The sequence below is a fragment of the Bradyrhizobium cosmicum genome (assembly GCF_007290395.2).
Classification (GTDB): Bacteria; Pseudomonadota; Alphaproteobacteria; order Rhizobiales; family Xanthobacteraceae; genus Bradyrhizobium; species Bradyrhizobium cosmicum.
Genome location: NZ_CP041656.2, coordinates 1,019,978 through 1,134,241, shown reverse-complemented (window position 1 = coordinate 1,134,241; position 114,264 = coordinate 1,019,978). Strand labels below are relative to the sequence as shown.

Here is a 114,264-nt window from a genome sequence, read left to right as displayed (position 1 = left end):
TGGTCAAGGCGGAAACCGGCAATGCCGGCGTCAATCTGATCCTCGACATGGTCGCCGGCGAATATGTCGACCGCAACTATGATGCCGCCGCGGTCGACGGCCGGATCGTGCAGATCGCGACCCTCAACGGCCCCAAGGTGACCGTCAACATCGCCAAGGTGATGGTGAAGCGCCTTACCCATACCGGCTCGACGCTGCGTCCCCGTAGTAATGCGGACAAGGCGGCGATGGTGGCCGCGATCGAGGCCAAAGTGATGCCGCTGCTGCGCGAGGGCCGCGTCAAGCCACTGATGGACAGCACTTTCCCGCTGGAAAAGGCGTCTGACGCGCACCGGCGCATGGAGACCTCCGCACATATTGGCAAAATTGTGTTGGAGGTCTAGGCCGCTGACCCATCCGGCAAGGCGGAAACCCTTTGATTTTCCTTGCTTTCGTGGCATCTATCGCGACGCGCCGAACCATGTCCGTCCGGCCTGAAATCGCATGCACTTGCCAGCCTTGCACACCAAGTTTGCGTCGAACGCGGAGAACTGACCTTGCGTCTGATCAGGTGCCTCGCGCCCATCGCGCTGGGCCTCATGATTCTCATCGCCGCGTCTCCTGCACGCGCGCTCGACGCTGTCAGCGTCCGCAGTGACGCGCCCGCGATCGACCTCACCGGCGTGCTCGAGCACCAGCGCAGCGATGCCGACCGCATCCAGGTCTCGACCGCGCCCGGCACCGACGGCATCGTCCGCCGCATCGAGGTGCGCGCCCGTGAAGGCGGCCAGAACTGGGTTGTATTCGCGCTCGCCAACAACACCGACGACCAGCTCGACCGCCTGATCGTCGCCCCCCATTACCGCATCGTCTCCTCCGGCCTGCTCTGGCCCGACCTCGGGCTGTCGCGCATCGCGACCATCACGCCCTCGACCGGCGACCGGCCGGAACGGCAGGAAAGCCCCACCGCCGACGTCTTCCGCGTCACGCTCGACCCCGGCGCCGTCATCACTTTCGTTGCCGAGCTGCGCACCGACAAGCTGCCGCAGCTCTATCTGTGGGAGCCCGAGGCCTACAAGGATAAGGTCAACTCCTTCACGCTCTACCAGGGCATCGTGATCGGCATCTCCGGTCTGCTGGCGCTCGTTCTCACCATTCTGTTCGTGGTCAAGGGCAGCATCATGTTCCCAGCAGCCGCGGCGCTGGCCTGGGCGGTGCTGGTCTATATCGGCGTCGATTTCGGCTTCTGGGGCAAGGTGCTCGACATGTCGAACAACGCTGAGCGCATCTGGCGCGCGGCGGGTGAGGCGATCCTGGCGGCGACGCTGCTGGTGTTCCTGTTCGCCTATCTCAACCTCAGCCGATGGCACGTGCGCTATTCGCACATCACGGTGGGCTGGCTCGCCTTCCTCGGTTCGCTGGTGGCGCTGGCCCTGTTCGATCCGGCGGTGGCCTCCGGCATCGCGCGCATCTCGCTGGTGCTGATCGCCTTCGCCGGCTTCGCGCTGATCGTCTATCTCTCGACCCACGGCTTCGACCGCGCGGTGCTGCTGATCCCGACCTGGTTCCTGCTAGTGGTCTGGGTGGTCGCCGCCGGCATGACGGTCGCAGGTTCCGTCACCAACGACATCGTCGGCCCTGCCCTGCTCGGCGGCCTCGTGCTGATCGTGATGCTGATCGGCTTCACGGTGATGCAGCATGCTTTCGCGGGCGGCGGCGCCACCACCGGGATCGTCTCCGACATCGAGCGCCGCGCGCTGGCGCTGGCCGGCTCCGGCGATCTGATCTGGGACTGGGACGTGTCCGCCGACAAGGTCTTCACCAGCCCCGAGACCGAGGCCCTGCTCGGCCTCAAGCGCGGCACGCTGGAAGGCCCGGCCGCATCGTGGCTGGAAGTGCTCCACCCGCTCGACCAGGACCGCTTCCGCGCCGCGCTCGACAGCGTGCTCGACCAGCGCCGCGGCCGCCTGGTGCAGGATTTCCGCCTGCGCACGCCGGACGGTCATTTCATGTGGTTCGCGCTGAAGGCGCGCCCGGTGGTCGGTTCCGACGGCGAAGTCTCACGCGTGGTCGGCACGCTCACCGACGTCACCGAGCTGCGCAACGCCGAAGAGCGCATGCTGCACGATTCCGTGCATGACAACCTCACCGGCCTGCCCAACCGCAAACTGTTCATGGACCGGCTGGGGGCGGTCGCGCATTTCGCCAAGACCATGCCGACGCTGCGGCCGACGCTGATGGTGATCGACCTCGACCGCTTCAAGCAGGTCAACGATTCCGTCGGCATCGCGGTCGGCGATTCCATCCTGCTGACGCTTGCGCGACGCCTCACCCGCATCCTGAAGCCGCAGGATACGCTGGCGCGGCTCGCCGGCGACCAGTTCGGCCTGATCCTGCTCTCGGAGCAGGACCCTGCCCGCATCACCGCTTTCGCCGAGACCATCCGCAAGACCATCCGCGCGCCGATCGCATTCAACGAGCGCGAGATCTTTCTCACCGCCTCGATCGGGCTCGCGCTGTCCGATCCGCAAGTCCAGCTCACGGACGAAATCATCAAAGACGCCGAGCTGGCGATGTATCATTCCAAGCGCATCGGCGGCGACCGCATCGACGTCTACAAGCCCGCCATGCGCGCGCGAAAGACCGACCGCCTGACGCTGGAGAGCGAGCTGCGCCGCGCCATCGAGCGGCAGGAGCTCACGATCCTCTACCAGCCGATCGTACGGCTGGAGGACCGCTCCGTCGCGGGCTTCGAGGCGCTGGTACGCTGGGATCATCCCAAGCTCGGGCGCATGGCGCCGTCGGAGTTCATCAGCATCGCGGAAGAGACCGGCCTGATCGTCGATCTCGGCATGTTCGTGCTCGACCAGACCGCCAAGCAGCTCTCGATCTGGCAGCGCGCGATGCGCTCGCGCGAGCCGATCTTCGCGAGCGTCAACGTCTCCTCGCGGCAATTGCTGCGCCACGATCTGATCCACGACATCCGCACCGTGCTGTCGCGCTCCTCGGTGGCACGCGGCACGCTCAAGCTCGAATTGACGGAATCGCTGGTGATGGAGAATCCGGAGCACGCAGCGCAGATGCTGACGCGCATCCGCGAACTCGGCACCGGATTGTCGCTCGACGATTTCGGCACCGGCCATTCGTCGCTGGCCTATCTGCAGCGCTTCCCGTTCGACACCATCAAGATCGACCAGTCGTTCGTGCGCACCACCAACCGCGGCACCCGTCCGGTGATCCTGAAGTCGATCATTGCGCTCGCACACGACCTCGGCATGGACGTGGTGGCCGAAGGCGCCGAGACCGATTCCGATGCGGTCGAACTCTACCAGATGGGCTGCGAATATGCGCAGGGCTTCGCCTTCGGCGAGCCGATGGACGCTGACGCCGCGATGCGGCTGCTGACGGAAGTGCGGCTGGAAGCGGCGAGCTAGGCGCTCCTCTTCCCCCTACCCCTGGCGCCGCCGGTCAGTCTTCAGCTTGGTGAACCGCACGCTCTGGCCATCCGGCATTCGCATGGCCTTGAAGCCCGCGGCGAGACAGGCCTCGCGCTGCGGCATCTGGATGTCGGGGCTGCGCGAGGTGTCCCACCATGAGGCACGGTTGGCCGCGCGCGGCAGGGCCGCGCCGATGATCTCCTCGATCTGCTCGAAGCTGAGCACGAATTCCGCCTGCTTGTGCCGCATCAGATAGTCGCGCAACGCGTCGTAATCGTTCACAATCGTCCTCTCGTCCGGAGCGGGATCTGGCCGATCGGGCCTGCCGAAAATCGTTAGCCGGATAAACCGCTTCTTAACTCATTGCGGCATCGGCGTCCCGGCTTAAACACTACGCAAGAATTCGGGCGCATCCACTAGGGCCGGGAGCAAAAGATGCTGTCTGGATGGTGCGACGTCACGGCCCGCCGGCCGTGGCGCATATCGGCGAAGCTGCTGATCATCTCGTCCATCGTGACGGTGATGGGCTTTTCCGCCATTTGCGTCAACGTCATGCTCGACATGCGCCGCGGCGAGGAGGCGCTCGCCCGCCAGACGCTGGAAAACCTCGCCACATCCATCGACGCCGACATCAGCCGCAACATCGAGATCTACGACCTCTCCCTGAAGGCGGTCGCCGGCAACATGCTGCTGCCCGAAATCAACGCGGTCTCAAAGACGATTCGTCACCTGATCCTGTTCGACCACGCCACGACGGCGAAGCATTTCGGCGCCATCCAGGTGTTCGATGCCGAGGGCAGATTGACCATCGACGCCTCCACCCTCGATCCCCTGCCGGAGAACCGGGGGGATGAGGATTATTTCAGGGTTCATCGCGACAATCCGGGCGCCGGACTCTTCATCAGCCGTCCGATGCTGTTCCGCGGCACCTATTCGATCGTGCTGAGCCGGCGCATCAGCGATACCGACGGCGGCTTCCTCGGCGTCGTCGCCGGGTCGATCCGCTTCAGCTATTTCCACGAATTGTTCGAGCGCCTGAACCTCGATCCCGAAGATACCATCACCGTGCTCAAGCGCGACCGCACCATCATGATGCGGCGGCCGTTCGATCTCGACATCATCGGCAGGAGTCTGGGCACGCGGCAGGACTGGAAGTCGGAAAACCTCCAGGTTGGCGGTTCCTATGCGGGCAAGGGCCCCGTCGACGCAACCCCGCGGCTCTATGTCCGCAGCAGCGGAACCAATCCGCTGTTCGTCGTGGCCGGCAAGCCGCTGAGCGCCGTGTTCGCACTGTGGCAGAGGGAGGCACTCCGTATCGGCGCCGTGGTGTTGCTGCTCGCGCTATTCCTGCTGGGATCGGCGATCGGGCTGGCGCGCGAGATCGGCCGGCGCGCCGAGGCCGAAAGCAAGCTCGAGGAGATGGCGACGACGGACGCGCTGACCGGCCTGAAGAACCGCCGCAAGTTCGACCAGGTAATCGACAGCGAGTGGCGACGTGCCATCCGCCAGAAGACGCCGGTCGCGCTGTTGATGATCGATGCCGATCACTTCAAGGCCTACAACGACACGTTCGGCCACCAGGCCGGCGACCAGGTGCTGGTCGGCATCGCCATATGCATTTCCGATTCGGTAAGCCGCGCCGGGGATTGCGCCGCGCGCTATGGCGGCGAGGAGTTCGCCGTGCTGCTGCCGAACACCTCAGCCACCGACGCCTTCAAAGTCGCCGAGGCGATCCGCGGCAAGGTGCAGGGCTGGTCCGACGACCAGACGACGTCGACGGTCTCCTGCGGCATCGCCAGCCTCGTTCCCGCGATCGGCATGGACTGGTCGATCCTGGTCGCCGCAGCAGACAAGGCGCTCTACGCGGCGAAAGCCGGCGGCCGCAACCAGTCCGTGGTCGCAAGCCTTCCGAAGCTGTCGCTGGCGGCGTGAGGCACGCTACTGACTGCGGTTGAGCGCGACGCAATCCGCAACAGCCTCGGTGTCGTCCCCGCGCAGGCGGGGACGGCAGCGGAATGTGTTGCAGCTACTTCCCCAGATACTTCTTCATCTCCGCGATCAGCCCGTCGCGCAATTCCGGCCGCTGCAGGCCGTAGGCGATGTTGGCGCGGAGAAAGCCGGGCTTGGAGCCGCAATCATGGCGCTCGCCTTCGAACTCGACGCCGTAGAATTTCTGCGACCTGGCAAGCCCGATCATGGCGTCGGTGAGCTGGATCTCGCCGCCGGCGCCGCGCTCCTGGGTCTCGAGAATCTTGAAGATTTCCGGCTGCAGGATGTAGCGGCCGGTGATCGAGAGGTTGGAGGGCGCGGTGCCCTTGGCCGGCTTCTCGACCATGCCGTCGACCTCGAACATCTTACCAGTGCGCTTGCCGACGCCGCAGATGCCGTATTGATGGGTGAGATGGTCGGGCACCGCCTCGACCGCGATGACGTTGGATTTTTCGCCGAGCGTCGACGCCGTCTCGATCATCTGCTTCAGGCAGCCGGTGGTGTTGAGCACGAGCTCGTCGGGCAGCACGACCGCGAACGGCTCGTTGCCGACGATGTCGCGCGCGCACCAGACCGCGTGACCAAGGCCGAGCGGGGCCTGCTGGCGCGTGAAGCTGACGGCGCCGGCCTCCGGCTGGTTCTGCGCCAGGATGTCCTGCTCGGTCTTCTTGCCGCGCGCGGCAAGCGTCGCGTCGAGCTCGAACATCTTGTCGAAATGATCTTCGATGACGTTTTTGTTGCGGCCGGTGACGAAGATGAAATGCTCGATGCCGGCTTCCCTCGCCTCGTCATAGACGTACTGGATCAGCGGCTTGTCGACGATGGTCAGCATTTCCTTAGGCATCGCCTTGGTGGCGGGCAGTACGCGGGTGCCGAGGCCGGCGACGGGGAATACGGCTTTGCGGATTTTCATGGGATTGATCGAATACCTGAGGAGATACGTGAACGGAGCAATGGCATCTTGCTAGCTTGTTTGCAGCCGCCAACAAAGGCGGATGTGGGGCCTCGCGCGCTCAGAGTTAAGAAAAAAGCAGCCACTAAAATTTCACCTTTGTTAAGCTATTGGCAACCGGTACCGGGCCTCCTGATGGCGGTTTTTCGGCCGGACAGGTGAGACATGATGCAATCATTGGCAGGACTGGCAAGACGCGCTGGATCCGTGACCGGCGGAGCGATGGTTGCGGCCGCCTTGCTGCTGCCGGCCTGCGCACACGCACAAGCGCAGAACGGCCTGTCCAACCTGTTCGGCGGTATTTTCTCCGGCTCCAGTTCGGCGCCCCAGCAGCCAGCGCCCGGCCCCGGCGGCGCCCTGCCTTGGACCGGCGAGGACGGCGCCTCCGGCCATCCGCTGATGACGGCAGCCGCGATCCGCGAGGCCGCCGGCAATTTCGGCAATTGCGTCGCGGGCATGTGGCCCGATGCCGCACGGCGCGGCATCACCCAGGAGAACTTCCAGCGCTTCACGACCGGGCTGTCACCGGACCTGCGCATCATGGACCTCATGGATTCGCAGCCGGAGTTCACCAAGTCGATCTGGGATTATCTCGACATCCTCGTGAACGACAACCGCCTCGCCAAGGGCCGCGAGGTGCTCGCCAAATACAAAGCGCAGTTCGACGCCACCGAAAAGGCCTATGGTGTCGATCGCTACATCATCGCCTCTATCTGGGGCATCGAGTCCAATTACTCGACGCAGATGGGCGACCGCAGCGTGCTGCAATCGACCGCGACGCTCGCCTGCATCGGCCGCCGCCAGGCCTATTTCAAGGACGAATTCCTCTCGGGCCTGGAGATCCTCAACCGCGGTGATCTCAGGCCTGAACAGATGCGCGGCTCCTGGGCCGGCGCCTTCGGCCCAACCCAGTTCATGCCGACCGCATTCAAGCGCTTTGCCGTGGACGGCGATGGCGACGGACGGCGCGACGTCGTCGACAATCCGACCGACCTGATCGCCTCGACCGCCAACAATTTGAAGAAGGACGGCTGGCAGACCGGCCAGACCTGGGGCTACGAGGTCGTGGTGCCCCAGGGATTCAACTACATGCTGGCCGATCGCGCCAAGGCGATGACGATGGCCCAGTGGGAGAAGCTCGGGCTCAAGTGCCCGGCGGGCCAGCCCTTCCCGCATCCGGCGGAAAAAGCCTATCTGCTGGCGCCGGCGGGCGCGCAGGGACCGGGCTTCCTGATGCTCCAGAACTACCGCGTCATCATGAAGTACAACCCGGCCGAGGCCTATGCGCTGGCGATCGGCCATTTCGCCGACCGCCTGCGCGGGGGGCAGCCCTTCGTGCAGCCTTGGCCGCGGCAGGAACGGGAGCTGTCCCGCACCGAGCGACTGGAACTCCAACAGCTCCTGGCCCAGCGCGGCTTCTACAAGGGCACTCCGGACGGCCAGTTCGGCGGCCAGACCCGAGAAGCCCTGCGCAACTTCCAGGCCTCGATCGGGGTGCCCGCCGACGGATTCGCCTCCTCCGACGCGCTGGAACGGCTGCGCGGCCGGTAAAGTCGCGCCGAAAGTAACCCTGAAGCGGGATTTTGGCCGATCCCCGGTGTATTGCCTCAAGAATCAGCCAGAGAATTTGCCCGTTTGCGGCCCGATTCCGTTATTATGTTGAGCGAATTCCAGACCCCGTTGCGCGCGCCCGAGATCGCATGTCGAAGCCAAAATCCTTTTTCAAGGCACTGACCGAGACCGGCCCGTTGATCGCGCTGGGGACGGCGCTCGCGATATTGGTCACCATCGCAGGACCCGCCTCGGCGCAGTTCTTCAACTTCCCCGGCTTCGGCGGCCCACCGCAGCGCTCGGCCCCGCCGCCGCGGGGCGGCGGACGCGACGGCGGATGGTTCGGCGGCGACTTCTTCGCGCCATTCCAGCAGCAACAGCCGCAGGCGCCGCGCCAGGATTTTTCGCGCGCGCCGGCACCGGCCAAGCGCGACACCATCCCCGACAAGAACGTGCTGGTGATCGGCGACGCCATGGCCGACTGGCTCGCCTACGGCCTGGAAGACGCCTACACCGAGCAGCCCGACATGGGCGTGATCCGCAAGCACAAGACCACGTCCGGCCTGATCAAGTACCAGCCGAAGGGCGAGCCCTCGGATTGGGCGGCCGCAGCGAGGGGCATCCTCGAGACCGAGAAGCCCGAAGTCATCGTCGTGATGCTCGGCCTCAACGACCGCATCTCGATCCGCGAGCCGGTGGCCGAAAAGTCCGACAAGCCTTCCGACAAGGACAAGAAGAACGACAAGGGCGCGCGCGCCAAGCCGCAAGGAAAGCCTGACGCCAAGCCGGCCGATGCCAAGCCCGACACCGCCGGCAAGCCCGACGACAAGCCGGCCGATGCCGACCTGCCGCAGGACGATGCCGACAACGCCGACACGCCTGCGGCCGCGCCCGAAAAGACTGCGCGCAACCCGAACGGCCTCTACGAATTCCGTGACGACCGCTGGGTCGAACTCTACGGCAAGAAGATCGAGGAACTGGCCAACGTCCTCAAGAGCAAGGGCGTCCCGGTGCTCTGGGTCGGCCTGCCCGCCATTCGCGGTCCCAAGGGTACCGCGGACATGCTGTTCCTGGATTCGCTCTACCGCGAAGGCGCGGCCAAGGCCGGCATCACTTATGTCGACGTCTGGGACGGCTTTGTCGACGAAGCCGGCCGCTTCCTACAGAAGGGTCCGGACTTCGAAGGCCAGATCCGTCAGCTCCGCAGCTATGACGGCGTCTATTTCACCAAGCCCGGCGCGCGCAAGCTCGCCCACTATGTCGAGCGCGAGATCACGCGCCTGCTCGCAGGACGCTCCGGCCCAATCGCGCTGCCGAGCGAACCGGCGACGCCCGACACCAGCGCCGAACCCGGCAAGCCGGCGCCGCGGCCGCTGGCGGGCCCGATCGTGCCGCTGGTTGCGGCGTCGATCTCGACCGATCAATTGCTGGGCGGACCGGGCACACGGCCCGCCGCCGTCGATGCGCTTGCGGCGAAGACGCTGGTGAAGGGCGAGCCGTTGGCGGCTCCCGCGGGACGCGCCGACGATTATGCCTGGCCGCGCCGGGAAGTCGGCCGCGAGCAGGCCAAGGGCGATACGCCGATGGCGGCGACGACGCCTGAAGGAAGTCCCGCCGCTCCCGGCACGCCGGGCGCCGCCGCGGCGATCGCGCCGCCGAAGCTCGCACCGAAGAAGCCGGCGGCGTCGCAGCCTGCGCAGTCCCAGCCGTCCATTCGCGATTTCTTTGGCTTCGGCTCTCCGCAGCCCGCTCCAGCGCCGCGTCAGCTAGCGCCGGCGCCAGGGCCGCGCAATCCGGCTCAGAACCCTGCGATCCCCCGACCGCCAGGTAATGTCGGGCGCTCTGCGGAAGTCCTCCGGTAATCGATCTCGTGTCGCGGACGCGTCGCAGCACCTCCTGGCAATGCGACGCAGAGCCGGGACCAAGGCACTTACCGCACTCTTATTTGCCGCACTCACAAAAGAATGGGCCCCGGCTCTGCGCAGCAGCGCTTTAACGCTGCTGCGCATCCGGGGCACCAGAAATGCGGCGTCGGCTACTAGCCTTAGTAGCGCCAGCGCGGCGGCGGGCGGCGGGCTGGTCGCGACATCATCAGCGCGAGCGCGAAGCCGATGCCACCGGCGATCAGCAGCGAGCCAAGCGGATTGTCCTGCACCTTCTGGGCAATCGCCTGCGAACCGTCGCGCAGGGTTTCGGCCGGCTTGTCATAGGCGTCCTTGGCGTAGCTGGCGGCCGTCTCGCCGGCGTCGCGCACGGCGTCCTTGGCCTGGCCGTAGAGATTCTGCACGGTGCCGGCGGCTTCGCGCGCCTTGCCCGATGCCTGTGTCTGCGCATCGCCCGCAAGATCACCGACAGCGCCTTCGGCGCGTCCGGCGAACTCCTTGGCTGATCCGACGATCCTATCCTTGTCCATGCTGCTCCTCCTCGGGGGTCTGCCGAAATAACCGATCAGGAGCGGCGCAGTTCCAATTGGCTTTCTTGTTTGAGCATGATCTTTCCGGAAAACCGCTTCACACTTTTCCGGATCATGCTTTAGAGAATGAGTCCGCCGTCGACGACCAGCGTCTGCCCGATGATGTAGGAGGACAACGGCGAGGCCAGGAACAGCGCCGCGCCCGCCATGTCGGCCGGCGTGCCCAATCGCCGCAGCGGGATGCGCGCCAGCGCGCCTTCGAGCCGCTTGGGATTGTCGGTCGTCACCTTCGTCATCTTGGTGTCGACGAGGCCGGGCGCGATACCGTTGACGCGGATGCCGTCCTCGGCCCAGGCCTCGCCCAGGGTCCGCGTCAATCCGACCGCGCCGGTCTTCGACGCATTGTAGGCGGGATTGCCCATGGTGGAGTGATAGGCCGCAGTCGACGACACCATGATCAGCGCCCCTCTGGAATCCCGCAACATGGAATGGAATCGCGTGGCGCAGGCCATTAGGCTCATCAGATTGACCTCGACGACCTTGCGGAAGCCGGCCATCTCGAACTCGCCGCGGCGGTAGAGCACCGCGCCCTGCGCGAGCACGAGCACATCGAGACGATCGAACGACGGCTTGAAAGCTTCGATCGCGCCGGCATCGCTGACATCGAGCTGCGCGTAAGAAAGACCAGTGAGATCGGAGCCCTCCTCGGGCGAATATTCCGTTGCGTGAGCACGCGTGCCGCAGACCGCGACAGCCGCGCCCCGCGCGCGAAAGGCTTGTGCGATGCCGTTGCCGATGCCGCTGGAGCCGCCGACGACCAGCACCTGCCTGCCCGAAAAATCCAGCTCGTTTGCCATCGCGGCCTCCCCTTTTGTCTTGCTTGTTTGACCTGTCTGCGGATCGATGCCAGCCTCGTCAATCCCAAAACAAAAAACAAGCACGCCGCGAGGAAACAGCATGTCCGACTTCAAGCAGCTCAGCCGGTCCGTGAAGGGGCTGACCGTTCTCATCACCGGCGCGGCCAGCGGCATGGGGCGCGCGACTGCGCGCGTGTTCGCAAGCGAAGGCGCGAACGTCGCCGTGACCGATTATGACGAGCAAGGCGCCCTGTCCGTCGCCAGGGAGATCGCGGCGAGCGGCGGTTCGGCGAAGGCCTGGAAACTCGACGTCGCCGACGGCGGCGAGATCAAGCGTGTCGTCGGCGATGCGGCGTCGCATTTCGGCGGGCTCGACATCGTCGTCAACAATGCCGGCATCTCCGTCCGCGTCGCGATCGACGACGAATCCTACGAGGGCGCCTGGGCCAAGGGCATCGTGGTGATGCTGACGGCGCATCCGCGCATCATCCGCGCGGCGCTGCCGCATCTGCGCAAGTCGACGAGTCCGCGCATCGTCAACATCGCCTCGACGGAAGCGCTCGGAGCCACCGCATTGCACAGCCCCTATTCGGCGGCGAAGGGCGGCGTCGCCAGCCTCACCCGCTCGCTCGCGGTGGAGCTCGGCCGCGAGGGCATCACGGTCAACTGCATCTGCCCGGGGCCGATCCGCACTGCGATCACCGATCGCATCTCGGAAGAGCACAAGACCATCTACGCCAAGCGCCGCACCGCACTCGGCCGCTACGGCGATCCCGAGGAGGTCGCGCATATGACGCTGAGCCTGTGCCTGCCGGCTGCGTCATTCCTCACCGGTGCCGTGATCCCGGTCGACGGCGGCCTGATGGCGCGCAACGCGTGAGAGCCATGCGCGCCGAGCGTTGACATCTGCCGAAGCGGGAGTAGCTTTTTCTTCAAGAGAGCGGGAGCAACCGCTCACGGTTCGCGGGAGAAACGCCATGACGATCGCCATCCGGCAGCTTCAAAAACATTTTGTCGGCGAGGTTTCCGGCCTCGATTTGCGCAAGCCTCTCGCGCCGGATGAGGCCCGCGAGATCGACGCCGCCATGGACAAATACGCGGTGCTCGTCTTCCACGACCAGGACATCACCGACGAGCAGCAGATGGCCTTTGCGCTGAATTTCGGTCAGCGCGAGGACGCGCGCGGCGGCACCGTGACCAAGGCGCAGGACTACCGGCTCCAGACGGGCCTCAACGACGTGTCCAATCTCGGCAAGGACGGCAGGCCGCTGGCGAAAGACAGCCGCACACATCTGTTCAATCTCGGCAACTGCCTGTGGCATTCCGACAGCTCGTTCCGTCCCATCCCGGCAAAATTCTCGCTGCTGTCGGCGCGCGTGGTGAACCCGAAGGGCGGCAACACCGAATTCGCCGACATGCGCGCCGCCTATGACGCGCTCGACGACGAAACCAAGGCGGAGATCGACGATCTCGTCTGCGAGCACTCGCTGATGTATTCGCGGGGATCGCTCGGCTTCACCGAATACACCGACGAGGAAAAGCAGATGTTCAAGCCGGTACTGCAGCGGCTGGTGCGGACGCACCCGGTGCATCGGCGCAAGTCGCTGTATCTGTCATCGCATGCCGGCAAGATCGTCGGCATGAGCGTGCCGGAGGGCCGGCTGCTGCTGCGCGACCTCAACGAGCACGCGACGCAACCGGAATTCGTCTACATCCACAAATGGAAGCTGCATGACCTCGTGATGTGGGACAACCGCCAGACCATGCACCGCGTCCGCCGCTACGACCAGTCCCAACCCCGCGACATGCGCCGCGCGACGGTGGCGGGGACGGAGCCGACCGTGCAGCAGCAGGCGGCGGAGTAGGAGGAACACTCAGTCCGTCGTCCCGGACAAGCGTAGCGAAGCGGAGCGCAGATCCGGGACCCATAACCACAGGGAGTGGTTTGGCGAAGACTCGGAGTTACCCGTCAGCGCAACAACTTCTTCCTGTGGTTATGGGTCCCCGCGTTCGCGGGGACGACAGTGGAGAGTATTGCGACAGCTACTGCACCAGCCTACGCGTGCCCGGCCTCGTTCGAGAGCATGCCGGGGTCGATGCCGATCTTGCGAAGCGCACGGCCGTACTTCTCGTCGACATCGTCGCCGAAGATCAGATCAGCATCCGCATCGCAATGCAGCCAGCCGTTGCTCTGAATCTCGGTCTCGAGCTGGCCCGGCGCCCAACCGGCATAGCCGAGCGCGAGGATGGCATGCTTGGGGCCGGAGCCGTTGGCGATCGCGCGCAGGATATCCACGGTCGCGGTGAGGCAGACGCCGTCGTCGATCCGGAGCGTCGCGTTCTCGATGTAGAAATCGCTGGAATGCAGCACGAAGCCGCGCCCGGTGTCGACCGGGCCACCGCGGAGTACCTTCATACTTTCGGCATTCTCGGGCAGCCTGATGTGCTCGCCCTTCTTGACGATGCCGAGCTGCTGCAGGAGCTCGGGGAAGTCGATGCTGCCGGCGGGATGGTTGACGATGATGCCCATCGCGCCCTCGGCGGAATGGGCGCAGAGATAGATTACCGAGCGTTCAAAGCGCTCGTCGCCCATCACGGGCATCGCGATCAGGAGACGGCCGTCGAGGTAATCGGCCGAACTGGGCGGCGCGAGACTCGCGCCGCGGGTGCTTTCGCCCGTTCTCTTGCCTGTGGGAGCCATCGGTGAAGCACTCCGGTTTCAATTCCTATCCTGATGTCGGGCCGGCCCGCTGTCAAATCAAGGCTTGCAGAGACATGAATCAGGTGCATTCATCACAAGCATTTCAATGGTTTGCCCGGTGGCGACCCTGTAAAGACGTGCCATGCTGACAAGAGTTCCCAGACGTGCGGCAATCGGCGTCGCGACAATCTTGCTCGCGTCGTCACTGGCGCTTGCGGCCCGCGCCGACGACGCTTCGCCGTGGCAACGCGACGGACATTCCGCGGTGCGGTTGCTCGCGGGGTCGCGCAGCGGCGCGGTCCTGCTCGGCGGGATCGCCTTCCAGATCCAGCCCGGGTGGAAAACCTATTGGCGAACACCCGGCGATTCCGGCGTTCCGCCGCGGTTCGACTTCTCGAAGTCGGACAATGTCGAGGCGGTGACGATCATGTGGCCGGCGCCGCAGAAATTCGACGACGGCGCGGGTGGCCATTCGATCGGCTATCACGACCAGGTCGTGCTGCCCTTGCGCATCGTGGCCAAGGCCGCCGACAAGCCGGTGACGCTGCGCGCCGAGATTAACTACGCGGTCTGCGAAAAGCTCTGCATTCCCGTCGAAGCCAATGCCGAGCTCGGCTTCAACAGCGTCGCCTCGACCGAGGACGCGAACTTGCGCGCGGCACTGGATACGGTGCCGAAGCCGGCCACGATCGGTGATCCCAACCCGCTCACCATCCGCGACGTCAAGCGCGACGGGCCCAAGAACGTGGTGGTCGATGTGGTTGCGCCAGAGAACAGCAAGGTCAATCTGTACGTGGAAGGACCGACGCCCGAGTGGTCGCTGCCGATTCCTGATCCAGTCGAGCGCGGTCCGCCAGGGGTGAAGCGATTCTCCTTCGAACTCGATGGGCTGCCCCCGGGCGCCAAGCCCGAGGGCGCAGCATTGAAGTTCACACTGGTCGGGCCGGAGAAGTCGTACGAGTTCAATACGAGTTTGGATTGAGTTCGAGCTGTCCTCCCGAGGCGCGCGCAGCGCGAGCCCGGGACCCATAGCCACAGGAAGTGGTTTGGCGAAGACTTGGAGTGGCCAGCTCGCGCTACGACTTCTCCCTGTGGTTATGGGTCCCCGCGTTCGCGGGGACGACAGCGGAGGGTGAGGCGGCACCGCATTCACCCAACCGAATCTTAACGAATCGTTGCTAGTTCGGACTCTGCCGCAATACGCGGAACGCCCGGGGGTCGTTCGAATTGGCCGTGATGGATGCAGAACCCGCTACGACCGGACCGGCCGGGCTGATCGCGCGGCTGCGCGCCAGGTTGGCGGGTGGCTCGAGCGAGGCGTCGCTGACGCGGCGGCTGGCTGGCACCATCTTCATCATCCGCGTGATCAGCGCGGGCCTTGCCTATATCTCGCAGGTGCTGCTGGCGCGCTGGATGGGCACGTCCGACTACGGCATCTATGTCTATGTCTGGACCTGGGTGCTCCTGCTCGGCAGCATGCTGGATTTCGGCATCTCGGCGTCCGCGCAGAAAATCATTCCGGAGTACCGCACCAGCGCCGAGCATGCGCTTCTGCGCGGCTTCCTCTCCGGCAGCCGCTGGCTCACCTTTACCGCCTCCGCGCTGGTGTCGCTCGGGCTTGCCGGCATCGTCAGGCTGGCATCGCCATGGCTCGATCCGGCCGAGGTGCTGCCGCTCTATATCGGCTGCATGACGCTGCCGGCCTTCGTCGTCGCCAACACCCAGGACGGCATCGCGCGCTCGCATGACTGGATGCAACTCGGATTGATGCCGCAATTCATCATCCGTCAGGCGCTGATCATCGGCATCACAGCCTGCGCCTTCCTGCTCGGCTACCACATTGGCGCGATCGCCGCGATGGTTGCCAGCGCCGGCGCGGTCTGGATCGCGATGACCGGGCAGATGGCGGTGCTGAACCGGAAGCTGGCCGATCACATCGAGCCCGGCCCCAAGGCCTACGATGTCGGCGGCTGGCTCGCCGTGTCGCTGCCGATCCTGCTGGTGGAGAGCTTCTACCTGCTGCTGTCCTACACCGACGTGCTGGTGCTCCAGCAATTCCGTCCCTCCGACGAGGTCGGCGTCTACTTCGCGGTGGTGAAGACGCTGGCGCTGGTCTCGTTCATCCATTACGCGATGTCGGCGACGACCGCACATCGCTTCGCCGAATACAACGCGAGCGGCGACAAGGCGCGCCTGTCGGCCTATGTCACGCACGCCATCAACTGGACGTTCTGGCCCTCGCTGGCAGCGACCATCGTGCTGCTCGCGTTCGGCAAGCCGCTGCTCTGGCTGTTCGGGCCGCAATTCACGGTCGGCTACGACATCATGTTCGTCGCCGCGATCGGCCTCGTGGTGCGCTCCGCGATCGGCCCCGTTGAGCGCCTGCTCAACATGCTCGGCCAGCAGAAGATCTGCGCGCTGGCCTACGCGCTGGCCTTCGTGATGAACGTCGTGCTCTGCATCGCGCTGGTGCCACGCTATGGCGGCCACGGCGCCGCGGCCGCGACCTCGATCTCGCTCAGCTTCGAGACGGTCCTGCTATTCTGGATCGTGCGGCGGCGGCTCGGCCTGCACGTGCTGGCGTTTGGCAAGAGCACGAATTGAAACGCGTCAGCCGTTCTGCAACGCGACGGCTCCGGCATCCCCGACCAGCAGCGCATCGAGCATCTTGCGGCCCGAATTATCCGCCTGCATCAGCGGGTCGGACTTGAACATCGCCTTGAGGAAACTCGAGACAGCGCGGATGCGCGGCACGAACTGCAGATCGCCGTGAACGTTGATCCAGACGTCCCGCGTCGTCGACATCTTTTCGTGCAACACTGGCACCAGATCGCTGCGGCCGGTCACCGCGAAACTCGGCAAGAGCACGAGGCCGATGCCACCGGCCGCGGCGTTCATCTGCGCGATCATGCTGTTGGAGTGGAAGCTCACCGGGGGATTGCGGATGATGTCGTCGAGCCAACGCACCGAATCCAGCTGGATCAGATCGTCGATATAGGTGACGAAGCTGTGCCGGGCGAGATCCGCCGGCCGTTCGGGCACGCCTTCGCGCGCGAGATAATCCTGTGAGCCGTACAGGCCAAGCTGAAAGCTGCCGAGCCGCTCGGACACCATGCCCTGCCCCGGCGGGCGAAAGAAGCTGAGGAACAGGTCGGCCTCGCGCCGGTTCACCGAGACCGCCTGCGGCGATGTCAGCAGCTCGACGGTCAGATCGGGATAGCGCTGCCGCAGCGGCGCGAAGCGAAACGCCAGATAGAGCGAGGCGATGCCTTCCATCGTGGCGAGCCGGACCCGGCCCGCCATCCGGCTGCCGCCGCGCTGCACGTCCTGATGCATCGCGATGACGGCGCTCTCGATCCGCTCGGCGTGACAGAGCAGACGCTCGCCGGCTTCGTTGATACGCAAACCCTGAGGCGAGCGTTCGAACAACGTCGCACCGAGCGTGCATTCCAGATGCGCGATCCGGCGACTGATGGTGGATTGGTCGACCCGCAGCCGTTTGGCCGCGCTGGCGAGGCTTCCGCCGCGCGCCACGTGAAGGAAGATCTTGAGATCGTCCCAGTCGAGCGAATTGAACTCCTGCATACCGCTCCAGACAGCAAGCGCTATGCCAGCGCGGCTCGGTGGGACGGATTGTCGCCCTCTGCAAGCCGTCTTGCAGGATTCTCTGTATCGGGGTGTCCGGAGCACCATTAGCCTGTCCTGAACAAGGACAAAGCCATGCTTCCCCGCTTCAAGGCCGCCGCGGTGCATGCCGCGCCGGTGTTTCTCGACCGCTCAGCGACCACAAAAAAGGCAATCTCGCTCATCCGGGAGGCAGCCGCCGCCGGCGCGGAAATCGTGGCCTTCTCCGAGACCTTCATTCCCGCCTTCCCGGTGTGGGCCGCGCTGTGGGCTCCGATCGACAACCACGATCTGTTCGTGCGCATGGCGGACCAATCGGTGCTGGTCGACGGCCCCGAGATCAAGGCGATCCGGGATGAAGCGCGTTCGCTCGGCATCGTGATCTCGATCGGCATCAGCGAGAAGTCGCCGGCAAGCGTCGGTGCCATCTGGAATACCAACCTGCTGATCGGCGAGGACGGCGAGATCCTCAACCACCACCGCAAGCTGGTGCCGACCTTCTACGAGAAGCTGATCTGGGCCAGCGGAGACGGTGCGGGCCTGCGCGTGGTCGACACCCGGCTCGGCAAGATCGGGCAGCTGATCTGCGGCGAGAACACCAACCCGTTGGCACGCTATTCGCTGATGGCGCAGGGTGAGCAGTTACACATATCGAGCTGGCCGCCGGTCTGGCCGACCCGCCGGCCGGCAGGCGGCGGCAACTACCATATCGCCGCAGCGACCCGGATCCGGGCGAGCGCGCATTGCTTCGAAGCAAAAGTGTTCGGCCTCGTCACAGCGGGCGTGCTGGACAAGGCTGCGCGCGACATGCTGGTGGCGCGCGACGCCTCCGCCGCCGCCGTGCTCGATGCGACACCGCGCGCGGAAACGTTCTTTCTCGATCCGACCGGCGAACAGATCGGCGAAGCGCTGCGCGACGAGGAAGGCATCCTCTACGCCGAGATCGATCTCAACCGCTGCGTCGAGCCCAAGCAATTTCACGACGTGGTCGGCTATTACAACCGGTTCGACATTTTCGACCTCAGCGTCAACCGCCGCCGGCTCAATCCCGTGTCCTTCACCGGAGAAGCGACGACGCCGGACACAGCCAGCGATCACATCGATGCCGGGTCGTGAGCCCGGCTGGTATCCAACCGCAATCCACCTGCCGATTAGGCGGTGATGAAACATGGAAGGTGAGTCATGAAGCTTGACCGTCGTCAGATTCTGCTCGGAAGCGCCGGTGCCGCTGCCGGTCTCGTGCTTCCAGGTGGCGCCGCCTGGGCGCAGACGCCGGCCAGCATCGGCACCTTCCCGGACGGCGTCACCGCGGACTCCGTTTTCGTCGGACTGACCATTCCGCTCACCGGCGTGTTCTCCGGCGACGGCGGCGATCTCAAGCTTGGCTACGAGCTTGCCATCTCGGAGATCAACGCGGGAGGCGACGCCGCGAAAAAGTGGGGATTGCAGGCCAAGGGCGTGCTCGGCCGCCAGATCCGCTACAAGGTGTCGGACACCGAGGGAAAGCCCAATCTCGACGTGCAGAGTGCCACGCAGTTCATCCAGCGCGACAAGGCGATCATGCTGGCAGGCTCGGTGTCGAGCGCCAGCGCGATCGCGCTGGAAGAACTCGGCTCGCGCGAAAAGGTGCTCTACATGGTGGGCATCGCCGGCTCCAACGACATCACCGGCAAGAACTGCCAGCGTTACGGCTTCCGCTCGCAGCAGAACGCCTATATGGCCGCGAAGGCGCTCGCGCCCGTCGTCGCCAAGGCGCTCGGCAAGAACATGAAGACCGCCTTCCTGGTGCCCGATTACACCTACGGCCACACCGTCTATGACAGCTTCGCGAAGTTCTCGAAGGAACAGGGCTGGCAGCAGGTCGCCAAGGAAGTGGTTCCGCTCGGCACGACAGACTACTCCTCCGCGCTGCTCAACATCGCCAACAGCGGCGCCGATGTGTTCGTCAACATCGCCTTCGGTGCCGACGCCGTCGCCTCGACCAAGCAGGCCGAGCAGTTCGGCGTGCTCAAGAAGATGAAGCTGGTCGTGCCGAACCTGTCCTCGTTCCAGGACAAGGAGCTCGGCGCCGAGATCATGCAGGGCGTCTATGGCAGCTGCGACTTCTGGTGGACCCTGTCGGACCGCTATCCGCTCGCGAAGGGTTTCGTCGACGCCTTCGTCGCCAAGAACAAATATCACCCGCGCTGGGGCGCCCATATCGGCTACATGCAGACCTATCTCTGGGCGATGACGGTCGAACGGGTCAAGAGCTTCAATCCGGTCGAGGTCATCAAGGCGATGGAGGCCTCGAAGGAACAGCCCTACGAGACCACCATCGGCAAGGTCTATTTCCGCGCCGAGGACCACCAGATGGTGCGCCCGATCCCGATCCTGCGCGGCAAGGCACCGGCGGAGATGAAGGGGCCCGAAGATTATTACGAGATCGTCGACGTCGCCGAAGGCGAAAGCGTGATGAATCCGCCGGACCTGTTCGGCTGCAAGCTCGGCCCCTATACCTGAGGAGCCCGAATGCCAAGCTGGCCCGCCCTCGCCTCGCAGGCCTTCAATGGCCTCGCCCTCGGTTCACTGCTGGCGCTCGTCAGCAGCGGCCTGACCATCATCCTGGGCACGCTCGGTGTCCTGAACTTTGCCCACGGCGCATTGTTCGCCGTGGGCGCCTATGCCGCCTTCGTCATGCTGCAATACACCCAGTCGTTCCTGCTCGCGATCGCGGTCGGCTGCGGCTTCATGCTGGTGCTTGGCTTCCTGCTCGAGCGCCTGATCATCCGATTCTTCTACGGCCGGCCGCATGAAGACCAGATCCTCGTCACCTACGGCATCGGGATCGTGCTCGTGGAGTGCGTGCGCGCCGTCTTTGGCGGCAACGCGCAGCGCGTGCCGACGCCGTCATGGGGACAGGGCGCCACCCAGCTCGGCTTCCTGATCTATCCGACCTACCGCCTCCAGCTCATCGCCATCATCGCAACGCTGCTGGTCGGCCTCTATCTGGTGCTCTACCGCACGTCGATGGGTCTCGTGGTCCGCGCCGGAATCGAGAACCCCGGCATGGTCGGCATCCTCGGCATCAATCTGCGGCGCACCTTCCTGCTGGTGTTCGCGATCGGCGTCGTCGCGGTTGGCCTCGCCGGAATGCTGTATGCGCCGGTCGTGGCGGTGACGCCGGACATGGGCGGCGCGAACTTCATGGCGCAGTCCTTCGTCGTGATCGTGCTCGGCGGCCTCGGCTCGTTCCCAGGTGCGGTGGTCGGCGGCCTGATCGCCGGCGAGATCGTCAGCCTCACCAGCGCATTCAACTCCTCCTATTCGGAGGTGATGCTCTACGCGCTGATGGCATTGCTGCTGGTGCTGCGCCCGCAGGGCTTGTTCGGCTCGGAAGGACGGGTATGAGCATCGCACGATCGGGCGGGCTGCGGAGCCACACTCCGGAGCTCGCGATTCTCGTCATGCTGATCGCGGCGCCCGTCGTGCTGCCGCATCTCGGCTTTTCGATCGACCTGCTGACGCGGGTGCTGAACTGGGGCCTGATCGGGCTCGGCTTCGACATCCTGTTCGGGCTCGCCGGCCTGCTGTCGTTTGGTCAGGCCGCGTTCTACGGCGTCGGCGGCTTCGTCACCGCGTATCTGCTGGTTTCCGGGACGCTGACGAGCGTCTGGCTGGCGCTCGCCGCCGGCACGATTTCCGCCGGCGCGTTCGGGCTTGTCGTCGGCTGGCTCGCGGTACGCCGCATCGGCATCTACTTCACGATGATCACGCTGGCGTTCGGCCAGATGGCCTATTTCATCGAGAACTCGCCGCTGTCGCACTACACCGGCGGCGAGAACGGCATTCCCGGGGTGCCGGTGCCCGTGCTCGGCTTCGGCGAACATGCCATCCGCATCGGCGCAGGCTTGCCGATGTACGTGCTGTTCGCAGCGACCTTCTTCGGTGCCTACGTGCTGGCGCGCCGCATCGTCCGCTCTCCCGTCGGCGCGATCCTGCTCGCGATCAAGGAGAACACCGCGCGCGTCGCGATGCTCGGCCATAATGTGCCGGCCTACAAGCTTACAGCCTTCGTCATCGCCGCGCTCTATGCGGGACTGGCCGGCGGCCTGCTCGGCTCGTTCCAGAGCTACATGCCGCCCGACGCGTTCTCGCTGGAGACGTCCGGCCAGCTCGTGGTTCAAACCATCGTCGGCGGCGCCAACACCCTGGTTGGGCCGCTGGTCGGCGCGGCCGTCTGGCTTTGGCTGCGTGACAATCTCCAGCTCATTCCCGGTCTCTCGACGCTCTGGAAACTGGTGCTCGGCATCGCCTTCATCGTGCTGGTCGTGGGCCTCCGCCGCGGCATCTGCGGCGAGATCATCCATTGGTGGACCGAGCGCCGGACACTTTCCGCGCGCCAGGCCGCGGAGGCCGTGACCGAGACCATCGAGGCCGGCGGCGCGGTGAAACCTGCATTGAGCAGGGAGCGCGACGCCACCCTGCCATTGCCCTCACCCGCCACCGGCGACAGCGACATTGCGCTGGAGGCCTGCGCGCTGGCGCGGCACTATGGCGGCCTGAAAGCCGTCGACGGCGTTTCGTTCAAGGTTCGCTGCGGCTCCATTCACGCGGTGATCGGTCCGAACGGCGCCGGCAAGAGCACGCTGTTCAAGATGCTGCTGGACGAGGTCAGCCCGACCTCGGGTCATGTGCTGTTGTTCGGATCGCAAGTCACCGGCCACGGCGTCAGCCGGACCGCGCAGTTCGGCATCGCCAAATCCAACCAGTTGAACCAGCTCTTCCCGAATCTCTCGGTGCGAAAGAATTTGCGCATCGCCGCCCTGGCGCGCCGCCGCGGACCGCTGCGGATCGACCTGCTGCGCACCGCCGACAGCCTGCCCGAGGTGGAGGCGCAGATCGACGCGATCATGGCGTTGCTCGACCTTGCCGTACGCGCCGACACGCCGGCCCACATCCTCGCCTATGGCGAGAAGCGGCGGCTCGAGATCGGCATGGCGCTGGCGACGAGCCCAAAGGTGCTGTTGCTCGACGAGCCCCTCGCCGGCATGAGCCCGTCGGAGCGCGCCGCGACCTGCGCACTGATCCGCGACATCGCCCAGACCTGCACCATCGTCATCGTCGAGCACGATCTCGACGCGATCTTCGGCCTCGCCGAGCGTATCACCGTGCTCTACGAAGGCCGCCTGCTCGCCGACGGCACCGCGGACGAGATCCGCGGCAATCAGCAGGTTCAGGACGCTTACCTCGGAGGGCTTCACGCGCATGAGCCTGCTTGAAGTCGACCGCATCAACACGCTGTACGGCGATTCCCACGTCCTGTTCGACCTCTCGATCCGGGTCGAGGAAGGCGAGGTCGTGGCGCTGCTGGGTCGCAACGGCGCCGGCAAGACCACGACGCTGCGCTCGATCATGGGCGTGCTGGCCCCAAAGAGTGGCGAGATCCGGCTCGACGGCAAGCCGATCAGCGGTCTCGCTCCCTCTGCCATCGCCAACATGGGTGTGCAGCTCGTTCCTGAGGAGCGCGCGATCTTCGGCGGACTGACGGTGGAGGAGAACCTGCGCATCGCCGCGCTGACCGCGCCGAACGCCTGGTCGTTCGAGCGCATCTACGGCGTATTTCCCCGACTGAAGGAACGACGCAAGTCTCTGGGTCGCACGCTGTCTGGCGGCGAGCAGCAGATGCTCTCGATCGCCCGCGCGCTGATCCGCGACGCCCGCATCATCCTGCTCGACGAGCCGTTCGAGGGACTGGCGCCGCTGATCGTGCGCGATCTCGTCAACGTCGCCGCCAGTCTCGCCCGCGAGGGGCGCACCATGATCGTGGTCGAGCAGAACGTCGCCGCGGCGCTGAGCTTTGCCACCCGCGTCTATGGCCTCAACAACGGCCATGTGGTGTTCGAGGGTACCTCCGCCGAACTCACCGCCAATCCGGACCTGGCGCGGGATTTCCTCGGCGTCGGAGCCTGAGCGCCACAAACGATCATTTCCAAAAATGGCGCTGATTTGGGTGAAATGACTGCCGGGCGCCGCCCTGCAACAGGATTTTTCTTATTCGATCCAGGCGATTGCGCTGCGGGAGAGGTTTATTCTACGTCGTGTTGCCCAACCGACGAGATCAACCTAAGATTCCGCAAGATGATCGATCCGCTTTACGTCGCCTCGGGGTTTGGCGTCGGCCTGCTTGTCGGGATGACCGGCGTGGGTGGCGGCTCATTGATGACGCCACTCCTGATCCTTTTGTTCGGCATCCACCCCGCCACCGCTGTCGGAACCGACCTGCTCTACGCCGCCGCGACCAAGACCGGCGGCAGCGTCGTGCATGGCTGGTCGCGCAGCGTGCACTGGCCGGCGGTGCTGCGGCTGGCCTGCGGCAGCATTCCGGCGAGCGGGCTGACCCTGCTCGTGTTGTGGAAGCTCGACCTCAGGGGCGATTCCGAGCGCAACCTCGTCAACATCGTGCTGTGTTTTGCGCTGCTCCTGACCGCCACCTCGCTGATCTTCCGCAAGTCGATCATGGAGCGTTACCGGAAACGCCTCGAGCGGGTCGACGAGCGCACCACCTCGATTGCGACCGTCATCACCGGCATCGTGCTCGGCGTGCTGGTCTCGATTTCATCGGTCGGCGCCGGCGCGGTCGGCGTCACCGTGCTGCTGTTGCTCTACCCGCGACTGCCGATGGCGACCATCGTCGGCTCCGATATCGCGCACGCGGTGCCGCTGACGCTGGTGGCGGGCGTCGGACACTGGGCGCTTGGCGACGTCGATTGGGCCCTGATGGGCGTGCTGCTGCTGGGCTCGCTGCCCGGCATCATCGTCGGCAGCTTCAGCGCGACGCGCGTACCGGAGCCGGTGCTGCGCCTCGTTCTCGCCAGCGTGCTGTTCGTGGTCGCCGGCAAGATCATGTTCGCGGAGCTGAACCTGTCGTCGGCGATCGTGACGGCGCTGGCGTGGAGCCATTGAACGAAGAATGGCGCTCTTCTACTCGCTGTCATCGCGCGGCTTGACCGGGCGATCCAGTACTCCGAGGCGGTCGTGATTGGACCGAAATGCCGCGGCGTACTGGATGCCCCGCCTGCGCGGGGCATGACCGAGAGCAATCTGTTACTCCGCCGTCCAGCCGCCGTCGATCGAGAGGTTGCTGCCGGTGATCTGCGCGGCATCGTCGCCGCACAGGAACAGCGCGAGGGCCGCGACCTGCTCGGAGGTGACGAATTCCTTGGTCGGCTGGGCGTCGAGCAGCACGTCGTTGATGACCTGCTCGCGCGTCAGATTGCGCGCCTTCATCGTATCGGGGATCTGCTTCTCGACCAGCGGCGTCCAGACGTAGCCGGGGCTGATGCAGTTACAGGTGATCTTGCTGGTCGCGACTTCCAGCGCGACGGTCTTGGTCAGGCCGGCGATGCCGTGCTTGGCCGATACGTAGGCCGACTTGAAGGGCGAGGCCACCAGCGAGTGCGCCGACGCCGTGTTGATGATGCGGCCCCAGCCCTTCTTCTTCATGCCAGGGACAGCCGCGCGAATGGCGTGGAAGGCCGAGGACAGGTTGATCGCGATGATCTGGTCCCACTTCTCGATCGGGAATTCCTCGATCGGCGAGACGAACTGGATGCCGGCATTGTTGACGAGAATGTCGACCGAACCGAAGCTTTTCTCGCCCAGTGCGATCATCTCGGCGATCTCCGCCGGCTTGGTCATGTCGGCGGGCGAGTAGACCGCCTTGACGCTGAAATCGGACTCGATCTTCGCGCGCTCCTTCTCGATGTCCTCCGGCGAGCCGAAGCCGTTGATGACGACATTGGCGCCGGCGCCGGCGAAGGCGCGCGCATAAGCAAGCCCGATGCCGCTGGTCGATCCGGTCACGACGGCGTTCTTGCCTGACAGACTACCCATTTCATTCGCTCCTTTTTGGCGGGGGCGCGGTGACGTCCCCCGTGAGATCGTAGGTCACCATGGTCTCGCCGGACTGCGGCCGCTCGAGCCAATCCTTGTGGCGCATCGACAGATGCACGTCGTGCACGCCGGCTTCCCAATGCTCGACCATGGCGACATGCGAGAAGTCGTAGTCCTTGGACGAGGATTCGTAGTTCTTGCTGCGGTAGATCAGGTGCACCACGGTGACGGTGCTTTCACGCGATACCTTCGCGAGGAATTCCACGGAAGGGTCGTTCTTGAGATAATCGGGCAATTTGGAAATCAGGTCGCGCACGGCCCTGCGGGCGTTGTGCAGCTGCCTGTTCTTGTCGGTGTTCATCCGCGTCCGGCTGGAGAAGCGGATGTCCTTCTCGCGCTCGGTGGCCTCAAGCAGCGAATTCGGCAAATCGCCCCGCGCGCTGAACAGGTCGACCTGGAAGATCAGCATGTCGCGATCGACCTCGGCGTCGAGCACATAGTCGAGCGGCGTGTTTGAGGCGATGCCGCCGTCCCAGTAGTGCTCGCCGTCGATCACGACGGAGGGAAAGCCCGGCGGCAGCGCGCCGGAGGCCATGATGTGCTCGGGGCCGATGGTCTTGCCGAGCTTCTTGAACTCGTAATTGTCAAAATATTTGAAGTTGCCGGAGGTGACGCCGACAGCGCCGACCGACAGCCGCGTCTTCAGATCGTTGATGCGATCGAAATCGACCAGCCGCTCCAGCGTCTTCTTCAGCGGCGCGGTGTCGTAATAGCTCTCGGCCTGCGGACTGCCGGGCGGCCACAGCGGCGCGGGCGGGACCCGCGGCGTGAAAAAGCCGGGCACGCCGAAGGTCGCGATCAGCGCGGCGCTGGTCGAGTTGAACAGCTCGCGGCTATGGTCGCTCTTGCCGATCGGTTTCCACGGCACCGGCGCCGAGACCATTTCCCAGAATTCCTTGAGCCGCTTGACGCGGGTCGGGCCTTCGTTGCCGGCAATGATGGCGGCATTGACCGCGCCGATCGAAATGCCGGCGACCCATTCCGGCTCGAAGCCGTAGCCGCACAGCGACTGATAGGCGCCAGCTTGATAGGAGCCGAGCGCGCCGCCACCCTGCAACACCAGGACGCGTTGCGCATTCGCGGGGACGCTGGCGGATTCAGGACTGGTGTGATCGGTCATTCGGGAACAATAGCAGATGACGAACGACCGTGGCGACTGATCGCCGCGGCGTCAATGCATGCCGGGATCAAGTCTGGCTTATCGGGGGTCCGTCGAGGCCAGGATCATGGTCCAGAACACCTTGTACTTGGTGCCCGGAGCATAGCTCGCCGCGATGCCCAATTTTGTGACACCACCCTTGAGCATGTTGGCACGGTGCGGGGGCGAGTCGCGCCAGCCGGAAAACGCTTCCGCCAGCGTATGATAGCCGGCCGAGATGTTCTCGACCGCCACGGTCGCGGGATATCCGCCGGCGGCAAGGCGCTTGGCCAAGGGCGCGCGGACGTCATGGTCCATCTTGTTGGCCGCCGCCATGGCATTGGACTGGGATTCGGCAAGCCGCATCAGATCGGGGTCGACTACGATGGTGCCGAGGGCGTTGTTCTGGCGGTATTGCGAGATCATGATCGCGGCCGCCTGGGCATCGAGCTTGGTGCCCGGGACCGCCATGTCGGCATACATCGACGGCTGCTGCTGGATCGGTGCCTCATTGCCGGCACAGCTGGCGAGAAGCAAAGCAATGAGTATCGCGGCCGCAGCGCGCATGAATCGAGCCCCCAAAGGAAGGGCCGTTGTTGCATACCAACCGTGGCTGAAAGGTGAATTTTGAGGAAAAATTGACCTTCCGCGGGGCGTTAGACGCCCGCAAATATCCGGTAGCGGCGGGGCTCGAGGCCAATCGTGTCGCCGGCACGCAATTCCCTCTCGCGCGGGGCGTCGATCTCGATGGTCTCGCCGCCCGAGAGTGCCACCTCGGCCCGCTGCACCGGGCCAAAGTTACGGACATGCCGCACGGCGCCCTCGAAGGCTCCGCTGCCGGGCGGGCCGATCAGCATGTCGTGTCGCCGCACGAACAGCCTTGACGCGCCAGGCGCAAGACCGTCCGCCGCAAGGCGGAGCGGCCGGTCACCGAGCCGTACAACGCCGTCGGCAATCTGGACCGGCAGCTCGATGGATTCACCTATGAAGCCATGCACGAAGGCGGACGCCGGAGTCTCGTAGACGTCGCCGGGGGAGCCGATCTGCTCGATCCTGCCCTTGTCCATCACCACGACGCGATTGGCGACTTCCAGCGCTTCCTCCTGGTCGTGGGTGACGAAGATCGAGGTCACGTTGATCTCATGATGCAGCGAGCGCAGCCATTTGCGCAGCTCCTTTCGCACCTTGGCGTCGAGCGCGCCGAACGGCTCGTCGAGCAAGAGGATGCGCGGCTGGATCGCGAGCGCGCGCGCAAGCGCAATGCGCTGGCGCTGGCCGCCGGAGAGCTGACTCGGATAGCGGTCGGCGAGCCAGTCGAGCTGCACGAGATCGAGCAGCTCCTTGACGCGCGCACGGATGGTTGCCTCGTCCTTGCGGATCGCGCGCGGCTGCACGCGCAGGCCGAAGGCGACGTTCTCGAACACCGTCATGTGGCGGAACAGCGCGTAGTGCTGGAACACGAAGCCGACATGACGTTCGCGCGCGCCCTGCGCCAGCGCATCCTCGCCATTGATGAGCACCTCGCCGGAATCGGGCCAATCGAGCCCGGCGATGATCCGCAACAGTGTGGTCTTGCCGGAGCCTGACGGACCGAGCAGCGCCACGAGCTCGCCGCTCTCGACCTTGAGGTCGACGCCGTCCAGAGCGGCAAAATTGCCGAACTTCTTGACGAGATTCCTGACTTCAATGGTCATTGCCGTCTTGTCCTTCGTCGAGATGACGTTCGAGAACGGTTTTGGCGATCAGCGTGATCAGCGCCAGCATCGCCAGCAGGGATGCGATCGCGAAGGCGGCGACGAACTGGTATTCGTTGTAGAGAATCTCGACCAGCAGCGGCATTGTGTTGGTCTCGCCGCGGATGTGGCCCGAGACGACCGACACGGCGCCGAACTCGCCCATCGCACGCGCATTGCAGAGCAGGACGCCGTAGAGCACGCCCCATTTGATATTCGGAAGCGTGACGCGGAAGAAGGTTTGCAGGCCGGAGGCGCCGAGCGAAATCGCCGCTTCCTCCTCCTGCGTGCCCTGCTCCTGCATCAAGGGGATCAGCGCGCGCGCCACGAAGGGGAAGGTCACGAAGGTGGTGGCGAGCGCGATGCCGGGGACCGCGAACAGGATCTGGATGTCGTGATCGCGAAGCCAGCCGCCGAAATAGCCCTGTGCGCCGAACAACAGCACGAAGACGAGGCCCGAGATCACCGGGCTGACCGAGAACGGCAGATCGATCAGCGTGATCAGGAAGGTCTTGCCGGGAAACTCGAACTTGGTGATGGCCCAAGAGGCGACGAGGCCGAACACCAGATTGAGGCCGACCGAGATCGCCGCCACCAGCAGCGTCAGCCTGATCGCGGACAGCGCCTCCGGATCGGCCAGCGCGGAGAGATAGGCGAGGAATCCCTTCGAGAGCGCCTGCGCAAACACCACGACGAGCGGCAGCACGACGAAGACGGAGAGGAAGATCATCGCCAGCGCGATGATGACGATGCGCACCGCCCTCGGCTCGGTACGAAGGTTGTCCCGCGCGGCCGCTGCATGCGCACGCGCCTTCGCCTCCGATGGCGAGAGCGAAACCGAATCTGCGATCTGCATCGTCATGGCCCGCCCTCAACGCACCGGAATCCGGCTCTGCGCCCAGCGCTGGAGCCGGTTGACGGCGAAGATGATGACGAAGGACACGACGAGCATGACGACCGCGATCGCAGTTGCGTCGGCATAGCGGAACTCGGACAAACGGATCACGATCAGCAGCGGTGCGATCTCGGAGACATTCGGCAGATTGCCGGCGATGAAGATCACCGAACCGTATTCGCCGACCGCTCGCGCGAAGGCGAGCGCGAGGCCCGTGAGCAGCGCCGGCGCGAGCGATGGCAGGATCACGCGAATGATGGTCTGCCAGCGGCTCGCCCCCAGGCTGCCCGCAGCTTCCTCGATCTCGACATCGAGATCCTGCAGCACCGGCTGCACCGTGCGGACTACGAAAGGGATGCCGATGAAGATCATGGCGACGAAGATGCCGAGCGGCGTGAACGCCACCTTGATGCCAAGCGCCGCGAGTGGCGCGCCCAGCCAGCCCTTTTCGGCGAACAGCGAGGTCAGCGCGACCCCGGCGACCGCCGTCGGCAATGCGAAGGGGACATCCACAATCGCATCGAACAGCCGCCTTCCGGGGAAGCGGTAGCGCACCAGCGCCCAGACGATGATGCTGCCCATCACCAGATTGACGCAGGCCGCCGCGAAGGCGAGGCCGAACGAAACCCTGAGCGCATTCAGGGTTCGCCGACTGGAAAGAATATTCCAGAACTGCTCGGGGCTCAGTTCGAGCGATTTCAGGAACAATCCGGCGAGCGGAATCAGGATGATCACAGACAGCCAGGAAAGCGTCAGTCCCATCGTAAGACCGAAGCCCGGCAATGTCCGGCGTCGTGCTGCAATTGCGCTCACCAGGCCCCCTGCTAAAGCCTCTTAGGACAGCGCCCGATCAGTTCTTGTAGATCTGATCGAAGACGCCGCCGTCGGCAAAATGTTCCTTCTGCGCCTTGGTCCAGCCGCCGAACACATCGTCGATCGTGAACAGCTCGACCTTTGCAAAGGAGTTTGCATACTTTTTGGCGATTTCAGCATCGCGCGGACGGTAGAAATTGCGCGCGGCAATTTCCTGACCTTCCTTGGTATACCAATACTGGAGATAGGCATCGGCGGCGTTGCGGGTGCCCTTCTTGTCGGCCACCTTGTCGACGATCGCGACCGGCGGCTCGGCGAGGATCGAGAGTGGTGGCGCCACGATCTCGAACTTCTCGGGACCGAACTCCTTCAGCGCGAGAAACGCCTCATTCTCCCAGGCGAGCAGCACGTCGCCGACGCCGCGCTCGACAAAGGTCACGGTGGCGCCGCGCGCGCCGGTATCCAGAACCGGCACCTGCTGGAACAGCTTGCCGATGAAATCCTTGGCCTTGTCGGGCGAGCCGTACTTCTTCTGCGCAAAGCCCCAGGCCGCAAGATAATTCCAGCGCGCGCCGCCGGAGGTCTTCGGGTTCGGCGTGATCACGGCCACCCCCGGCTTGAGCAGATCGTCCCAGTCCTTGATGCCCTTCGGATTGCCCTTGCGCACCAGGAACACGATGGTCGAGGTATAGGGCGAGGAATTCTGCGGCAGCCGCTTCTGCCAGTCGGTCGCGGTGAAGCCCTTGTTCGCGATCGCGTCGATGTCGTAAGCGAGCGCGAGCGTCACGACGTCCGCCTGCAATCCATCGATCACGGCGCGCGCCTGCGAACCGCTGCCGCCATGCGATTGCTTGATCTCAACGCTCTTGCCGGTTTCCTTCTGATAGGCGGTCGCGAACGCCTTGTTGAACTCGACATAGAGTTCGCGCGTCGGATCGTACGACACGTTCAAAAGATTGATGTCAGCGGCGAGAGCCGCGCTTGCCCAAAGCAATCCTGCCGCGAGCGGAACGATACGGCGCATCATGTCCATCTCCATTCACGTCGACGACTTCAGCGTCGTCAACGGCACGCGGGCATAACTCAGGGCGAAACGCGTTCAAGTCAACGGAACCGGATTTTCTTGTTTGAAGAGTCGCGGCCCGCCTGTGCTACGAAGTCTTCATCGTGTGGATGCCGCATTCTGTCTTGGCCCGGCCGCGCCAGCGACCGGCGCGTGCATCCTCGCCCTCGGTGGTTCTGCTGGTGCAAGGCATACACCCAACCGACAGGAAACCGGACTCCACCAGTGGATGACGCGGCAATTTAGCGCGGACGAACATCGCCTCGAGTTCCTCGCGCGAGACATTGGCGAAGGGGTTGAACTTCAAGCGCGCACCATCATCCTCGACGACCGGAATGTCGGTCCGCGCACTGCCTTGAAAGCGCTTGCGACCGTTGATCCAGGCATCGAACGGCTTCAGCGCGCGCGCCAGCGGTTCGACCTTGCGGATTCGGCAGCAGGCGTCGGGATCGGAGAACCAGAGGTCGCGCTCGGAATCGTCGCGCGACAGCGTCTCCTCCGCCGGCTTGATCGAGCGAACGTCCTTGAGGCCCAGCGCGGCAACCAGCGTGTCGCGATAGGCGAGTGTCTCCTCGAACAGCCAGCCGGTGTCGAGGAAGATCACGGGGATTGCCGGATCGACGTCCGCCATGACCTTCAGCAGCGTCGCCGATTCCGTGCCGAAGGACGATACCAGTGCAAGCTTGTCGCGCCCGATCGTCTTCAGTGCCGTCGCGATGATTTCGGCAGGAGAGGCATCGCGCAACGCGTGATCGAGCTCCACCGCCGAAGGCAGCGCGGAGACGGACGCCGACGAAACCCGGGGCGCGATTGCGTTCACGTGCCGACACCCTCGGAGTGACGGAGTTGCATGCGCCGGTGCAGCGCCGTGATCCGGCCATCGCCGGTCGGCTGGTAGAACACCGAATAGCGCTTGGCGGTCTGCATGAAGGCGTCCGCGTCGGCCTGCTTCTTGACCTCGAAGGAATCGAAGCCGGCCCGCAGCATGAACACGAACTGGTCGCGCAGCACCTGCCCCGTCGCCCGCAACTCGCCACGATAATTGTAGCGCTCGCGCAGCAGCCGCGCCTGGCTGTAGGCGCGTCCATCGCGGAAGCTCGGAAACACCAGCGCGACCACGGCGATCTTGCCGAGATACGGGACGAGCTCGCCGATGTCCCGATTGTTCGGCCAGATCACACCGACCTTGCCGCTGCGCTTGAGCAAAGCTTCTGCGTCGGCCAAGAAGCGCTCGGCCGGCACCAGGATGTCACCGCCTTCGGGCAGCGGCGTGTCGACGGCGAGCTTGACGAAGCTGTCGTCGGCGATCTTTCCGCCGTTAACGAGTGGCATAGACGCGCTCCTTGAAGGGTTCGACACCGAGGCGCTTCACCGTATCGACGAACAGCTCTTCCGGCCGCTCGCGCAGCGCAAGATAGGCTTCCACGATGTCCTCGACGACGTCGGCGACCTCGTCGAACTTGACGCCCGGCCCGATCAGATTGCCAAGCGCGGCGTTCTCGTCGGCACGGCCGCCGATGGTGATCTGATAGACCTCCTCGCCGTTCTTCTCGACACCGAGAATGCCGATATGGCCGACATGGTGATGGCCGCAGGCGTTGATGCAGCCGGAGATGTTGATGTGCAGCCGGCCAATCAGATTGGCGAGCTCGTGGTTGGCGAAGCGCCGGGTCAACTCCTGCGCGATCGGGATCGAGCGTGCGTTCGCGAGCGAGCAATAGTCGAGCCCCGGGCAGGCGATGATGTCGGTGATCAGATTGACGTTCGGCGTGGCGAGGCCGAGCTTGTCGAGCGCCTTCCACAGTGCCGGCAGGTCGCGCTTGGCGACGTGCGGCAGCGCGAGATTCTGCTCGTGGCCGACGCGGATCTCGCCGAAGGAATATTTGTCGGCAAGATCGGCCAGTGCGTCCATCTGCTCGGCCGTGGCATCGCCCGGAGGCGCGCCGATCGGCTTCAGCGAGACCGTGACGATGGAGTAGCCAGGGTTTTTGTGCGCGGCCACCGAGTTCTTGCGCCACGCCTCGAAGTCGGGATCGGCCGCGGCCTGCCGCAGTTCGTCCGGCATATGCGGCAGCTTTTCGTAAGACGGATAGATGAAGCGCGAGCGGATGTCCTCGATCACCTCGTCATCGATCTGGAGCGAAGAATAGCGGATATGCTGCCACTCCTCCTCGACCTCGCGCGAGAATTTCTCGATGCCGAGTTCGTGCACCAGGATCTTGATGCGCGCCTTGTAGATGTTGTCGCGGCGTCCGTACTGGTTATAGACGCGCAGGATGGCCTCGATGTAGTTCAAGAGGTCACGGCCGTGGACGAAGTGCTTGATGGTCTTGCCGATGAACGGCGTGCGGCCGAGGCCGCCGCCGACCAGCACCTCGAAGCCGGTCTCGCCCTTCTCGTTCTTGATCAGGCGCAGGCCGATGTCGTGGACCTTGATCGCGGCGCGGTCGTGATCCGACGCGGTGATCGCGATCTTGAACTTGCGCGGCAGGAACGAGAATTCCGGATGCAGCGTGGTGTGCTGGCGGATCAGCTCCGACCAGATGCGCGGGTCCTCGATCTCGCCGGGCGCGACGCCGGCCCACTGGTCCGAGGTGACGTTGCGCATGTTGTTGCCGGAGGTCTGCATCGCGTGGATGCCGACCTCGGCGAGATCGGCAAGCGCATCCGGCAGGTCCGACAGCTTGATCCAGTTGAACTGGATGTTCTGGCGCGTGGTGAAATGGCCGTAGCCGCGGTCGTATTTGCGCGCGACATGGGCTAGTTGCCGCAACTGGTTCGACGCCAGCGTTCCGTAGGGAATCGCGACGCGGAACATGTAGGCGTGCAGTTGCAGATATACGCCGTTCTGCAGGCGCAGCATCTTGAATTCGTCCTCGGTGAGTTCGCCCGAGAGACGGCGCTGCACCTGGTCGCGGAATTCCAAGACGCGCTCGTTGACAAGCGTGCGGTCAATTTCGTCGTAAGCATACATGATTGAAGTGCCTTAAAGCTCGACTTGCAGCTCGACCTGCGATCAGACCGGCAGGTCGATTGTCACGCCGTCGCGGCGGATCTGCTCCCGCAGATTGCCCGGCAGGATCTTGCCGGCTTCGTCGACTTGCACCGGCGCAATATAGGGACCGATCGCGCCGACGTCATCGGCCACGGCCTCGGCGAGCAACGCTTTCGCCTCATCGGAGTTTCGCACGATCGCGGCGTCGGCGAGGTCAGCCGACCACCCCTTGGCGGCGGTCCGATAGACGACGATGCCGTCCCAGGTGCGGTTGGCTGTCACCACCGAGGAACCGTTGATTTTGAGTTTCTGTTGCAGAGGAGAGGTCATTCGGCAGCATCCAGCAGGTCAGAGATGATGTGTTGGGGTGTGTCGCGGCGAAGCGAACCGGCATGCCGGACCACCTCGCCGATGATGAGGATGGCGGGACCGCCTTGGGTCCGCCGCACGAGCTCGGGCAGGTCGCACAACGTGCCGACCGCGCCTTGCGCGTCCGGACGCGTGACGCGGGCGAACACGCCGACCGGCGTCTCCGGCGAACGGCCGGCGGCGAGCAGGCCGGCGCGTATCGCGGGCGCAGCGGTCAGCCCCATGTAGACCACGACGGTCATCCTGGTGTCGGTCAGCGTCGACCAGTCCACCGCCTCGGCGTCGCGCGCCTTGTGCGCTGTGAGGAAGGTGATGCGGGTCGCTTCATGACGATAGGTGAGCGGCACCTCGAAATCAGCGGCACCGCCGAGTCCCGCGGTGATGCCGGGAATGATCGAATAGGCGATACCGGCGGCGCGCAGCGCTTCCACCTCTTCGCCGCCGCGGCCGAACACGAACGGATCTCCGCCCTTCAGCCGCACCACGCGCTGGCCGGATCGTGCGGCCTCGATCATGCACTGGTTGATGGCGTCCTGGCCGATACCGGGCTTGCCGATGCGGCGGCCGACCGGAACGCGCGTGGTATCGCGGCGGATACGGTCGAGGATTTCAGGCGAGACCAGCTCGTCATGAAAGACGATGTCGGCGTCCTGCAACGCGCGCAGCGCCTTGATGGTGAGAAGATCGGGATCGCCGGGGCCGGCGCCGACCAGCGCGACCGAGCCTTCCGGCTCGCCGGCGCGCGCGAATGCGGACGGATCGGAAATGGCCTTGAGCGCTGCGTCCGCTTCGCCCTTGCGGCCGGCGAGCACGGCGGCCCCGATCGGGCCGTCAATGATGCGCTCCCAGAAGCGGCGGCGCAGCGGAAACTCGGCGATACGTCCATTGATGGTTTTGCGGAAGCTGCCGATGAACTCGGCGAGCTCGCCGATGCGCGCCGGGAGCAGCGCCTCGATCTTCTCACGCAGGCGCCGTGCCACCACCGGCGAGGTCCCACCGGTGCCGACAGCGACCACGACATCGCCACGATCGACGATCGCCGGAAAGATGAAGCTGGAATGTTCGAGATCGTCCATCACGTTGACGGGCAGGCCGAGTGCCTTGGCCCGAACCGACATCACGATGCCGACGTCGCCCGCACCAGCGCAGACGACAGCGATGACGCCAGAGAGATCGGCGGTGAGCGGATCGCCGGCCGCGACGTCTACGCGTGCTGCATCCTCAGAACCGAGGCCCAGATCATGATTGCCGTCGATCGCATGCACGCGGATATGCGCGCCGGCAGCAGCGAGCACGCGCAGCTTGGCGCGCAAAAGCTCACCCGCGCCGATGAGAACCACCGGACCGGCCTTGAGATCGAGGAACACCGGCAAGAACCGCATGCGATACTCGCTTCCCCCACATCCGGGGTTGACTGGAATTATTTTCTATATATGTGTCGTTTCTAGCGCGCAAAGAGAAAATTTTTTCTTCTCTTCCGCGTCGCAACTATAGAATTTTCGCCTCCAAACGCAAAGTGGCAGAGATGCATCTTCTCAGGACCGATTCCGGTGCAGATGGACGGGACTCCCGCTCCCCCGTTTCCGAGCAAATTCCCGTCGCGCTGACCGCGCCCAGCATGGACCATTTGGACCAGCTCGAGGCCCAGAGCATCTACATTTTCCGCGAGGCCTTTGGCCGTTTGAAGAAGATCGCCCTGCTGTGGTCGCTCGGCAAGGACTCCAACGTCATGATCTGGCTGGCGCGAAAAGCGTTCTTCGGCCGGCTGCCGTTCCCGGCCCTCCATGTCGACACCGGCAAGAAGTTTCCGGAAATGTATCGGTTCCGCGACCATTACGGCAAGGAGTGGGATCTCGATTTGCGCGTCGAGCCCTGCCCGCCGATCGATGCCGTCGATCCAACGCTGCCGCCGGCTGCACGTTCCGCCGCGCGCAAGACCGAGGGCCTCAAAATGGCCCTCGCCAAATACGGCTTTGACGGACTGATCGCCGGCATTCGCCGCGACGAGGAGGCAACCCGCGCCAAGGAACGCGTGTTCTCGCCGCGCGGGCTCGAAGGCAATTGGGACGTGCGCGATCAGCCGCCGGAGTTCTGGGACCATTTCAACGCCTCGCCGCCGCAGGGCGCGCATTTGCGCATCCATCCGATCCTGCATTGGACCGAGGCCGACATCTGGGCCTACACCAAGCGCGAGAACATTCCGATCATCCCGCTCTATCTCTCCCAGAACGGCAAGCGCTACCGCTCGCTGGGTGATCAGGACATCACCAACCCCGTGAATTCGACCGCATCGAATATCGACGAGATCCTGGCCGAGCTCGAGCAGACCAAGGTGCCGGAACGCGCCGGCCGTGCGCTCGACCACGAGACTGAGGACGCCTTCGAGCGTCTGCGCGTCGCCGGCTATCTCTGACCTCAGGACGCAACGCGGCCATGAACATGATCGTCACCCCTGCTTCGCCCGCGACGCCAAATGGCACGACGCGACCGCAAGTCCGCATCGTTATCGTCGGCCATGTCGACCACGGCAAGTCGACGCTGGTCGGCCGCCTGCTGCACGAGACCGGCAGCCTGCCCGACGGCAAGCTCGAAATGCTCAAGGCCGTCAGCGCGCGGCGCGGCATGCCGTTCGAGTGGTCGTTCCTGCTCGACGCGCTCCAGACCGAGCGCGACCAGGGCATCACCATCGACACCACGCAGATCCGCTTCCGCACCAATTCGCGCGACATCGTGCTGATCGACGCACCTGGTCACGCCGAATTCCTGCGCAACATGATCACCGGCGCCTCCCAGGCCGACGGCGCGGTGCTGATCATCGATGCGCTGGAAGGCGTGCGCGACCAGACCAGGCGGCACGGCTATCTCCTGCACCTGCTCGGCGTGAAGCAGGTCGCTGTCGTCGTCAACAAGATGGACCGCGTCGATTTCTCCGCGGATCGCTTCAAGGCGATCAGCGACGAGATCTCCGCGCATCTGAATGGCCTCGGTGTGACGCCGACGGTGATCATCCCGATCTCCGCGCGCGATGGCGACGGCGTCGCCGAGTACACCATCCGCATTGGCTGGTACAAGGGACCGACCGTGGTCGAGGCACTCGACGCCCTCGAGCCGGCGCGGCCGCTCGAAGCGCTGCCGCTGCGCCTGCCCGTGCAGGCAATCTACAAGTTCGACGACCGCCGCATCGTGGCAGGGCGCATCGAATCCGGGAGCCTGATTGCCGGCGACGAGATCGTGATCATGCCGGCCGGCAAGATCGCCAGGATCAAGACGGTCGAGAGCTGGCCGGTGACGCCGGTCGCGGGACGTCAGGGCGCGGGCCGCTCGGTCGGTATCACGCTCGACCGCGAGCTGTTCATCGAGCGCGGCGACATCGTCGCGCACGCAGGATCCGCCCCGCGCGAGACGCGTCGGCTTCGCGCGCGCATCTTCTGGCTGCACGAGAAGCCGCTCGCCAAGGGTGACCAGCTGCTGGTCCGCTGCGGACCGAAGGAGAGTCGCGCCACCGTCGTCGCGATCGAGAAGGCGGTCGATCCCGGCGAACTCTCGAGCGTCGAGAACAAGGCGATCGGCCGCAACCATGTCGGCGAGATCGATATCTCGCTGTCCAGTCCGATCGCGACCGACCCCTACACCGAGAACCCGCGCACCGGCCGTCTCGTGATCGAGGTGTCCGGGCGTATCGCCGGCGGCGGACTCGTGCTGTCGGTCGAGGCAGGCCAGCGTGCGGTGCCTGTCGACATCGTGCCGGTGGAATCGGCGCTGCGGCCGGATGAACGCTCCGCGCGCTACCGGCATAACGGCGCCGTGGTCTGGCTCACGGGCCTGCCGGCCTCCGGCAAGTCGACGCTGGCCAAGGCGCTCGAGCGGCGACTATTCACCAACGGGGGCTCGCCGATCCTGCTCGACGGCGACACGCTGCGCGCCGGCCTCAACAGCGATCTCGGCTTCTCCGCCGCCGATCGCAGCGAGAATATCCGCCGCCTCGCCGAGGTCGCGACGCATCTCGCCCGCAACGGCCATATCGCGATCGTCGCGGCCGTCTCGCCGGCTCGCGAGGACCGCGCCACCGCACGCCGCATCGCCGATACCGCGTTCCGCGAGATCCACGTCGCGACGCCCGCGGAAGTCTGCGAGGAGCGCGATCCCAAGGGCCACTACAAGAAGGCCCGCGCCGGTGCGCTGGCTTCGTTCACCGGCATCGGCAACGACTACGAGACGCCCGAGGCTGCCGAGCTGGTGATCGACACGTCGACGCGAACGGTTGCCGCGGCGGCGGACGAGATCGAACAGATGCTGAAGACGACCGGCGTGCTGTTCGACGAAGTCGTGGACCTCGCCGCGAATATTTAAGGCCTATTCCGCTGTCGTCGCCCGGCTTGACCGGGCGACCCAGTATTCCAGAGACAGTGTTGGGTACAGAGAAGCCGCGGCGCGCTGGCTCGCCCCCTCTCCTTGACATTTTGACAACTTTCGGAGGCCTTCTCACGGCCCCGATTTTGGGGCTAATAAGGCCCCGAAAGCCGCTCCCAGTGGGCGCATTTTGCTGCTGTCGGGTCAAAAGCAGCCAAAAACAGCCATTTCCAACAAGAAAGACCATCATGAAACGCGTCGACGCCCACGGATTGAAGATTGCACCCGTCCTGTTTGACTTCATCGCCAAGGAAGCGGCCCCGAAAACGGGGATCGCGCCGGATGCGTTCTGGGCCGGGGTTGCCGCCATCATCAAGGAGCTGGGGCCGAAGAACCGCGCACTGCTGACGTTGCGGGACACGCTGCAGGCCAAGATCGACGACTGGCACCGCGCCAACAAGGGCAAGGCGTTCGACCTCGATGCCTATACCGCCTTCCTCAAGGAGATCGGCTATCTCGTCCCCGAGCCTGCGACGCAGAAGGTCGAGACCGCCAACGTGGACGAGGAGATCGGCAAGATCTGCGGCCCTCAGCTCGTCGTTCCGCTCACCAATGCGCGCTATGCGCTGAACGCGGCGAACGCGCGCTGGGGCTCGCTCTACGACGCCTTCTACGGCACCGACGCGATCCCGCACGATCCTTCCGAAGCCGGCAAGGGTTACAACAAGGCGCGCGGCGACAAGGTGATCGCCAAGGCCAAGACCTTCCTCGATGCCGCCGTGCCGCTTGCGACCGGCAGCCATACCGACGTCACCGCCTATAGCATCGTCGCCGGCCAGCTCGCGGTGAAGCTGAAGAGCGGCAACGCCACCGCGCTGAAGAACGCCGCGCAGTTCGCGGGCTTCCAGGGCGATGCAGCCGCGCCGAGCGCGGTGCTGCTCGCCAACAATGGCCTGCACGTCGAGGTCAAGATCGACCGCAGCAGCACGATCGGCAAGGACGATCCGGCCGGCGTCGCCGACATGATCATGGAGTCCGCCGTGTCGACCATCCTCGACATGGAGGACTCGGTCGCGGCGGTCGACGCGGAAGACAAGGTGCTGGTCTATCGCAACACGCTCGGCCTGATGAATGGCACGCTGTCGGCCGACTTCGAGAAGGGCGGCAAGACGCTGACGCGTTCGCTGAATGCCGACCGCAGCTACAAGACGCCGGACGGCAAGGGCGAGGTGAAGCTGCACGGCCGCAGCCTGCTGCTGATGCGCAATTGCGGTCACCACATGTTCACGGACGCTGTGCTGGACGAGACTGGCGAGGAAGTTCCGGAAGGCTTGCTCGATGCCGCCGTCTCCGGCTTGCTCGCGATTCACGACCTCAAGGGCAACTCGAAGGTCAAGAACAGCCGCACGGGATCGGCCTATATCGTCAAGCCGAAAATGCACGGCCCGGACGAAGTCTCGCTCGCCTGCGAGATCTTCGACCGCGTCGAGAAGATGCTCTCGCTGCCCGAGAACACGCTCAAGATCGGCATCATGGACGAGGAGCGGCGCACCACCGTCAACCTCAAGGCCTGCATCCAGCGTGCCTCCAAGCGCATCATGTTCATCAACACCGGCTTCCTCGACCGCACCGGCGACGAGATCCACACCTCGATGGAAGCGGGCCCGATGATCCGCAAGAACGAGATGAAGGCGCAGGCCTGGATCAAGGCCTATGAGGACTGGAACGTCGACATGGGCCTGATCGATGGCCTGCCCGGCCACGCCCAGATCGGCAAGGGCATGTGGGCCGCGCCCGACAAGATGGCGGACATGCTGCAACAGAAGCTCGCGCATCCGCAGGCCGGTGCCACCACCGCCTGGGTGCCCTCTCCGACCGCGGCGACACTGCACGCCCTGCACTATCACCAGGTCAACGTCATCGCCCGCCAGCAGGAGCTGACCAAGGGCGGCCCCCGCGCGAAGCTCTCCGATATCCTCACCATTCCGGTATCGAAGTCGAACTGGGCGCCCGACGACGTCAAGCAGGAGATCGACAACAATTGCCAGGGTATCCTCGGCTATGTCGTGCGCTGGATCGACCAGGGCGTCGGCTGCTCCAAGGTGCCTGATATCCACGACGTCGGCCTGATGGAAGACCGCGCCACCTTGCGCATCTCAAGCCAGCATCTCGCCAACTGGCTGCACCAGGGCGTGATCACCGAAGCGCAGGTGATGGAATCGCTCAAGCGCATGGCCGTCGTCGTCGACAAGCAGAACGCGGGCGATGCGATCTACAAGCCGATGGCGCCCAGCTTCGACGGCGTCGCCTTCAAGGCCGCCTGCGACCTGATCTTCAAGGGACGTGAGCAGCCGAACGGCTACACCGAATACATCCTCACCGCCCGCCGCCGCGAGGCGAAAGCGGGCGGCTGAGCCCAATCAAGCGAACACCAAAAGCCCCGGCTCACGCCGGGGCTTTTTTGTTTGGGGCGAGACAGGACGGCTAGAATACCGCCAGATATTTCAGCAGCGAGACGATGCCGATGATAATGACAACCACCCGCGCTATCTGCTTGGCGCGGCCGTCCATCGGCAGCATGTTGATGAGATAGAGCACGAGAATAACGACGAGAAATGTGACGAGTACGCCGACCAGCATCGCAAGGCCCCCTTCAGGCAAATTGCTAACGGTATTCTAACGCCCATCTCCCGCGCCGGTTCCATTCAGGCAACTCCTTGCAACTTCTAGTAATTCCGTAGTTCTACAGGCAGGCTGTCTGCCTAAAACTTTACCCTTTTCCTTTCAGATGCAGAAACCGTTTGGGCCGCGCGTCGCAAACGGCATGCGATTGCCGATCTGCGGCGCCCACTGTTTTCCATCTTGCCGGGCGTCTCTGCGTACTTTGAAAATAGGACTTGGGGAGACCTCGATGCTCAATCGTCTGACCGTATCCGCACTGCTGAAGGCGGTGATCGCGATCACGTCGGTCTGCGTGGTGATTGCGCTCTCGCTCACCGCCTATGCGTCCTGGGATCGCCTCAAGACCGCCAACCGCATCTCGCAGATTGCGGATGCCTCCGCCGATCTGTTCAAGGCGATGCACAATCTGCGGACCGACCGCTCGACCACCACGCGGCTCCTGAACGCGGCCGAGCCGATGGATTCCGAGATCGAGAAATACCTGCGTGCGCTCCGCGATGCGCAGATGCCGGCGATGGCGCGCGCACTCGAGCTGCTGCCGAGCATGGATTTCCCACAATCGGCGACGCTGGTGCCGGAGCTGTCGCGTCTCTACAAGCTGCTGGTCGAGGAGCAGAAGCAGTTCTGGGAGGACGTCGCCAAGCCCAAGGATCAGCGCCGCGCGGGTCTGCCGAAGGAATACTTGGAGACGACGCAAGGCCTGCTAGACGTGCTCGACAAGCTGTCGAACACGCTGGCCGCAACCGTCAACCACCAGGACGCCGAGATCGACCAGTTGCTGTCGATCAAGCAGAGCGCCTGGCTGCTGCGCAACACCGCAGGCGAAGCCTCGCTGATCGTCTCGACCGGGCTTGCGGCCGGCAAGATCACGCCGGAGGGCCGCTACAATTATACCCAATATGTCGGCGGCACGACTGCGATGTGGAAGGCGCTGGAATTGTCGACCTCGGGCATGCAATTGCCGGCTGGCCTCACCTCCGCCATGGCTGCGGCCAAGACGGCCTATTTCGAGCCGCAATACCTGGCTCTGCGCGACCGTCTCGCGGACACGCTGGTCAAGGGCGAGAAGGCCGAGATGACCGCCAACCAGTGGAGCCCGATCACGGTCGGCCGCATGGCGAGCGCGGTCGCGGTGGCCGAATCCGCCCTCGACGCCGCCAAGGCCCATACCCAGGAGCAGCGCGGTGCCGCCCAGCGCGCGCTGATCGTGCAGCTCGCGCTGCTGGCGCTCGCCATCGGACTCGCTGTTGGCACCATCGCGCTGGTCAGCCGCCGCGTCATCACTCCGCTGAACACGATCCGCGATGCCATGCTGAAGGTAGCCGGCGGCGACCTCGCGGTCGACAGCGGCTATCTCGACCGCCAGGACGAGATCGGCGCGCTGGCGGGCGCGCTGCAGACCTTCAAGCAGCAGGCCATCGAGAAGCTCAAGATCGAGGAGCACGAACGCGAACGCAATCGCGGCGCAGCCGCTCGCCAGCGCGCCGTCGAGGCCTATGTCGGCGAATTCGAGGGCGCGGTGCGCAAGACGCTGGGCGAACTGAGCGAAGCTTCCGGCCAGATGCGCAAGACCTCCGGCGATCTGTCGGCCGTGTCGCGCCAGACCAACGACCGCGTCCAGGTCGCCGGCAAGGCCTCGAATGACGCTTCCATGAGCGTCGACAGCGTTGCTGCCGCTGCCGAGGAGCTTTCTGCCTCGATCAACGACATCAGCCAGCAGGCTGCCCATGCCGCGGGCATCGCCAGCCGTGCCGTCACCCAGGCCCGCGAGACCGACGGCACCGTGCAGGGACTGGCCCAGTCCGCGGGACGCATCGGCGAGGTCGTTGGACTGATCAACACCATCGCGGCGCAGACCAATTTGCTCGCGCTCAACGCCACGATCGAAGCCGCGCGCGCCGGGGAAGCCGGCCGCGGCTTCGCGGTCGTCGCGTCCGAGGTGAAATCGCTGGCAAGCCAGACCGCAAAAGCCACCGAGGAAATCTCCGGCCAGATCGCCGACATCCAGAGGGTCGCCAGCGACGCCATCAACGCGATCCAGACCATCGGCGGCATCATTGGCGAAGTGAACGAGGTCGCGACCGCGATCGCCGCCGCGGTACAGGAGCAGGGTGCGGCGACCCAGGAGATCACGCGCAGCACGCAATTCGCGGCGCAGGGCACCAAGAACGTCACGGACAATATCAGCGGCGTGAAGACCGATGCCGACGCCGCCGCGGCCGCCGCGGACAATGTGAAGCAAGCCTCCGAGATGCTGGAGACCCAGAGCCGCCAGCTCGGCCACGAGGTCAGCGACTTCCTCGGCAAAATCCGCGCGGCGTAAGAAAAGGATGCGCAAGGCCGGCCGGGCCCCGTAATTTTACGGCAGGAGCACTGTCTAAGTTTTTACTCTTTACGGGCCAAATGCACTCCAGGCGCCTGCCATTACGCATGCGCGTCTGTTGGGGTGTCCGATGCTCAATCGCCTGTCCGTTTCCGCGCTGCTGAAGGCGGTGATCCTGTCCACCGCGCTGGTCATCGTCATCGGCTTTGCGATCAGCGCGTGGAGCTCATGGGGCCGGCTGCAGCAGGCCAACCGGATCGTCGCGGTCTCCGCAGCTTCCGCCGACGTCTTCAAGGCGATGGCGAACATCCGGGCCGATCGCTCGACCACCAATCGACAATTGACCAGCGACATCAAGGTCGATGCGGATATCGAGAAATACATCCGTGGCATCCGCGACGAACTGATGCCTGCGCTGGCGCGTGCAATCGACATCCTGCCCTCGATCGATATCCCGCAACGCGATGCGATCGTCGCCAACCTCACCCGGCTCAACAAGGCACTCCTGGCGCAACAAGCCGAATTCTGGACCGAGGTCGCCAAGCCCAGGGCCTCGCGCCGCGTAGCGCTCGCCACTGAATATCTCGAGAGCGAGGACGGGCTGATGACCATCCTCGAGAAGCTCTCGCCCGTGCTCGCCGCCAGCGTCAACCACCAGGACGCCACCATCGACCAGTTCCTGATGATCAAGCAGATGGCCTGGTTGCTGCGCCAGAACGCCGGCGAGTCTTCCGTCATCGTTGGAAATGCGCTGAGCAGCGGCAAGATCGCGCCCGACACTCAGGTCGCCTTCACGAAATTCCTGGGCGCGACCGATGCCGCCTGGAGCGCGATCGAGCTTGCCGCCACCGGCATGCAACTGCCGCCGGCGCTCTCCGCGGCCATGAGCGAGACCAAGTCGGTCTATTTCGACCCGCAATATGCCGCCACGCGCGACGGCATCATCGCGACGGTTGCCAAGGGCGAGAAGCCGTCGATGACGGCCAATCAATGGAGTCCCTACTCGGTCGGCCGCATGGCGAGCGCCATCAGGCTCGCTGACGCTGCGCTCGCCGCAGCCAGAGATCACGCCGCCAACCAGCGCGCCGGAGCCCTGCAATCCCTGCTGGTCCAAATGGCCCTGCTCGTCGCCGCAATCGTCCTGACGGGAGCAACCACGCTGGCGGTCAGCCGCCGGGTGATCACGCCGCTGCACCGGATTCGCGATGCCATGCTCAAGGTCGCCGGCGGCGATCTCGGCGTCGACAGCGGCTATCTCGACCGCAAGGACGAGATCGGCTCGCTTGCCGGCGCGCTGGAGACCTTCAAGCAGCAGGCGATCGACAAGCTCAAGATCGAGGAGCAGGAGCGCGAGCGCAACGCCGGCGCGGCCGCGCGCCAGCGCGCGATCGAGGGCTATGTCGGCGAGTTCGAAGGCGTGGTGCGCAAATCGCTGGGTGAGCTGAGCGAGGCTTCCGGCGAGATGCACAAGACCTCGGGCGATCTGTCCGAGGTGTCGCGCCAGACCAATGAGCGTGTCGAGGTTGCAGGCAGAGCTTCAAACGAGGCCTCTTCCAGCGTCGAGAGCGTCGCGGCCGCCGCCGAAGAGCTCTCCGCCTCCATCAACGACATCAGCCAGCAGGCCGCCCATGCCGCAGGCATCGCCAGCCGCGCCGTCAACCAGGCGCGTGAGACCGACGGCACCGTTCAGGGGCTGGCGCAATCCGCTGGCCGCATCGGCGAGGTTGTCGGCCTGATCAACACCATCGCGGCGCAGACCAATTTGCTCGCGCTCAACGCCACGATCGAAGCCGCACGCGCCGGCGAAGCCGGGCGCGGCTTTGCCGTGGTCGCCTCGGAAGTGAAGTCGCTGGCGAGCCAGACCGCGAAGGCAACGGAGGAAATCTCCGAGCAGATCGCCGACATCCAGAAGGTCGCCGGTGACGCCATCAACGCGATCCAGGCAATCGGCGGTATTATCGGCGAAGTCAACGAAGTCGCCACCGCGATCGCGGCCGCCGTGCAGGAGCAGGGTGCAGCGACGCAGGAGATCACCCGCAGCACGCAATATGCCGCGCAAGGCACCAAGAACGTCTCCGACAACATCACCGGCGTGAAGGCCGATGCCGACACCGCAGCCGGCGCCGCGGACAACGTCAAGCATGCCTCGGAGACTCTGGAGACGCAGAGCCGCCAGCTCGGCCAGCAGGTCAGCGACTTCCTTGGGAAGATCCGCGCGGCTTAGCTGGCAACGTTAAGGCTACTCTTTCGCCACCACCGGCACTTGCCGGAATCTGGCACGCACCGAGTCCGGCAGCGGGGAGAAGTTCATCGCGACTCCGCGGCGATCGTTCGCGTTGCGATTGGCAACGACGAGGCCATCGGCGCCCGCGACGATATCGCCCTTACGCAAGGTCGGATCATCCTCGGCCTTGACCTGGGCCAGGCCGACCGGATCCTTGCCGTTGCAGGTGCAACCGGCGACGATCTCGTTACGATAGCGGAAGGCATTCGGCAGCTCGGAATAGGATTTGCCCTTGTCCGTTGTGGCGTTGTCGATGTTGCCGCCATAGACCAGTGAGGTTTCCGAGGTCGGGCAGAAGCTCTTGCAGGATTGCGCCTTGCTCTCGGCATCATTTCCCTGCGCCGGGAAATAGCGGCCATCGCAGCCGCGCACGCAATAGGCCGTGCCGCCGCCATAGGAGGCGCGCTGACGCGGTGTGTCGTAGCGCGGCATATCCTCGTTGGCGAAGGGCATCTGAATTTGCGGCGGCGGCCGCCGTCCAAATCCGCCGAACAGTGCCGAGAAGAAATCCTCCGCATGCGCGGACGGTGCCAGGACGAGACCGAGGGAGGCGACGGCGAAGATCGCCGCCGCGCTGCCGGCCAGTTTGCCGATCGAACGTCCCTTCATCTGCTCAACTCTCAGTTCACGGCCGAATTCGTGGCGTTCAGCGCCTGCCGGCCCGAGGGCAGCGTTGTCACGGCTGGACGCTTGCGAACGGGATCGCCGCCCCTCGCCATCAGCGGCGCATTCTTCGGCAGCACCACGACCTTGGTGCCGACAGTGACGCGGCTGAACAGGTCACTCACGTCCTCGTTGGTCAGGCGGATACAGCCGGAGGACACGAACTTGCCGATCGTGGTGGGATCGTTGGTGCCGTGGATGCGGTACTCGCTGGAGCCGAGATACATCGCACGGGCGCCCAAGGGATTGCCGGGGCCGCCGGCGACGAAGCGCGGCAGATAAGGCTGGCGCGCGATCATCTCGGCCGGCGGGTGCCAATCCGGCCATTCCGCCTTGCGGGTGACCGTCTGCACGCCGGCCCAGGTAAAGCCTTCGCGGCCGACGCCAACTCCATAGCGAATGGCACGGCCATTGCCGAGCACGTAATAGAGATAAGTATTGGCGGTATCGATCACGATCGTGCCGGCCGGCTCGGCGCGGTCGAAGCTGACGATTTGTTTACGCAGCCGGTCGGGCAGCGCAGCGTCTTCGTCCGCGGCCTGCGGCTCATCGACTGCATAGCCCTGGCTTGCGTAACCCTGCGAATAGGTCGGGTCTTGCGGATAGGCCTGCGGCTGCATCGGTGCGTAGCCGAGCGTCTGGGCCTGTGCGGCGAACGGTACGGACAGCAACGCGGTTGCAAAGGCAAGGGCGGTGACGGCGCGCGGCGAGAAGCGGCGACGGACTGAAGACAATTTTGTCATGGGCTTGCCCCGTGGGATGCTTGCATCTCTGTGATGCTGCTCCCCAACGCATCAGAACCGACTCAAGTTCCGCCGACTGCCGCGGCGTTGAGGTCACAGTCAAGCGAGCTCAGGTTCACGAAATCGCGATGGAACCGGAATGGCCCTGGTGCGTTTTCTGCTCACCAATGGGCGCCGGAAACCTCCGTGCGGGAGAGAAATTGTGCGCGTCCTTCCCAGTGAACGGCTGCTTCCCGGAAACAGCGAAGGTGCCCCCGTTCCGGGTAGCCATACAGAATTGCCGCCGGTCATCCGCCGCACCGAGTTCGTCGCCTATGCGCTCGGCGGCCTGCTCCTGATCGCCGTGATCGCGGTGCTGTATTTTGCCAGGGCATTCTTCCTCCCCGTCGTGATGGCTGTCGTCGCCGGCACCATGCTCTCGCCGGCCGCAAGCTTTCTCGAGCGGCGACATGTGCCGCGGGCGCTTGGCGCCGTGCTCATCGTGATCGCGGTGACGACGGTGGTCGCTTTCGTCGTCGCACTGATTGCGGTGCCCGCCATGGAATGGAGCTCACGCCTGCCTGAGCTGGGCGCGCAGTTGAAGGAGAAGATGCACGTCTTCGACCGGCCGCTGGCGCTGTGGAAGGAGTTGCAGACCATGGTCGGGGGCTCCGAGGGGCTGCCAAGCCTTCCGCTGCCGAAAACCGAATGGGTGCAACCGACGCTGGAATTCCTCTCGCCGACCTTTGCCGAATTCCTGCTGTTCTTCGCCACGCTGATCCTCTTCATCGCGAGCTGGCGCGATCTGCGGCGCGCGATGATCATGAATTTCGGCGACCGCGACGCGCGGCTGCGCACGCTACGGATCCTCAACGAGATCGAGGTTCATCTCGGCAATTACCTGCTGACCGTCACCGTCATCAATGTCGGCGTCGGAATCACCACAGGAATCGTCTGCGCGGTCACCGGCATGCCCAATCCGGCCGGGCTCGGCGCGCTTGCGGCTGCGCTCAACTTCATTCCGATCATCGGGCCGGTCGCGATGTTCGTCGTGCTCGCGGTGGTCGGGCTGGTCGCGTTCCCGACCATCGGCGGCGGCCTGATGGCGGCGCTCGCCTTCGGCGGCATCACCTTCCTGGAAGGACATTTCGTCACGCCGACCATTATCGGCCGCAGGCTGTCGCTGAACGCGCTGGCCGTGTTCATCGCGCTGGCGTTCTGGACCTGGCTGTGGGGGCCGATGGGCGCATTCCTGTCGTCGCCGCTCCTGATCGTCGGATTGATCCTGAAGGAGCATCTGATGCCGGAGAATTCGCCGCAGCTACCCCCGGGGTGACGGATGTCTGTGAACGGAACTTACCTCACAACGAAACGTTTTCCGCCCATCTCACCGCCAACAGTTCGGAGCCTCTCATGTCAATAACCGACAGCCAAGCCAGAATGAGAGATTGGACTGACAAAGCCACCGCAGAACGCCTCGAGAAGGATGTAGCAGCCGTGAAAAATGACATCGCCGCCCTCACCGACCAGATCACCGACGCACTCAACACCTTTGCCAATGCGACGGGCAAACAGGCCCGGCGCGGCTACAAGCAGGCGCGCGAGAACATGGATTCGACCTTCGACGACATGTCCGAACGCGGCAGCGCCATGATGGGCGCGGCGCAGGACGCCTATGGCTCGATCGAGGAGACGCTGGAGGACACGATCACGCAGCGGCCGCTCGCGACCGTCGGCATCGCGCTCGGCATCGGCTTCCTGATCGGCGCGGTCTGGCGTCGTTGAGCGCGCTGCTATCGTGACGTGACGGCGGCGCTGTGGCGCCGCCGCTATTGGCTTGGGGGGATTTGAGGAGCAAGTCCATGTTTCAACGCATTATCGACGGCATCAGCGCATCGACCGGCACGACGGTCCGGCTGACGTCGCTTGCCGCGGGCGCGGCATTTGCGCTGTTCATCACGACATGCTTCCTCTGTGCAGCGGCTTTCATTTCGGTGCTGGAGACATACGGCCCGGTGCAGGCCTGCCTGGCAGGCGCCGGCATCTTCTTCCTGCTGACGCTCACCGCGGCGGGATCTTATTGGGGATACAAGCGGGAAATGCAGAAGCGCGCGCGGATTGCCGCCGAGCGCGCCGCGAAGTCGGCGGCGCAAAGCATGCTCGCCGACCCGATGCTGCTCGCAACGGGGCTTCAGATCGTTCGCGCCATCGGCATCAAGCGGTTGTTGCCGATCCTGGCGATCGGCGGCGTCGCGCTCGGCATCATGGCGAGCCGCGCCGGCGTCTCCGACGAGGCATCCGCCGAACCTGCCGAATAACGACTGTCTCCCCAGTCAGCCCCGGCTGCGGCCGATACAGATCGCGGCCACCGCGAGGGGAGCAGCCAGCGCGACCCACGACCATGGCAGCCATACTCCCGTCTGGCCCAGCAAGGCCGATAGCAAGCCGAAAATACTCAGGGCCGCGAGCAAGGCCGGCCAGCGCCAGATCAGGCCCTTCGAACGGTGGATGGTCATTCAGCCGCTCCCGGCGACGACAGTGGCAGGACTGCCGCAGATCTCTGTTGCGTCTTCGCGGCCCGCGACCGCGCGAACCAGATATAAAGCCCACTGCCGAGCACGAAGATGGTGACGAGATCCAGCAGGACCCAGATGATCTTCAGCGGCATGCCGCCATAGTCGCCGAAATGCAGGGGACGCGAGAGCTCCAGCGCGCGCAGATACCAGGGCATGGTGATCGCGGACGCCAGCACGCCGCTTCTGGCATCGACCAGCACAGGACTGAACAGGCGCGATGTCAACGGCTCCTTGCCCTTGGTCCAGACCACATAATGAAAGGGTGAACCGAACGGCGCGCCCGGATACACCACGCTGGTCGTGATCATGTCCGGGAATGCCGTCCTCACCGCGTCATACGCGGCTTGTGGTGAGGACAGTTCGGAGGTCTGCGGCACCGGCTTGCCTTGCAGCGGCGCCAACATCGCGCGCACGTCGGTCTGCTGCCACAGCGCGAACAACGGCGTCGAGAACTCGTTGATCACTCCGGTGGCGCCGACCACCAGCGCCCAGCCGAGCGTGACGACGCCGAGCAGATTGTGCAAATCGAGCCATTTCAGCCGCCGCGAACGACTCGCGCGCACCGTGCCGAAATCAAGCTTCCGCATGAAGGGACCGTAGATCGCAATCCCGGAGACGATGGCCGCGATGAACAACAGCGCCATCGCGCCGAGGAACAACTCGCCAGCAAGCCCTGCGAACAGGTCGCGATGCAGGGTCAGCATCAGTTGTAGAAAGGTGAGCCCGTCCTCGCCGAACGGCTTCGTTTGCTTGAGCACGTCACCTGTATGCGCATCGAACCGGATCGAGTGCAGCGATCTGCGGTTGGCCTTGAACGCCTCCCACGAGCTTACCATGTAGACCATGATCTTGGGTTCGTCGTCGTCGACGAACACCGAGATGACGGTCTCGCCGGGATACAGCTTCCGGCTGGCCTCGACGACCCGGTCGAGACTGACATTGGGCGCGCCCGCCGCTACTTGCGCGTAGGGCAGCGCATCGTCGAGCAGACCGTCGATCTCGTCCCGCAGCACCAGCGGCAGGCCGGTGATGCAGATCAGGAGCAGGAATAGCGAGCAGACCAGGCTCGACCATTTGTGCACGAAGAGCCAGCGCCGCAGCGCGGGCTTTCGTTCGTATGCCCGTTCGTCGAAGGCGGCCTGCTCGCTCATGTCCTTTCCTCACCAACGGTAGCGCAGCGTCGCAATCACGTTGCGGCGCAGGCCGTAGTAGCAGCCGACGTCCTGGCAATAGGTCACGTAGGTCTTGTCGAACAGATTGGTGGCATTGACCTGCGCCGAATAGCCCTTGAACATCGGCCCCAGTGCCGAGAAGTCGTAATGGATCGCCGCATCGAACAGCGTCACCTCAGGGACATAGAACGTGTTGGCCGTATTGCCCGGAAGCTCGCCGATGTAACGGACACCACCGGACAGGCCGAAACCGTCGAGCGCACCGCCGTGGAAGGTGTAATCCGCCCATACCGACGCTGAATTCATGGGAAAGCCGACCGGATGCTTTCCGAGTTGCGCGGCGGTGTTGGTCTTGGTCACGATGTTGTCGAGATAGGTGTACGAGGCCAGCACCGTCAGCTCGCGATTGATCTCGGTCTTGGCCTCGAACTCGACGCCACGCGACCGGATCTCGCCGGTCTGGACGCGCGAGCCGACCGGATGAGTAGGATCGGTGTCCGGCGTCAACACGTTCTGCTGGACGAGGTTGAAGGCCGCGATCGTGTAGAGAGACTTGTCGTTGGGCTGATACTTGATGCCCGCCTCTTCCTGCTTGCCGGTGGTCGGGACGAAGGGACGGATCAGGGCATCGGTACCAGCGGTCGGCTGGAACGACTCGGTGTACTGGATGTAAGGCGCGATACCGTTGTCGAACTTGTAGAGAAGCGCGGCGCGCTTGGTAACCGCGGTGTCAGACTTCAATGAAGTCGTGGTGACGTTCGACGCGAGTGCGGTGCTATCGGTGCGGGACTGGGCGAGGTCGTGGCGGATGCCGAGCAGCGCGACCCAGTGGTCATATTTGATCTGGTCCTGGACATACTCGCCGATCTGCTCGATCCACTGACGGTTCCGGGTCGTGAACGGCACAGGCCCGAACGGCGCGCCGTAGACGGGATTGAAAGCATTGATCGACGGCACGGAAGCGAGCAAGCCATTGAGAGTCTTGTCGACGCCATTGCGATAGTCGATGCCGGCGAGGATCGTGTGCTCAATCGGGCCGGCATAAAATTTCGCTTCGGCTTGGTTGTCGACTGCAATGGAGCGAATGCTCTCCTGTGTTGTGTAGGCGCCGCGAGCCAGGTTGCTCGGATCGGAGCCGGAGGGAGACACCACCGCAAAATCGGTACTAAGGTCCGTGTAGCGCAGGTTCTGCCGGACTTTCACATTGTTGTTGAAACTATGCTCGAACAAATAGCCGACCGAGCCGTAGGTGCGGTCGGTCTTGTCGAACCCCGGCTCGCCCGAATAGAAGCTCGTGGGAATAAAGCTACCCTTGTAGGGCGTAATGGTACCGATGCCGGCCGGCGGCAACTGATTGTAGAAGCCGGCCTTGGGATCGCGCTGATAAGTGCCGAGAACCGTCAGCGTCGTGTTGTTGTCCGGCCGCCAGGTCAGTGACGGCGCGATGGAGATGCGCTGGTAGTCACCATGGTCGACCTGGCTGCCCACGTCGAAGCCGGACGCGGTGAATCGGTAGAGAAACTCCTTGTTTTTGTCGATCGGTCCGGACAAGTCGACACCGGCTTGCGCGCGGCCATAGCTGCCGGTCGAGACGAACATCTCGTGGTAGGGCTCGAGCGTCGGCCGCTTCGAAACCATATCGACAAGGCCGCCCGGCGACGACTGGCCGTACAGGATCGAGGCCGGACCGTGCAGGATTTCGACCCGCTCGAGGTTGAACGGCTCGACGAGCGAATAGGCAAAAATGCCGAAATTCAACAGCCGCAGCGAATCCAGATACTGGTCGGCGAGGAAGCCGCGGACATAGATGGCGTCGGTGCGGGCATCGGCGCCGGCGAACTCGGCGCGCGCACCCGACGTGTAGCGCACCGCCTGCGCAATGCTCTGCGCGCCCTGGGCCTGGATCTGGTCCTGCGTCACGACCGAGATCGCAGCCGGCGTCTCGATCAGCGGCGTATCGGTTTTGGTGCCGGTGCCGCTGCGGGTGGCGACCATGCCATCGACATGGCCGAAAGCCGCTTCCTTACCACCCACGCCGGCTCCCGCCACCGCGGCTGCGGCGCTGGCCGGCGCATTCGCGCGCGAGGTCGCTCGGGCGCGCGCCGCGCTACGGCCGCGCGAGGATGGCGTACTGGCCCGCTTGCGAGGCTCGCTTGCCTGGACGACGACCGGGCTGAGCACGGTCGCCGCAGCGGACGAAGCCGCCGTCGGTGATTGCGCCGCAACCCCTTCCGTACCAACGATCAAAACGATTGAACTGACGGCCCCCATGAGCCGCCAACGCCCCATTCCCAACAGGCCCACTACAACGCCCCCTTTCGGCGGCTGCATGAATGCAGCCGAAACAAGGGGTTACCGCAGCGGTCCAATGTTGGGGACTGGAAGCTCTCCAGTCTGGAGATTTACCATTTCTAGACTTGAGAAGTGCTGCAACCACGCGCGGAACGATGCAACAGTCGATCGTCTTTCGTTCCAAAGATTCGTCACGGCCGGATGCACGGGAATGTACGAGTGCACCGACCCGCGCCTTGCGCAATTTTTCGCCATCCGGGGCAAATCGGGCCCCGCTCACGCAAATGCTACTCGGACAGGCAGGCGGTTGCCGCTAAAAGCAGCGCCCTGATTCCAAACGAAATCTTTAGCAATGAAGCCGTCCGTCAAGGCGAACCTCGCCGCATTTCATCACGACGCCAGGCTGTATCTGACGCTCGGCATTGCCAACTGGTCGGTGTTCGTCGACCACATCCCGGGTAACGTCGTCAACCTGCTGACGCTGCGAAACTTCGGCTTCAGCGGTGCGGCGGACCTGTTCGTGTTCGTGGTGGGTTATGGCGTCGCCATCATCCACGGCAGAATGGCGCTGGAGCGCGGCTATCTCGTTGCCGCGACGCGCATCTTCCGTCGCGTCTGGCGGCTCTACGCCGCCTATGTCGTGCTGTTCGTGATCTACATCGACACCATCGCCTATGTCGCCTCGCAATCGATGGCACCGGAGATCATCCACGAATACAACATCTCCGGCATTCTCGAGCATCCGCTACGCATCCTGATCCGCGGCCTCGTGCTGCAGGAAGAGCCGCTGAACCTCGACCTCCTGCAATTGATGATCCCGCTGATGGCGTTCTTTCCGTTTGCGCTGTGGGGCCTGTTGCGACGGCCGAACCTGACGCTTGCGGCGTCGGTCGCGCTGTATCTTGCGGCACGCTGGTTCGACTGGAATTTCCGGGTCTACCCCGATGAGGAGTGGACCTTCAATCCGCTGTGCTGGCAGATGCTGATGGTTCTGGGCGGCTGGTTCGCCGTGACGGGCGCATCCGGCCGCGCGTTGCACGACATGACCTGGCTGCGGCTGCTGGCAGGCGCCTATATCGTATTTGCGATGGCCGTCACCCTGATGCGCCATTCGCCGGCGCTGTCGGCCTATTTGCCGGACTTCCTCCTCAACAGCATCGCGCCGACCGACAAGGAAAACCTCGCACCCTATCGCGTGGTCCATTTCCTCGCGCTCGCCTTCATCGCGACCCATCTCATTCCGGCCGATCACCCGGGCCTGAAGTGGCGGCCGCTCCAGGCGGTGATCACATGCGGTGAGGAATGGCTGGCGGTCTTTTGCGTCGCCGTGTTCCTGTCCTTCGCGGGGCATCTGATCCTGATCACCGGCGCGAACCTCGTGGTGATGCAGATCGCGGTGAGCCTCGTCGGTTTCGCGGCGATGACCGCGGTCGCCTATTATATTTCCTGGTCGAGGCGGCAGGACCTTCCGGCGGCCTTCCGGCAGCAGGCATCGTAACCGTTACGTTCCGATGGAATCGGAACGCGACCCTGGATTCTCGTTGGCTCGAAAACGGTCCAGCCAAATAATCGTGCGATTCTGAGCTAGGCCGAAAGCTGTGGCTGCGCTATGCCGAATGGCTTTGCATGAGAGGACCGGGCCTGGCGATGGTGAAAGGCGGGGGTGATGAGGCCGACAGCGCGCCCCGGCGCGGCCGGCCGCGGTCGGTCGAGACCACCAACGCCATTCTCGAAAGCGCCTATGCGCTGATGGCCGCCACGGGCCTTGCCGCTACCACGATCGACGCCATTGCACGCCACTCCAGCGTCTCCAAGATGACGATCTACAAATGGTGGCCATCGCGAGAGGCGCTGTTGATCGACGCCTTCCTCCACCACGCCTCGCAGATGTTGCCGTTGCCGCCTGAGAGTTCCGGCACGCCCGCGGCGCGCACACGCCGTGATGCCGCGGCCTATGCCGAGGCGCTTCAGGACGAATTCGGCAAGGTCCAGCTCGCCGTCATCTCCGAATGCATTTCGAAGACCGGCTCGGCGGAACTGTTCTACGCGCGCTATCTGCAATTCCGCCGTGACGCGCTGGTCCAGATGATCGCCGCTGGCCAGAAGGACGGCAGCATTCTGGCGGAGGGACAGCCAGAGGATCTCTACGACGCGATCTATGGCAGCCTGTTCTACCGCTACGTCTTCGGCATCGCGCCATTCACGCCGGCCTTTGCGCGCACCATGGTCGATCTGGTGCTGCGGCCGAAGGACTAGATGCGCGACCTCTATCGTACGGGCTTGACCGGCTGCGAGAGCTTTTCCGTGCGGTCGCGCTCTGTCATGTCGACCACCGTCTCCATCGGCGCGGTCAATTCATAGACGTAGGAGACGTCGGTGAAGAAGCGCTTGGCGGTACCGCCGAGCGCTTCCGGCGCGACACGGTCGAGCAGGATCAGACCGAAATCGGAATCCGGGCGCCGCGTCGCCTCGCTGGTGTTGAACTCCTCCCAGCGGAAATGAAAGACCTCGTCGGTCCCCTCGCCCGTCACCGTCCAATTGGCCGTGATGTGCGGATGCTTGCCGACCAGCGACAGGCCTTCGTCGGAGTGCGAGGCGAGCTCGAAGAACAGCAGCGACAAGCTCTGCGCCGCGCGCGCGCTGACGGCGATATCCGGGCCGGTGACGGCGATGCGGTCGGCATGCGGAATGGCGCGCGCCTCGAACAGGCCCTTCAGCTTGACCCCCTGCCACTGGCTCTCGCTGAGCAGCGAGACCACGTTGGACATGGCGTGGATGCGGCCGATCAGCAGCTCGCGCGCGACGTCGATGTCCGAACCGTGGCGCAGCGTGCGCGTAACGATCGACTGGATCACCGCCAGGATGTTCTTGACCCGGTGGTTGAGCTCGTCGATCACCGCGGTCAGGCGGCGCTCGAAGCCGATCCGCACCTGGATTTCGCGGCTGAGCCGCAGATTGTTGTAGGCGACATAGCCGAACAGTCCGCACACCATCGCGGTGATGGCAAAACCGATCGCCGCCACGATGATCGCGGTCTGCTCGGCGCGACGCGCCGAATTGGTCTTGGCGTAATAGCCGAGCTGCCAGTCGCGCCCGCCGAAGCTGACCGTGCGCGTCGCCGATGGCGCCGGCCCTTCGGTCGTCACCGTTCGCGCGGAGACCGCGCCCTGGTCGTTGGCAACGAGCTCACCGCCGTCCTTGCGCGGGTCCTTCAGGGCGACGGCAAACAACGACATGTCGTCGTTGGTGAGCATCAGCGAGGCAAGCTCATAGGAAAACGTGATGAAGCCGACGGGCTCGGTCGCGCCCTCGGGAATAACGGGGGCAGCGACGATGACGCCGACCGGGCCGTTGCCGCGCAGGAGCGGCACCGGGTCGGAGGCCACCGACCTCTTCTCGATCCTGGCGCGGGCCAGCATCGCGCTGCGCACCGGATCCTGATCATAACTGCGGCCGGGTAGCGCCTTGGTCTCGTCGCTGCGCGGCTCGAGGTCCATCAGCACGTCGATCGGCCGGGTAAGGCTGGCGGGATCGATCGGTTTGTCGTCGTAGCCACGAATTTGCGGATTGGGGAATCCGGCGGCCGCGATCGCAGCCTGTGCCGCGGTCAGTTCGTTCGGCTGCAGCCGGGCAATCCAGCCGGCCACCACGAAATCGGTCTTGAAGGCATAGATGGCCGAACGCAGCGGCTCCAGCATGTTCGGCTTGAGCACGGACGGCGCTCGGAACAGGCCTGAGGCGACACGCGCCAGCAACTCGCGCTCGGTCAGCCGGTCCTGAACCAGGCTCGCATGAACGTCGATTGCGCGCGCCAGCGCGATCCGGTCCAGCGCCAGCTCCTGATCGTGGACGCGATAGGCCGCGAGCCCGGAGAGCAGAACCCCGAGCAGAGCGATGAAGCCGATGATGAATCCCAGCCGGACCAATTGACTACTCAGGCAAAAGCAGCAGGTCGGCAATAAACATGGAGCATGTGAACGCCGCTCGAACGGGCCTGTGCCGAAACAGAGAGCACACCAGTACCGGGGATAATGAAGGAGGAGGCATCAGTACGCAACTTCGGTTGCCTGAAAAGCTTAATCCGTCCGGCCGATGGTCCGGCCATGACGGCTTTGCTTCGGGCAACGGAGGTAGTTAATCGCCGTGTCCGAAATTTGTTCCGCAAATGCGGCCTTCCCCCTGGCGTCGGCATCGGAAAACGCCTGCGCCACGTCGTCGCGCCATCAGCCAGCCCGTTTCAAGCCACCTTTCGCCTCGATGAAACCGACGATTTTGTCGAGCCCCTCGCTCTTCTTCAGGTTGGTCATGACAAAGGGGCGCGCCCCGCGCATCCGTCTGGCGTCCGTGTCCATCTTCTCCAGGGAGGCGCCGACATGTGGCGCGAGGTCGATCTTGTTGATGACCAGAAGATCTGACCGGGTGATGCCGGGGCCGCCCTTGGACGGGATCTTGTCGCCGGCGGCGACGTCGATGACGTAGATGGTGAGGTCGGCCAGTTCGGGGGAAAAAGTGGCAGCGAGATTGTCGCCGCCGGATTCGATCAGGACGAGGTCGAGGTCGGGGAATTTCGCACGCATGTCTGCGACCGCGGCGAGATTCATCGAGGCGTCCTCGCGAATCGCCGTGTGCGGGCAGCCGCCGGTCTCGACACCGGCGATGCGATCAGGCGTCAGCGAGCCCGAACGCACCAGGAACTCCGCGTCCCATTTGGTGTAGATGTCGTTGGTGATCGCGGCGATATCGTAGCGCTCGCGCATGGTCTTGCAGAGCAGGTCCATCAGCGCGGTCTTGCCGGATCCGACGGGGCCACCGACGCCGACACGCAAGGGGCCGTGAGATTTCGACATGTCACTCGCTCTCTCTTGATGGGTTGAACGCCGCATCGCTCACGAGCGAAACAGCCGCGTATATTGCGTCTCGTGCCGGAGACTGGCGAGATCGGCGCGAAACGTCGCGCCGCCGAGATCTTCCAATGTCGCATTCAGCGCGCGGTTGGCGGTCGCGGCGACCGCGGCTTCCAGCTTCACCAGCACGCGCTGGCTGTCGGTCTGGCCGAGCGGAATGAGACGGCTGGCGGCGGAAATCCAGTTCGAGACCAACGCATGCAGAAAGGCGTGCAGGGTCTGGGCTAGCGGCACGCTGTGCATCGCCGCAACCACACCGACGGCGACGGGATAGACCAGCGGCGTACCGCATGCCGCGACCGTGGCATCCAGACCTTCCGCGTCCCATGCGGCGCGAGAGATCTCGATGAAGGCGCGGCCCTGCGAGGTCGTCTCGAGCTGCCGCTCGCGCGATGGCACGAAGGCGGCGGCGAGTTCGGCGATATCGTTTAACGTGCTCTCCTCGCCGGCCTCGGCGGCCCGGTAAGCATGGACCAAGAACGTCGCATCGCAGAAGCCGGAGCCGTCGCCAAGCATCGCGTCGAGCCAGTCAGCGAGCGTCGCAATGTCGGTGATATCACCCGCCTCGACCGCCCATTCGATGCCGCTGGAATAGGAGAACCCGCCGACGGGAAACGCCGGCGACAGCCAGGTCATCAGCCGGTACAGCGCCGCCGCCTCGCGCTCGGCGAGGTCACCGGCACGAATCGGCTCATTTGTGGTCATGAACATGCTTGTGGCCGTGGTGATGGTCGGGATGGTCGCAATGCTCGTCGTGATGGTGGTGGTGATCATGGCCATGGTCATGCGCGGCATGGTCATGTCCGTGATGATCATGGTGACCGTGCCCGTGATCATGATGATCGTGGTCGTGATGGGCATGGTCGGCGTGCTCATGCGCGTGGCTGGCGTCGGCATAGGCGCCGCCTTCCGGATCGAACGGCGCCTCGATCTCGATCACGCGTGCGCCGAGGCCTTTCACCATGGCCTCGATGACGTGGTCGCGGCGGATGCGCAGGCTCTTGGCCATGATCTGCGTCGGCAAATGGCGGTTGCCGAGATGCCAGCCGACGCGGATGAGATGATGCGGATCGTGGCCGCGAATCTCGAGCAGCGGCTCGGGCGCCGCGACCACCTCGACCAGCCGGCCGTCTTCCAGCAACAGCGCATCGCCTCCGCGCAGCGCGACGGCATTCTCCAGGTCGAGCAGGAATTCGAGCCCGCGCGTTCCCGTCATCGCCATGCGGCGGCGGTGCCGATCGTCGAAATCGAGCACGACCGTATCGGCCGGCGTCTCCGTGAAGCGGTGCTGTCCCCTAACCTGCGTCGCCCGGATCATGCGCTGTATCCTCAGAGCTTCTCGACCTTGCCGTCGCTGATGATCTCGATCACCGTCGGCCCCGTCTTCATCTGCGCGGAATATTCGCGCCACACCTTCATGTGAGGCGCCTTGGCATGCGCGGTGAGATCGTCGCGGGTCTCCCAGCGCTCGACCACCACATACTGATTGGGATTGTTGACGCTGACATTGCCGTCATAGGAGATGCAACCCTTCTCCTTGAGGGTCTCGACGGTGCAGGCCTTGTGCCCCTTGATGAAGTCGTCCTTGTTTTCCGGCTTCATGGGCGTGGTGGCGATGACATAGATCATGGGATTGTTCCCTGTTGTTCTTGTTAGCGGACGTCGACCTTCTCGGGCGTGATCACTTCGATCTTCGGCGGGGCCGTAAAGCACTTCACCGCGACGCGGCCGAAGGTCTTCATGTGCTCCATGCCACGATGCGGCACCAGTGCCTCGGCATTCTCCCACTGCTCGACGAACACCATCTTGGCGGGATCGGTGACGCTCTCATGCAGGTCATAGGCGATGTTGCCGGGCTCTTTCCGCGTCTCCTTGATGCAGGCGGTGGCGGCTGCGATGAATTCGGCGCGCGTCTCGGGCTTGATGGTCAGGGTGGCAACGACGTAGATCACGAGCAATCCTCCCGGCTTTTCTTCTGGGTTCACGATACCGGGCGGGACCTTAGACCAGGCGGGACCGAACGCAAAACCGCAAAGACCACCCGGATATGCGCTCGGAACATGCGTTGAGGCGCTATTTCAGTACATGAAATATCGCTGCGCCATCGGCAGCACCTCGGCCGGAGCGCAAGTGAGCAATTCGCCGTCGGCGCGGACCTCATAGGTCTCCGGATCGACCTCGATATTGGGCGTCGCGTCGTTGTGGATCATGCTCTTCTTGGAGATCTTGCCGCGGGTGTTCTGGACCGCATAGAGCTTCTTCTCGATACCGAGCTTGCGCGCGAGCCCGCCGGTGATCGCGGCCTTCGACGTGAACACCACGGACGACGCCGTCCGCGCCCTGCCGAAGGCGCCGAACATCGGCTGGTAATGCACCGGCTGCGGCGTCGGGATCGAGGCGTTGGGATCGCCCATCGGAGCCGCCACGATCATACCACCCTTGACGATGCAGTCCGGCTTGACGCCGAAGAAGGCCGGCGACCACAGCACGAGATCGGCAAGCTTGCCTTTCTCCACGGAGCCGATCAGCTTCGACACGCCGTGCGCGATCGCGGGATTGATGGTGTATTTGGCGATGTAGCGCTTGACGCGGAAATTGTCGTTGTCCCTGCCCTTGTCCTGCGGCAGCGACCCGCGCTGCTTCTTCATCTTGTCCGCGGTCTGCCATGTCCGGATGATCACCTCGCCGAGGCGGCCCATGGCCTGGGAATCCGACGACATCATCGAGAGCGCACCGAGATCGTGGAGGATGTCCTCGGCCGCGATGGTCTCCTTGCGGATGCGGCTCTCGGCGAACGCCAGGTCCTCCGCGATCGAGGGATCGAGATGGTGGCACACCATCAGCATGTCCAGATGCTCGTCGATCGTGTTGCGCGTGAAGGGGCGCGTCGGATTGGTCGAGGACGGCAGCACGTTCTTGAGCCCTGCGACCTTAATGATATCAGGGGCATGACCACCGCCGGCGCCCTCGGTGTGGAAGGCGTGGATGGTGCGGCCCTTGAAGGCCTTGATCGTATCCTCGACGAAGCCGGACTCGTTCAGAGTGTCGGTGTGGATCATCACCTGGATGTCGTAATCATCGGCCACCGACAGGCAGTTGTCGATCGCGGCCGGCGTCGTGCCCCAGTCCTCGTGCAGCTTCAGCGCACAGGCGCCGCCCTTGATCATCTCGACCAGCGCTGCGGGCCGCGAGGCGTTGCCCTTGCCGGAGATGCCGAGATTGACCGGGAAAGCGTCGAACGACTGGATCATCCGCCCCATATGCCACGGCCCCGGCGTGCAGGTGGTGGCGAAGGTGCCATGCGACGGGCCGGTGCCGCCCCCGAGCATCGAGGTGACGCCAGACATCAGCGCATGCTCGATCTGCTGCGGGCAGATGAAATGGATGTGGCTGTCGAAGCCGCCGGCGGTGAGGATCTTGCCTTCGCCCGCGATCACGTCGGTGCCGGGGCCAATGATGATGGTGACACCCGGCTGGATGTCGGGATTGCCGGCCTTGCCGATGGCCGAAATCATGCCGTCCTTGATGGCGACATCGGCCTTCACGATGCCCCAGTGATCGACGATCAGCGCATTGGTGATGACGGTGTCAGCCGCGCCTTGTTTGTTGGTGACCTGCGACTGCCCCATGCCGTCGCGGATCACCTTGCCGCCGCCGAACTTCACCTCTTCGCCATAGGTGGTGAAATCCTTCTCGACCTCGATGATGAGATCGGTGTCGGCCAGCCGCACCCTGTCGCCGGTGGTCGGGCCGAACATGTCGGCATAGACGGAACGTTTGATCTTCACGGACATCACAAGCCCCGTTTGATTTTGAGTTCTTGAGCGAGCGGGCGCTGAAAGCTCACAGCTTCCCCATCACGTCGCCGCGAAAACCATAGATGGTCTTCTTCCCCGCCACGGCGACGAGCTGGACGTCGCGGGTCTGGCCGGGCTCGAAGCGGACGGCGGTGCCGGCGGCGATGTCGAGGCGCATGCCGCGCGCCTTCTTGCGGTCGAATTTCAGCGCCGGATTGGTCTCGAAGAAATGATAGTGCGAGCCGACCTGGATCGGGCGGTCGCCGGTGTTGGCCACCGTCAGTGTCACGGTCTTGCGGCCGGCATTGAGCTCGATCTCGCCGTCCTGGATGAAGAGTTCGCCGGGGATCATGCTTGCCTCCTACCTGATCGGTTCGTGCACGGTGACGAGCTTGGTGCCGTCCGGAAAGGTCGCCTCGACCTGGATGTCGTGAATCATCTCCGGGATGCCCGGCATCACCTGGTCGCGGGTCAGGACCTGCGCGCCGGATTGCATCAACTCGGCAACAGTGCGGCCGTCGCGCGCGCCTTCGAGGATGAAATCGGAGATGATCGCAATCGCCTCGGGATGGTTGAGCTTAACGCCGCGATCCAGCCGGCGGCGGGCCACGATCGCCGCCATCGAGATCAGAAGCTTGTCCTTTTCGCGGGGAGACAGGTTCATGCGAAATCTCTTCCGTTCAACACTTCAATTCAACCAGAGCCGTGGCAGCGCCGCACCGGTGCGCGACAGCACGGCCATCATGTCGGCACGCAGGCGCGCCGCATCTTGGGCACAGAACCGCGCCATTGCAAATCCATTCCAGGCGGATATCCCGACTTCGCCGGAGAAGGAGTCCGACGCCTCGCGGATGCGCTCAACCAGCGCCTCGTCGCCGGGAACGATCAGCGCCGTACCGATCGCGGCGCCGCCATCGGCCACCGCCGATCGTCCAAGTTTCGCGCCGATATTGCCATCGAGCCTGACAGTCTCGGCGAACACCAGCTTGCCGCCGCGGGAGAGCCGCCAGCGGTCGACGAACTCGCCCTGCTCCATCCGCTCGCCCATGGCGGTACGGCCGAACACGACGATCTCGCAAAGCAGGAGCGAAGCGGTCTCGTCGAGCGCGATGTCGAAGCGGCGATGAACCCGGGCGCGGTCGAACAGGATCGTCTCCTGCGGCATCCAGCCGAGATGCGCGCCGGGGCCGACCTTGAGCGCGATACTGAGCTCTGCCGCCTGTCCCGGCGCGCGGTAGATTTTCTCCGCCGCCGCCGTCGTCAGCGTCAGCCGCGCGGCGTCAGCGGCGGTGATTTCGATGTCGAAGCGATCGCCGCCGGCAACGCCGCCGGCCGTGTTGACGAACACGCCGGAGAGACCCTCCCCTTCCGGCGACGGAAAACGCACGCGCAGGGAGCCGGATTCATGCAGGATGCCGCGCCGCGTCACGCCATCGCGCGCGTGGACGTCGAAGCGCACAGCGCCACGGGCGCGGTTGGCTTCGAAAACTCCTGATGTGACTGATAGGTCGCTCCGCATCCGCCTCCCCAGCCGGCCGCGTCGGAATGACTTACAGCGCCATCTGGCGGCTGATTTCGGCCGGGTCGAGATTGGATCGGTCGCAGGTGAATTTTACCGCGCCGCGATCCATCACCGCGAAACTGTCGCCGAGTTCGCAGGCAAAGTCGAGATATTGTTCGACCAGCACGATGGCGATGCTGCCGAGGTTGCGCAGATACGAAATGGCGCGGCCGATGTCCTTGATGATCGAGGGCTGGATGCCTTCGGTGGGCTCGTCGAGCAGCAGCAGCTTCGGCCTCATCACCAGGGCGCGCCCGATCGCGAGCTGCTGCTGCTGGCCGCCGGAGAGGTCACCGCCGCGACGGCCGAGCATGGATTGCAGCACCGGAAACAGCGAGAACACGTCGTCCGGAATGTGCCTGTCCTCGCGCCTGAGCGGACCGAAACCGGTCTTGAGGTTCTCCTCGACCGTCAGGAGAGGGAAGATCTCGCGGCCCTGCGGCACGAAGCCGATGCCCTTGCGCGCCCGCTCATAGGGCTTGAGCCCGGTGATGTCGCTGCCGTCGAGCATGATCGCGCCCGAGGAAATCGGATACTGCCCGACCATGGCACGCAGCAGCGAGGTCTTGCCGACGCCGTTGCGCCCGAGCACACAGGTGACCTTTCCGGGCTCGGCCGCGATCGAGACGCCGCGCAGCGCCTGCGCCGCGCCGTAGAACAGGTTGATGTCCTTGACCTCAAGCATGGCTCAGCGTCCCAAATACACTTCGATGACCCGCTCGTTGGACGAGACTTGGTCGATGGTACCTTCCGCGAGCACGGTGCCTTCATGCAGGCAGGTCACCTTGACTCCGAGCTCGCGCACGAAAGTCATGTCGTGCTCGACCACCATCACGGTGTGAGTCTTGTTGATCTCTTTCAGCAGCTCGGCGGTGAGATGCGTCTCGACGTCAGTCATGCCGGCGACAGGCTCATCGACCAGCAGGAGCTTCGGATCCTGCGCGAGCAGCATCCCGATCTCGAGCCACTGCTTCTGGCCGTGGCTGAGGCTACCGGCGAGGCGGCTGCGCGCCTCGGTGAGGCGGATCGTCTCCAGCACCTTGTCGATACTCTCGGACTCGGCCTTGCTGCCGCGCCAGAACAGCGTGCCTTTGACGCTGTGGTCGACATTGAGCGCGAGCAGGAGGTTGTCCTGCACGGTCTGGCTCTCGAACACCGTCGGCTTCTGGAATTTGCGGCCAATGCCGAGCTCGGCGATGCGTGTCTCGTCAAGCCGCGTCAGGTCGGTGACGCCGTCGAACAGCACCGTGCCCTCGTCCGGCTTGGTCTTGCCGGTGATGATGTCCATCATCGTAGTCTTGCCGGCACCGTTCGGGCCGATAATGGCGCGCATCTCGCCGGGCTCGAGCGTCAGCGACAGATTATTGATGGCATGAAAGCCGTCGAACGAGACGTGCACGCCGTCGAGATAGAGCATCGCGGACGTTGCGCGGGTGTCCATGACGTTCATTGCCGCCTACTCCGCCATCTTGGGTTCGGTGACGCCGTCTTCGGCCGCGGCGCTCGCCGAGGTCGCGGCGCGCTTTTCTTTCGACTGGTCCCACCAGGCGTTGAAGGTGCCGACGATGCCCTTGGGCAGCAGCAGCGTCACCAGGATGAACAGCGCACCCAGCATGAACAACCAGTAGGGCGCCAGCATACCCGAGGTGAAGAACGTCTTGGCGTAGTTGACGACGACGGCACCGAGCGCCGCGCCGATCAGCGTGCCGCGACCGCCGACCGCCACCCAGATCACCGCCTCGATCGAATTGCCCGGCGCGAATTCGGATGGATTGATGATGCCGACCTGCGGCACATAGAGCGCGCCGGCGACACCGGCCATGCAGGCCGACAGCGTGAACACGAACAGCTTGTAGGATTCGACGCGATAACCAAGAAACCGGCTGCGCGATTCCGCGTCCCGGATTGCGATCAGCACCTTGCCGAGCTTTGAGGACACGACGGAGCGGCAGATCAGGAACGCGACAATCAGCGCCAGACAGCTCAGCGCGAACAGCGCGGCGCGGGTGCCCTCGGCCTGCACGTTGAAGCCCAGAATGTCCTTGAAATCGGTCAGGCCGTTGTTGCCGCCGAAGCCGAAATCGTTGCGGAAGAACGCGAGCAGCAGCGCATAGGTCATCGCCTGCGTGATGATCGACAGATAGACGCCGGTGACGCGAGAGCGGAAGGCGAGCCAGCCGAAGCAGAAGGCAAGCAGGCCGGGCACGACCAGCACCATCAGCGCGGCAAACCAGAACATGTCGAAGCCATACCAGTACCAGGGCAGCTTCGAATAGTTCAGGAACACCATGAAGTCAGGCAGGATCGGATTGCCGTAGACACCGCGGGTGCCGATCTGCCGCATCAGGTACATGCCCATCGCGTAGCCGCCAAGTGCGAAGAAGGCGCCGTGGCCGAGCGAGAGGATACCGCAATAGCCCCAGATCAGGTCGATCGCGAGCGCAAGGATCGCGTAGCAGACATATTTGCCCCAGAGCGCGACCAGATAGGTCGGCACCTGCAGGAACGATCCCGCGGGCAGCAGCAGGTTGGACAGCGGGATGAGAATTCCGCAGGCCGCGACGACGGCGAGGAAGATCGTCGCGCCGCGGTCCAGCGATCGCGTCAGCATGTGAGGGGTCATGCTTCCACCGCACGGCCCTTGAGCGCGAACAGCCCGCGCGGGCGCTTTTGAATGAACAGGATGATGAGAACCAAAATCGCAATCTTGCCGAGCACGGCGCCGGCAACGGGCTCCAGGAACTTGTTGGCGATGCCGAGCGTGAAGGCGCCGACCAGCGTGCCCCAGAGATTGCCGACGCCGCCGAACACCACGACCATGAAGCTGTCGATGATGTAGCTCTGGCCGAGATTGGGGCTGACATTGTCGATCTGCGACAGCGCGACGCCGGCGATGCCGGCAATGCCCGAGCCGAGGCCGAAGGTCAGCGCGTCGACGCGCGATGTGGCGATGCCCATCGAGGCGGCCATGCGGCGGTTCTGCGTCACCGCGCGCATCTCGAGGCCAAGCGCGGTGTAGCGCAGCATCGCGAGCAGGATCGCGAACACCGCGAGCGTGAAGACGAGGATCCAGAGCCTATTATAGGTGATGGTGATCTGGCCGAGCTCGAACGCGCCGCTCATCCATGAGGGGTTGCCGACCTCGCGATTGGTCGGGCCGAACATGGTGCGCACCGCCTGCTGCAGCACCAGCGACAGGCCCCAGGTCGCGAGCAACGTTTCCAGCGGACGGCCATAGAGGAAGCGGATGATGCTGCGCTCGATCACGACACCGAGCGCACCGGCGACGAGAAAGGCGAGCGGCACGGCGATCAGCAGCGAATAGTCGAACAGGCCGGGATAGCGGGTGCGGATCACCTCCTGCACCACGAAGGTGGTGTAGGCGCCGATCATCACCATCTCGCCATGAGCCATGTTGATGACGCCCATGACGCCGAAAGTGATGGCGAGACCGATCGCGGCGAGCAACAGCACCGAGCCGAGCGAGAGGCCGTACCAGGCGTTTTGAACCGTGGACCAGACCGCGAGCGAGCTCTGGATCGAGCCGATCGCGCTTGCTGCGGCCTTCGTCACCGAGGCCGGCTGGTCGCCCATGCCGGTGAGCAGGGCCATCGCCTCCTGGTCGCCGCGCGCCTTGAGCGTGGCGACCGCTTCGAGCTTCTCGACCTCGGTGGCGTCCGACTTGAACAGCAGGATCGCCGCACGGGCGTCGCCGAGCGCGGCCTTGACGGATTTGTTGGTCTCCTTGGCGAGCGCGCCATCGACCGCATCGAGAGCAGTCTCCTCATGCGACTTGAAGACGGATTGCGCGGCCTGCAGCCGCGTCCCGATGTCCGGAGACTGAAGCGTCAGGCCGCCGATCGCAGCATCGACACTGCGGCGCAGACGGTTGTTGAGGCGGACCGCGCTCGCGCTGTCGGGAACGCTGGCGACGGGCTGGCCGGTCGCGGCGTCGATCGACTTGCCGTCGGCACCGGTGACGTAAACCTTCTTGCTGTCGGGATCGGACATGAGCCGGCCGTCCTGGAGCGCGCTGATGATGGGGAAGGCCAGCGGATTGCCGCTGCTCGCGACCACGCCGATCGCCTCTTCCGTGTCGGAATAATCATCATTGGCAAATTTGGCGACCGCATCCTCGAATGGACCGGCGAAGGCCGGCAGTGCGAACGCAATCAAAAATAACGAGAGCAGGAGCGAACCAAGACGGGCGGGCAAATTGGCTGGCACTGTGAATGACCCCGGCAGAAAATGGTGGAGAAGGCGGCGGGATAGCCGCCTTCTCCGGTCTTGCAGTCGAACGTCAGATCCGGATCAGGAACCCGAGCCGAGGCACTTGTTGGTCTTGGTGTTGAAGTTGCCGCACTTCTTGCCGACCCAGTCGCCGATCAGGTCCTTGGAGCCATCGAGCTCCTTCGACCAGGCGTCGCCGGCCACGAGGCCCGGGGTCTTCCAGACCACGTCGAACTGACCGTTCGCCTTGATCTCGCCGATGAACACCGGCTTGGTGATGTGGTGGTTCGGAAGCATCTTGGAGGTGCCGCCGGTCAGGTTCTTGGCTTCGATGCCCGGAAGAGCGTCGATGACCTTGTCGGGATCGGTGGACTTCACCTTCTCGACTGCCTTGACCCACATGTCGAAGCCGATCACGTGCGCTTCCATCGGATCGTTGGTCACGCGCTTCGGATTCTTGGTGTAGGCCTGCCACGCCTTGATGAACTTCTCGTTCTCCGGCGACTTGATCGACTGGAAGTAGTTCCAGGCGGCCAGATGGCCGAGCAACGGCTTAGTGTCGATGCCGGCGAGCTCTTCCTCACCCACCGAAAACGCCACGACCGGGATGTCCTTGGCCTTGATGCCCTGGTTGCCGAGCTCCTTGTAGAAGGGAACGTTGGCGTCGCCGTTGATGGTCGAAACCACCGCGGTCTTCTTGCCGGCCGAGCCGAACTTCTTGATGTCGGCCACGATCGTCTGCCAGTCGGAATGACCGAACGGCGTGTAGTTGATCATGATGTCTTCCTGGGCGACACCCTTCGACTTCAGATAGGCTTCCAGGATCTTGTTGGTGGTGCGCGGATAGACGTAGTCGGTACCCGCGAGCACCCAGCGCTTCACCTTCTCGTCCTTCATCAGATAGTCGACGGCGGGGATCGCCTGCTGGTTCGGTGCGGCACCCGTGTAGAACACGTTACGCTCGGACTCTTCGCCCTCGTACTGCACGGGGTAGAACAGGATGTTGTTCAGCTCCTTGAATACCGGGAGCACCGACTTGCGCGACACGGAGGTCCAGCAGCCGAACACGACCGCAACCTTGTCCTTGGTGATCAGCTCACGGGCCTTTTCGGCGAACAGCGGCCAGTTCGAAGCGGGGTCGACGACAACGGCTTCGAGCTTCTTGCCGAGCACGCCGCCCTTCTTGTTCTGCTCGTCGATCAGGAAGAGGATGGTGTCCTTCAGCGTGGTTTCGCTGATGGCCATGGTGCCGGAGAGAGAGTGAAGGACACCGACCTTGATGGTGTCGTCCGCGGCTTTTGCACCGGAAATGGAAGCCAGACCAAGCATCAGTCCGGCTGTCGCGGCGAGAAGACCGCGGCGGCTAAATGAAGCCGCTATATCGTGAGTGGATTTGGTAAGCATGATTGTATCATCTCCCTGACGCAGACGTGAAAAAGACGCTGCGAAACGGCCCCAAGGCCGCCTGCGATTAACGGAATCGCAAGAACCATGCCATGGTCTGAGCACATGCCAACCTATTGGTCAGAATAGACAATTTTACCGCCATCCAAGTTTCGCCACGAGCCGATTGCCTAAAAAATAGACTATAAAAATGTATGCCAATGCGGCAGACGGGTTATTTTTTACGCACGATCTTGCTTGTGTCTAATTTTCCGGCATAACTATTTTGCACTGTAATCGCCCTTTGGCGCAGACGCGCCTTGAAAGCGCCGCCTCGATGTTTCATATAAGTTCACGAGACCTCTTTCGAATCAGGGGGTCGTTGCGAGCCGCGTGTTCTTAAGCCCCTCCGGGCGTCTGGCTTGCCCCATATCTCCCAAGCCATCCGACACCCCAAACACGCAGGTGTCTTCTTGACACCCTTCTGCGCGCGCCGCGCTGAATGCGCCGGCTGCCCGCTTTTGACATGGAAAGAACCCATCTTTTGAATTCGTTTCAGGACTTCGGCCTCGCCGAACCCCTCGCCCGTGCTCTCGCCGAAGAGAAATACGTCACCCCCACCCCCATCCAGGCCCAGACCATTCCCACGGCGTTGACCGGCCGGGACGTCGTCGGCATCGCCCAGACCGGAACCGGCAAGACCGCGTCCTTCGCGCTGCCGATCCTGCACCGCCTGCTCGAGAACCGCATCAAGCCGCAGCCCAAGACCTGCCGCGTTTTGGTGCTCTCGCCGACCCGCGAGCTGTCCGGCCAGATCCTCGACAGCTTCAACGCCTATGGCCGTCACATCCGCCTGTCCTCGACGCTCGCCATCGGCGGCGTGCCGATGGGTCGCCAGGTCCGCTCCCTGATGCAGGGCGTCGACGTGCTGGTCGCCACCCCCGGTCGCCTGCTCGACCTCGTGCAGAGCAACGGGCTAAAGCTTTCAAGCGTCGAATTCCTGGTGCTCGACGAAGCTGACCGTATGCTCGACATGGGCTTCATCAACGACATCCGCAAAATCGTCGCCAAGCTGCCGATCAAGCGGCAGACGCTGTTCTTCTCGGCCACCATGCCGAAGGACATCGCCGAGCTCGCCGACGCCATGCTGCGTGACCCCGCCCGCGTCGCGGTGACTCCGGTCTCATCGACCGTGGAGCGGATCCAGCAGCGCATTATTCAGGTCGACTTCTCCGCCAAGCCCGCGTTCCTCGCCCAGCTGTTGAAGCAGGAGCCGGTGAACCGCGCGCTGGTCTTTACCCGCACCAAGCACGGCGCCGACAAGGTCGTGAAGACGCTCGAGAAGGCCGGCATTCCCGCCAGCGCCATCCACGGCAACAAGTCGCAGAACCATCGCGAGCGCACGCTCGCCCAGTTCCGCTCCGGCGATATCCGCACCCTGGTCGCCACCGACATTGCCGCCCGCGGCATCGATGTCGACGGCATCACCCACGTCATCAATTTCGACCTGCCCAACGTGCCCGAGACCTATGTGCACCGCATCGGCCGCACCGCACGCGCCGGCGCCGAAGGCACCGCGATCTCTCTGGTCGCAGGTGGCGAGGAGCTTGCCTATCTCCGCGACATCGAGCGGCTGATCAAGGTCGCACTGCCGCGTGAGGATCTCCGCACCGACGCCGGCCGCCGCGACGCGGGTCCTCCCCCGGCGCAGCAACGACAGGGCCGGCCAAGCGGTCGCCCGGGCCAGCGTCCGCAAGGCGCAAGGCATGGTGAAGGACGTCATGGTGACGGACGTCGTACCGACGAACGGCATGCCGACGGACGCCGCCATGGCGCCGGCAAGCAGGGCGACGGACGGCCCGGTGAAGCTCGGCATGCTGATGGACGGCCTGGCAGTGCTCCGAAGGCCTCGAAGGGATCTCGCCGACGCCCCGCTGGCAAGATGCATTCCTCGCAAACCGACCGTTCCGAACAGCGTTCAGCGCATAGCGCTGGGGCGCCTGATGGGATACAAGGCGTGGCCTTTTTGCGCCGTGAGAGTCGGCCGACTGGCCAACCGAACCGCAAGCCCCATTCGCACTAGCCGTCCACGACCTGGAGATATTCATGGCTAAGGAAGAGCTGATCCAGTTCGAAGGACTGGTCACCGAAATCCTCCCCGACGCGCGCTACCGCGTGCAGCTCGACGCCGGACACGAGATCGTTGCCTACACCGCCGGCAAGATGAAGAAGAACCGCATCAAGACGCTGGCGGGTGACCGCGTGACCGTGGAGATGTCGCCCTATGACCTCGAGAAGGGCCGACTGATTTTCCGTCACAAGGACGAGCGTCCCAGTGGAGTGGGCGGACCTCCCCGTCCCGGGCAGCGCGGTGGCCAGTTCCGTCGCCGCTAAAACGGCCCATCCGCGCGCGAGCACGGAACTAAAATTCCGACCTGTATTCTGATCCGCCGTGCGCACACGGCGGATCAAAAAATCGTGCACGTCAGGATTGTTTTGGGGCTCTAAATCCAATAAAATGAACTAATCGATTTTCGGCCGGACGACATTAGCATCCACCGGTACAGCCGGTTCAGACACGCTGACGACCCTTCCAAAAATTCGATCTAACCTGCCCGCGCGAGCGGGCTTTGACATTGTGTGATCTGAGAAGGGACTACCCCATGAGCATGGGAACCGTGAAGTGGTTTAACGCGACCAAGGGCTTCGGCTTCATCCAGCCCGACGACGGCGGCCAGGACGTTTTCGTACACATCAGCGCCGTCGAGCGCGCCGGCCTCGGCTCGCTGCGCGAAGGCCAGAAGATCTCCTACGAGATCGTGGCCGACCGCCGTTCCGGCAAGTCGGCAGCGGACAACCTCCGCGCCGCAGGTTGAGCCTGCGGGCCTTCGGCCCGTATCGGTTCTGGCGAACGAGCCAAAGGAAAAGGCCGTGCAAAATGCACGGCCTTTTTTCATGTCCGAAGGAAGCTGGCGCGCTTGCAGGATCAGACGATCCTCCAACCGATCCTGCTAGTTGGGTTTGGCTCCCGCGCTGGCACCGCCGCTGGCACTGCTGCTTAGCGAACCGGCCTGACTCATCGTGTTATTGAAGTAGGTGTCGCTGTCACCCAGCGTCACGCGGCGCTGGCAGACCGGCATGCAGCTATAGGACTCGCGCTCGATCCCGCGATAGACCGTGACAAGGCGATCGCTCGGACCTTCGACCTGGATCTGGCGGTCGACCAGAATCTCGCCGCCCCGGTCGAGCGCGATGAAATTGGTGGCACCATATCCCTTCCCTGTCACGACGATCATGCCGCCAGGCTGAAGCGTGACGTCGGCGATGAGGGGATTGCCGACCACGATGGTCGCCACCTTCCCGGGGAGCCGGACCAGCTTGGCTTGGTCGACATTGACGGCGATGGTGTCAGCAGTGGGCTCGGCAAGGCCGGCAGCCGGCGATGCCAGCACCGCGGCCGCAACCAGAAGACAAACGCGCGCATGGCGGCGCAGCAACTCTTTACGCATACTCTTACCCCCGGGACGTCACAAACCGGCAGAAGCGACCAGATACGGCGGAGCCGGTGCCCGACCCGGCTAACCTGCCCTTAATTCGTGAACGTTCCGCAAATTCGCCGACCATTGTTTGAACGGACTGGCGTTTTGCCGCCTCATGAGGCCGGCTACTGGCGGAACGGATAGGCGAGCTGGCCGGCGATCTCCTTCGGCATGGTCGCTTCGTCCTTGCCGTAATCTTTCGGCAGTTCGCCCACCGGCATCCGGAAGGTGCCGAACAGCACATCCCAGATCGGGAACGTCCCGGCGAAATTGGTGTCGCCGCCCACTTCGAGCCCGGTGTGGTGCCAGCGGTGGAACACCGGCGTCGCCAGCACATATTTGAACGGCCCGAAGGTCCAGTTCAGGTTGGCGTGCACGAAGGCCGAATGGAAGGTGGTGAACGGCCCGACCCAGATCATGACGTTGGGGGAAACGCCGGCCATCAGCAACACGACGTCGACGCTGATCGTCCCGAGCATGAGATTGACGGGATGGAAACGGGCCGCGGAGATCCATCCGATCTCTTCCGACGAATGATGGATGGCGTGGTACTTCCAGAACCCGCCGCCGTGGAACAGTCGATGCAGCCAGTACAGCATGAAATCAGACAGCACCACGAACAGGATGGCCTGCAGCCACAGTGGCAATTGCGCCAGCGGGCCATGGCCATTGTCGTAGAAGGCGATGAGTTCGTCGGCATCGTGGATGTTGAAGACGGCGCCGGCACCGACGATCAGGAGGCCGATCCGCATGGTGCGGGCGAACACCGGAACGAAGAACCAGTAGCAGATATCGGTGATGATCTCGCGCTTGCGCCACCACGGCGCGCCGGGATTGCACGCCCAGAAATGCTCGAGCACGGTGAAGACCGCCGCAAGCACGAAGGTGACGGGGATCACCTTTTCGATCGTCTCGCCGAGCATCAGGGCGACCTGCATGGGTAAGCTCGACATCGTCGCCTCTCTTCCGGATCCTGCCTGCCTAGGCCTACTCCGCGAAATTTAAGGGAGGGTGAAGTCGGCCGCGATTGCGCTGCATTTGGTGCCGGTGAAATTCAACAACCGTCTTAAGGCGAAATTCACTCTGGGCAAAAGCATCGGGAAGGAAACTGGTTTGCGCGATCGAATTAACTCTACCGAAAGAGCTCGCCTCACATGGTCATCGCGTCAATCACAGCGCCGAACGAGGCGATCCAACCCCCGATGGAGTTAAGTTCATGCAGAACCTGATTGCACGTTTCGTGAAGGATGAATCCGGCGCCACCGCCATCGAATACGGCCTGATCGCCGCCGGCATCGCGCTGGCCATCATCACGGTCGTCAACAGTCTCGGCACCTCGCTGAACACCAAGTTCGGCTCGATCAGCTCCTCGCTGAAGTAAGCGACCGACCGACGATGGCAAAAGCCCCGGATCTCCGGGGCCTTTGTTTTTTTGAGTACGGCGAGTTCCAGTGGCGTTGCGCAAGTACAGAACCGATGCCGCGGTTGCGGCCAGCGAGACGGCGTCGACCGAGACGCCGGCCTATTGGGTTTGCCTCGCGCTGCTGGTTGCGATGGCCGCCATCGCGTTGCGTATTGCCAGCGTGTGGTGAGCGGGCCATCGGCGACTTCCTGGACTCAAAGCCGCTGCCTCCGTTTTCGGTTTGTTTAACACTGCCGGCTAGCATGCGGCGACGCTTCGATCCCGCGACGAACCCAGGCTCAAGACGCAGCCCATGATCCTCGACCTTGCGCGCCTTCTGCTCTTCCCGGCCTTGATGGCATTCGCCGCCGCCAGCGATCTCTTCACGATGACCATCTCGAACCGCGTGTCGCTGGCGCTGGTTGCCGGCTTCTTCGTGCTCGCTCTTGCCGGTGGCATGGCACCTTACGAGATGCTGACCCATGTCGGCGCCGGCGCGTTGCTCCTGGCCGTGGCCTTCACCTGCTTTGCGATGGGCTGGATGGGCGGCGGGGACGCCAAGATCGCAGCTTCCGTTGCGCTCTGGTTCGGCTTCGCACAGTTGATGGATTTCCTGCTCTACGCTTCGCTGTTCGGCGGAGCGCTGACGCTGCTCCTGCTCCAGTTCCGGCAATGGCCGCTGCCTTACGGACTGGCGGGCCAAGCCTGGCTCGCACGGCTGCACGCCAAGGAGAGCGGGATTCCGTATGGTATCGCGCTCACGCTTGGCGCGCTGACGGTCTACCCGGAGACCGAATGGGTGAAGGCGATCGACCTCGCCCATCTCGCACTGCGCTGAACACACGGGTAAACCCGGCGTTAAGCCGATTTAGATACGCCTCATTAACCATGCTTTGACGAATAGCTGGTCAACTGCCGATTACGGCGGCGGCAGCGTCGCGGCGTTTTGTTGGAAAGTGAAGCGTATGAATAGGGCACGCATTGTCGTCCTGACGGTCGCCATCTGCGCCGGCGGTGTCGCCGCGTACCTGGCGAGCGGCTCGGACACTGCGCCGCCACCGGCGGCTCCGGTCGCGCAGCTTCCGACCGTCGACGTCCTGGTGGCCAAGAACGACATCGGCCTCGGCCAGACCGTGAAGCCGGAAGACGTGCAATGGCAGACTTGGCCGGCTGCGACCGCCAGCGCCACCTTCATCCGCCGCAACGAGCGTCCCGAGGGGGTGACCCAGGTCACCGGTTCGATTGCGCGCGCCCCCTTCATCCAGGGTGAACCGATCCGCGACCAGAAGCTGGTCAAGGCCGAGGGCTCCGGCTTCATGGCCGCGATCCTGCCGACCGGCATGCGCGCGATCTCGACCGAAATCTCGCCGGAGACCGGCGCCGGCGGCTTCATCCTGCCGAACGATCGCGTCGACGTGCTTCTGACGCGCCGCCTCAAGAATCCCGACCAGAGCGCCGCCGCCCAGGACATCGTGACGTCCGAGATCATCCTGGCCAATGTCCGCGTGCTGGCGATCGACCAGGCGCCGAAGGAGAAGGACGGCCAGAACGCAGTGATCGGCAAGACCGTCACCCTCGAGCTCAATCCCGCCCAGACCGCGACGCTGTCCGCGGCACGGCAGAGCGGCACGCTGTCGCTGGCGCTGCGCAGCATCGTCGACGTCAAGATGAGCGAGATCACGCTCGATGACTCCGCACGGAAGCGCGATAGCGTTTCGATCATTCGCTACGGAATCCCAAGCTCGACGGCGAAGGCACAATGAGGACTGTCGATATGAAATGCGGGGCAGATTTGGCAACGATGCGGACCTCCGTGGTCCGCGCCCTGTCGTTTTCGGCCGTCTTCGCGCTGACACTCAACCCGGTGCTCAGCCCGGTGGTCGCCGCCGACTACCGCCCCGTTGCGCAGATCGCGGCCGCCGACGGCCAGATGAACGCGCGCTTCCTCTCGCTCGGTGTCGGCAAGTCGATCGTGATCGACCTGCCGCGCGACATCAAGGACGTGCTTGTCGCCGATCCCAAGATCGCCAATGCGGTGGTCCGGTCATCGCAGCGCGCCTACATCATCGGCGCCGCGGTCGGTCAGACCACCATCGTGTTCTTCGACTCCGCCGGCCAGCAGATCGCGGCCTATGACATCGCGGTCAAGCGCGACCTCAACGGCCTCCGGGCCGCACTGAAGCAGATCCTGCCCAATTCCGACATCCAGATCGACGGGCTCGGCGACGGCGTCGTCCTGACCGGCACGGCGGCGAATCCACTGGAAGCACAGCAGGCCAACGATCTCGCCGTGCGCCTCGCCGGCGGCATCGACAAGGTGGTGAATTCGATCGTGGTCCGCGGCCGCGACCAGGTCATGCTGAAGGTGACGGTCGCCGAGGTTGCGCGCACCGTGGTCAAGCAACTCGGCATCGACCTCACGGCGAACCTGAACTACGGCACCTCGGTGGTGAGCTTCACCAACTCGAACCCCTTCACGGCCCTCGGCAAGAACCTGGTGGATGGCAACTCGCTGACGACGAAGTTCGGCGCGACGCCGTCGGTGCAGGCGACCCTGCGCGCGATGGAAACCGCAGGCGTGATCCGGACGCTGGCCGAGCCGAACCTGACCGCGATCTCGGGCGAGTCGGCGACATTCCTCGCCGGCGGCGAATTCCCGGTCCCGGCAGGCTATTCGTGCGATCCCACCACGCATGTCTGTACCACCCAGATCAGCTTCAAGAAGTTCGGTATCTCGCTCAACTTCACCCCCGTGGTGCTGAGCGAGGGCAAGATCAGCCTGCGCGTGATGACCGAGGTCTCGGAGCTGTCGAACGAGAATGCGATCACGCTGTCTCAGGCCGTGACCTCGACGTCGGTGAACTCGCTGACGGTGCCCTCGATCAAGACCCGCCGCGCGGAGACCTCGCTGGAGATTCCCTCCGGCGGCGCGATGGCAATGGCCGGCCTGATTCAGCAGCAGACCAAGCAGGCGGTCAGCGGACTGCCGGGACTGATGCAGCTTCCGATCCTCGGCACCCTGTTCCGCAGCCGCGACTTCGTCAACAACACCACCGAGCTGGTCGTGATCGTGACGCCCTATGTCGTTCGCGCGGTGGCACCGAAGGACCTGTCGCGGCCGGATGACGGCTTCGCCGCACCCGCAGATCCGCAGGCCGAGCTGATCGGCAACATCAACCGCATCTACGGCGTGCCCGGCAAAACCGAGCCAGCCAGGAACTACCGCGGCACATACGGCTTCATCACCGACTGATGCGGAACGGGGACCAAGTTATGATCACAAAACCACCCCAGATTCGCAAACGCGCCATCGGCTTCGGTGGCGTGCTTGTCGGTATCGCGCTTGCACTCGGCGGCTGCCAGCACAACGAGGTGACCACCGCCTCGATTCCCGACGACTACAAGCAGCGTCACCCGATTGCGATCGAGGAGCAGAACCGCTCGATCGTCGTCTTCGTCGGCCATGCCCGCGGCGGACTGACCGCGGCCCAGCGCGCCGACGTGATGGGCGTCGCATCGGCCTGGTTGCACGAGGGTACCGGCGCCATCCGTATCGACGCGCCGTCCGGCACGCCCAACGCGCGTCCGGTCGCAGACACGATGCGCGAAATTCAGGCGATGCTCGCGGCGGCAGGTGTTCCGCCGCGCGGCATCAGCGTTCGCCCCTACCAGCCGGAAGACAAGCGTTTCCTGCCACCGATCCGGCTCACCTATTCCAGGATCGCCGCGGTCGCCGGTCCCTGTGGACTTTGGCCGGAGGACATCGGCCCCTCGATGAAGAACAAGAGCTGGTTCGAAAACAAGGACTACTACAATTACGGCTGCGCCTCGCAGCGCAACCTCGCTGCGATGGTCGACAATCCGTCGGACCTCGAGCAGCCGCGGCCCGAAACGCCGTCCTACACGGCGCGTCGCACCACGGCCTTCGAGAAGTATCGCAAGGGAATGACGACGGCGACCACCTATCCTGAAGCCGACAAGGCCAAACTCAGCGATACCGGCAAATGATCAGCTACGCTCGCCAGACTCAAGAAGAGCAGCCGGATGCGCCTCCCCCGGTCGAGGAGCATATTGCGCCCGCGCCGCGCGTGTCGGTCCAGGCGTTCTGCGAGACCGTGGAGACAGCAGCCGCAGTGCAGTCGGCCGGCGAGGACCGCCGCCTCGGCAAGGCCCATCTGAAGATCCAGATGGGCGGCATGGCGGCCGCGATCGAAGCCTACCGCTCGGCTCCCACGCCGAATGTGATCGTACTCGAGAGCGATGGCCGCAACGACCTTTTGGGCGGGCTCGACCATCTCGCCACGGTCTGCGACGCCGGCACCCGCGTGGTCGTGATCGGCCGCATCAACGACGTCACGCTCTATCGCGAACTGGTGCGCCGCGGCGTCAGCGACTATGTGCTCGCGCCAGTCGGCGCGATCGACGTCGTACGCTCGATCTGCAACCTGTTCTCGGCGCCGGAAGCCAAGGCAGTCGGCCGTATCATCGCAGTGGTCGGCGCCAAGGGCGGCGTCGGCGCGTCCACCATCTCCCACAACGTCGCCTGGGCGATCGCGCGCGATCTCGCGATGGACGCGGTCGTTGCCGATCTCGACCTTGCCTTCGGTACCGCCGGGCTCGACTACAATCAGGACCCGCCGCAAGGTATTGCGGACGCCGTGTTCTCGCCGGATCGGGTCGATACGGCCTTCATTGACCGCCTTCTGTCGAAATGCACCGATCATCTCAGCCTGTTGGCGGCGCCCGCGACGCTCGACCGGGTGTATGATTTCGGCACGGACGCCTTCGACGCCGTGTTCGACACGTTGCGCTCCACCATGCCCTGCATCGTGCTCGATGTTCCGCATCAATGGTCGGGCTGGACCAAGCGCGCCCTGATCGGGGCGGACGACATCCTGATCGTGGCGGCGCCGGATCTGGCCAATTTGCGCAACACCAAGAACCTGTTCGACCTCCTGAAGGCCTCGCGGCCCAACGACCGGCCGCCACTCTACTGCCTGAACCAGGTCGGCGTCCCGAAACGGCCCGAAATCGCCGCGGCGGAGTTCGCCAAGGCGATCGAGAGCCAGCCGGTCGTCTCGATCCCGTTCGAGCCGCAGATATTCGGCTCCGCGGCGAACAACGGTCAGATGATCGCGGAGATCTCGGCCAACCACAAATCGATCGAGATGTTCCTTCAGATCGCCCAGCGCCTGACCGGGCGCAGCGAGACGAAGAAGCAAAAGTCGTCCCTGTTTTCACCCCTGATTGACAAGTTGCGGGGAAAATAAGCCGCCGCATGGAGTGGTTAAGTGTTCGGTAAGCGTAGCGGAACAGACACCGATACTCGGGCTCCCAAGCCCGGCGCCGTGTCGCCAGAGCCTGTCCAGGCTCCGGCGCCCGCGGTCTCGCGCGCGCCGCCCCCGCCGGCCATCGCCTCGCCGCCGCTCGCCCCGGCGAAGCCTGCGCCGTCCATGGAATCCCGCCGCTCGGACAACTACTACGAGGTCAAGGCAACCATCTTCGGCGCGCTGATCGAGGCCATCGACCTCGCCCAGCTCGCCAAGCTCGACTCCGAATCTGCGCGCGAGGAAATCCGCGATATCGTCAACGAGATCATCGCGATCAAGAACATCGTGATGTCGATCGCCGAGCAGGAAGAGCTGCTCGACGACATCTGCAACGACGTTCTCGGCTACGGTCCGCTCGAACCCCTGCTGTCGCGCGACGACATCGCCGACATCATGGTCAACGGCGCCAACACCGTCTACATCGAAGTCGCCGGCAAGATCCAGCGCACCGGCATCCGCTTCCGCGACAACCAGCAGCTCCTCAACATCTGCCAGCGCATCGTCAGCCAGGTCGGCCGGCGCGTCGACGAATCCTCGCCGATCTGCGACGCGCGCCTCGCAGACGGCTCCCGCGTCAACGCCATCGTACCCCCGCTGTCGATTGACGGGCCCACGCTCACCATTCGAAAATTCAAGAAGGACAAGCTGACGCTCGATCAGCTGGTCAAGTTCGGCGCGATCTCGCCGGAGGGCGCCGAGATCCTCCAGATCATCGGCCGCGTCCGCTGCAACGTGTTGATCTCCGGCGGTACCGGCTCGGGCAAGACCACACTTCTCAACTGCCTGACCAATTATATCGAGCACGACGAGCGCGTCATCACCTGCGAGGACGCCGCCGAGCTCCAGCTCCAGCAGCCCCACGTGGTGCGGCTGGAAACCCGACCGCCCAACATCGAGGGTGAGGGACAGGTCACCATGCGCGAGCTGGTACGTAACTGCCTGCGTATGCGTCCCGAACGCATCATCGTCGGCGAGGTCCGCGGACCCGAGGCGTTCGACCTGCTCCAGGCCATGAACACCGGCCATGACGGCTCGATGGGCACGCTGCACGCCAATAATCCGCGCGAAGCCCTCTCGCGCTGCGAATCCATGATCACGATGGGCGGCTTCTCGCTGCCGTCACGCACCATTCGCGAGATGATCTGCGCCTCTATCGACGTCATCGTGCAGGCGGCGCGCCTGCGCGACGGCTCGCGCCGCATCACCCACATCACCGAGGTGATGGGCATGGAGGGCGACACCATCATCACCCAGGACATCTTCCTCTACGACATGGTCGGCGAGGACGCCAACGGCAAGATCATCGGCCGGCATCGCTCGACCGGCATCGGCCGCCCGAAGTTCTGGGAGCGCGCGCGCTACTACGGCGACGAGAAACGCCTTGCCGCGGCGCTCGACGCGGCGGAAGTCGCGCCGAAGACATGATGAGATCGGCGCAGTCATGAACATCCAGGTCCTCGCCCTCGCCTTCCTCGCCACCGCCGCCGTCGGCGGCATCGCCTGGGTATTCCTCTATCCGCTGCTGTCCGGTGAGCGGAAGGCGGAAGGCCGCCGTGCGTCGATCGCGCGCGCCGACGCGCCTGCGGCCAAGCAGGCCGAAAAGAGCCAGCGATCGCGCCGCGAGCAGGTCGAGACCTCGCTCAAGGATCTCGAGGCGCGGCGCCAGCAGGAAAAGAGCGTGCCACTCAGCGTCCGCCTGTCACAGGCAGGCCTCGACTGGGCACCGCAGAAATTCTGGATCGTGTCCGCTGTCGTGGCAGGCGCGTTTTTCGCAGGCGTTCTACTGGGCGGAGGCGGCCTGCTCGGTGCCGCCGGCCTCGCCTTCGCCGGCGGCTTCGGCTTGCCGCGCTGGGCACTGGGCTATCTGAAGAATCGACGCGAAGCGAAGTTCCTGAAGGCACTGCCAGATGCGGTCGATGTCATCGTCCGCGGCATCAAGGCCGGCCTGCCGCTGTTCGAATCGATCAAAGTCGTCGCGGCCGACTCGCCCGAACCGCTGCGCAGCGAGTTCCTCCAGATTATCGAGACGCAGGCGATCGGTATGCCGCTGGGCGAGGCCTGCACGCGGCTCTATGATCGCATGCCGCTGCCGGAAGCCAATTTCTTCGGTATCGTGGTGTCGATTCAGCAGAAGTCGGGCGGCAACCTCTCCGAAGCGCTCGGCAACCTCTCCAAAGTGCTGCGCGACCGCAAGAAGATGAAAGAGAAGATTCAGGCGATGTCGATGGAGGCCAAGGCCTCGGCCGGCATCATCGGCTCGCTGCCGCCGATCGTCATGTTCCTCGTCTATCTCTCGACGCCGCAATACATCTCGCTGCTGTGGACTCATCCCACCGGCCAGCTGATGCTGGTCGCCTGCGTCGTCTGGATGTCGATCGGCATCCTGGTGATGAAGAAGATGATCAATTTCGATTTCTGATGGTGCCGTATGGTCGATCTACTCGTCACGAAGCTGCACGACGTCCACTTCATGACCATGCTGCTGGCGGCCATCGCCGCCAGCGCGACCGTCTATACACTGGTTATGCCGCTGTTCGCCGGCGAAGGCCTTTCGAAGCGGATGAAAGCGGTGGCGAGCGAGCGTGAGCGAATCCGGCAGCGCGAGCGCGAACGTCTCAACAAGAACGAGAAGGTCACGCTGCGCCAGACGCCGAAGCAGCTCGTCTCGAGGGTGGTCGAGGACTTCAACCTCACCAAATGGCTCGCGCAGGAGGCTGCGCGGGACAAGCTCATCATGGCGGGCTATCGAGGCCATGCGCCCTATGTCACCTTCCTGTTTGCCCGCATGGTGGCGCCGATCGTGCTGTTCGTCGGCTCGGTCGTCTACGTGTTCCTGATCGCACACATGGACAAGCCGATGCCGGTCAAGATCGGCATCTGCGTCGGCGCGGCCTATCTCGGCCTCCAGGCGCCGATGCTGTTCCTCAGGAATGCGATCTCCAAACGCCAGCTCTCGATCAAGCGCGCCTTCCCCGACGCGCTCGATCTGCTGCTGATCTGTATCGAATCCGGCATGTCGGTCGAAATGGCGTTCCGGAAAGTCGCCACCGAAATCGTCGGCCAGTCGATCGCGCTGTCGGAGGAGTTCACCCTGACCACTGCCGAGCTGTCCTATCTGCAGGATCGCAAGGTCGCCTATGAGAACTTGGCGCGGCGAACCGGGCTCGAGGGCGTCAAGTCGGTCTGCCTGGCGCTCCAGCAGGCGGAACGTTACGGCACCCCGCTCGGCCATTCCCTGCGCGTCATGGCGCAGGAAAACCGCGACATGCGGATGAACGAGGCCGAGAAAAAGGCCGCCGCGCTGCCGCCGAAGCTGACCGTGCCGATGATCCTGTTCTTCCTCCCGGTGCTGTTCGTCGTCATTCTCGGACCGACCGGTATCAAGATCTCCGAGTTGCACTGACGCAGTCGCGGACCGCGCGCGATCCACAGATGGCTTCCAGCGTGGAAGATCGGATGATCAGTCGGGCTGGCCGAGCGAGGCGACCGGAGTCCGCTTCGGCGCACCGCGCGGGGCGTCGTTGCGGCTCAGCATGTCCTTGAGGTAGGCGACATTGGCCGCGGCCTGGTCGGGCGGCAGGTCGGCCTTCACGATGGTCTCGGCTTCGGCGAAGCGACCCTGGAGTCCGACGACGAGACCGAGATTCTGCCGCACCCGGCTGCTGGCGCGCGGCGACGCGTAGGCCTGCCGCAGCGCCTCCTCGGCTTTCGGTAGATCCTTCGACAGCATGTAGGACAGGCCGACATTGGAGAGCACGCCGGGATCACCCGGTGCGATTCTCAGCGCGCTCGCATAATAGGAACGCGCCTCCTCGTGACGCCCCATCTGATCGAGCGCGGTGCCTTGCACCGAGAGCAGGCGCCAGTCCGGATTGTCGGGCGAGTGCGCTTTCGACAGCACGTCGAAAGCCTGCTGGAAATTGCCGTTATCAGCGAGCGCGCGGCCGTATTGGGCGAGCAGCGCCTTGTTGCCGGGATTGGCGATGGTGGCCTGCTCGAGCACGGCGGCTGCCTGGGCGCGCTGGCCGTTGGCACGCAAGGCCTGGCCGTAGCCGAGCGCCGCGTCGGCGTCCTTGGGATTGGCACGATAGCGCTCGCCATAAGTTTCGACGGCGCGCGCGGGATCGGTCGGAGCGGCCTCCGCCCGCGGGCCGACGGAGCCCGTGACATCGGAGAGTTTCGACATGGCCGTGCAGCCGCCGAGGCCCATGGCTACTACCGCAACCAACGAGGTGGACGCGAGAAACCGGGCAAGACTGAACCGTTGACGCATGACGCTTTGACTCTCGAGCCGATTGATCGAGCCGAACGCGCCAGCAATAGACTGTTAACCCTAACGGCCGGTTAACGCAGTATGTCTCGCTCTTTCACGGCGGCGTCTGCGGCGGCGGGTCGCTGCCAAGGCCTAGGTCCGGGCCGATCGCCCTCACATGCCCGTCCAGATCACGCAGCAATTGCAGCCTTCGCCGCACTTGCTCTGCGACGTCGATTCCCGCGCGCGGCGCGCCCGACCATTCGCGCCGGAGATCGTCGCGATTAAGCAGACGCTTCGTCCGAAGCTCGTCGAGCTGAACACGATCAATGCCGAGCACGTCAGCGGAGAGCTCGATCAATCGGCGCAGCAGCAATTTCGCCGTGGCAAGCGCCGCGACGTCGTGCTTGCGTGCGGACGTCGCGGCCTTGCCCTCGAGATCACCCCAGGCCTGTAAGGTGACGAGATAGACGTGGAGCGCGCTCGCCCAGTCCACCTCGCCGTCGGCATAGAAGGCGCGGCGGCTCAAGAGCCGGCGGGCGAATGCTGCGACCTGATCCCGCTTCAGCGTTGTGCATGAGCCGATCTCGATCGCCGACTGGACCGCCGGATCACGGGAAAAATCCCGTCCTGCCGGCAGCCTGATGACGCCGTCCGAAAGGTTCGAGTCGAGCGGCCTGAAGGCGCCATCGTTGCGCGACCGCGAGTAGCGGGTGATCGCGAACCGATGCTCGGTGCGGCCGGCATGAGACCATGGGCCAAAATGGATGATGTTGAAACCGGCATCGTCACCGGCCTGCCCAGTCGAGGACGGACAGGACAGCACATAGATCGTGCGCCAGAACACTTCACTGCTCTTGCTCCATGTCGCGCGCGGATCGGGGATCGAATAGCGGGTCAATCCCTCGACATGCCGGTGTCCGTGCAGGACCAGATTGACGTTGAGCGAGGTTGCCGCTTCGAGGAAGGTCGCGGGCGATGCCAGATACATCAGCGGCTCGTCGGGCACACCGAGAAACCGTTTTCCTTCTCCGGTCGCCTGCGGCAACGGATGATGGTGCATCGCGAGCACGCGCACCAGGTTTTCCGCCGGCTCGGCAAAATCGGCGCGTCCAGCCGAACCCATGCTGCCTGCGAGCTCGACGCTCAGCCGCGCGGAATCCGCAACCATCGCCTTGTATATGTTCTCGTCGACATTGCCGCTCGCGAGCGTCGTCAGGCTCGCCCGGTTGGAATCCAGCAGCACCAGATCGAGGCCGGCCTTGCGGTAGTAAATACTCTTCGAGGTCCGCGGCAGATGCAGGTAGTCATAGGCATCGTGGAGGCCTGCGCGCTGGTTGGGGCGCTTGATGTCATGATTGCCGGCAATCGCCTGGATGTCAGTGAACAGGCCGGTCTGCCGGAAGGACGCGATGACGGCGAGCGCTTCGTCGAGCGCGCGGGGCGTCGGGTCGTCCACGAGATCGCCCGTGATCAGCAGAATGCGGTCGGGAGCATCGGCAAAGGCCGCCATCCTCTGGTCGATCTCGGCGCTGAGCGCCTCGATCGCCGCAAGCAGCCGGCCTGACCCGTCCAGATGCAGGTCGGAGATCTGCGCAATGACGAACGATCTATCCATTTTGCGCCGCTCATCGCGAATGCTGCGTCGGCCAAACGATTGAGAGAAATGCCATAGATGAACGAGATCAGGCTGCTATCGACTGAGGTGGGTATCGACCATTTGCCGCAGCGTCCTTGCGCTCGACGTGCAGAACCGCGCGGCACAATCTATAATATTCGCCGATAATGCCACAACCATAGCGCTAGTAAAGCCCTGCGGCCGCGCTCTCGTGAACGGCAGTTCTCAAGCAAGAAATACGAGATCGCCCGGCGATGGTTTCGTCTCGCTCGATCAATATTCGATGGCAAGCCGCTTGCGGATTTCGTCGACGCGCCTGTCGAGCGCGTCGAACCGCGCGTGGACGGAGCGGTCGTGGAGATAGAAGACGTAACCGCCGGCTAGGAATGCGAATATCCAATGGTGATGCTCGACATAGCCGAAAATCGCCTCGACGGCCTGGCCGATGAATGTGACCACGCTCCACAAAAATTCCATCGTATTTCCTCCCGGCAGGCTCCGTCTTCGGTCGCCGGCGGTCTCCTGCACAATTTTCGATAGATCCGGCAATCGTTGCCGGAACCTAGCATGGCCGCCTTGCCGCGAGTAGCGGCTCGCCGCATGGTGACAGCAATGCCGATTGCGGGCGCGGCAAAACTCTGCGAAGTCTCGTCCGTTCGTATGACCTGTTTGGACCCGCCAATGCCTTCCGTCTTCGAGACATCGTCCGCCGCCACCCCGATCACCTTCGTCACGAGGTCGGGTTGGGATGCGGTGCGCGAGACACTGACGCCGGCGCAGTGCCAGTTCGCCACTGCCAGCGCCTTTACCGCCAAGCCGGGCGGCTATCTCGCGCCGCCAGCGCCCGACGGCGCGATTGCGCAGATCCTGTTCGGCCTCGAGGACGACGACGCCAGATCGCGTGACCTGTTCCGGCCGGGCGCGCTGCCCGGCCTGCTGCCGCCGGGCATTTACCGCTTTGCCAATGCACCGCACGATGCACGGCTGGCGGCGCTCGCTTTTGCACTGGGCTGCTACCGCTTCGCGCGCTACCGCAAGGCTGACAGGCCCGACGTCCGGCTGGTGCCGCCTGATGGCGTCGATGCGGCCGAGATCGATCGCATCGCGGAAGCCGCGATGCTGGCGCGTGATCTCATCAACACGCCGTCCAACGACATGGGGCCAGCGGAGCTGGCTGTAGCCGCGCAGGACCTCGCGGCCGAATTCGGCGCAAGCTTTGCCTGCACCATCGGCGAGGATTTGGCGAAGAACTTTCCGCTGATCCACGCCGTCGGCATGGCCTCCGACCGCGCGCCGCGGCTGATCGACATCGGTTGGGGCAATCCGGCTCACCCCAAGGTGACGCTGGTCGGCAAGGGCGTCTGCTTCGATACCGGCGGGCTCGACCTGAAGCCGTCGAGCGGCATGCTGATCATGAAGAAGGACATGGGCGGCGCCGCCAACGTGCTGGCGCTGGCGCGCATGGTGATGGACGCCAAGCTGAAGGTGCGGCTGCGCGTGCTGATTCCGGCGGTCGAGAACGCGGTCGCGGGCAACGCCTTCCGCCCGCTCGACATCTTCACCTCGCGCAAGGGCATCACGGTGGAGATCGGCAACACCGACGCGGAAGGCCGCCTCGTGCTCGCCGACGCGCTGGCACTGGCCGACGAGGACAAGCCGGACCTCCTGATCGATCTCGGCACATTGACCGGCGCCGCACGCGTCGCGCTGGGGCCGGATTTACCGCCCTTTTACACCAATGATGAGACGCTTGCTGCCGACGTCGCGCGCTACGCGGTGAAGGAGAACGATCCGTTGTGGCGTATGCCGCTGTGGCCGGCTTACGATGCGTGGCTGGATTCCAAGACCGCCACCATCACCAACGCGCCGTCGGGCGGCTTTGCCGGCTCGATCATTTGCGCGCTGTTCCTGCAACGCTTCGTCGAGCAGGCCAAAAGCTGGTTGCATGTCGACATCTACGGCTGGACGCCGTCGGCGAAGCCGGCGCGGCCCGAGGGCGGCGAGTGCCAGGCCGCGCGCGCCATCTACGCATTGCTGAGTGAGCGCTATGCGTGATCCAGGAATCGATGCAAGGCTGACGCCGGCGCGCGGCGACCTCGCCGCGAAATACCTCGAAGGCAAGGTGAAAGCGGACCGCTTCGTCGCCGGCGAGGAGTTCGAGGTGGTCGATCCGATCGCGCCGGTGCGCGAGCAGCCGTCCTCGAGCGCCATGCTGATGACGCAGGCGCTGCGGGGCGAGCGCGTCACAGTCTATGATCGCAACGGCGAGGGCTGGGCCTGGGGCCAGCTCGACGGCGATGGCTATGTCGGCTGGCTGCCGGATGCGGCGCTCATGAAGCCAACGGCCGCCCCGACCCACGTCGTCAGTGCGCTACGGACGTTTGCCTTCCCCGGACCTTCGATCAAGCTGCCGCCAGCCGAAGCGCTGGTGCTTGGCTCCAGGATCGCGGTGGCGCGCGAGGACCGCATTTTCGCCGTGACGCCCAACGGGGCCTTTCTGCCGAGAACGCATCTTGCACCGCTCGATCATCGCGAGCCGGACTTCGTCGCCGTCGCCGAGCGCTTCGTCGGCACGCCCTATCTCTGGGGCGGCAAAAGCAGTCTGGGCATCGATTGCTCGGGCCTGGTGCAGGTATCGCTGACCGCCGCGGGCATCGGCTGTCCCCGCGACAGCGACATGCAGCAGGCAGGGCTCGGCCGCGCATTGGAGCCGCACGAGCGCAACAGCTTGCGGCGTGGCGATCTGATCTTCTGGAAGGGCCATGTCGCGATCGTCCGCGACGGCGGCACCATGGTCCACGCCAATGCGCATCATATGGCAACGGCGATCGAGCCGATCGAGCCGGCGCTTGCACGGATCAAGGCGACCGGCAGCGAAGTCGTCGCAATCAAGCGACTCTAGCGACACCTGGCGGGATGGGTAGAGCGCAGCGAAGCCCGCCCTACCCGCGTTGTCGATACCAGTTCGACTCCGCCTCAGAACGCGTGCAAGTGCGGCAGGTTCGTCGGGCCGCCGCCACCCAATACGGGCGCTTTCACGACGCGCGGCGGCGGCGGCACATCGTAGACATGGCCGTAGCCTCCACGCGGAGCCGCGCCACCGACGACCCCGTCGAGCTCGATCGCGGACAGCTCCCGCATCGCCTCTGCTTCGATTGCAATAAACGTCATTTCTGCACTCCTGTCGCTGTCGCGAGACTGCCTCGCGTCCATGCGTACAGAATATCGCGGCGAACACTCCGCCGCCGTGATTGCGATCACGCAAAATCAGGTTGCAACCGACCCCTTCCCTGCCGTCTCCAGCCGGAACGCCGCTGCAAACAGCGCGCGCGTGTAATCGGTCTTCGGGTTCTTGAACAGCTCGGCCGCCTGGCCTTCCTCGACCACCTTGCCGCCGCGCATCACGATGAGATGGCTCGCAAGCGAGGCCACGACGCGCAGATCGTGTGAGATGAACATGTAGGTGAGTTCGCGCTTGCGCTGGAGCTCGCGCAACAGGTCCACCATCTGCGCCTGGAACAACATGTCGAGCGCGCTGGTCGGCTCGTCCAGCACGACGAAATCCGGCTCCAGCACCACCGCCCGCGCGATGCTGATGCGCTGGCGCTGCCCGCCCGAGAACTCGTGCGGATAGCGGTAGCGGGTGTCCGGCTTCATCCCGACATCCTCGAGCGCCTTGACGACGCGCGCCTCGCGCTCCTCGCGCGACAGCGTTGGCTGGTGCACTGAGAGACCTTCGGCGATGATGTCCGCGATCGACATGCGTGGGCTGAGCGAACCGAACGGATCCTGGAACACGATCTGCATGTCGCGCCTGAAAGGCCGCATCTCCTTGAAGCGCAGGCCCTGGATGTCCTTGCCCAGGAATACGATGCGTCCATTCGACGAGATCAGCCGCAGCAATGCGAGCCCCAGCGTCGTCTTGCCCGAGCCGGATTCACCGACGACACCGAGTGTCTCGCCCTTGCGTACGGCGAGGCTGACGCCGTCGACCGCCTTGATGTGACCCACCGTCTTGCGCATCAGGCCGCGCTTGATCGGAAACCATACCTTCAAATCGTCGGCCGACATCACCACGGGCGCATCCGGCTGCGGCGGCGCTGGATCCGGCTTCGGCTCCGCCGCCAGCAGGTCCCGCGTGTAGGGATGTTTCGGAGTCTTGAAGACCTGCTCGACCGGTCCCTGCTCGACGATCTCGCCCCCCTTCATGACACAGACCTGATCGGCGATGCGGCGCACGATGCCGAGATCGTGGGTGATGAACAGCAGGCTCATGCCGAGCCGTGCGCGGATGTCCGCAAGCAGCGCCAGGATCTGCGCCTGCACGGTAACGTCGAGCGCGGTGGTCGGCTCGTCCGCGATCAGCAGGTCCGGCTCGTTGGCGAGCGCCATCGCGATCATCACGCGCTGGCGCTGGCCGCCGGAAAGCTGATGCGGATAGCTCTTGAGCCGTGTCTCGGGCTCGGGAATGCCAACCTGCGTCAGCAGCTCCAGCGTGCGCTGGCGCGCCTGCGCATTGCTGGTCGGATTGTGCAGCTGGATGATCTCGCCGATCTGCGCCTCGATCGTGTGCAGCGGATTGAGCGAGGTCATCGGCTCCTGGAAAATGATGGAGATGTCGCTGCCGCGAATCTCCCGCATCTGTTGCTCCGACTGGTCGATCAGCTCGCGCCCCTTGAAGCGGATGCTGCCCGAGGGATGCGACGCGTTCGGATAGGGCAGCAGCTTCAGGATCGAAAGCGCGCTGACCGACTTGCCGGACCCGGATTCGCCGACCAGCGCCAGGCACTCGCCGCGCTTGATCTGAAACGAGACCTTGTCGACCGCAAGCGTCGTGGCGCCGCCCTGATGGAAGGCCACCGAGAGGTCGTGCACGCTAAGCAACGGCTGGTTGATCGCGTCCATCGTCTACCTGAAGGTCTTGCGCGGATCGAAGGCGTCGCGCACGGCTTCGCCGATGAAGATCAAAAGCGACAGCATGATCGCGACCGAGAAGAAGCCGGAAAAGCCGAGCCAGGGCGCCTGCACGTTAGACTTGCCCTGCGCCAGCAGCTCGCCGAGCGACGGCGATCCGGGCGGCAGCCCGAAGCCAAGGAAGTCGAGTGCCGTCAGCGTCATGACCGACGAGGAGACGATGAACGGCAGGAACGTCATCGTCGCGACCATGGCGTTCGGCAGCAAATGCTTGAACATGATCACGGCATTCGACACGCCGAGTGCCCGCGCCGCCTGGATGTACTCGAAATTGCGCCCGCGCAGAAATTCCGCGCGCACGAGTCCGACCAGCGACACCCAGGAAAACAACAGCAGGATGCCGAGAAGCACGAAGAAGCCGGGCACGAGCACCGACGACAGGATCAGCAGCAGATAGAGCGAAGGGATCGCAGTCCATATCTCGATGAAGCGCTGGAACAGCAGGTCGATCCAGCCGCCGAAATAGCCTTGCACCGCGCCGGCGGCGATGCCGACGACGGAGGAGATGATGGTCAGGCAGAGGCCGAACAGCACCGAGATACGGAAACCATAGATCAGGCGCGCGATCACGTCGCGGCCCTGATCGTCGGTCCCGAGCCAGTTGTATTCGAGGTCGCGGCAGCTCTTGAGGCCCTTCTTCTCGACCACAGGCTTGCACTGCGCTTCGGTCAGCATCCAGGTCGGCGGCGACGGCGCTGGCGTCGGCAGATCGAGATTATGGGTGTCGTAGGAGTAGCGGATCAGCGGCCAGACGATGCTGCCGCCCTTCTCCTTGATCAGCTTCTGCAGATAGGGATCACGATAGTCGGCCGCGGTTTCGAAATCGCCGCCGAAGGTCGTCTCGGAGTAAGTCACGAAGGCCGGCCAGTAGAGATGACCGTCAAACTTGACCAGGAATGGCCGGTCGTTGGCAATCAGTTCGGCGAACAGCGAGGCCACGAAAAGGAACATGAAGATCCAGAGCGACCAGTAGCCACGCCGGTTCGCCCTAAAATTCTGCCAGCGGCGCCTGTTGAGCGGCGATGGCACGAACGGCTTGCGCGTGATCGGCACGGCGTCGCCGAGGGGCGACTTCGCAGTGGTCTCGATCGGGGTGGGGGCGGTCAGCGTCATCAGACCTCCCGTGCCTCGAAATCGATCCGCGGATCGATCCACATGTAGGTCAGATCCGAGATGAGGTTGACGACGAGGCCGACGAGCGAAAAGATGAAGAGCGTGCCGAACACCACGGGGTAGTCGCGGTTGAGAACGCTTTCGAAGCTGAGCAATCCCAACCCGTCCAGCGAGAAGATGGTCTCGATCAGAAGCGAGCCTGAAAAGAAGGCGTGAATGAAGGTGCTGGGAAAGCCTGCGATCACGATCAGCATCGCGTTGCGGAAGATGTGGCCGTATAGCACCTGGTTCTCGCTGCAGCCCTTCGCGCGCGCGGTCATCACATATTGCTTGCGGATCTCGTCCAGGAACGAGTTCTTGGTCAGGAACGTCATGGTGGTGAACGCGCCGAGCCCCATGGCGATCAGCGGCAGCGTCAGATGCCAGAAGTAGTCGATGATCTTCCAGTACCAGGGAAACTGCGACCAGCCGTCCGACGTCAGTCCGCGCAGCGGGAACCAGTTGAAGAACGAGCCCCCGGCAAACAGGATAATCAGGAGGATCGCGAACAGGAAGCCGGGTATGGCATAGCCAAGCACGAGCACGGACGACGTCCAGGTGTCGAAGCGCGATCCGTCCTTGACTGCCTTGCGGATGCCGAGCGGGATCGAGATCAAATAGGTCAGGAGCGTCAGCCAGATGCCAAGCGAGATCGAGACCGGCAGCTTCTCCTTGACGAGCTGGAGTACGCTGACGTCGCGAAAATAGCTCTTGCCGAAGTCGAAGCGGGCAAAATTCCACACCATCAGCGCGAAGCGTTCCGGCGCAGGCTTGTCGAAACCGAATTGCACCTCGAGCTTCTTGATGAAATCGGGGTCGAGGCCCTGCGCACCCCGATATTTCGAGTTGATGGCATCCGCGCCGGCGCCGACCTGTCCCGGCGCGCGCTGCGCAAAATCGCTACCGCCCGAAATGCGCGAGGTCCCGCCGGTGTCGGCGCCCGAAAGCTGCGCGATCACGCGCTCGACTGGGCCGCCCGGCGCGAACTGCACGACGATGAAGGAGACGAAGAGAATCCCGAGCAGGGTCGGGATCATCAGGAGGATGCGGCGGGCGATATAGGCACTCATGATTATTTCGCCTGCTCGAGCTTGGCGGCCTTGGCGCCATCATGCCACCAGATATCGGGAGCACCGACGCCGTTGGCATAGCGCGGCAGCTTCTGCGGGTGGCCGAACTGGTCCCAATAGGCCAGCCGGTGCGTCTTGTTATACCATTGCGGCACCCAATAGCGGCCGGCGCGGAACAGACGGTCGAAGGCGCGGCAGGCGATGGTCAACTCCTCGCGGCTGTCGGCCGTCATGATCTTCTCGATCATGGCGTCGATGGCTGGGCTGGCGATGCCCGCGAGATTGTATGAGCCCTTGGTTGCCGCGACCTGGGAGGAGAAGAACGAGCGCATGGCATCGCCCGGCGTCGCCGACATGCTGAAGCGCTGGATCGTCATGTCGAAATCGAAATCTTCCTGGCGCACCTTGTATTGCACGGCATCGACGAGACGCACGCTCGCTTCGATGCCGAGCGTGCCCAGGTTCTTGATGTAGGGCGCGTGATGCGGCTGGAACGAAGGCTCGTCCAGCAAGAACTCGATCCTGAACACCTCGCCATTCGGCAGCACCCGCTTGCCGTCCTTGATGGGCACACCGGCCTCGGTCAGCAATTGCTGCGCCTTGCGCAACAGGGCGCGATCCTGGCCGGAGCCATCAGAGACCGGAGGCGAGAACGGCGCGGCGAACACTTCGTCGGGAACCTGACCGCGAAACGGCTCCAGGAGCTTCAGCTCTTCCGGCGGAGGAGGCGAGTTGCCCGCCATGAGGTCGGAGTTCTGGAACGGCGACACGGTACGGGCATAGGCGCCGTACATGATGGTCTTGTTGGTCCACTCGAAGTCGAAGGCATTGGTCAGTGCCTCGCGCACGCGAGGGTCTTTGAACTTGTCACGCCGCGTGTTGATGAACCAGCCTTGCGCGCCGGACGGCGTATCGTCGGGCACGACCTCCATCTTGACCCGACCGTCCTTCACGGCCGGAAAGTCATAGCGCGTCGCCCATATGCGCGAGGTGAACTCCTCGCGATAGAGGTAGTTCTTGCCGGTGAAGCCTTCGAAGGCAACGTCGCGATCGCGATAGAATTCATAGCGCACGACATCGAAATTGTAGCTGCCGCGGCAAACCGGAAGATCGGCAGCCCACCAATCCTTCACCCGCTCGAATTCGACGTAGCGATTGACCTCGAACTTGCCGACCCTGTACGGACCCGAGCCGAGCGGAATCTCCAGGGACGATTCGTCGAACGGGCGAGACGCATAATAAGCCTTCGAGAAGATCGGCAGGCTCGCGACATAGAGCGGCACGTCGCGCGCCCGTCCCTTGGCGAAAGTGACGACCAGCGTCGCATCGTCGAGAGCCTCTGCGCTGACGAAGTCACGCATCTGCACGATGATCAGCGGATGGCCCTTGGTCTTCAGCGACGTCAACGAGAACGCCGCGTCGTGCGCGGTGAGCTTCGTGCCGTCGTGGAATTTCGCTTCGGGTCGCATCGTGAAGCGATAGACGAGCCTGTCCGGCGATATCTGCACGGATCTGGCGGCAAGCCCGTACATTGCGTCAGGCTCGTCGTTTGCGCGCACCATCAGCGGCACAAACGTCATGTCCATGCCTTGCGCGCCGTCACCCTTCAGGATGTAGGCATTGAGCGAGTTGAAGGTCTGGTAGGACTGATTGTAAGCGCGCACCGACGGAATGAGGGAGAACATACCTCCCTTCGGCGCATCGAGATTGACGTGCTCGAAATGGTGAAAGTCGGCCGGGTACTTGAGATCGCCGAACGCCGAGATGCCGTGCGCCTCGCCTCCCCCTTCCGAAGCCTGCGCACCGCGCGACAGCGGTGCGCCGAGTGACACCCCGAAGGCGCCGCCGGCCCCTAAGGCCAGCACATGGCGGCGTGACATCTGCGTCATGCGGGAGGTGTCCTTCACGACTTCTTTGCGATCCGCGCCGCCTTGTCTGCGTCGTACCACCACACGAACGGGAAGCCGGACTGACCGTATCTGGGCAATTCCGCCGGCCGGCCGAAGCGGTCCCAGCGCGCGGTGCGCACCTTCGAATAGGTCCATTGCGGCACGACATAATGATTCCACAGCAGCACGCGGTCGAGCGCCTTGGTTGCGGCGACGAGATCGTCGCGATCCCTGGCGTAGATCACCCGCTCGATCAGCTTGTCGATCGCAGGGTTCTTGATGCCGCTGATGTTGCGCGACCCGGGAATATCGGCGGTCTTGGACGACCAGAACTCGCGCTGCTCGTTGCCCGGCGACTGCGACTCGCCCCAGGAGTTGGTGACGACGTCGAAATCCCATTCGCGCGTCCGGTTCTCGTATTGCGTCGGATCGACCGTCCTCACGCTCACGGCGATGCCGAGGCGCTCCAGCGACGGCTTGTAGAACAGCGTGACCCGCTCGAAGCTCGGATCCTGGTTCAGCAGCTCCATGGTGAACTGCGCACCGGTCTTGACGTCGACCAGCTTGCGGTCGCGCACCTCGTAGCCGGCCTCCTTGAACAGGCGCAACGCCTCGCGCAGATTGTCGCGCACGGCTTCCGGACTGCCGCCGACCGGATTGGTGTAGGCGGTCGTGAAGACTTCGGGCGGGACTTCAGAGCGAACGGTCTCGAGTATATCGAGTTCTTTGCCCTGAGGCAGACCGGTCGCCATGAGCTCGTCGATGCCGTCGAAATAGCTGCTGACGCGCTTGTACTGGCCGTAGAAGATCTGCTTGTTCATCTCCTCGAAGTCGAACGCGTAGTTGAGCGCACGTCGTACGCGGGGATCACTGAACTTGGCGCGGCGCAGGTTCGGCACGAAAGCCTGCATGACGCCCGAGCTGCGATTGGCGAATTCCTCGAGGATGACCCGCTTTTCCGTCACCGCCGGGAAGTCGTAGGCCGTCGCCCAGTTCTTCGCGCTGTTCTCGGTGCGCCAATCGACCTGATCGGCTTTGAAGGCCTCGATCGCCACGGTGGCGTCGCGGAAATATTCGTAGCGCATCTCGTCGAAATTATTGCGGCCCACATTGGCGGCGAGATCGCGCCCCCAATAATCCCTAACGCGCTCCAGCGTCATCGACCGCCCGGCAACGAACTCCTTGACCTTGTAGGGCCCGGACCCAAGCGGCACTTCGAGCGTGGTGGCGGAGACATCGCGCTTGCGGCCCTGCGCGTCCGTGCCCTCCCACCAATGCTTCGGCAAGACCGTGAGCTGCCCAACGATCTGCGGCAATTCGCGGTTGCCGGGCGCGTCGAATACGAACTTCACCTCGCGCTCGCCGACCTTCTCGGCCTTCACCACATGGCTGTAATAGGCCGAATACATCGGGTGATGCTTCTTGAAGGAATCCAGCGAGAAGATCACGTCGTCCGCGGTGACAGGCTTGCCGTCGTGCCATTTGGCCTGCGGCCGTAAGCGATATGAGACGAAGGAAAAGTCGTCCGGGTGGCTGACCGCTTCCGCAAGCGCGCCGTACTCGGTCGAGACTTCGTCGAGCGCGGGCGTGAGCAGGGATTCGTAGATGAATGCGACGGCGCCGGCGACCTGCCCCTTCACCCCTGAGACCACGATGTTGAAATTGTCGAAGGTGCCGACCGCAATCTGGCGCGCGACACCGCCTTTGGGCGCGTCCGGATTGACGTAGTCGAAGCGCTTGAAATCGGCGGGGTACTTGACCTTTCCGAACAACGACAAGGCATGGCGCCAAGGCAGCGCATTTGAAGCCGCCTCGCCGGCAGATTGAGCATGAGCGGCGCCGATGACGGGGACGCCCGCGAGGGAACCAAAAGCGGGGAGTGCTACGGCAGCTGTGCCGGTGAGCAGGAGATCGCGTCGGGTAATGGCCAAATCAACATCCCTAGTCTTGAAGGAGGTTACCCCTTTAAGGGCTCAATATAGGCGAGGTTTCGACCGAATATGTTGCTTTTTCCTCATCTTGGAAGCCCGGACGGCCCGTCCGATGCGGCCAAACGCCCCGATAAACTCACCGCGAGGCCCGGATACGGAAACGGCCAGGCTTTTCAGCCTGGCCGCATCGTCCAAGATCGGTTCTTGAGGCGTTACTTCGACGCCGTCGGCAGCGGCTGCGGATGCTCCGACAGCGAATTGAGATAGGCGATGACGTCGGCGCGCTCGGAATCCTTGGGAATGCCGGCGAAGCCCATCGCCGTGCCGGGGATGAAGCCCTTCGGATTGGCGATGAACTTGTTGAGGTCGTCGAACGTCCAGTTGCCGCCCTTGCCCTTCATCGCGGCCGAGAAGTTGAAGCCGCCACGGCCCTGGCCCCTGGCCTCGCCGACGACGCCATAAAGGTTAGGACCGACGCGATTCGGGCCGCCCTTCTCGAAAGTGTGGCAGGCGCCGCACTTCTTGGCAGCGGCAGCGCCCTTCTCGACGGAGGCCGTCTGGAGCAGCTTTTCGATCGGCTCGGAGGCCGCGGCAGCAGCCCCGCCTTCCTTACCATGACCGGCATCTTCCTTCACGGCGATCTCGAAGCCCGGCTTTTCCGGCAGCTTGGGCGAGAACAGCGCGTTGGCGGTGAAGCTCGTCACCAGCAGGATGAGACAGGTGCCGAGCACGGCACCGAGAATCTTGTTGAGTTCGAAAGAGTCCATTTCCGGCCAGGCCCCACACCGCAAGAAGGAAACAGCGGCCCAAACGGCCGCCAGGACGAGCCTCGGGAGAATCAAACGTTCCTTATTGTTTCCCCGAGTTTTGCCATTGAGATATCGGTTTGCCCGGGGTCTGGCAACCCGTATAAGCGACCCGGCTTTCAGGCCATCCCCATTCCATTTCTCGGCGCGGAAAACGTCCCGTTTCCGGGCCCTTGAACTCAAGCCTTTGAACCAATGACCGACCCTCGCATCCTGGTGCTGATCCCGGCCCGCATGGCAGCCACCCGCCTGCCCGGCAAGCCGCTCGCCGACATCGCGGGCCTGCCCATGATCGTTCATGTGATGCGGCGCGCCGAGGCCGCCGGAATCGGCCGGGTGGCGGTGGCAACCGACACGGCCGAGATCGCGTCCGTCGTGACCGCCCATGGCGGCGAGGCCGTGATGACCCGCTCCGACCACCCATCCGGCTCCGACCGCATCCACGAGGCGATGCAGAAGCTCGACCCCTCGGGCAAGGCCGAGATCGTGGTCAATCTCCAGGGAGACTTCCCGACGATCACGATCGACAATATCCGCGAGGTGCTGCCGCCGCTGGACGATCCGGCCGTGGACATCGCGACGCTGGCCTCGCAGATCCATACCGCGGAGGAGGACCTCGCGCCGAGCGTCGTGAAAGCGGTGGGGACTTCGGTGGGCGGCCGGCGGATGCGCGCACTTTATTTCACCCGCGCGACCGCCCCGACCGGCGACGGACCGCGCTACCATCACATCGGCCTCTACGCCTATCGCCGCGCCGCGCTGGAGCGCTACGTCCGGCTTCCGCCCTCGCCGCTGGAATTGCAGGAAAAGCTCGAGCAACTCCGGGCGCTGGAGGCCGGCATGCGGATCGACTTCACCATCGTCGACACCGTGCCCCGCGGGGTCGACACGCCCGCGGACCTCGAGACCGCCCGCAGCATCCTTTCCAAATCCTGATCCGCTGTTACAAGGCCCGTCATGAGCAAGCTGAAAATCGCATTCCAGGGCGAGCCTGGCGCCAATTCCCACATCGCCATCGTCGAGGCCTATCCCGACGCCGAGCCGATGCCCTGCGCCACCTTCGAGGACGCGCTGTCGGCGATCTCGTCGGGCGAGGCCGATCTCGGCATGATCCCGATCGAGAATTCGGTCGCGGGCCGGGTCGCCGACATCCACCATCTGCTCCCGGCCTCCGGCCTTTTCATCGTCGGCGAGTGGTTTCTGCCGGTCCGGCATCAACTGATGGCGGTGAAGGGGACCAAGCTCGAAGACATCAAGAGCGTCGAGAGCCACGTCCACGCGCTCGGCCAGTGCCGGCGCATCATCCGAAAGCTCGGCATCAAGCCGATCGTGCACGCCGACACAGCCGGCAGCGCTCGCGACATCTCTGAGCGCAACGACAAGACAGTCGCAGCGATCGCCTCTCGCCTCGCCGCAAAGATTTACGGCCTCGACATTCTGGCGGAGGACATCGAGGACGAGGCGCACAACACCACGCGCTTCGTGGTGCTGGCGCGTGAGCCGAAATGGGCGGCGCAAGGTTCGGGCCCGCTGGTCACCACTTTTGTCTTCCGGGTGCGCAACCTTCCCGCCGCGCTTTACAAGGCGCTCGGCGGCTTTGCCACCAATGGCGTCAACATGACCAAGCTCGAGAGCTACATGGTCGACGGCAATTTCTTCGCCACGCAGTTTTACGCCGACGTTGATGGCCACCCCGACGACAAGGGGCTCGCCTTCGCGATCGAAGAACTGAAATTCTTCTCGCGCGAATTCCGCATCGTCGGCGTGTATCCCGCTCACCCGTTCCGCGCGACGATGGAATGATCTCGTGTCCCGGACGCGCGTAGCGCGAGCTGGGACCCAGAGACTGCGATGCTCGCAGCGCGACGGGCCCGGGCTCTGCAGCGCATCACTGCGTGCTGCGCCGCGTCCGGGGCATGAGAGCTTCTACGCAGCCGCCTTGAGCCCGAATGCTTCCGCCAGCAGCGAATACGACCTCTTCCGCGCGTCGTGGTCGTACACCGCCGTGATCACCATCAGCTCATCCGGCTTGCTGGAATCGAGCAGCGGCTGAAGCTTCCTCTGTACCGTCGCAGGGCTGCCGACGAACAGGCGCGAGCGGTTGCGGAGGATCAAGGTGCGCTCGGCGTCGGAGTACGGATAGGCCAGCGCCTCTTCGACGCTCGGCAGCGGCAGATATTGGCCGCGGTCGCGGCGAAGCCGGTTGAGGTCGAAGGACGCCGCGAGCTTTTCGGCCTCCTCGTCAGTGTCGGCCGCGATGACAGCAACCGCGAGGATCGCGTGCGGGCTCGCGCTCCAGGCCGAGGGCTGAAATCGGTTGCGGTAATGCACCATCGCATCGATCGCATCATGGGATGCAAAGTGATGGGCAAAGGCGAATCCCATGCCGACTTGCGCCGCCAAGTCCGACGAATAATCGCTGGAGCCGAGCAGCCAGATCGGCGGCAACGGCGTGTCGTCGGGCATCGCGACGACGTTGTGATAGGGATGTCCTGCGGGGAATTCTCGGGTCTGCCACAAGATCAGCTCGTGCAGCCGCTCCAGGAAATCATCGCCCTCGCGGCGGTCGAGCCGGCTGCGAAGCGCATACGCCGTGGCGCCGTCGGTGCCGGGCGCGCGGCCGAGGCCAAGGTCGATGCGGCCGGGAAACAGCGCCTCCAGCATCTTGAAGCGCTCGGCCACGACCAGCGGCGCGTGGTTCGGCAGCATCACCCCGCCTGAGCCGACCCGGAGATGCTTCGTCACCGCCGCGATCTGCCCAATCATCACGTCGGGCGCGGGGCTCGCGACGGAGGCGAGGTTGTGATGCTCGGCGAGCCAGTAGCGGACATAGCCGAGCCCATCGACGTGACGCGCCAGATCGATGCTGTTGCGCAGCGCCGCGGCGGGTCTTGTGCCTGTGGTGACGACGGAGAGGTCGAGGACTGAGAGCGGGATCATGGCGCGCTAACGTAGTGGAGGCTGGCGGAGCGGCAATGGGCAGACAACGCAGGTCTGACGTGTGCCGGCCGCGAACCCGTCAGCCTGCTCGAAACGCAATGTTGGGACAGAATTCACCTCCATAACACGACGCACACATTGCCCACCCAAGAGAGGCCGGCCCATTACCCTCAAGCACTCGACTATACACATGATATTTCTAATATTATTCCTCTGGAACGCTTCCCACTCGAATTGGATGCAGTGCAATATTCGGCATATATCCGCAATAGGTGGGCCATTTCCCACATCCGATGGGCTGTCGAGAGGCCCCTCTTTGCCCTATCTTAGCCTCTCCCAATTAGCGCTGACCGACGGCCGCCAAAATCTGGAGTGAGTGGTGCCATGACCGATCCGACGACGCCTGCCCACGCCGGGCAAGACGGGCACCTTGCCGTCCAGCGGCCTGCGATCTCCTTCGAGTTCTTTCCGCCCAAGACGGAAGATATGGAACGCAATCTCTGGGACACCATCAACCGGCTGGCCCCGCTCGATCCGAAATTCGTCTCGGTGACCTATGGCGCCGGCGGCTCGACCCGTGAGCGCACTCATTCCACCATCGCACGCATCCTGAAGGAGACCGCGCTGCTGCCGGCCGCGCATCTGACCTGTGTCGGCGCCTCGCGCGGCGAGATCGACGAGATCGTCGACCGCTATCACGAGGTCGGCGTCCGCCACATCGTCGCCTTGCGCGGCGATCCGGCCGGCGGCATCGGCACGCCCTATTCCAGCCATCCCGACGGCTACCAGAGCTCGGCCGATCTCGTCGCGGGGATCAAGAAGCGGCATGCGGATATCGAAGTCTCGGTCTCGGCCTACCCCGAAAAGCACCCCGAAGCGCGCGACTTCGACGCCGACATCGACACGCTGAAGGCCAAGGTCGATTCCGGCGCGACCCGCGCGATCACGCAGGTCTTCTTCGATAACGACCTCTACTTCCGCTATCTCGACCGCGTCCGCGCGCGCGGGATCAACATCCCGATCGTGCCCGGCATCATGCCCATGCACAATTTCAAGCAGGCGAGAGCCTTCGTCACCCGCGCCGGCACCAGCGTGCCGGACTGGTTCGCCGCCAAGTTCGACGGCCTCGACGACGACGCCGAGACCCGCAAGCTGGTGGCCGCGACCGTCGCAGCCGGCCAGGTGCAGAAGCTGGCGAAGCGCGGCGTCGACACCTTCCATTTCTACACCATGAACCGCGCCGATCTCGTGTTCGCGATCAGCCATTTGCTCGGCATCCGCGCCAAGAGCGCGCAGAAGGCGGCGTAATCGAAATGACCGTACCCATCTCTCCCAAGCGAACTGCCCTGCTCAATGCGGCGCGCGAGCGCATTCTCGTGCTCGACGGCGCCATGGGCACGATGATCCAGAACCTCCAGTTCGACGAGGCCGCCTTCCGCGGCGGGCGCTTCAAGAACTTCCATCGTGACCTGCGCGGCAACAACGATCTTTTGATCCTGACCCAGCCGCAGGCGATCGAGGACATCCACGCCGCTTACTTGCGCGCCGGTGCCGACATCGTCGCCACCAACACCTTCTCCACCACCTCGATCGCGCAGGCCGATTACGACCTCACTGACATCGTCTACGAGATGGCGCGCGAAGGCGCACGCCTGGCCGGCAATGCCGCACGGCGCGTCGAGGCCGAGGACGGCAAGCCGCGTTTCGTCGCCGGTGCCATCGGCCCGACCAACCGCACCGCCTCGATCTCGCCCGACGTCTCCAATCCCGGCTACCGCGCCGTCACGTTCGACGACTTGCGCAAATCCTATGGCGAGCAGATCAACGGCATGCTCGACGGCGGCGTCGATCTGCTTCTGGTCGAGACCATCTTCGACACGTTGAACGCCAAGGCCGCGCTGTATGCGATCGCCGAGATCACCGAAGCGCGCGGCATCGACGTGCCCGTGATGGTGTCGGGCACCATCACCGACAAATCCGGCCGCCTGCTCTCGGGCCAGATGCCGGAGGCGTTCTGGCATTCGGTGCGGCACGCCAAGCCCATTACCATCGGCTTCAACTGCGCGCTCGGCGCCGAGGACCTGCGCGCGCATATCGCCGATATCGGCCGCGTCGCCGATACGCTGGTGTGCGCCTATCCGAACGCCGGCCTGCCCAACGAATTCGGCCAGTATGACGAGACGCCGGAATACATGGCACGCCTGGTCGGCGAGTTCGCGCGTGACGGCCTCGTCAACATCGTCGGCGGCTGCTGCGGCACCACGCCGGAGCATATCGCTGCGATCGCCGCGGCCGTCGCCCCGCACAAGCCGCGCATCGTGCCGGAGATCGAACCGCGCCTGCGGCTTTCCGGCCTCGAGCCATTCGTGCTGACGGACGCGATCCCGTTCGTAAACGTCGGTGAGCGCACCAACGTCACGGGCTCCGCACGCTTCCGCAAGCTGATCACCGCCGGCGACTACACCGCCGCGCTGCAGGTCGCGCGCGACCAGGTCGAGAACGGCGCGCAGATCATCGACGTCAACATGGACGAGGGCCTGCTCGACTCCGAAGCGGCGATGGTGACGTTCCTCAACCTCGTCGCCGCCGAGCCCGACATCGCCCGCGTCCCTGTGATGGTCGATTCCTCGAAATTCTCGGTGATCGAGGCCGGCCTGAAATGCGTGCAGGGCAAGCCGGTCGTCAACTCGATCTCGATGAAGGAAGGCGAGGAGAAGTTCATTCACGAGGCCAACATCGCCCGCCGCCATGGCGCGGCCGTGGTGGTGATGGCGTTCGACGAGGCCGGCCAAGCCGACACGTTCGCGCGCAAGACCGAGATCTGCAAGCGCGCCTACGACATCCTGGTAGATCGCGTCGGCTTCCCGCCGGAAGACATCATCTTCGATCCGAACATCTTCGCGATCGCGACCGGCATCGAGGAGCATAACAATTACGGCGTCGACTTCATCGAGGCGACGCGCTGGATCCGCCAGAACCTGCCGGGCGCGCATATCTCCGGCGGCGTCTCGAACCTGTCGTTCTCGTTCCGCGGCAACGAGCCGGTGCGCGAGGCCATGCACTCGGTGTTCCTGTATCACGCCATCAAGGCCGGCATGGACATGGGCATCGTCAATGCCGGGCAGATGATCGTCTATGACGACATCGATGCCGAGTTGCGCCAGGTCTGCGAGGACGTCGTCCTCAACCGCGACCCCGGCGCTTCCGAGCGCCTCCTCGCGCTGGCGGAGAAATTCCGCGGCAACAAGACCCAGACCAAGGAAGCTGATCTGGCCTGGCGCGAATGGCCGGTGGCCAAGCGCCTGTCGCATTCGCTGGTGCACGGCATCACCGAATTCATCGAGGTCGACACCGAGGAGGCCCGCAAGGAATCCTCGCGCCCGCTCGACGTCATCGAAGGTCCGCTGATGGCCGGCATGAACGTGGTCGGCGATCTCTTCGGCGACGGCAAGATGTTCCTGCCGCAGGTGGTGAAATCCGCGCGGGTGATGAAGCAGGCGGTAGCCTGGCTGATGCCGTTCATGGAAGAGGAGAAGGCGCGCAACCTCGCCAACGGCATCGGCACCGAGGGCTCGTCGTCGGCAGGCAAGATCGTGCTCGCGACCGTCAAGGGCGACGTCCACGACATCGGCAAGAACATCGTCGGCATCGTGCTCCAGTGCAACAACTTCGAGGTCATCGACCTCGGCGTGATGGTGCCTGCGGCCAAGATCGTCGAGACCGTCAAGGCGGAGAAGGCCGACATCGTCGGCCTGTCCGGCCTGATCACGCCCTCGCTCGACGAGATGGCGTTCTTCGCCGCCGAGTTGCAGCGCGAAGGGTTGAAGCTGCCGCTGCTGATTGGCGGCGCCACGACCAGCCGCGTACATACCGCGGTCAAGATCGACCCGAACTATCGCGCCGGACCCGTCGTGCATGTCAACGACGCCAGCCGCGCCGTCGGCGTCGCCTCCTCGCTGCTTAGCCCTGAGAAGCGCGAGGCCTATGCGGCCGACGTGCGCACCGAATATGCGAAGATCTCGGATGCGCATTTCCGCGCACAGGCCGACAAGAAGCGGCTGAAGCTGGATGTGGCCCGCGCCAACCGCGTGCCGGTCGACTTTGCCGCGCACAAGCCGGTGACGCCGACCTTCCTCGGCATCCGCAGCTTCGACGACTACGACCTCGCCGAGCTCGTGCCCTATATCGACTGGACGCCGTTCTTCCAGACCTGGGAGCTTGCCGGTCGCTTCCCCGCCATCCTCGACGATGCCAAGGTCGGCGAGGTCGCCCGCTCGCTGTATGACGACGCGCGAAAGATGCTCGACCTGATCGTCAGGGAGAAATGGTTCCGGGCGCGCGCCACGGTCGGCTTCTGGCCCGCGAATGCGCAAGGCGACGACATCGTGCTCTATGCCGACGAAAGCCGCACGAAGACGATCGCGACGCTGCACACGCTGCGCCAGCAGCTCGAGAAGCGCGAGGGCCGCTTCAACGCGGCGCTGTCCGACTTCATCGCGCCTGCCGGCACTGGCATTCCCGACTATGTCGGCGGCTTCGTCGTCACCGCCGGGATCGGCGAGGACGCGGTCGCCGACCGCTTCAAGATGGCCAATGACGACTACTCCTCGATCCTGTGCAAGGCGCTGGCCGACCGTCTGGCCGAAGCGTTCGCCGAGCGCATGCATGCCCGCGTGCGCCGCGAGTTCTGGGCCTATGCGCCGGACGAGGCGCTGTCGACCGACGAGCTGATCCTGGAGAAGTACCAGGGCATCCGCCCCGCGCCAGGCTATCCCGCCCAGCCCGATCACACCGAGAAGGCGACGCTGTTCGAGCTGCTCGATGCCGAGAACACTGCCGGCGTGAAGCTGACCGAGAGCTTTGCGATGTGGCCGGGCTCCTCCGTATCCGGGCTCTATTTGGCGAACCCCGAGAGCTATTATTTTGGCGTCGGCAAGATCGAGCGCGACCAGGTCGAGGACTACGCCGCGCGCAAGGGGATGACGGTGACCGAAACCGAACGCTGGCTCGCGCCGGTGCTGAACTACATCCCATCGCGCGAGGGAGCCGACAAGGCGTTCGCGGCAACGCCCGCGAACGACGAGACGCCGAAGGACCTCGCCTCGCATCCGCCGGGCTGCACCTGCGCGGTGCATCTGGTCTGGCAGAAGAAGCGCGCGGGGGCGGGGTAGGCCCCGCCTTCGTTCGAAAAAAACCAAAAGGTCTAAAACAACCCCATGCACAGTAAGGATGGGGTTGAAAGGTCTAGTAGATTTCTGTTTTGGCGAATTTGCTTGCTCCGTCGGGCAAAACACCTGTAATATTCCATCATCGCCAGCCGCGCGTTTCGGACTTCGCCAGATGCTGTGCGCTGCAATCTCCTGTCTCGGACGCGCCAAGCGCGACCCGGGACCCAGAAGGCGGCACCCGAGAACGCGATGAGATGCGCACGGTTTTTTTATCTCGCGGGAACCGCGCACCTGTGAACTCGTTCACTTGTCCACTCAACCTCGGTTGGTTAGTCTATCGGTGTACTACCAAACCGACGATTTGCTTGGGATCGAACATATGAAGCAGTTCATTGCACTGTTCGTCGCCGCGATCGCTCTCGTCGTGCTGCCCACGATTGCCGCGGCGGACTGTCCGAAAGGCTACGTGCCATGCGGCGAGAAAAATCAGTTGTGCTGCCCGGGAAAGTAGTTGGCCGCGGGTGGTTTTGGCTAGGTAGCGGCGTCTGTGTCGCGATCGCGCTGGTGATGGTTGCTGTCTACGCCGGATACCCGCGAAAGAAACAGACGATCACCGCCATCCTCTCCGAGACCGGATATTTCGAGGTCGTGCCGCCAAGCACGTTCGGCGGTCCCGGCACCATCAACACGATCGAATATCTGAGCAACGGCAGGCTCGAATTGCATCCGACCTGCGAAGTCGATCCGACATTGCTGGTCAACAAGATCCAGAAATCCCGGACCGTGGACCGGGACCTGAAGCAGTCGCTCGAGAAGAAGCTCGACGTGTCGGCCCAGGTCACGGAGAAGCTGTCGGCCGTCGCCGGGATGCAGCAGGTCGAGGCGGTCAAGCTCAAGCTTGAGAACGCCAACATTCTGCTGATTTCCGACGAGTCGCTGATCTCGACCCGGAACGCATTGCTGAAGTCCGAATGCGAGGACGCGGTCGCCCAGAACATTTCCAGCGGCGGCGTCGTGTGCCAGACGCGGTCCGTCCTGGAGGCCGATGTCGTCTATGAGATCAAATACAGCAACAAGATCTCGATGGAGGAGAAGGCCAAGCTGACATCCGAGATCGCAGCGAAGCTCGACCTCGACGTCCACGAGGGCGCGGACGACAAGGTGTCCGGGTCTCAATTGTTCTTCGGCATCAGGCTGTCGCCAAATCCGATCGTCATGAAAACGGCGGCGGGCGAGGTCAACCCCTGCACGCGGAAATAGCCCGCGTCACGTATGCCACCCTCCCTGGTGGGGTCCGAGACGAGCGCAGTTCGCTCGTGGCTCGCTTCGCATGGAGTAGCGCAATGCGAAGCGGGCTGGGGTGACAGTCTCTCCACCGAAGCGCTGCCCGAATTGAGAGATCACCCCACCCGCTCGCGCTACGCGCGATCGACCCTCCCCCTCCAGGGCAGGGCAATCGCATATGGTTCACGAAGACTGCGCAGGCTTGCTCCGCCTCTCCCGCTTGCGGGAGAGGCCGACGCGCTCGCAGAGCGCGGCGGGTGAGGGCTCTCACCACACCGGGACATTCTTCGCAATTCTCGACGATCCCGACGCGGCGCCCCCCCACCCCAGCCCTCCCCGCAAGCGGGAGAGGGAGCACACTGCCGATACCGCCGCATCACACCATATGCGATTGCCCTGCCCTCCCGGGGAGGGTAGGCGGCCTAGCCGCTCGGCGGCGCCAGCGGCTGCACGATCTCCCGGAACGGCGCCAGCGCCTCGCAACGCTCGGCATGCGCCGCGAGCGCAGGATAGCGGGCGGCATCGAAGAGTTGCGGATGCGCTTCGCCAGTGAAGCGGAGGACGCAGGCCACGATCACGTCTGCGTGGCCGATGCGCTCGCCGAGGAAATACGGCGTCGGCACCTTCGCCCGTTCGTCTTCCAGCACCCTGAGCACGTCGTTGATCTGCGCCTCGCAGCGCGCGACCCACAGCGCCAATTGCTCCTTTCGCAGCACGCGCTCATAGACCAGGCTCACGGCCTTGTCGCCGAGGCCGGAGGCCAGGGCGCAGATGCGCAGATGCCGACGTCGTTCGGCGCCCGCGCGCGGCAGCATCGCCTTGTCGGGACCGACAAGCTCATCGAGATGGTCGAGAATGAACGCGCTCTCGATCAGCGCCTCGCCGTCGTCCAGCACCAGCGTCGGCACACGGCGCAGCGGATTGTACGGCGCGATCTTGTCGGCATCGCCGAAGGTCGACCACGGCCTGTGCTCGAAGGCGGTGCCGTAAAGCCGCAGAGCAATCGCGACGCGGCGGACGAAGGGGGAATCGTATTGGCCGATCAGGAACATGGTTCGCGCTCCTCTCTGTCTCTGGATAAGGCACGGTCATCCAGTTCATCGCCATTGCGAGCCCGTCGCAACAAAAATCTTGGAAGGAGAGCATTGCGCTCGACGCAGCAAAGCGGAATCAATGCACAACCTATCAGCCGGGGCCATGTCATGTATCTGCGATGTCTCACTGCGCTTGCCCTGATCGCCACGGCAAGCGCGGCCCACGCCCAGGACCGTCCGATCGGCTTCCAGACGCCGTCCAAGAACATCGCCTGCCAGTTCTTCACCGACAACGGACAGGGTGTTCTTCGTTGCGATATCATGAACCTGGAAAGCCGCCCGCGCCGGCCCGCCGATTGCGAACTCGAATGGGGCAACGCCTTCGAGATGAGCGCGAAAGGAGCTGCGGGGCGCATCTGCGCCGGCGACACGGTGATGGACCCGTCACTGCCGGTGCTGGCATATGGCGAGGTGTGGCAGCGCGCGGGGTTTACGTGCCGGTCGGAGCAGAGGGGACTGACGTGCTTCAATGCGATGCAGCGGGGGTTTTCGCTGGCAAGGGCGAAGCAGGAGGTGTTTTGAGGGCCTGCTTGGTCTCCTCTTCTCCATAGTTAGAATTAAAGGTAGTATTGGCAGTTGCAGCGCGAAGCGCATGCTCTGGTCAGCACAAGACGAGGCAATTGGTGGAAACGCAGAAATCGCTAGCGGACAAGCTCTTTCCGATCGTGACGGAGCCAGAAGAAGTCGAGCTAAAGAACGTCCCCCCCGAACAACGGCGCCTTCATACCGAGACCGCAGACCTAACAGTAGCGTCGCTACATCAATACGTTACGTCTGGAAAGATCGAGATTCCGGAATTTCAGCGTGGCTATGTTTGGACAAGGAATCAAGCTTCTCGCCTGATTGAATCTTTGATCATCCAATGCCCAATACCAGTGGTCTATTTCAGCCAAAGCCCGGATAACAAACTGATCGTTATCGACGGCAACCAGCGGCTACTGACGATAAAATTCTTTCTCAATGACGCATTCGAGCTCCAAGGTCTGACAACCTATCCCGAGCTAAATGGATTTACTTGGAGCAGCCTAGATCCGCGGTTTAGAGATCACATAAATAATCGAACAATACGTTGCATTACGATCTTGAAGGACACACACCCACAAATCAAATTCGACGTATTCGAACGTTTGAATACCGGCTCAGTTAAGCTGAACGCGCAAGAGCTTCGGCACGGCCTGAATCACGGTGTCTTGATGGCTCGCATCGATGATTTGGTGAAGCGAGAAGCTTGGAGGAAGGCGACAGGATTCAGAGGCGACAAACGCATGAAGGGCGCTGAACTCGCCCTCCGTTTTTTCGCATTTCGCCATGAACGTGCGTCGTATACCAAACCTCTATCGAGTTTCCTCGACCAATTCAGTGCTTCGCACCGGAACATTGACGACACGCAGATGTCACAGTGGAGCAACGAGTTTATACTGGCGATGAGGCGCAGATTTTGAAAAGTATTCCGCGCGAATATCAAGCTTGGCCGATCTTCGATCCGAACTTCCTGTTCCCTCCGTACTTCGACGGAAAGCTCTTTCATGAAAAGACCGCGTATCCATCTTTCAAGAATCTTAGGCGGCTATTCCTCCGCGTAGGCATTGACAACTTCCAAGCGCAGATGAATCGCTTGTTAAGGGGGGACGTAGAAACTCTGGTCGAGAACTTTCAGAGCATTCGAACTGCACTAGCTCATTCATCACCTCCTGCGCTCACGCTACTTGACGTCAAGAATAATCTTACAGACATGGATCGCTTGGTGCGGTGCATCGATCGTGTTTTTTTCCGGCACGTAGCGAGACATGGTGGCGTCGTTTGCTGGACATGACTCTTAGCACTTTCCCCTCCTTCATCGTTCGCCCCCTTCACTGCACGCGCCTACTGTCCCGGATTATGCCGCCCTCGATCCGAGGCTACGATGCCGTCGCACGTGTGTGCCTTTTCGAAGAACGACCGCAGCACCGCACTCGGTCATTGCGAGCGCAGCGAAGCAATCCAGACTGTCTCCGCGGAGGGATTCTGGATTGCTCCGCTGTGCTCGCAGTGACGGCGGGGAAGCAGATGCACACTACTCGATGATTGGCACATGCCTTGCCGCATCACGCGGCGCGGTGCCGTCGAGGCGTGGATCGTCGGCGATCTCGATCTGGCGGCGGAACGGGCGGAAGCCGGAGCGCTGGTAGAACGCCACGGCCGACGGATGATCGAAGGTGCAGGTGTGGACCCAGACGCGACTGACATCGCGTGACCATGCCATCTCCAGCGCGCGGTTCATCAGGAAGCGGGCGGCGCCGGTGCCGATCAGCCCGGCGGCGACGCCGAAATAGACCAGCTCGCACTGGCCGGCCTCGCGGAAGTCCAATTCGAGCAGGCCTTCATCGCGGCCGCCCACGACCAGTGCATGGACTTCAATTCCCGGCGCGTGGATGATCGCGGCAAGCTCGGCGTCGTTCATGCGCGCCCGCGAAAACCACAGCCATTCCTCACCGGCGCGGCGGTGGAGATCGCGGTACCAATGAAGCGCGGGCGCATCGGCCTTGCGCAGGGTCCAGCTACCCGGCGGATCGTCACGGCGCGCTGGACGCGTCGTCATCTCCAGATGGGTGACGACGGCGGCGATCTTGCCGACCGGGACGTCGGAATATCCGTCGGGGAGGATCATCCTTGTTTGCTCGATTTCATTGCGGGAACGTTCCAGAATTGGCGCTACACACTCCGTCGTCGTCCCGGACAAGCGGAGCGCAGATCCGGGATCCATAGCCACAGGGAGCAGTTTGGCGAAGACTCCGAGTTCGGTACTCCTACCGCAATCTCCAGATCGATTCCGCGGTATGGGTCCCTGCTTTCGCAGGGACGACGGCGTGGATAGAGGCGCGCTACCCCTCCCCCTCGTCACTCGCCAGCACGCCCTTCACCGCGCGCGCCCAGCCGGCCAGCTTCCGCTCGCGTGTCGCCTGGCTCATGGCTGGCTTGAAGCGGTGCTCGAGGCGCCAGTTGTCGGCGAACTTGGTCGGCTCGGGATAGACGCCGGCCTGGAGGCCGGCGAGATAGGCGGCACCGAGTGCCGTGGTCTCCTGAATAACCGGGCGATCAACCGGTGCATTGAGGAGATCAGCGAGGCGCTGCATGGTCCAGTCCGACGCGGTCATGCCGCCGTCGACGCGGAGCACGACGCTGGCGGTTTCCGAACTCGGCCAGTCGGCGCGCATCGCGGCCCACAGATCAAACGTCTGGTAGCAGACGCTCTCCAGCGCGGCGTGGGCGAGCTCGGCCGGGCCGGTGTTGCGGGTGAGGCCGAACAGCGCGCCGCGCACGCGCGGATTCCAGTAAGGCGCGCCCATGCCGACGAAGGCCGGGACGAGATAGACGCTCTGCAGGGAGTCGGACTGATCGGCGAGCGGGCCCGTCTCGGCGGCGTGCTTGATGATGCCGAGGCCGTCGCGCAGCCACTGCACCGCGCTGCCCGCGACGAAGATCGAGCCTTCGAGCGCGTAGGTGCGTTTGCCGTCGAGCTGATAGGCGATGGTGGTGAGCAGCTTGTTCTTCGACACGACCGGCGTGGTGCCGGTGTTGAGCAGCGCGAAGCAGCCGGTGCCGTAGGTCGACTTCATCATGCCCGGGCGGAAGCAGGCCTGGCCGATGGTCGCGGCCTGCTGGTCGCCGGCGATGCCTGAAATGGCGATGGCGCCGCCGAACAGGTCCGGCGTGCTTTCGCCGAAATGGGCGGAGGAATCCTTCACCTCAGGCAGCATCGAACGCGGCACGCCGATGATCTCCAGCAGCTGGTCGTCCCACTGGCCGGTGTGGATGTTGAACAGCAGCGTGCGCGAGGCGTTGGTGGCGTCGGTGGCGTGCACCTTGCCGCCGGTGAGGCGCCAGAGCAGGTAGCAATCGACGGTGCCGAACATCAGCTCGCCGCGCGCGGCGCGCCCCCGCGCGCCGGGGACGTGATCGAGGATCCAGGCGACCTTGGTGCCGGAGAAATAGGGATCGATGATCAGGCCGGTTTTTTCCGAGATCACCGGCTCGTGGCCGTCGGCTTTCAGTTTTGCGCAAATGTCGGCGGTGCGGCGGTCCTGCCAGACGATGGCGCGGTGCACGGCCTGGCCGGTGGCGCGGTCCCACACCACGGTGGTCTCGCGCTGGTTGGTGATGCCGATCGCGGCGATGTCCTTCGCGGTGATGCCGGCCTGTTCGATCGCATCGCGGCAGACCATCACGGTCGAGGTCCAGATGTCCTCCGGCTCGTGCTCGACCCAGCCCGAGGCCGGAAAATGCTGCGGAAACTCCTGCTGCGCGCGGGCGGCGATCGAGATATCGCTGCGAAAAACGATGGCGCGCGACGAGGTGGTGCCCTGGTCGATGGCGAGGACGAAAGACATGGTAGCTACCCTGGCGTTTGGCTCGGCGTTTCCCCGGGGGGATCATTTGTCGGGCCAAAGGGAGCGGATTGGAGGCGGAAGGTCAAGGTAGGGCTCTCGCTTACCCTCCCCTGGAGGGGGAGGGTCGGGTCGCATGCAGCGAAGCGGAATGCGAACCGGGGTGGGGTGACAGACTATCCGCGAATGTGTTGCTCCTTATTGTCTGCAGCGTTTCTTCGATCCGGTGATACCGCCTTTGCGGCTTCACCCCACCCCGCTCGCGCTACGCGCGATCGACCCTCCCCCTCCAGGGGAGGGTAAACAAGGCGCGTCCCGTCTAGGTGCGACGGTGTTTCAACGGTGTAGCTTCTGCCTCGCGCGATCCATAGAGCTCTACATAGATTCGCTCGAGCACGGCCGTCAGATCGGCCGTGATCTCCGAGTTCCAGAAGCGGATGACGCGATAGCCTTCGTTCTCGAGCCAGCTCTGCCGCGCACCGTCTCGCTTTGCTGTCTCGTCTTCGTTGTGGTGGCCACCATCAAGTTCAACAATGAGACTCTTGGCCGGGCAGAAGAAGTCGACGACGTAAGGGCCGATGGGAGCTTGTCGACGGAAGTGGGAGCCTTCGATCGGAAGCTCTTTCAACGCGCGCCACAACACCCGCTCATGCGGCGTCGTGTTCGCCCTCAGCCTCTTCGCGGCGGCGCGGCGGATTGATGTTGAGACCATTTGCCTGGCTTCACCCCACCCCGCTCACGCTACCGCGTGAGCGACCCACGAGCGAGCTACGCTCGTCTCGGACCCCTCCAGGGGAGGGTAAGTGAAGCCGCGTCGCGGTGCAATTGCAAGTGGTAGCGGTTACACCGCCGCCGTCGTCACGCCGCCGTCGATGACGATGGTCTGGCCCGTCATGAAGCTCGACGCGTCCGAGGCGAGATAGGCCACGGCACCTGCGATTTCGTCGGGCTCGCCGATGCGGCGGAGCGGCGTGGTGGCGGTGCGGCGCTTGAGGTTGGCTTCGTCTTCCCAGAGGGCGCGGGCGAAATCGGTCTTGACGAGGCCGGGAGCGATGCAGTTGACGCGGACGCCTTTCGGGCCCCACTCGCCAGCGAGCGAGCGGCACAGCGCGAAGTCGGCGGCCTTGGAGATGCCGTAGGCGCCGATCACGGTGGAGCCGCGCAGGCCGCCGATCGACGAGATGATGACGACGGAGCCGTTGCCGCGCTCGGCCATTTGCGGGATCGTCAGCGCCGAGAGCCAGATGTTGCTCTTGACGTTGCTGCCCATGATCTTGTCGAAGGCTTCATCCGTGATGTCGAGCAGCGGGCCGTAATAGGGATTGACCGCGGCATTGCAGACCAGGATGTCGATCTTGCCGTAGTGCTTGATCGTGCCCGCGACCAGCGCCTCGACCTCGGCCTTGCGCGCGATGTTGCAGGGGATGACGGTGGCGTCGCCGCCGGAAGCGTTGATGCCGTCGGCGACTTCCTTGCAGGCGTCGGCCTTGCGCGATGACACCACGACCTTGGCGCCGAGCTTTGCGAGCAGTTCGGCGGAGGAGCGACCGATGCCGCGGCTGGAGCCGGTGACGATGGCGACCTTGCCGGTGAGATCGAACGGGGTGTTTTTCACTGTCGTTTGGGCTCCGCTGATTCCGCTTGCTCCGTCATTGCGAGGAGCGAAGCGACGAAGCAATCCAGAAATGTTGTTGTGGAAACAGACTGGATTGCTTCGCTTCGCTCGCAATGACGGTAGGGCGAGATCCCGGATACATCTCGCAATGCCCCGGGATGACGATGGTGGCGGCTAGATCAACCCACCCGCATCCGCGACGCGGCGCTGGTGATAGTCGGTATCGCCGAACGAGTTCTCGATCATGGTGAGGCGCTTGAAGTAGTGGCCGATCTTCGCCTCCATGGTCATGCCGATGCCGCCGTGGAGCTGGATCGCCTGCTGTCCCACGAACTTCAGCGACTTGCCGATCTGCACCTTGGCCGCGGCGATCGCGTTGGAACGCTCCTTGGCGTCCTCGAAATCACCGGCCATGGTCGCGAACATCGACATCGAGCGCGCCTGCTCGGCGGC

At 64.1% G+C, this 114,264-nt stretch carries 106 protein-coding genes (2 of these 106 only partly in view); 48 read left to right on the top strand and 58 right to left on the bottom strand.

Annotated elements, in window-relative coordinates; genetic code table 11:
* Together FNV92_RS05215 and FNV92_RS05210 are read left to right on the top strand one after the other, a co-directional pair.
* A protein-coding gene (locus tag FNV92_RS05215; protein WP_143841830.1) for an NAD(P)H-quinone oxidoreductase crosses the window boundary here: on the top strand, positions 1–383 show its 3' end. Its footprint begins 616 nt before the window's first position; the window shows 383 of its 999 coding nt (coding positions 617–999); its start codon lies off the left edge, out of view; the stop codon is at positions 381–383.
* Positions 384–536: 153 nt separating this feature from the next.
* Entirely contained in the window at positions 537–3,413 is a 2,877-nt protein-coding gene (locus FNV92_RS05210) for an EAL domain-containing protein (RefSeq protein ID WP_168213341.1), read from the top strand.
* Between the two features lie 15 nt (positions 3,414–3,428).
* On the opposite strand, the gene FNV92_RS05205 is transcribed toward FNV92_RS05210, so the two are convergent.
* Complete coding sequence (locus FNV92_RS05205) at positions 3,429–3,698, bottom strand: DUF7662 domain-containing protein (RefSeq protein WP_168213342.1); 270 nt, start codon at positions 3,696–3,698, stop codon at positions 3,429–3,431.
* A gap of 153 nt (positions 3,699–3,851) precedes the next feature.
* Between FNV92_RS05205 and FNV92_RS05200 the strand changes: the two genes are divergently transcribed.
* Complete coding sequence (locus FNV92_RS05200; RefSeq protein WP_143841832.1) at positions 3,852–5,348, top strand: sensor domain-containing diguanylate cyclase; 1,497 nt, start codon at positions 3,852–3,854, stop codon at positions 5,346–5,348.
* A 94-nt stretch (positions 5,349–5,442) separates the two neighbouring features.
* Here FNV92_RS05200 and galU read toward each other — a convergent pair whose 3' ends face one another.
* Positions 5,443–6,318, bottom strand: a complete 876-nt coding sequence (gene galU, locus FNV92_RS05195; protein WP_143841833.1) for a UTP--glucose-1-phosphate uridylyltransferase GalU — start codon at positions 6,316–6,318, stop codon at positions 5,443–5,445.
* A 207-nt stretch (positions 6,319–6,525) separates the two neighbouring features.
* Between galU and FNV92_RS05190 the strand changes: the two genes are divergently transcribed.
* Positions 6,526–7,908, top strand: a complete 1,383-nt coding sequence (locus FNV92_RS05190) for a lytic murein transglycosylase (protein WP_416377771.1) — start codon at positions 6,526–6,528, stop codon at positions 7,906–7,908.
* Positions 7,909–8,057: 149 nt separating this feature from the next.
* Complete coding sequence (locus FNV92_RS05185; RefSeq protein WP_143841835.1) at positions 8,058–9,770, top strand: SGNH/GDSL hydrolase family protein; 1,713 nt, start codon at positions 8,058–8,060, stop codon at positions 9,768–9,770.
* A 182-nt stretch (positions 9,771–9,952) separates the two neighbouring features.
* Here FNV92_RS05185 and FNV92_RS05180 read toward each other — a convergent pair whose 3' ends face one another.
* The gene (locus FNV92_RS05180) at positions 9,953–10,321 is read right to left on the bottom strand and encodes a CsbD family protein (protein WP_041748042.1); all 369 of its coding nucleotides are present in this window, start codon (positions 10,319–10,321) and stop codon (positions 9,953–9,955) included.
* Positions 10,322–10,440: 119 nt separating this feature from the next.
* Positions 10,441–11,178 carry an SDR family NAD(P)-dependent oxidoreductase gene (locus FNV92_RS05175; protein WP_014439686.1) on the bottom strand — a complete coding sequence of 246 codons (738 nt, stop codon included), beginning with the start codon at positions 11,176–11,178 and terminating at the stop codon, positions 10,441–10,443.
* Positions 11,179–11,278: 100 nt separating this feature from the next.
* On the opposite strand from FNV92_RS05175, the gene FNV92_RS05170 reads away from it, so the two are divergent.
* Entirely contained in the window at positions 11,279–12,058 is a 780-nt protein-coding gene (locus FNV92_RS05170) for an SDR family NAD(P)-dependent oxidoreductase (RefSeq protein WP_168213343.1), read from the top strand.
* 97 nt (positions 12,059–12,155) lie between these two features.
* Entirely contained in the window at positions 12,156–13,043 is an 888-nt protein-coding gene (locus FNV92_RS05165; RefSeq protein ID WP_143841836.1) for a TauD/TfdA dioxygenase family protein, read from the top strand.
* A 191-nt stretch (positions 13,044–13,234) separates the two neighbouring features.
* Here FNV92_RS05165 and FNV92_RS05160 read toward each other — a convergent pair whose 3' ends face one another.
* Entirely contained in the window at positions 13,235–13,879 is a 645-nt protein-coding gene (locus tag FNV92_RS05160; RefSeq protein ID WP_014439683.1) for a YqgE/AlgH family protein, read from the bottom strand.
* A 142-nt stretch (positions 13,880–14,021) separates the two neighbouring features.
* Here FNV92_RS05160 and FNV92_RS05155 point away from each other — a divergent pair, with 142 nt between their 5' ends.
* Complete coding sequence (locus tag FNV92_RS05155; RefSeq protein ID WP_143841837.1) at positions 14,022–14,861, top strand: protein-disulfide reductase DsbD domain-containing protein; 840 nt, start codon at positions 14,022–14,024, stop codon at positions 14,859–14,861.
* A 245-nt stretch (positions 14,862–15,106) separates the two neighbouring features.
* Positions 15,107–16,483 carry a flippase gene (locus FNV92_RS05150; protein ID WP_416377744.1) on the top strand — a complete coding sequence of 459 codons (1,377 nt, stop codon included), beginning with the start codon at positions 15,107–15,109 and terminating at the stop codon, positions 16,481–16,483.
* A gap of 6 nt (positions 16,484–16,489) precedes the next feature.
* Here the strand turns inward: FNV92_RS05150 and FNV92_RS05145 are convergent, their stop codons facing one another.
* Positions 16,490–17,464, bottom strand: a complete 975-nt coding sequence (locus tag FNV92_RS05145) for a LysR family transcriptional regulator (protein WP_143841839.1) — start codon at positions 17,462–17,464, stop codon at positions 16,490–16,492.
* A gap of 135 nt (positions 17,465–17,599) precedes the next feature.
* Between FNV92_RS05145 and FNV92_RS05140 the strand changes: the two genes are divergently transcribed.
* The 6 genes from FNV92_RS05140 (at position 17,600) to FNV92_RS05115 (ending at position 24,448) form a co-directional block, all read left to right on the top strand.
* Positions 17,600–18,619, top strand: coding sequence for a carbon-nitrogen hydrolase family protein (locus FNV92_RS05140; RefSeq protein ID WP_143841840.1), 1,020 nt, complete (start codon positions 17,600–17,602; stop codon positions 18,617–18,619).
* A gap of 66 nt (positions 18,620–18,685) precedes the next feature.
* Positions 18,686–20,005 (top strand): substrate-binding protein, encoded by a 1,320-nt coding sequence (locus FNV92_RS05135; RefSeq protein WP_143841841.1) that lies wholly within the window; start codon positions 18,686–18,688, stop codon positions 20,003–20,005.
* A 9-nt stretch (positions 20,006–20,014) separates the two neighbouring features.
* Positions 20,015–20,893: a branched-chain amino acid ABC transporter permease gene (locus FNV92_RS05130; protein ID WP_143841842.1), complete on the top strand. Its 879-nt coding sequence runs from the start codon at positions 20,015–20,017 to the stop codon at positions 20,891–20,893.
* Complete coding sequence (locus FNV92_RS05125; protein WP_143841843.1) at positions 20,890–22,764, top strand: branched-chain amino acid ABC transporter ATP-binding protein/permease; 1,875 nt, start codon at positions 20,890–20,892, stop codon at positions 22,762–22,764. Before FNV92_RS05130 ends, FNV92_RS05125 begins: the two co-directional genes overlap by 4 nt.
* Entirely contained in the window at positions 22,751–23,455 is a 705-nt protein-coding gene (locus FNV92_RS05120) for an ABC transporter ATP-binding protein (RefSeq protein WP_143841844.1), read from the top strand. The genes FNV92_RS05125 and FNV92_RS05120 overlap by 14 nt, the downstream gene beginning before the upstream one ends.
* A 168-nt stretch (positions 23,456–23,623) precedes the next feature.
* Positions 23,624–24,448, top strand: coding sequence for a sulfite exporter TauE/SafE family protein (locus FNV92_RS05115; protein ID WP_143841845.1), 825 nt, complete (start codon positions 23,624–23,626; stop codon positions 24,446–24,448).
* Between the two features lie 141 nt (positions 24,449–24,589).
* Here the strand turns inward: FNV92_RS05115 and FNV92_RS05110 are convergent, their stop codons facing one another.
* The 12 genes from FNV92_RS05110 to cysG all read right to left on the bottom strand — a co-directional run bounded on the left by FNV92_RS05110 (position 24,590) and on the right by cysG (position 35,826).
* Entirely contained in the window at positions 24,590–25,378 is a 789-nt protein-coding gene (locus FNV92_RS05110) for a 3-hydroxybutyrate dehydrogenase (protein WP_143841846.1), read from the bottom strand.
* A gap of 1 nt (position 25,379) precedes the next feature.
* Positions 25,380–26,558, bottom strand: coding sequence for a DUF3734 domain-containing protein (locus tag FNV92_RS05105; protein WP_014439672.1), 1,179 nt, complete (start codon positions 26,556–26,558; stop codon positions 25,380–25,382).
* Positions 26,559–26,636: 78 nt separating this feature from the next.
* Positions 26,637–27,143, bottom strand: a complete 507-nt coding sequence (locus tag FNV92_RS05100) for a CAP domain-containing protein (RefSeq protein ID WP_143841847.1) — start codon at positions 27,141–27,143, stop codon at positions 26,637–26,639.
* Between the two features lie 89 nt (positions 27,144–27,232).
* Positions 27,233–28,270, bottom strand: a complete 1,038-nt coding sequence (locus FNV92_RS05095) for a sulfate/molybdate ABC transporter ATP-binding protein (protein WP_143841848.1) — start codon at positions 28,268–28,270, stop codon at positions 27,233–27,235.
* Positions 28,260–29,171: a sulfate ABC transporter permease subunit CysW gene (gene cysW / locus FNV92_RS05090; protein WP_014439669.1), complete on the bottom strand. Its 912-nt coding sequence runs from the start codon at positions 29,169–29,171 to the stop codon at positions 28,260–28,262. The genes FNV92_RS05095 and cysW overlap by 11 nt, the downstream gene beginning before the upstream one ends.
* A 9-nt stretch (positions 29,172–29,180) precedes the next feature.
* On the bottom strand, positions 29,181–29,966 hold the full coding sequence (gene cysT, locus FNV92_RS05085; RefSeq protein ID WP_244623765.1) for a sulfate ABC transporter permease subunit CysT: 786 nt from the start codon (positions 29,964–29,966) through the stop codon (positions 29,181–29,183).
* An 88-nt stretch (positions 29,967–30,054) separates the two neighbouring features.
* On the bottom strand, positions 30,055–31,056 hold the full coding sequence (locus FNV92_RS05080; protein ID WP_143841850.1) for a sulfate ABC transporter substrate-binding protein: 1,002 nt from the start codon (positions 31,054–31,056) through the stop codon (positions 30,055–30,057).
* A 112-nt stretch (positions 31,057–31,168) separates the two neighbouring features.
* Entirely contained in the window at positions 31,169–31,900 is a 732-nt protein-coding gene (locus FNV92_RS05075; RefSeq protein WP_143841851.1) for a phosphoadenylyl-sulfate reductase, read from the bottom strand.
* The gene (locus FNV92_RS05070) at positions 31,897–32,412 is read right to left on the bottom strand and encodes a DUF934 domain-containing protein (protein WP_143841852.1); all 516 of its coding nucleotides are present in this window, start codon (positions 32,410–32,412) and stop codon (positions 31,897–31,899) included. The genes FNV92_RS05075 and FNV92_RS05070 overlap by 4 nt, the downstream gene beginning before the upstream one ends.
* Positions 32,399–34,054, bottom strand: coding sequence for a nitrite/sulfite reductase (locus FNV92_RS05065; RefSeq protein ID WP_143841853.1), 1,656 nt, complete (start codon positions 34,052–34,054; stop codon positions 32,399–32,401). The genes FNV92_RS05070 and FNV92_RS05065 overlap by 14 nt, the downstream gene beginning before the upstream one ends.
* Before the next feature lie 42 nt (positions 34,055–34,096).
* Positions 34,097–34,405 (bottom strand): DUF2849 domain-containing protein, encoded by a 309-nt coding sequence (locus tag FNV92_RS05060; RefSeq protein WP_014439663.1) that lies wholly within the window; start codon positions 34,403–34,405, stop codon positions 34,097–34,099.
* Complete coding sequence (gene cysG, locus FNV92_RS05055) at positions 34,402–35,826, bottom strand: siroheme synthase CysG (protein WP_143841854.1); 1,425 nt, start codon at positions 35,824–35,826, stop codon at positions 34,402–34,404. The genes FNV92_RS05060 and cysG overlap by 4 nt, the downstream gene beginning before the upstream one ends.
* Before the next feature lie 236 nt (positions 35,827–36,062).
* Between cysG and cysD the strand changes: the two genes are divergently transcribed.
* From cysD to FNV92_RS05040, 3 genes are all read left to right on the top strand, one after another.
* Positions 36,063–36,857: a sulfate adenylyltransferase subunit CysD gene (gene cysD, locus FNV92_RS05050; RefSeq protein WP_143841855.1), complete on the top strand. Its 795-nt coding sequence runs from the start codon at positions 36,063–36,065 to the stop codon at positions 36,855–36,857.
* A gap of 20 nt (positions 36,858–36,877) precedes the next feature.
* On the top strand, positions 36,878–38,794 hold the full coding sequence (cysC, locus tag FNV92_RS05045; RefSeq protein ID WP_143841856.1) for an adenylyl-sulfate kinase: 1,917 nt from the start codon (positions 36,878–36,880) through the stop codon (positions 38,792–38,794).
* Positions 38,795–39,042: 248 nt separating this feature from the next.
* Positions 39,043–41,208, top strand: a complete 2,166-nt coding sequence (locus tag FNV92_RS05040; RefSeq protein WP_143841857.1) for a malate synthase G — start codon at positions 39,043–39,045, stop codon at positions 41,206–41,208.
* A 70-nt stretch (positions 41,209–41,278) separates the two neighbouring features.
* On the opposite strand, the gene FNV92_RS05035 is transcribed toward FNV92_RS05040, so the two are convergent.
* Positions 41,279–41,434: a Thivi_2564 family membrane protein gene (locus tag FNV92_RS05035; protein ID WP_007599832.1), complete on the bottom strand. Its 156-nt coding sequence runs from the start codon at positions 41,432–41,434 to the stop codon at positions 41,279–41,281.
* A 271-nt stretch (positions 41,435–41,705) separates the two neighbouring features.
* Between FNV92_RS05035 and FNV92_RS05030 the strand changes: the two genes are divergently transcribed.
* The gene (locus FNV92_RS05030) at positions 41,706–43,799 is read left to right on the top strand and encodes a methyl-accepting chemotaxis protein (protein WP_168213346.1); all 2,094 of its coding nucleotides are present in this window, start codon (positions 41,706–41,708) and stop codon (positions 43,797–43,799) included.
* Positions 43,800–43,929: 130 nt separating this feature from the next.
* Positions 43,930–46,023, top strand: a complete 2,094-nt coding sequence (locus tag FNV92_RS05025) for a methyl-accepting chemotaxis protein (protein WP_143841859.1) — start codon at positions 43,930–43,932, stop codon at positions 46,021–46,023.
* A 15-nt stretch (positions 46,024–46,038) separates the two neighbouring features.
* On the opposite strand, the gene FNV92_RS05020 is transcribed toward FNV92_RS05025, so the two are convergent.
* Positions 46,039–46,692, bottom strand: a complete 654-nt coding sequence (locus FNV92_RS05020; protein ID WP_143841860.1) for a DUF2865 domain-containing protein — start codon at positions 46,690–46,692, stop codon at positions 46,039–46,041.
* Between the two features lie 11 nt (positions 46,693–46,703).
* Complete coding sequence (locus FNV92_RS05015) at positions 46,704–47,489, bottom strand: L,D-transpeptidase (protein WP_143841861.1); 786 nt, start codon at positions 47,487–47,489, stop codon at positions 46,704–46,706.
* 202 nt (positions 47,490–47,691) lie between these two features.
* Between FNV92_RS05015 and FNV92_RS05010 the strand changes: the two genes are divergently transcribed.
* The 3 genes from FNV92_RS05010 (at position 47,692) to FNV92_RS05000 (ending at position 49,786) form a co-directional block, all read left to right on the top strand.
* Positions 47,692–48,804, top strand: coding sequence for an AI-2E family transporter (locus FNV92_RS05010; RefSeq protein WP_168213347.1), 1,113 nt, complete (start codon positions 47,692–47,694; stop codon positions 48,802–48,804).
* A gap of 77 nt (positions 48,805–48,881) precedes the next feature.
* Positions 48,882–49,253 (top strand): ElaB/YgaM/YqjD family protein, encoded by a 372-nt coding sequence (locus FNV92_RS05005; RefSeq protein ID WP_168213348.1) that lies wholly within the window; start codon positions 48,882–48,884, stop codon positions 49,251–49,253.
* Between the two features lie 77 nt (positions 49,254–49,330).
* A complete protein-coding gene (locus tag FNV92_RS05000; RefSeq protein ID WP_143841864.1) occupies positions 49,331–49,786 on the top strand; it encodes a hypothetical protein in 456 nt (151 codons plus the stop codon).
* A gap of 15 nt (positions 49,787–49,801) precedes the next feature.
* Here FNV92_RS05000 and FNV92_RS04995 read toward each other — a convergent pair whose 3' ends face one another.
* The 3 genes from FNV92_RS04995 to FNV92_RS04985 are packed head-to-tail and all read right to left on the bottom strand — an operon-like array spanning position 49,802 to position 53,250.
* Positions 49,802–49,984, bottom strand: a complete 183-nt coding sequence (locus FNV92_RS04995) for a hypothetical protein (protein WP_143841865.1) — start codon at positions 49,982–49,984, stop codon at positions 49,802–49,804.
* Positions 49,981–51,195, bottom strand: a complete 1,215-nt coding sequence (locus FNV92_RS04990) for a PepSY-associated TM helix domain-containing protein (protein ID WP_143841866.1) — start codon at positions 51,193–51,195, stop codon at positions 49,981–49,983. The genes FNV92_RS04995 and FNV92_RS04990 overlap by 4 nt, the downstream gene beginning before the upstream one ends.
* A 9-nt stretch (positions 51,196–51,204) precedes the next feature.
* Positions 51,205–53,250 carry a TonB-dependent siderophore receptor gene (locus FNV92_RS04985; RefSeq protein ID WP_244623766.1) on the bottom strand — a complete coding sequence of 682 codons (2,046 nt, stop codon included), beginning with the start codon at positions 53,248–53,250 and terminating at the stop codon, positions 51,205–51,207.
* Between the two features lie 610 nt (positions 53,251–53,860).
* On the opposite strand from FNV92_RS04985, the gene FNV92_RS04980 reads away from it, so the two are divergent.
* Complete coding sequence (locus FNV92_RS04980; protein ID WP_143841868.1) at positions 53,861–55,006, top strand: OpgC domain-containing protein; 1,146 nt, start codon at positions 53,861–53,863, stop codon at positions 55,004–55,006.
* 128 nt (positions 55,007–55,134) lie between these two features.
* The gene (locus FNV92_RS04975) at positions 55,135–55,764 is read left to right on the top strand and encodes a TetR/AcrR family transcriptional regulator (protein WP_143841869.1); all 630 of its coding nucleotides are present in this window, start codon (positions 55,135–55,137) and stop codon (positions 55,762–55,764) included.
* A gap of 11 nt (positions 55,765–55,775) precedes the next feature.
* On the opposite strand, the gene FNV92_RS04970 is transcribed toward FNV92_RS04975, so the two are convergent.
* The 15 genes from FNV92_RS04970 to urtA all read right to left on the bottom strand — a co-directional run bounded on the left by FNV92_RS04970 (position 55,776) and on the right by urtA (position 69,329).
* Positions 55,776–57,434 (bottom strand): CHASE domain-containing protein, encoded by a 1,659-nt coding sequence (locus FNV92_RS04970; RefSeq protein ID WP_143841870.1) that lies wholly within the window; start codon positions 57,432–57,434, stop codon positions 55,776–55,778.
* Positions 57,435–57,731: 297 nt separating this feature from the next.
* A complete protein-coding gene (gene ureG, locus FNV92_RS04965) occupies positions 57,732–58,355 on the bottom strand; it encodes an urease accessory protein UreG (RefSeq protein ID WP_014439648.1) in 624 nt (207 codons plus the stop codon).
* 39 nt (positions 58,356–58,394) lie between these two features.
* Positions 58,395–59,123, bottom strand: a complete 729-nt coding sequence (locus FNV92_RS04960; RefSeq protein ID WP_143846088.1) for an urease accessory protein UreF — start codon at positions 59,121–59,123, stop codon at positions 58,395–58,397.
* A complete protein-coding gene (gene ureE / locus FNV92_RS04955; protein WP_143841871.1) occupies positions 59,104–59,730 on the bottom strand; it encodes an urease accessory protein UreE in 627 nt (208 codons plus the stop codon). Before ureE ends, FNV92_RS04960 begins: the two co-directional genes overlap by 20 nt.
* Positions 59,731–59,741: 11 nt before the next feature.
* Positions 59,742–60,041: a putative quinol monooxygenase gene (locus FNV92_RS04950; protein WP_014439645.1), complete on the bottom strand. Its 300-nt coding sequence runs from the start codon at positions 60,039–60,041 to the stop codon at positions 59,742–59,744.
* A 23-nt stretch (positions 60,042–60,064) separates the two neighbouring features.
* A complete protein-coding gene (locus FNV92_RS04945; RefSeq protein WP_014439644.1) occupies positions 60,065–60,364 on the bottom strand; it encodes a putative quinol monooxygenase in 300 nt (99 codons plus the stop codon).
* A gap of 126 nt (positions 60,365–60,490) precedes the next feature.
* Positions 60,491–62,206 carry an urease subunit alpha gene (gene ureC, locus FNV92_RS04940; RefSeq protein ID WP_143841872.1) on the bottom strand — a complete coding sequence of 572 codons (1,716 nt, stop codon included), beginning with the start codon at positions 62,204–62,206 and terminating at the stop codon, positions 60,491–60,493.
* Between the two features lie 49 nt (positions 62,207–62,255).
* Positions 62,256–62,561 (bottom strand): urease subunit beta, encoded by a 306-nt coding sequence (locus FNV92_RS04935; RefSeq protein ID WP_007599812.1) that lies wholly within the window; start codon positions 62,559–62,561, stop codon positions 62,256–62,258.
* A gap of 9 nt (positions 62,562–62,570) precedes the next feature.
* The gene (locus tag FNV92_RS04930) at positions 62,571–62,873 is read right to left on the bottom strand and encodes an urease subunit gamma (RefSeq protein WP_007605424.1); all 303 of its coding nucleotides are present in this window, start codon (positions 62,871–62,873) and stop codon (positions 62,571–62,573) included.
* Between the two features lie 24 nt (positions 62,874–62,897).
* A complete protein-coding gene (locus tag FNV92_RS04925) occupies positions 62,898–63,728 on the bottom strand; it encodes an urease accessory protein UreD (RefSeq protein WP_143841873.1) in 831 nt (276 codons plus the stop codon).
* Positions 63,729–63,759: 31 nt separating this feature from the next.
* Positions 63,760–64,455 (bottom strand): urea ABC transporter ATP-binding subunit UrtE, encoded by a 696-nt coding sequence (gene urtE, locus FNV92_RS04920; RefSeq protein ID WP_014439640.1) that lies wholly within the window; start codon positions 64,453–64,455, stop codon positions 63,760–63,762.
* A gap of 3 nt (positions 64,456–64,458) precedes the next feature.
* Positions 64,459–65,220 (bottom strand): urea ABC transporter ATP-binding protein UrtD, encoded by a 762-nt coding sequence (urtD, locus tag FNV92_RS04915; RefSeq protein ID WP_143841874.1) that lies wholly within the window; start codon positions 65,218–65,220, stop codon positions 64,459–64,461.
* Between the two features lie 6 nt (positions 65,221–65,226).
* Positions 65,227–66,393, bottom strand: coding sequence for an urea ABC transporter permease subunit UrtC (urtC, locus tag FNV92_RS04910; RefSeq protein ID WP_143841875.1), 1,167 nt, complete (start codon positions 66,391–66,393; stop codon positions 65,227–65,229).
* Positions 66,390–67,997, bottom strand: coding sequence for an urea ABC transporter permease subunit UrtB (gene urtB, locus FNV92_RS04905; protein ID WP_143841876.1), 1,608 nt, complete (start codon positions 67,995–67,997; stop codon positions 66,390–66,392). The genes urtC and urtB overlap by 4 nt, the downstream gene beginning before the upstream one ends.
* A gap of 84 nt (positions 67,998–68,081) precedes the next feature.
* The gene (gene urtA / locus FNV92_RS04900; RefSeq protein ID WP_014439636.1) at positions 68,082–69,329 is read right to left on the bottom strand and encodes an urea ABC transporter substrate-binding protein; all 1,248 of its coding nucleotides are present in this window, start codon (positions 69,327–69,329) and stop codon (positions 68,082–68,084) included.
* A 556-nt stretch (positions 69,330–69,885) separates the two neighbouring features.
* On the opposite strand from urtA, the gene FNV92_RS04895 reads away from it, so the two are divergent.
* From FNV92_RS04895 to FNV92_RS04885, 3 genes are all read left to right on the top strand, one after another.
* On the top strand, positions 69,886–71,466 hold the full coding sequence (locus FNV92_RS04895) for a DEAD/DEAH box helicase (RefSeq protein ID WP_143841877.1): 1,581 nt from the start codon (positions 69,886–69,888) through the stop codon (positions 71,464–71,466).
* A 23-nt stretch (positions 71,467–71,489) separates the two neighbouring features.
* A complete protein-coding gene (infA, locus tag FNV92_RS04890; protein WP_008131890.1) occupies positions 71,490–71,777 on the top strand; it encodes a translation initiation factor IF-1 in 288 nt (95 codons plus the stop codon).
* Positions 71,778–72,046: 269 nt separating this feature from the next.
* Positions 72,047–72,259 carry a cold-shock protein gene (locus tag FNV92_RS04885; RefSeq protein ID WP_014439634.1) on the top strand — a complete coding sequence of 71 codons (213 nt, stop codon included), beginning with the start codon at positions 72,047–72,049 and terminating at the stop codon, positions 72,257–72,259.
* A gap of 135 nt (positions 72,260–72,394) precedes the next feature.
* Here the strand turns inward: FNV92_RS04885 and FNV92_RS04880 are convergent, their stop codons facing one another.
* Positions 72,395–72,892 (bottom strand): pilus assembly protein N-terminal domain-containing protein, encoded by a 498-nt coding sequence (locus tag FNV92_RS04880; RefSeq protein ID WP_143841878.1) that lies wholly within the window; start codon positions 72,890–72,892, stop codon positions 72,395–72,397.
* Between the two features lie 155 nt (positions 72,893–73,047).
* On the bottom strand, positions 73,048–73,875 hold the full coding sequence (locus tag FNV92_RS04875) for a sterol desaturase family protein (RefSeq protein ID WP_041748036.1): 828 nt from the start codon (positions 73,873–73,875) through the stop codon (positions 73,048–73,050).
* Between the two features lie 263 nt (positions 73,876–74,138).
* On the opposite strand from FNV92_RS04875, the gene FNV92_RS04870 reads away from it, so the two are divergent.
* The 10 genes from FNV92_RS04870 (at position 74,139) to FNV92_RS04825 (ending at position 83,057) form a co-directional block, all read left to right on the top strand.
* Entirely contained in the window at positions 74,139–74,303 is a 165-nt protein-coding gene (locus FNV92_RS04870; protein WP_014439631.1) for a Flp family type IVb pilin, read from the top strand.
* A gap of 70 nt (positions 74,304–74,373) precedes the next feature.
* Positions 74,374–74,514, top strand: a complete 141-nt coding sequence (locus FNV92_RS04865; protein ID WP_168213349.1) for a hypothetical protein — start codon at positions 74,374–74,376, stop codon at positions 74,512–74,514.
* A gap of 123 nt (positions 74,515–74,637) precedes the next feature.
* The gene (locus FNV92_RS04860) at positions 74,638–75,162 is read left to right on the top strand and encodes an A24 family peptidase (protein ID WP_143841879.1); all 525 of its coding nucleotides are present in this window, start codon (positions 74,638–74,640) and stop codon (positions 75,160–75,162) included.
* 127 nt (positions 75,163–75,289) lie between these two features.
* Entirely contained in the window at positions 75,290–76,087 is a 798-nt protein-coding gene (gene cpaB, locus FNV92_RS04855) for a Flp pilus assembly protein CpaB (protein WP_014439629.1), read from the top strand.
* Between the two features lie 11 nt (positions 76,088–76,098).
* Entirely contained in the window at positions 76,099–77,577 is a 1,479-nt protein-coding gene (locus FNV92_RS04850) for a type II and III secretion system protein family protein (RefSeq protein ID WP_168213765.1), read from the top strand.
* Between the two features lie 20 nt (positions 77,578–77,597).
* Positions 77,598–78,332 carry a CpaD family pilus assembly protein gene (locus FNV92_RS04845; protein WP_143841882.1) on the top strand — a complete coding sequence of 245 codons (735 nt, stop codon included), beginning with the start codon at positions 77,598–77,600 and terminating at the stop codon, positions 78,330–78,332.
* Positions 78,329–79,594, top strand: a complete 1,266-nt coding sequence (locus tag FNV92_RS04840; RefSeq protein ID WP_143841883.1) for an AAA family ATPase — start codon at positions 78,329–78,331, stop codon at positions 79,592–79,594. Before FNV92_RS04845 ends, FNV92_RS04840 begins: the two co-directional genes overlap by 4 nt.
* 21 nt (positions 79,595–79,615) lie before the next feature.
* Complete coding sequence (locus tag FNV92_RS04835) at positions 79,616–81,079, top strand: CpaF family protein (RefSeq protein ID WP_143841884.1); 1,464 nt, start codon at positions 79,616–79,618, stop codon at positions 81,077–81,079.
* Positions 81,080–81,095: 16 nt separating this feature from the next.
* On the top strand, positions 81,096–82,073 hold the full coding sequence (locus FNV92_RS04830) for a type II secretion system F family protein (RefSeq protein WP_143841885.1): 978 nt from the start codon (positions 81,096–81,098) through the stop codon (positions 82,071–82,073).
* A 9-nt stretch (positions 82,074–82,082) separates the two neighbouring features.
* Positions 82,083–83,057, top strand: a complete 975-nt coding sequence (locus FNV92_RS04825; protein ID WP_143841886.1) for a type II secretion system F family protein — start codon at positions 82,083–82,085, stop codon at positions 83,055–83,057.
* A gap of 57 nt (positions 83,058–83,114) precedes the next feature.
* Here FNV92_RS04825 and FNV92_RS04820 read toward each other — a convergent pair whose 3' ends face one another.
* The 3 genes from FNV92_RS04820 to FNV92_RS04810 form a co-directional block, all read right to left on the bottom strand.
* Entirely contained in the window at positions 83,115–83,927 is an 813-nt protein-coding gene (locus FNV92_RS04820) for a tetratricopeptide repeat protein (protein ID WP_143841887.1), read from the bottom strand.
* Positions 83,928–84,021: 94 nt separating this feature from the next.
* On the bottom strand, positions 84,022–85,524 hold the full coding sequence (locus tag FNV92_RS04815) for a metallophosphoesterase family protein (protein ID WP_143841888.1): 1,503 nt from the start codon (positions 85,522–85,524) through the stop codon (positions 84,022–84,024).
* A gap of 273 nt (positions 85,525–85,797) precedes the next feature.
* A complete protein-coding gene (locus FNV92_RS04810) occupies positions 85,798–86,001 on the bottom strand; it encodes a hypothetical protein (protein ID WP_143841889.1) in 204 nt (67 codons plus the stop codon).
* Positions 86,002–86,205: 204 nt separating this feature from the next.
* Between FNV92_RS04810 and FNV92_RS04805 the strand changes: the two genes are divergently transcribed.
* Together FNV92_RS04805 and FNV92_RS04800 are read left to right on the top strand one after the other, a co-directional pair.
* Positions 86,206–87,579 carry a leucyl aminopeptidase family protein gene (locus tag FNV92_RS04805; RefSeq protein ID WP_143841890.1) on the top strand — a complete coding sequence of 458 codons (1,374 nt, stop codon included), beginning with the start codon at positions 86,206–86,208 and terminating at the stop codon, positions 87,577–87,579.
* Positions 87,572–88,426, top strand: a complete 855-nt coding sequence (locus tag FNV92_RS04800) for a C40 family peptidase (protein ID WP_143841891.1) — start codon at positions 87,572–87,574, stop codon at positions 88,424–88,426. Before FNV92_RS04805 ends, FNV92_RS04800 begins: the two co-directional genes overlap by 8 nt.
* 74 nt (positions 88,427–88,500) lie before the next feature.
* On the opposite strand, the gene FNV92_RS04795 is transcribed toward FNV92_RS04800, so the two are convergent.
* The 7 genes from FNV92_RS04795 to FNV92_RS04765 all read right to left on the bottom strand — a co-directional run bounded on the left by FNV92_RS04795 (position 88,501) and on the right by FNV92_RS04765 (position 97,307).
* Entirely contained in the window at positions 88,501–88,695 is a 195-nt protein-coding gene (locus FNV92_RS04795; protein WP_143841892.1) for a hypothetical protein, read from the bottom strand.
* Between the two features lie 96 nt (positions 88,696–88,791).
* The gene (locus tag FNV92_RS04790; RefSeq protein ID WP_143841893.1) at positions 88,792–90,429 is read right to left on the bottom strand and encodes an ABC transporter ATP-binding protein; all 1,638 of its coding nucleotides are present in this window, start codon (positions 90,427–90,429) and stop codon (positions 88,792–88,794) included.
* 3 nt (positions 90,430–90,432) lie between these two features.
* Positions 90,433–91,611: an ABC transporter permease gene (locus FNV92_RS04785; RefSeq protein WP_014439614.1), complete on the bottom strand. Its 1,179-nt coding sequence runs from the start codon at positions 91,609–91,611 to the stop codon at positions 90,433–90,435.
* Positions 91,611–92,720 (bottom strand): microcin C ABC transporter permease YejB, encoded by a 1,110-nt coding sequence (locus FNV92_RS04780; RefSeq protein ID WP_143841894.1) that lies wholly within the window; start codon positions 92,718–92,720, stop codon positions 91,611–91,613. The genes FNV92_RS04785 and FNV92_RS04780 overlap by 1 nt, the downstream gene beginning before the upstream one ends.
* Before the next feature lie 2 nt (positions 92,721–92,722).
* The gene (locus FNV92_RS04775) at positions 92,723–94,609 is read right to left on the bottom strand and encodes an extracellular solute-binding protein (RefSeq protein WP_143841895.1); all 1,887 of its coding nucleotides are present in this window, start codon (positions 94,607–94,609) and stop codon (positions 92,723–92,725) included.
* A gap of 14 nt (positions 94,610–94,623) precedes the next feature.
* The gene (locus FNV92_RS04770) at positions 94,624–96,540 is read right to left on the bottom strand and encodes an extracellular solute-binding protein (protein WP_143841896.1); all 1,917 of its coding nucleotides are present in this window, start codon (positions 96,538–96,540) and stop codon (positions 94,624–94,626) included.
* A 212-nt stretch (positions 96,541–96,752) separates the two neighbouring features.
* Positions 96,753–97,307 carry a c-type cytochrome gene (locus FNV92_RS04765; RefSeq protein WP_014439609.1) on the bottom strand — a complete coding sequence of 185 codons (555 nt, stop codon included), beginning with the start codon at positions 97,305–97,307 and terminating at the stop codon, positions 96,753–96,755.
* A gap of 234 nt (positions 97,308–97,541) precedes the next feature.
* On the opposite strand from FNV92_RS04765, the gene FNV92_RS04760 reads away from it, so the two are divergent.
* Together FNV92_RS04760 and FNV92_RS04755 are read left to right on the top strand one after the other, a co-directional pair.
* The gene (locus tag FNV92_RS04760; RefSeq protein WP_143841897.1) at positions 97,542–98,282 is read left to right on the top strand and encodes a 3-deoxy-manno-octulosonate cytidylyltransferase; all 741 of its coding nucleotides are present in this window, start codon (positions 97,542–97,544) and stop codon (positions 98,280–98,282) included.
* A gap of 21 nt (positions 98,283–98,303) precedes the next feature.
* Positions 98,304–99,149 carry a prephenate dehydratase gene (locus FNV92_RS04755; protein ID WP_014439607.1) on the top strand — a complete coding sequence of 282 codons (846 nt, stop codon included), beginning with the start codon at positions 98,304–98,306 and terminating at the stop codon, positions 99,147–99,149.
* Between the two features lie 123 nt (positions 99,150–99,272).
* Here FNV92_RS04755 and FNV92_RS04750 read toward each other — a convergent pair whose 3' ends face one another.
* Complete coding sequence (locus FNV92_RS04750) at positions 99,273–100,286, bottom strand: LLM class flavin-dependent oxidoreductase (protein ID WP_143841898.1); 1,014 nt, start codon at positions 100,284–100,286, stop codon at positions 99,273–99,275.
* 384 nt (positions 100,287–100,670) lie between these two features.
* Between FNV92_RS04750 and metF the strand changes: the two genes are divergently transcribed.
* From metF to FNV92_RS04730, 4 genes are all read left to right on the top strand, one after another.
* Positions 100,671–101,594 carry a methylenetetrahydrofolate reductase [NAD(P)H] gene (metF, locus tag FNV92_RS04745; RefSeq protein ID WP_168213350.1) on the top strand — a complete coding sequence of 308 codons (924 nt, stop codon included), beginning with the start codon at positions 100,671–100,673 and terminating at the stop codon, positions 101,592–101,594.
* Positions 101,595–101,599: 5 nt separating this feature from the next.
* Positions 101,600–105,457, top strand: a complete 3,858-nt coding sequence (gene metH, locus FNV92_RS04740; RefSeq protein WP_143841900.1) for a methionine synthase — start codon at positions 101,600–101,602, stop codon at positions 105,455–105,457.
* Between the two features lie 376 nt (positions 105,458–105,833).
* Positions 105,834–105,965: a hypothetical protein gene (locus FNV92_RS04735; RefSeq protein ID WP_259173430.1), complete on the top strand. Its 132-nt coding sequence runs from the start codon at positions 105,834–105,836 to the stop codon at positions 105,963–105,965.
* A gap of 56 nt (positions 105,966–106,021) precedes the next feature.
* Positions 106,022–106,714 carry a hypothetical protein gene (locus FNV92_RS04730; RefSeq protein ID WP_244623812.1) on the top strand — a complete coding sequence of 231 codons (693 nt, stop codon included), beginning with the start codon at positions 106,022–106,024 and terminating at the stop codon, positions 106,712–106,714.
* A 446-nt stretch (positions 106,715–107,160) separates the two neighbouring features.
* On the opposite strand, the gene FNV92_RS04725 is transcribed toward FNV92_RS04730, so the two are convergent.
* Positions 107,161–107,790 carry a glutathione S-transferase family protein gene (locus FNV92_RS04725; protein ID WP_143841902.1) on the bottom strand — a complete coding sequence of 210 codons (630 nt, stop codon included), beginning with the start codon at positions 107,788–107,790 and terminating at the stop codon, positions 107,161–107,163.
* A gap of 93 nt (positions 107,791–107,883) precedes the next feature.
* On the opposite strand from FNV92_RS04725, the gene FNV92_RS04720 reads away from it, so the two are divergent.
* Positions 107,884–108,354 (top strand): DUF6636 domain-containing protein, encoded by a 471-nt coding sequence (locus FNV92_RS04720; RefSeq protein ID WP_244623767.1) that lies wholly within the window; start codon positions 107,884–107,886, stop codon positions 108,352–108,354.
* Positions 108,355–108,455: 101 nt separating this feature from the next.
* Positions 108,456–109,274, top strand: a complete 819-nt coding sequence (locus FNV92_RS04715) for a DUF262 domain-containing protein (RefSeq protein WP_168213351.1) — start codon at positions 108,456–108,458, stop codon at positions 109,272–109,274.
* A 611-nt stretch (positions 109,275–109,885) separates the two neighbouring features.
* On the opposite strand, the gene FNV92_RS04710 is transcribed toward FNV92_RS04715, so the two are convergent.
* From FNV92_RS04710 to pimD, 5 genes are all read right to left on the bottom strand, one after another.
* On the bottom strand, positions 109,886–110,479 hold the full coding sequence (locus FNV92_RS04710) for a GNAT family N-acetyltransferase (protein ID WP_143841904.1): 594 nt from the start codon (positions 110,477–110,479) through the stop codon (positions 109,886–109,888).
* A gap of 214 nt (positions 110,480–110,693) precedes the next feature.
* Complete coding sequence (glpK, locus tag FNV92_RS04705; protein WP_143841906.1) at positions 110,694–112,199, bottom strand: glycerol kinase GlpK; 1,506 nt, start codon at positions 112,197–112,199, stop codon at positions 110,694–110,696.
* A 316-nt stretch (positions 112,200–112,515) separates the two neighbouring features.
* The gene (locus FNV92_RS04700; protein ID WP_244623813.1) at positions 112,516–112,839 is read right to left on the bottom strand and encodes an endonuclease domain-containing protein; all 324 of its coding nucleotides are present in this window, start codon (positions 112,837–112,839) and stop codon (positions 112,516–112,518) included.
* 198 nt (positions 112,840–113,037) lie between these two features.
* A complete protein-coding gene (locus tag FNV92_RS04695) occupies positions 113,038–113,811 on the bottom strand; it encodes an SDR family NAD(P)-dependent oxidoreductase (RefSeq protein ID WP_014439596.1) in 774 nt (257 codons plus the stop codon).
* A gap of 174 nt (positions 113,812–113,985) precedes the next feature.
* Positions 113,986–114,264, bottom strand: partial view of a pimeloyl-CoA dehydrogenase small subunit gene (gene pimD, locus FNV92_RS04690; RefSeq protein ID WP_143841910.1) — the 3' end only. 864 nt of this gene lie beyond the right edge of the window; the window shows 279 of its 1,143 coding nt (coding positions 865–1,143); its start codon lies beyond the right edge, outside the window; it ends in the stop codon at positions 113,986–113,988.

What these genes read in the sequence shown, in the direction of transcription:
- cysD (WP_143841855.1), top strand. Translation starts at nt 36,063, where the DNA reads ATGGACCATTTGGACCAGCTCGAGGCCCAGAGCATCTACATTTTCCGC.
- FNV92_RS04975 (WP_143841869.1), top strand. Translation starts at nt 55,135, where the DNA reads ATGAGAGGACCGGGCCTGGCGATGGTGAAAGGCGGGGGTGATGAGGCC.
- cysG (WP_143841854.1), bottom strand. Translation starts at nt 35,826, where the DNA reads ATGCGGTTCTTGCCGGTGTTCCTCGATCTCAAGGCCGGTCCGGTGGTT.
- cysC (WP_143841856.1), top strand. Translation starts at nt 36,878, where the DNA reads ATGAACATGATCGTCACCCCTGCTTCGCCCGCGACGCCAAATGGCACG.
- FNV92_RS04840 (WP_143841883.1), top strand. Translation starts at nt 78,329, where the DNA reads ATGATCAGCTACGCTCGCCAGACTCAAGAAGAGCAGCCGGATGCGCCT.
- FNV92_RS05135 (WP_143841841.1), top strand. Translation starts at nt 18,686, where the DNA reads ATGAAGCTTGACCGTCGTCAGATTCTGCTCGGAAGCGCCGGTGCCGCT.
- FNV92_RS05035 (WP_007599832.1), bottom strand. Translation starts at nt 41,434, where the DNA reads ATGCTGGTCGGCGTACTCGTCACATTTCTCGTCGTTATTCTCGTGCTC.
- FNV92_RS04750 (WP_143841898.1), bottom strand. Translation starts at nt 100,286, where the DNA reads ATGATCCCGCTCTCAGTCCTCGACCTCTCCGTCGTCACCACAGGCACA.
- FNV92_RS04930 (WP_007605424.1), bottom strand. Translation starts at nt 62,873, where the DNA reads ATGAACCTGTCTCCCCGCGAAAAGGACAAGCTTCTGATCTCGATGGCG.
- FNV92_RS05125 (WP_143841843.1), top strand. Translation starts at nt 20,890, where the DNA reads ATGAGCATCGCACGATCGGGCGGGCTGCGGAGCCACACTCCGGAGCTC.
- FNV92_RS05095 (WP_143841848.1), bottom strand. Translation starts at nt 28,270, where the DNA reads ATGACCATTGAAGTCAGGAATCTCGTCAAGAAGTTCGGCAATTTTGCC.
- FNV92_RS05115 (WP_143841845.1), top strand. Translation starts at nt 23,624, where the DNA reads ATGATCGATCCGCTTTACGTCGCCTCGGGGTTTGGCGTCGGCCTGCTT.
- urtC (WP_143841875.1), bottom strand. Translation starts at nt 66,393, where the DNA reads ATGACCCCTCACATGCTGACGCGATCGCTGGACCGCGGCGCGACGATC.
- FNV92_RS05065 (WP_143841853.1), bottom strand. Translation starts at nt 34,054, where the DNA reads ATGTATGCTTACGACGAAATTGACCGCACGCTTGTCAACGAGCGCGTC.
- FNV92_RS04775 (WP_143841895.1), bottom strand. Translation starts at nt 94,609, where the DNA reads ATGACGCAGATGTCACGCCGCCATGTGCTGGCCTTAGGGGCCGGCGGC.
- ureC (WP_143841872.1), bottom strand. Translation starts at nt 62,206, where the DNA reads ATGTCCGTGAAGATCAAACGTTCCGTCTATGCCGACATGTTCGGCCCG.
- FNV92_RS04780 (WP_143841894.1), bottom strand. Translation starts at nt 92,720, where the DNA reads ATGAGTGCCTATATCGCCCGCCGCATCCTCCTGATGATCCCGACCCTG.
- FNV92_RS05015 (WP_143841861.1), bottom strand. Translation starts at nt 47,489, where the DNA reads ATGACAAAATTGTCTTCAGTCCGTCGCCGCTTCTCGCCGCGCGCCGTC.
- FNV92_RS05155 (WP_143841837.1), top strand. Translation starts at nt 14,022, where the DNA reads ATGCTGACAAGAGTTCCCAGACGTGCGGCAATCGGCGTCGCGACAATC.
- FNV92_RS04820 (WP_143841887.1), bottom strand. Translation starts at nt 83,927, where the DNA reads ATGCGTCAACGGTTCAGTCTTGCCCGGTTTCTCGCGTCCACCTCGTTG.
- FNV92_RS05180 (WP_041748042.1), bottom strand. Translation starts at nt 10,321, where the DNA reads ATGGACAAGGATAGGATCGTCGGATCAGCCAAGGAGTTCGCCGGACGC.
- FNV92_RS04810 (WP_143841889.1), bottom strand. Translation starts at nt 86,001, where the DNA reads ATGGAATTTTTGTGGAGCGTGGTCACATTCATCGGCCAGGCCGTCGAG.
- FNV92_RS05120 (WP_143841844.1), top strand. Translation starts at nt 22,751, where the DNA reads ATGAGCCTGCTTGAAGTCGACCGCATCAACACGCTGTACGGCGATTCC.
- urtA (WP_014439636.1), bottom strand. Translation starts at nt 69,329, where the DNA reads ATGCTTGGTCTGGCTTCCATTTCCGGTGCAAAAGCCGCGGACGACACC.
- FNV92_RS05025 (WP_143841859.1), top strand. Translation starts at nt 43,930, where the DNA reads ATGCTCAATCGCCTGTCCGTTTCCGCGCTGCTGAAGGCGGTGATCCTG.
- FNV92_RS04875 (WP_041748036.1), bottom strand. Translation starts at nt 73,875, where the DNA reads ATGTCGAGCTTACCCATGCAGGTCGCCCTGATGCTCGGCGAGACGATC.
- FNV92_RS05020 (WP_143841860.1), bottom strand. Translation starts at nt 46,692, where the DNA reads ATGAAGGGACGTTCGATCGGCAAACTGGCCGGCAGCGCGGCGGCGATC.
- FNV92_RS04960 (WP_143846088.1), bottom strand. Translation starts at nt 59,123, where the DNA reads ATGTTCATGACCACAAATGAGCCGATTCGTGCCGGTGACCTCGCCGAG.
- FNV92_RS05100 (WP_143841847.1), bottom strand. Translation starts at nt 27,143, where the DNA reads ATGCGCGCTGCGGCCGCGATACTCATTGCTTTGCTTCTCGCCAGCTGT.
- FNV92_RS04735 (WP_259173430.1), top strand. Translation starts at nt 105,834, where the DNA reads ATGAAGCAGTTCATTGCACTGTTCGTCGCCGCGATCGCTCTCGTCGTG.
- FNV92_RS04895 (WP_143841877.1), top strand. Translation starts at nt 69,886, where the DNA reads ATGCGCCGGCTGCCCGCTTTTGACATGGAAAGAACCCATCTTTTGAAT.
- FNV92_RS05165 (WP_143841836.1), top strand. Translation starts at nt 12,156, where the DNA reads ATGACGATCGCCATCCGGCAGCTTCAAAAACATTTTGTCGGCGAGGTT.
- FNV92_RS04815 (WP_143841888.1), bottom strand. Translation starts at nt 85,524, where the DNA reads ATGGATAGATCGTTCGTCATTGCGCAGATCTCCGACCTGCATCTGGAC.
- FNV92_RS04830 (WP_143841885.1), top strand. Translation starts at nt 81,096, where the DNA reads ATGAACATCCAGGTCCTCGCCCTCGCCTTCCTCGCCACCGCCGCCGTC.
- FNV92_RS04925 (WP_143841873.1), bottom strand. Translation starts at nt 63,728, where the DNA reads ATGCGGAGCGACCTATCAGTCACATCAGGAGTTTTCGAAGCCAACCGC.
- cysT (WP_244623765.1), bottom strand. Translation starts at nt 29,966, where the DNA reads ATGGGACTGACGCTTTCCTGGCTGTCTGTGATCATCCTGATTCCGCTC.
- cysW (WP_014439669.1), bottom strand. Translation starts at nt 29,171, where the DNA reads ATGACGATGCAGATCGCAGATTCGGTTTCGCTCTCGCCATCGGAGGCG.
- FNV92_RS04800 (WP_143841891.1), top strand. Translation starts at nt 87,572, where the DNA reads ATGCGTGATCCAGGAATCGATGCAAGGCTGACGCCGGCGCGCGGCGAC.
- FNV92_RS05145 (WP_143841839.1), bottom strand. Translation starts at nt 17,464, where the DNA reads ATGCAGGAGTTCAATTCGCTCGACTGGGACGATCTCAAGATCTTCCTT.
- urtD (WP_143841874.1), bottom strand. Translation starts at nt 65,220, where the DNA reads ATGAACGTCATGGACACCCGCGCAACGTCCGCGATGCTCTATCTCGAC.
- FNV92_RS04795 (WP_143841892.1), bottom strand. Translation starts at nt 88,695, where the DNA reads ATGACGTTTATTGCAATCGAAGCAGAGGCGATGCGGGAGCTGTCCGCG.
- FNV92_RS04755 (WP_014439607.1), top strand. Translation starts at nt 98,304, where the DNA reads ATGAGCAAGCTGAAAATCGCATTCCAGGGCGAGCCTGGCGCCAATTCC.
- FNV92_RS05170 (WP_168213343.1), top strand. Translation starts at nt 11,279, where the DNA reads ATGTCCGACTTCAAGCAGCTCAGCCGGTCCGTGAAGGGGCTGACCGTT.
- metF (WP_168213350.1), top strand. Translation starts at nt 100,671, where the DNA reads ATGACCGATCCGACGACGCCTGCCCACGCCGGGCAAGACGGGCACCTT.
- FNV92_RS05080 (WP_143841850.1), bottom strand. Translation starts at nt 31,056, where the DNA reads ATGGAGATGGACATGATGCGCCGTATCGTTCCGCTCGCGGCAGGATTG.
- FNV92_RS05005 (WP_168213348.1), top strand. Translation starts at nt 48,882, where the DNA reads ATGTCAATAACCGACAGCCAAGCCAGAATGAGAGATTGGACTGACAAA.
- infA (WP_008131890.1), top strand. Translation starts at nt 71,490, where the DNA reads ATGGCTAAGGAAGAGCTGATCCAGTTCGAAGGACTGGTCACCGAAATC.
- FNV92_RS04730 (WP_244623812.1), top strand. Translation starts at nt 106,022, where the DNA reads ATGGTTGCTGTCTACGCCGGATACCCGCGAAAGAAACAGACGATCACC.
- FNV92_RS05140 (WP_143841840.1), top strand. Translation starts at nt 17,600, where the DNA reads ATGCTTCCCCGCTTCAAGGCCGCCGCGGTGCATGCCGCGCCGGTGTTT.
- FNV92_RS04980 (WP_143841868.1), top strand. Translation starts at nt 53,861, where the DNA reads ATGAAGCCGTCCGTCAAGGCGAACCTCGCCGCATTTCATCACGACGCC.
- FNV92_RS04870 (WP_014439631.1), top strand. Translation starts at nt 74,139, where the DNA reads ATGCAGAACCTGATTGCACGTTTCGTGAAGGATGAATCCGGCGCCACC.
- FNV92_RS04850 (WP_168213765.1), top strand. Translation starts at nt 76,099, where the DNA reads ATGAAATGCGGGGCAGATTTGGCAACGATGCGGACCTCCGTGGTCCGC.
- glpK (WP_143841906.1), bottom strand. Translation starts at nt 112,199, where the DNA reads ATGTCTTTCGTCCTCGCCATCGACCAGGGCACCACCTCGTCGCGCGCC.
- FNV92_RS04880 (WP_143841878.1), bottom strand. Translation starts at nt 72,892, where the DNA reads ATGCGTAAAGAGTTGCTGCGCCGCCATGCGCGCGTTTGTCTTCTGGTT.
- FNV92_RS04785 (WP_014439614.1), bottom strand. Translation starts at nt 91,611, where the DNA reads ATGACGCTGACCGCCCCCACCCCGATCGAGACCACTGCGAAGTCGCCC.
- FNV92_RS05160 (WP_014439683.1), bottom strand. Translation starts at nt 13,879, where the DNA reads ATGGCTCCCACAGGCAAGAGAACGGGCGAAAGCACCCGCGGCGCGAGT.
- FNV92_RS04950 (WP_014439645.1), bottom strand. Translation starts at nt 60,041, where the DNA reads ATGATCTATGTCATCGCCACCACGCCCATGAAGCCGGAAAACAAGGAC.
- FNV92_RS04760 (WP_143841897.1), top strand. Translation starts at nt 97,542, where the DNA reads ATGACCGACCCTCGCATCCTGGTGCTGATCCCGGCCCGCATGGCAGCC.
- cpaB (WP_014439629.1), top strand. Translation starts at nt 75,290, where the DNA reads ATGAATAGGGCACGCATTGTCGTCCTGACGGTCGCCATCTGCGCCGGC.
- FNV92_RS04710 (WP_143841904.1), bottom strand. Translation starts at nt 110,479, where the DNA reads ATGATCCTCCCCGACGGATATTCCGACGTCCCGGTCGGCAAGATCGCC.
- FNV92_RS04885 (WP_014439634.1), top strand. Translation starts at nt 72,047, where the DNA reads ATGAGCATGGGAACCGTGAAGTGGTTTAACGCGACCAAGGGCTTCGGC.
- FNV92_RS05185 (WP_143841835.1), top strand. Translation starts at nt 8,058, where the DNA reads ATGTCGAAGCCAAAATCCTTTTTCAAGGCACTGACCGAGACCGGCCCG.
- FNV92_RS04765 (WP_014439609.1), bottom strand. Translation starts at nt 97,307, where the DNA reads ATGGACTCTTTCGAACTCAACAAGATTCTCGGTGCCGTGCTCGGCACC.
- FNV92_RS05000 (WP_143841864.1), top strand. Translation starts at nt 49,331, where the DNA reads ATGTTTCAACGCATTATCGACGGCATCAGCGCATCGACCGGCACGACG.
- ureG (WP_014439648.1), bottom strand. Translation starts at nt 58,355, where the DNA reads ATGTCGAAATCTCACGGCCCCTTGCGTGTCGGCGTCGGTGGCCCCGTC.
- FNV92_RS04805 (WP_143841890.1), top strand. Translation starts at nt 86,206, where the DNA reads ATGCCTTCCGTCTTCGAGACATCGTCCGCCGCCACCCCGATCACCTTC.
- FNV92_RS04995 (WP_143841865.1), bottom strand. Translation starts at nt 49,984, where the DNA reads ATGACCATCCACCGTTCGAAGGGCCTGATCTGGCGCTGGCCGGCCTTG.
- FNV92_RS04790 (WP_143841893.1), bottom strand. Translation starts at nt 90,429, where the DNA reads ATGGACGCGATCAACCAGCCGTTGCTTAGCGTGCACGACCTCTCGGTG.
- FNV92_RS05200 (WP_143841832.1), top strand. Translation starts at nt 3,852, where the DNA reads ATGCTGTCTGGATGGTGCGACGTCACGGCCCGCCGGCCGTGGCGCATA.
- ureE (WP_143841871.1), bottom strand. Translation starts at nt 59,730, where the DNA reads ATGATCCGGGCGACGCAGGTTAGGGGACAGCACCGCTTCACGGAGACG.
- FNV92_RS05110 (WP_143841846.1), bottom strand. Translation starts at nt 25,378, where the DNA reads ATGGGTAGTCTGTCAGGCAAGAACGCCGTCGTGACCGGATCGACCAGC.
- urtE (WP_014439640.1), bottom strand. Translation starts at nt 64,455, where the DNA reads ATGCTTGAGGTCAAGGACATCAACCTGTTCTACGGCGCGGCGCAGGCG.
- FNV92_RS05130 (WP_143841842.1), top strand. Translation starts at nt 20,015, where the DNA reads ATGCCAAGCTGGCCCGCCCTCGCCTCGCAGGCCTTCAATGGCCTCGCC.
- FNV92_RS04825 (WP_143841886.1), top strand. Translation starts at nt 82,083, where the DNA reads ATGGTCGATCTACTCGTCACGAAGCTGCACGACGTCCACTTCATGACC.
- galU (WP_143841833.1), bottom strand. Translation starts at nt 6,318, where the DNA reads ATGAAAATCCGCAAAGCCGTATTCCCCGTCGCCGGCCTCGGCACCCGC.
- FNV92_RS05030 (WP_168213346.1), top strand. Translation starts at nt 41,706, where the DNA reads ATGCTCAATCGTCTGACCGTATCCGCACTGCTGAAGGCGGTGATCGCG.
- FNV92_RS04725 (WP_143841902.1), bottom strand. Translation starts at nt 107,790, where the DNA reads ATGTTCCTGATCGGCCAATACGATTCCCCCTTCGTCCGCCGCGTCGCG.
- FNV92_RS04990 (WP_143841866.1), bottom strand. Translation starts at nt 51,195, where the DNA reads ATGAGCGAGCAGGCCGCCTTCGACGAACGGGCATACGAACGAAAGCCC.
- metH (WP_143841900.1), top strand. Translation starts at nt 101,600, where the DNA reads ATGACCGTACCCATCTCTCCCAAGCGAACTGCCCTGCTCAATGCGGCG.
- FNV92_RS05175 (WP_014439686.1), bottom strand. Translation starts at nt 11,178, where the DNA reads ATGGCAAACGAGCTGGATTTTTCGGGCAGGCAGGTGCTGGTCGTCGGC.
- FNV92_RS04935 (WP_007599812.1), bottom strand. Translation starts at nt 62,561, where the DNA reads ATGATCCCCGGCGAACTCTTCATCCAGGACGGCGAGATCGAGCTCAAT.
- FNV92_RS04860 (WP_143841879.1), top strand. Translation starts at nt 74,638, where the DNA reads ATGATCCTCGACCTTGCGCGCCTTCTGCTCTTCCCGGCCTTGATGGCA.
- FNV92_RS04845 (WP_143841882.1), top strand. Translation starts at nt 77,598, where the DNA reads ATGATCACAAAACCACCCCAGATTCGCAAACGCGCCATCGGCTTCGGT.
- FNV92_RS05060 (WP_014439663.1), bottom strand. Translation starts at nt 34,405, where the DNA reads ATGACCTCTCCTCTGCAACAGAAACTCAAAATCAACGGTTCCTCGGTG.
- FNV92_RS05105 (WP_014439672.1), bottom strand. Translation starts at nt 26,558, where the DNA reads ATGACCGATCACACCAGTCCTGAATCCGCCAGCGTCCCCGCGAATGCG.
- FNV92_RS05190 (WP_416377771.1), top strand. Translation starts at nt 6,526, where the DNA reads ATGCAATCATTGGCAGGACTGGCAAGACGCGCTGGATCCGTGACCGGC.
- FNV92_RS05070 (WP_143841852.1), bottom strand. Translation starts at nt 32,412, where the DNA reads ATGCCACTCGTTAACGGCGGAAAGATCGCCGACGACAGCTTCGTCAAG.
- FNV92_RS05040 (WP_143841857.1), top strand. Translation starts at nt 39,043, where the DNA reads ATGAAACGCGTCGACGCCCACGGATTGAAGATTGCACCCGTCCTGTTT.